At 66.0% G+C, this 113,672-nt stretch carries 112 protein-coding genes and 1 tRNA gene (2 of these 113 running past the window's edge); 75 read left to right on the top strand and 38 right to left on the bottom strand.

All coding sequences use genetic code 11. The features are described 5' to 3' along the window. The 3 genes from tuf to ACZYZE_RS03850 form a co-directional block, all read left to right on the top strand. Positions 1-425, top strand: the 3' end of a protein-coding gene (gene tuf / locus ACZYZE_RS03860; RefSeq protein ID WP_459318147.1) for an elongation factor Tu. The gene continues 766 nt to the left of window position 1, outside the view; the window shows 425 of its 1,191 coding nt (coding positions 767-1,191); its start codon lies off the left edge, out of view; the stop codon is at positions 423-425. Between the two features lie 177 nt (positions 426-602). Continuing rightward, positions 603-4,697 (top strand): hypothetical protein, encoded by a 4,095-nt coding sequence (locus tag ACZYZE_RS03855; RefSeq protein ID WP_463906331.1) that lies wholly within the window; start codon positions 603-605, stop codon positions 4,695-4,697. Positions 4,698-4,751: 54 nt separating this feature from the next. Then, a complete protein-coding gene (locus ACZYZE_RS03850) occupies positions 4,752-4,877 on the top strand; it encodes a hypothetical protein (protein WP_459318145.1) in 126 nt (41 codons plus the stop codon). Positions 4,878-4,909: 32 nt separating this feature from the next. Here the strand turns inward: ACZYZE_RS03850 and ACZYZE_RS03845 are convergent, their stop codons facing one another. Next, positions 4,910-6,337 (bottom strand): GH1 family beta-glucosidase, encoded by a 1,428-nt coding sequence (locus ACZYZE_RS03845; protein WP_463906329.1) that lies wholly within the window; start codon positions 6,335-6,337, stop codon positions 4,910-4,912. 469 nt (positions 6,338-6,806) lie between these two features. On the opposite strand from ACZYZE_RS03845, the gene rpsJ reads away from it, so the two are divergent. From rpsJ to map, 23 genes are all read left to right on the top strand, one after another. Next, the gene (gene rpsJ / locus ACZYZE_RS03840; protein WP_024366135.1) at positions 6,807-7,115 is read left to right on the top strand and encodes a 30S ribosomal protein S10; all 309 of its coding nucleotides are present in this window, start codon (positions 6,807-6,809) and stop codon (positions 7,113-7,115) included. Between the two features lie 17 nt (positions 7,116-7,132). Then, positions 7,133-7,783, top strand: a complete 651-nt coding sequence (rplC, locus tag ACZYZE_RS03835) for a 50S ribosomal protein L3 (protein ID WP_463906328.1) — start codon at positions 7,133-7,135, stop codon at positions 7,781-7,783. A 4-nt stretch (positions 7,784-7,787) separates the two neighbouring features. Continuing rightward, positions 7,788-8,411 (top strand): 50S ribosomal protein L4, encoded by a 624-nt coding sequence (gene rplD / locus ACZYZE_RS03830; protein WP_459318143.1) that lies wholly within the window; start codon positions 7,788-7,790, stop codon positions 8,409-8,411. After that, positions 8,408-8,713, top strand: coding sequence for a 50S ribosomal protein L23 (gene rplW / locus ACZYZE_RS03825; RefSeq protein WP_024366132.1), 306 nt, complete (start codon positions 8,408-8,410; stop codon positions 8,711-8,713). The genes rplD and rplW overlap by 4 nt, the downstream gene beginning before the upstream one ends. Positions 8,714-8,742: 29 nt before the next feature. Then, the gene (rplB, locus tag ACZYZE_RS03820) at positions 8,743-9,582 is read left to right on the top strand and encodes a 50S ribosomal protein L2 (RefSeq protein ID WP_326966701.1); all 840 of its coding nucleotides are present in this window, start codon (positions 8,743-8,745) and stop codon (positions 9,580-9,582) included. Positions 9,583-9,594: 12 nt separating this feature from the next. Next, positions 9,595-9,876: a 30S ribosomal protein S19 gene (gene rpsS, locus ACZYZE_RS03815; RefSeq protein WP_003803803.1), complete on the top strand. Its 282-nt coding sequence runs from the start codon at positions 9,595-9,597 to the stop codon at positions 9,874-9,876. A 38-nt stretch (positions 9,877-9,914) separates the two neighbouring features. Beyond that, positions 9,915-10,280 (top strand): 50S ribosomal protein L22, encoded by a 366-nt coding sequence (rplV, locus tag ACZYZE_RS03810; RefSeq protein WP_069949298.1) that lies wholly within the window; start codon positions 9,915-9,917, stop codon positions 10,278-10,280. After that, entirely contained in the window at positions 10,281-11,123 is an 843-nt protein-coding gene (gene rpsC / locus ACZYZE_RS03805) for a 30S ribosomal protein S3 (RefSeq protein ID WP_459318142.1), read from the top strand. Next, positions 11,124-11,540 (top strand): 50S ribosomal protein L16, encoded by a 417-nt coding sequence (gene rplP, locus ACZYZE_RS03800; protein ID WP_024366129.1) that lies wholly within the window; start codon positions 11,124-11,126, stop codon positions 11,538-11,540. It begins immediately after the preceding gene. Positions 11,541-11,542: 2 nt separating this feature from the next. Further along, entirely contained in the window at positions 11,543-11,878 is a 336-nt protein-coding gene (gene rpmC, locus ACZYZE_RS03795) for a 50S ribosomal protein L29 (RefSeq protein WP_459318141.1), read from the top strand. Then, positions 11,875-12,183: a 30S ribosomal protein S17 gene (gene rpsQ, locus ACZYZE_RS03790; RefSeq protein WP_136321879.1), complete on the top strand. Its 309-nt coding sequence runs from the start codon at positions 11,875-11,877 to the stop codon at positions 12,181-12,183. Before rpmC ends, rpsQ begins: the two co-directional genes overlap by 4 nt. A 375-nt stretch (positions 12,184-12,558) precedes the next feature. Then, positions 12,559-12,927, top strand: a complete 369-nt coding sequence (gene rplN / locus ACZYZE_RS03785; RefSeq protein WP_003803789.1) for a 50S ribosomal protein L14 — start codon at positions 12,559-12,561, stop codon at positions 12,925-12,927. A gap of 3 nt (positions 12,928-12,930) precedes the next feature. After that, entirely contained in the window at positions 12,931-13,290 is a 360-nt protein-coding gene (gene rplX / locus ACZYZE_RS03780) for a 50S ribosomal protein L24 (protein ID WP_459318140.1), read from the top strand. Continuing rightward, positions 13,290-13,871: a 50S ribosomal protein L5 gene (gene rplE, locus ACZYZE_RS03775; protein WP_024366124.1), complete on the top strand. Its 582-nt coding sequence runs from the start codon at positions 13,290-13,292 to the stop codon at positions 13,869-13,871. The genes rplX and rplE overlap by 1 nt, the downstream gene beginning before the upstream one ends. A gap of 97 nt (positions 13,872-13,968) precedes the next feature. Continuing rightward, on the top strand, positions 13,969-14,367 hold the full coding sequence (gene rpsH, locus ACZYZE_RS03770) for a 30S ribosomal protein S8 (RefSeq protein ID WP_056425243.1): 399 nt from the start codon (positions 13,969-13,971) through the stop codon (positions 14,365-14,367). Positions 14,368-14,385: 18 nt separating this feature from the next. Next, positions 14,386-14,922, top strand: coding sequence for a 50S ribosomal protein L6 (gene rplF / locus ACZYZE_RS03765; RefSeq protein WP_459318139.1), 537 nt, complete (start codon positions 14,386-14,388; stop codon positions 14,920-14,922). A 2-nt stretch (positions 14,923-14,924) separates the two neighbouring features. Next, entirely contained in the window at positions 14,925-15,308 is a 384-nt protein-coding gene (gene rplR, locus ACZYZE_RS03760) for a 50S ribosomal protein L18 (protein ID WP_459318138.1), read from the top strand. Between the two features lie 26 nt (positions 15,309-15,334). Continuing rightward, a complete protein-coding gene (gene rpsE / locus ACZYZE_RS03755; RefSeq protein ID WP_463906324.1) occupies positions 15,335-16,021 on the top strand; it encodes a 30S ribosomal protein S5 in 687 nt (228 codons plus the stop codon). A gap of 3 nt (positions 16,022-16,024) precedes the next feature. After that, a complete protein-coding gene (gene rpmD / locus ACZYZE_RS03750; protein WP_018773676.1) occupies positions 16,025-16,231 on the top strand; it encodes a 50S ribosomal protein L30 in 207 nt (68 codons plus the stop codon). Then, on the top strand, positions 16,231-16,725 hold the full coding sequence (gene rplO, locus ACZYZE_RS03745; protein WP_232083868.1) for a 50S ribosomal protein L15: 495 nt from the start codon (positions 16,231-16,233) through the stop codon (positions 16,723-16,725). The genes rpmD and rplO overlap by 1 nt, the downstream gene beginning before the upstream one ends. Positions 16,726-16,908: 183 nt before the next feature. After that, positions 16,909-18,219, top strand: a complete 1,311-nt coding sequence (gene secY / locus ACZYZE_RS03740) for a preprotein translocase subunit SecY (protein ID WP_459318136.1) — start codon at positions 16,909-16,911, stop codon at positions 18,217-18,219. A gap of 5 nt (positions 18,220-18,224) precedes the next feature. Continuing rightward, complete coding sequence (locus ACZYZE_RS03735) at positions 18,225-18,794, top strand: adenylate kinase (protein ID WP_459318249.1); 570 nt, start codon at positions 18,225-18,227, stop codon at positions 18,792-18,794. Positions 18,795-18,900: 106 nt separating this feature from the next. Beyond that, the gene (gene map, locus ACZYZE_RS03730) at positions 18,901-19,728 is read left to right on the top strand and encodes a type I methionyl aminopeptidase (protein WP_463906321.1); all 828 of its coding nucleotides are present in this window, start codon (positions 18,901-18,903) and stop codon (positions 19,726-19,728) included. 112 nt (positions 19,729-19,840) lie between these two features. Here the strand turns inward: map and ACZYZE_RS03725 are convergent, their stop codons facing one another. From ACZYZE_RS03725 to ACZYZE_RS03715, 3 genes are all read right to left on the bottom strand, one after another. Next, positions 19,841-21,187: an ABC transporter substrate-binding protein gene (locus ACZYZE_RS03725; protein ID WP_463906319.1), complete on the bottom strand. Its 1,347-nt coding sequence runs from the start codon at positions 21,185-21,187 to the stop codon at positions 19,841-19,843. A gap of 74 nt (positions 21,188-21,261) precedes the next feature. Further along, positions 21,262-22,122: a carbohydrate ABC transporter permease gene (locus ACZYZE_RS03720; protein WP_463906697.1), complete on the bottom strand. Its 861-nt coding sequence runs from the start codon at positions 22,120-22,122 to the stop codon at positions 21,262-21,264. 74 nt (positions 22,123-22,196) lie between these two features. Beyond that, on the bottom strand, positions 22,197-23,156 hold the full coding sequence (locus ACZYZE_RS03715; protein ID WP_463906317.1) for a carbohydrate ABC transporter permease: 960 nt from the start codon (positions 23,154-23,156) through the stop codon (positions 22,197-22,199). A gap of 269 nt (positions 23,157-23,425) precedes the next feature. Between ACZYZE_RS03715 and ACZYZE_RS03710 the strand changes: the two genes are divergently transcribed. The 8 genes from ACZYZE_RS03710 (at position 23,426) to ACZYZE_RS03675 (ending at position 28,728) form a co-directional block, all read left to right on the top strand. Next, on the top strand, positions 23,426-24,436 hold the full coding sequence (locus ACZYZE_RS03710) for a P1 family peptidase (protein ID WP_459318132.1): 1,011 nt from the start codon (positions 23,426-23,428) through the stop codon (positions 24,434-24,436). Between the two features lie 168 nt (positions 24,437-24,604). Next, positions 24,605-24,826, top strand: a complete 222-nt coding sequence (gene infA / locus ACZYZE_RS03705; RefSeq protein ID WP_011775571.1) for a translation initiation factor IF-1 — start codon at positions 24,605-24,607, stop codon at positions 24,824-24,826. Between the two features lie 69 nt (positions 24,827-24,895). After that, complete coding sequence (rpmJ, locus tag ACZYZE_RS03700; protein WP_009358722.1) at positions 24,896-25,009, top strand: 50S ribosomal protein L36; 114 nt, start codon at positions 24,896-24,898, stop codon at positions 25,007-25,009. Between the two features lie 175 nt (positions 25,010-25,184). Beyond that, positions 25,185-25,559 carry a 30S ribosomal protein S13 gene (rpsM, locus tag ACZYZE_RS03695; protein ID WP_264354696.1) on the top strand — a complete coding sequence of 125 codons (375 nt, stop codon included), beginning with the start codon at positions 25,185-25,187 and terminating at the stop codon, positions 25,557-25,559. A 52-nt stretch (positions 25,560-25,611) separates the two neighbouring features. Further along, positions 25,612-26,013: a 30S ribosomal protein S11 gene (gene rpsK, locus ACZYZE_RS03690; RefSeq protein ID WP_018773682.1), complete on the top strand. Its 402-nt coding sequence runs from the start codon at positions 25,612-25,614 to the stop codon at positions 26,011-26,013. A 133-nt stretch (positions 26,014-26,146) separates the two neighbouring features. Then, positions 26,147-27,157, top strand: coding sequence for a DNA-directed RNA polymerase subunit alpha (locus ACZYZE_RS03685; RefSeq protein WP_136321891.1), 1,011 nt, complete (start codon positions 26,147-26,149; stop codon positions 27,155-27,157). Positions 27,158-27,236: 79 nt separating this feature from the next. Continuing rightward, positions 27,237-27,806, top strand: a complete 570-nt coding sequence (rplQ, locus tag ACZYZE_RS03680) for a 50S ribosomal protein L17 (RefSeq protein ID WP_459318131.1) — start codon at positions 27,237-27,239, stop codon at positions 27,804-27,806. Between the two features lie 31 nt (positions 27,807-27,837). Then, positions 27,838-28,728 carry a tRNA pseudouridine synthase A gene (locus ACZYZE_RS03675; RefSeq protein WP_459318130.1) on the top strand — a complete coding sequence of 297 codons (891 nt, stop codon included), beginning with the start codon at positions 27,838-27,840 and terminating at the stop codon, positions 28,726-28,728. Positions 28,729-28,775: 47 nt separating this feature from the next. On the opposite strand, the gene ACZYZE_RS03670 is transcribed toward ACZYZE_RS03675, so the two are convergent. Beyond that, positions 28,776-30,449, bottom strand: a complete 1,674-nt coding sequence (locus tag ACZYZE_RS03670; protein ID WP_463906313.1) for a sensor histidine kinase — start codon at positions 30,447-30,449, stop codon at positions 28,776-28,778. A gap of 220 nt (positions 30,450-30,669) precedes the next feature. Here ACZYZE_RS03670 and ACZYZE_RS03665 point away from each other — a divergent pair, with 220 nt between their 5' ends. Next, positions 30,670-31,440: a response regulator transcription factor gene (locus ACZYZE_RS03665; RefSeq protein WP_459318128.1), complete on the top strand. Its 771-nt coding sequence runs from the start codon at positions 30,670-30,672 to the stop codon at positions 31,438-31,440. A 6-nt stretch (positions 31,441-31,446) separates the two neighbouring features. On the opposite strand, the gene ACZYZE_RS03660 is transcribed toward ACZYZE_RS03665, so the two are convergent. The 19 genes from ACZYZE_RS03660 to ACZYZE_RS03570 all read right to left on the bottom strand — a co-directional run bounded on the left by ACZYZE_RS03660 (position 31,447) and on the right by ACZYZE_RS03570 (position 47,686). Beyond that, a complete protein-coding gene (locus ACZYZE_RS03660) occupies positions 31,447-31,914 on the bottom strand; it encodes an Hpt domain-containing protein (RefSeq protein WP_463906311.1) in 468 nt (155 codons plus the stop codon). A gap of 111 nt (positions 31,915-32,025) precedes the next feature. Further along, entirely contained in the window at positions 32,026-32,910 is an 885-nt protein-coding gene (locus tag ACZYZE_RS03655; protein WP_459318126.1) for a type II secretion system F family protein, read from the bottom strand. A 6-nt stretch (positions 32,911-32,916) separates the two neighbouring features. Further along, positions 32,917-33,852 (bottom strand): type II secretion system F family protein, encoded by a 936-nt coding sequence (locus ACZYZE_RS03650; protein WP_463906308.1) that lies wholly within the window; start codon positions 33,850-33,852, stop codon positions 32,917-32,919. Between the two features lie 7 nt (positions 33,853-33,859). After that, entirely contained in the window at positions 33,860-35,362 is a 1,503-nt protein-coding gene (locus tag ACZYZE_RS03645; RefSeq protein WP_463906306.1) for a TadA family conjugal transfer-associated ATPase, read from the bottom strand. After that, positions 35,363-36,559 (bottom strand): CpaE/TadZ family protein, encoded by a 1,197-nt coding sequence (locus ACZYZE_RS03640; protein WP_463906304.1) that lies wholly within the window; start codon positions 36,557-36,559, stop codon positions 35,363-35,365. After that, complete coding sequence (gene cpaB / locus ACZYZE_RS03635) at positions 36,556-37,308, bottom strand: Flp pilus assembly protein CpaB (protein WP_463906303.1); 753 nt, start codon at positions 37,306-37,308, stop codon at positions 36,556-36,558. The genes ACZYZE_RS03640 and cpaB (ACZYZE_RS03635) overlap by 4 nt, the downstream gene beginning before the upstream one ends. 46 nt (positions 37,309-37,354) lie before the next feature. After that, positions 37,355-38,395, bottom strand: a complete 1,041-nt coding sequence (locus ACZYZE_RS03630) for a pilus assembly protein TadG-related protein (protein WP_463906301.1) — start codon at positions 38,393-38,395, stop codon at positions 37,355-37,357. After that, positions 38,383-38,757: a TadE/TadG family type IV pilus assembly protein gene (locus ACZYZE_RS03625; RefSeq protein ID WP_463906299.1), complete on the bottom strand. Its 375-nt coding sequence runs from the start codon at positions 38,755-38,757 to the stop codon at positions 38,383-38,385. Before ACZYZE_RS03625 ends, ACZYZE_RS03630 begins: the two co-directional genes overlap by 13 nt. A 98-nt stretch (positions 38,758-38,855) precedes the next feature. Next, positions 38,856-39,092 (bottom strand): Flp family type IVb pilin, encoded by a 237-nt coding sequence (locus tag ACZYZE_RS03620; RefSeq protein WP_463906297.1) that lies wholly within the window; start codon positions 39,090-39,092, stop codon positions 38,856-38,858. A gap of 60 nt (positions 39,093-39,152) precedes the next feature. Then, entirely contained in the window at positions 39,153-39,389 is a 237-nt protein-coding gene (locus tag ACZYZE_RS03615; protein ID WP_463906295.1) for a Flp family type IVb pilin, read from the bottom strand. A 261-nt stretch (positions 39,390-39,650) separates the two neighbouring features. Then, positions 39,651-40,532, bottom strand: coding sequence for a type II secretion system F family protein (locus ACZYZE_RS03610; protein WP_463906293.1), 882 nt, complete (start codon positions 40,530-40,532; stop codon positions 39,651-39,653). Positions 40,533-40,545: 13 nt separating this feature from the next. Beyond that, on the bottom strand, positions 40,546-41,496 hold the full coding sequence (locus ACZYZE_RS03605) for a type II secretion system F family protein (RefSeq protein WP_463906292.1): 951 nt from the start codon (positions 41,494-41,496) through the stop codon (positions 40,546-40,548). 2 nt (positions 41,497-41,498) lie between these two features. Next, a complete protein-coding gene (locus ACZYZE_RS03600; protein WP_463906290.1) occupies positions 41,499-42,977 on the bottom strand; it encodes a TadA family conjugal transfer-associated ATPase in 1,479 nt (492 codons plus the stop codon). Beyond that, positions 42,974-44,179, bottom strand: a complete 1,206-nt coding sequence (locus tag ACZYZE_RS03595; RefSeq protein WP_463906289.1) for a CpaE/TadZ family protein — start codon at positions 44,177-44,179, stop codon at positions 42,974-42,976. Before ACZYZE_RS03595 ends, ACZYZE_RS03600 begins: the two co-directional genes overlap by 4 nt. Then, positions 44,176-44,970: a Flp pilus assembly protein CpaB gene (cpaB, locus tag ACZYZE_RS03590; RefSeq protein WP_463906287.1), complete on the bottom strand. Its 795-nt coding sequence runs from the start codon at positions 44,968-44,970 to the stop codon at positions 44,176-44,178. Before cpaB (ACZYZE_RS03590) ends, ACZYZE_RS03595 begins: the two co-directional genes overlap by 4 nt. A 23-nt stretch (positions 44,971-44,993) precedes the next feature. Continuing rightward, positions 44,994-46,013, bottom strand: coding sequence for a pilus assembly protein TadG-related protein (locus ACZYZE_RS03585; protein ID WP_463906286.1), 1,020 nt, complete (start codon positions 46,011-46,013; stop codon positions 44,994-44,996). After that, entirely contained in the window at positions 46,001-46,405 is a 405-nt protein-coding gene (locus ACZYZE_RS03580) for a TadE/TadG family type IV pilus assembly protein (RefSeq protein ID WP_463906284.1), read from the bottom strand. Before ACZYZE_RS03580 ends, ACZYZE_RS03585 begins: the two co-directional genes overlap by 13 nt. Before the next feature lie 136 nt (positions 46,406-46,541). Next, positions 46,542-46,751 carry a Flp family type IVb pilin gene (locus tag ACZYZE_RS03575; protein ID WP_463906283.1) on the bottom strand — a complete coding sequence of 70 codons (210 nt, stop codon included), beginning with the start codon at positions 46,749-46,751 and terminating at the stop codon, positions 46,542-46,544. A gap of 269 nt (positions 46,752-47,020) precedes the next feature. Continuing rightward, the gene (locus tag ACZYZE_RS03570; protein WP_463906281.1) at positions 47,021-47,686 is read right to left on the bottom strand and encodes a prepilin peptidase; all 666 of its coding nucleotides are present in this window, start codon (positions 47,684-47,686) and stop codon (positions 47,021-47,023) included. 295 nt (positions 47,687-47,981) lie between these two features. Here ACZYZE_RS03570 and rplM point away from each other — a divergent pair, with 295 nt between their 5' ends. The 3 genes from rplM (at position 47,982) to glmM (ending at position 50,515) form a co-directional block, all read left to right on the top strand. Then, on the top strand, positions 47,982-48,425 hold the full coding sequence (rplM, locus tag ACZYZE_RS03565; RefSeq protein WP_024367145.1) for a 50S ribosomal protein L13: 444 nt from the start codon (positions 47,982-47,984) through the stop codon (positions 48,423-48,425). Between the two features lie 38 nt (positions 48,426-48,463). After that, positions 48,464-48,970 carry a 30S ribosomal protein S9 gene (gene rpsI, locus ACZYZE_RS03560; RefSeq protein WP_463906280.1) on the top strand — a complete coding sequence of 169 codons (507 nt, stop codon included), beginning with the start codon at positions 48,464-48,466 and terminating at the stop codon, positions 48,968-48,970. 183 nt (positions 48,971-49,153) lie between these two features. Beyond that, a complete protein-coding gene (glmM, locus tag ACZYZE_RS03555; RefSeq protein ID WP_463906278.1) occupies positions 49,154-50,515 on the top strand; it encodes a phosphoglucosamine mutase in 1,362 nt (453 codons plus the stop codon). Positions 50,516-50,605: 90 nt separating this feature from the next. Here the strand turns inward: glmM and mscL are convergent, their stop codons facing one another. The 3 genes from mscL to coaA form a co-directional block, all read right to left on the bottom strand. Next, positions 50,606-51,001: a large conductance mechanosensitive channel protein MscL gene (gene mscL / locus ACZYZE_RS03550; protein WP_463906276.1), complete on the bottom strand. Its 396-nt coding sequence runs from the start codon at positions 50,999-51,001 to the stop codon at positions 50,606-50,608. A gap of 111 nt (positions 51,002-51,112) precedes the next feature. After that, a complete protein-coding gene (locus ACZYZE_RS03545) occupies positions 51,113-52,036 on the bottom strand; it encodes a M15 family metallopeptidase (protein ID WP_463906274.1) in 924 nt (307 codons plus the stop codon). Positions 52,037-52,041: 5 nt separating this feature from the next. Then, positions 52,042-53,067 (bottom strand): type I pantothenate kinase, encoded by a 1,026-nt coding sequence (gene coaA, locus ACZYZE_RS03540; protein ID WP_463906272.1) that lies wholly within the window; start codon positions 53,065-53,067, stop codon positions 52,042-52,044. Between the two features lie 75 nt (positions 53,068-53,142). Between coaA and glmS the strand changes: the two genes are divergently transcribed. The 8 genes from glmS (at position 53,143) to ACZYZE_RS03500 (ending at position 65,891) form a co-directional block, all read left to right on the top strand. Next, positions 53,143-55,035 carry a glutamine--fructose-6-phosphate transaminase (isomerizing) gene (glmS, locus tag ACZYZE_RS03535; RefSeq protein ID WP_463906270.1) on the top strand — a complete coding sequence of 631 codons (1,893 nt, stop codon included), beginning with the start codon at positions 53,143-53,145 and terminating at the stop codon, positions 55,033-55,035. Positions 55,036-55,039: 4 nt separating this feature from the next. Further along, positions 55,040-55,387: a holo-ACP synthase gene (locus tag ACZYZE_RS03530; RefSeq protein WP_459318102.1), complete on the top strand. Its 348-nt coding sequence runs from the start codon at positions 55,040-55,042 to the stop codon at positions 55,385-55,387. A gap of 43 nt (positions 55,388-55,430) precedes the next feature. Continuing rightward, a complete protein-coding gene (locus ACZYZE_RS03525; protein ID WP_463906268.1) occupies positions 55,431-56,957 on the top strand; it encodes an NAD(P)H-hydrate epimerase in 1,527 nt (508 codons plus the stop codon). Between the two features lie 91 nt (positions 56,958-57,048). Next, the gene (gene glgX / locus ACZYZE_RS03520; protein WP_463906267.1) at positions 57,049-59,415 is read left to right on the top strand and encodes a glycogen debranching protein GlgX; all 2,367 of its coding nucleotides are present in this window, start codon (positions 57,049-57,051) and stop codon (positions 59,413-59,415) included. Then, positions 59,412-61,736 carry a malto-oligosyltrehalose synthase gene (treY, locus tag ACZYZE_RS03515; RefSeq protein WP_459318099.1) on the top strand — a complete coding sequence of 775 codons (2,325 nt, stop codon included), beginning with the start codon at positions 59,412-59,414 and terminating at the stop codon, positions 61,734-61,736. The genes glgX and treY overlap by 4 nt, the downstream gene beginning before the upstream one ends. Positions 61,737-61,776: 40 nt before the next feature. Beyond that, on the top strand, positions 61,777-63,582 hold the full coding sequence (gene treZ / locus ACZYZE_RS03510; RefSeq protein ID WP_463906263.1) for a malto-oligosyltrehalose trehalohydrolase: 1,806 nt from the start codon (positions 61,777-61,779) through the stop codon (positions 63,580-63,582). A 15-nt stretch (positions 63,583-63,597) separates the two neighbouring features. Continuing rightward, complete coding sequence (gene mgrA, locus ACZYZE_RS03505; protein ID WP_463906261.1) at positions 63,598-64,635, top strand: L-glyceraldehyde 3-phosphate reductase; 1,038 nt, start codon at positions 63,598-63,600, stop codon at positions 64,633-64,635. A gap of 170 nt (positions 64,636-64,805) precedes the next feature. Continuing rightward, complete coding sequence (locus ACZYZE_RS03500; protein ID WP_463906260.1) at positions 64,806-65,891, top strand: inositol-3-phosphate synthase; 1,086 nt, start codon at positions 64,806-64,808, stop codon at positions 65,889-65,891. 111 nt (positions 65,892-66,002) lie between these two features. Here ACZYZE_RS03500 and ACZYZE_RS03495 read toward each other — a convergent pair whose 3' ends face one another. Together ACZYZE_RS03495 and mshA are read right to left on the bottom strand one after the other, a co-directional pair. Further along, complete coding sequence (locus ACZYZE_RS03495) at positions 66,003-67,727, bottom strand: formate--tetrahydrofolate ligase (RefSeq protein ID WP_463906259.1); 1,725 nt, start codon at positions 67,725-67,727, stop codon at positions 66,003-66,005. Between the two features lie 59 nt (positions 67,728-67,786). Further along, complete coding sequence (gene mshA / locus ACZYZE_RS03490) at positions 67,787-69,073, bottom strand: D-inositol-3-phosphate glycosyltransferase (RefSeq protein ID WP_459317066.1); 1,287 nt, start codon at positions 69,071-69,073, stop codon at positions 67,787-67,789. Positions 69,074-69,194: 121 nt separating this feature from the next. Between mshA and ACZYZE_RS03485 the strand changes: the two genes are divergently transcribed. Next, positions 69,195-69,731 carry a GNAT family N-acetyltransferase gene (locus tag ACZYZE_RS03485; RefSeq protein ID WP_463906258.1) on the top strand — a complete coding sequence of 179 codons (537 nt, stop codon included), beginning with the start codon at positions 69,195-69,197 and terminating at the stop codon, positions 69,729-69,731. A gap of 2 nt (positions 69,732-69,733) precedes the next feature. On the opposite strand, the gene ACZYZE_RS03480 is transcribed toward ACZYZE_RS03485, so the two are convergent. After that, the gene (locus ACZYZE_RS03480) at positions 69,734-71,134 is read right to left on the bottom strand and encodes a family 4 glycosyl hydrolase (RefSeq protein ID WP_459317064.1); all 1,401 of its coding nucleotides are present in this window, start codon (positions 71,132-71,134) and stop codon (positions 69,734-69,736) included. A gap of 81 nt (positions 71,135-71,215) precedes the next feature. Between ACZYZE_RS03480 and ACZYZE_RS03475 the strand changes: the two genes are divergently transcribed. From ACZYZE_RS03475 to tsaD, 6 genes are all read left to right on the top strand, one after another. Then, on the top strand, positions 71,216-72,307 hold the full coding sequence (locus ACZYZE_RS03475) for a carbohydrate kinase family protein (protein ID WP_459317063.1): 1,092 nt from the start codon (positions 71,216-71,218) through the stop codon (positions 72,305-72,307). Between the two features lie 454 nt (positions 72,308-72,761). Continuing rightward, positions 72,762-74,003 carry an alanine racemase gene (alr, locus tag ACZYZE_RS03470; protein ID WP_463906257.1) on the top strand — a complete coding sequence of 414 codons (1,242 nt, stop codon included), beginning with the start codon at positions 72,762-72,764 and terminating at the stop codon, positions 74,001-74,003. Next, positions 74,000-74,611: a tRNA (adenosine(37)-N6)-threonylcarbamoyltransferase complex ATPase subunit type 1 TsaE gene (gene tsaE, locus ACZYZE_RS03465; RefSeq protein WP_463906256.1), complete on the top strand. Its 612-nt coding sequence runs from the start codon at positions 74,000-74,002 to the stop codon at positions 74,609-74,611. The genes alr and tsaE overlap by 4 nt, the downstream gene beginning before the upstream one ends. Next, the gene (gene tsaB / locus ACZYZE_RS03460; RefSeq protein WP_459317060.1) at positions 74,611-75,282 is read left to right on the top strand and encodes a tRNA (adenosine(37)-N6)-threonylcarbamoyltransferase complex dimerization subunit type 1 TsaB; all 672 of its coding nucleotides are present in this window, start codon (positions 74,611-74,613) and stop codon (positions 75,280-75,282) included. The genes tsaE and tsaB overlap by 1 nt, the downstream gene beginning before the upstream one ends. Before the next feature lie 47 nt (positions 75,283-75,329). After that, the gene (rimI, locus tag ACZYZE_RS03455; protein WP_459317093.1) at positions 75,330-75,797 is read left to right on the top strand and encodes a ribosomal protein S18-alanine N-acetyltransferase; all 468 of its coding nucleotides are present in this window, start codon (positions 75,330-75,332) and stop codon (positions 75,795-75,797) included. Continuing rightward, the gene (gene tsaD / locus ACZYZE_RS03450; RefSeq protein WP_463906255.1) at positions 75,794-76,936 is read left to right on the top strand and encodes a tRNA (adenosine(37)-N6)-threonylcarbamoyltransferase complex transferase subunit TsaD; all 1,143 of its coding nucleotides are present in this window, start codon (positions 75,794-75,796) and stop codon (positions 76,934-76,936) included. Before rimI ends, tsaD begins: the two co-directional genes overlap by 4 nt. 121 nt (positions 76,937-77,057) lie before the next feature. On the opposite strand, the gene ACZYZE_RS03445 is transcribed toward tsaD, so the two are convergent. Beyond that, entirely contained in the window at positions 77,058-78,209 is a 1,152-nt protein-coding gene (locus tag ACZYZE_RS03445; protein ID WP_459317058.1) for a glutamate--cysteine ligase, read from the bottom strand. Positions 78,210-78,648: 439 nt separating this feature from the next. Here ACZYZE_RS03445 and ACZYZE_RS03440 point away from each other — a divergent pair, with 439 nt between their 5' ends. Both ACZYZE_RS03440 and ACZYZE_RS03435 read left to right on the top strand, forming a co-directional pair. After that, the gene (locus tag ACZYZE_RS03440) at positions 78,649-80,097 is read left to right on the top strand and encodes a glycoside hydrolase family 3 protein (protein ID WP_463906254.1); all 1,449 of its coding nucleotides are present in this window, start codon (positions 78,649-78,651) and stop codon (positions 80,095-80,097) included. A gap of 78 nt (positions 80,098-80,175) precedes the next feature. Then, the gene (locus ACZYZE_RS03435) at positions 80,176-81,027 is read left to right on the top strand and encodes a shikimate 5-dehydrogenase (RefSeq protein ID WP_463906253.1); all 852 of its coding nucleotides are present in this window, start codon (positions 80,176-80,178) and stop codon (positions 81,025-81,027) included. 38 nt (positions 81,028-81,065) lie between these two features. Here the strand turns inward: ACZYZE_RS03435 and ACZYZE_RS03430 are convergent, their stop codons facing one another. Next, positions 81,066-82,310 carry a THUMP-like domain-containing protein gene (locus ACZYZE_RS03430; protein ID WP_463906251.1) on the bottom strand — a complete coding sequence of 415 codons (1,245 nt, stop codon included), beginning with the start codon at positions 82,308-82,310 and terminating at the stop codon, positions 81,066-81,068. Positions 82,311-82,377: 67 nt separating this feature from the next. On the opposite strand from ACZYZE_RS03430, the gene ACZYZE_RS03425 reads away from it, so the two are divergent. The 3 genes from ACZYZE_RS03425 (at position 82,378) to groL (ending at position 85,040) form a co-directional block, all read left to right on the top strand. Beyond that, positions 82,378-82,812, top strand: coding sequence for a hypothetical protein (locus ACZYZE_RS03425; protein WP_459317054.1), 435 nt, complete (start codon positions 82,378-82,380; stop codon positions 82,810-82,812). A 242-nt stretch (positions 82,813-83,054) separates the two neighbouring features. Beyond that, the gene (gene groES, locus ACZYZE_RS03420) at positions 83,055-83,351 is read left to right on the top strand and encodes a co-chaperone GroES (protein ID WP_018773735.1); all 297 of its coding nucleotides are present in this window, start codon (positions 83,055-83,057) and stop codon (positions 83,349-83,351) included. A 78-nt stretch (positions 83,352-83,429) separates the two neighbouring features. Beyond that, on the top strand, positions 83,430-85,040 hold the full coding sequence (groL, locus tag ACZYZE_RS03415) for a chaperonin GroEL (RefSeq protein ID WP_463906248.1): 1,611 nt from the start codon (positions 83,430-83,432) through the stop codon (positions 85,038-85,040). 110 nt (positions 85,041-85,150) lie between these two features. Here groL and ACZYZE_RS03410 read toward each other — a convergent pair whose 3' ends face one another. Continuing rightward, entirely contained in the window at positions 85,151-86,119 is a 969-nt protein-coding gene (locus ACZYZE_RS03410) for a DUF389 domain-containing protein (protein ID WP_463906247.1), read from the bottom strand. Positions 86,120-86,283: 164 nt separating this feature from the next. Between ACZYZE_RS03410 and ACZYZE_RS03405 the strand changes: the two genes are divergently transcribed. The 12 genes from ACZYZE_RS03405 (at position 86,284) to ACZYZE_RS03350 (ending at position 105,401) form a co-directional block, all read left to right on the top strand. Next, the gene (locus tag ACZYZE_RS03405; protein WP_459317092.1) at positions 86,284-88,347 is read left to right on the top strand and encodes an acyltransferase family protein; all 2,064 of its coding nucleotides are present in this window, start codon (positions 86,284-86,286) and stop codon (positions 88,345-88,347) included. Positions 88,348-88,527: 180 nt separating this feature from the next. Beyond that, entirely contained in the window at positions 88,528-90,039 is a 1,512-nt protein-coding gene (gene guaB / locus ACZYZE_RS03400; protein ID WP_459317051.1) for an IMP dehydrogenase, read from the top strand. 197 nt (positions 90,040-90,236) lie between these two features. Next, positions 90,237-91,586 (top strand): hypothetical protein, encoded by a 1,350-nt coding sequence (locus ACZYZE_RS03395; protein WP_463906245.1) that lies wholly within the window; start codon positions 90,237-90,239, stop codon positions 91,584-91,586. Between the two features lie 20 nt (positions 91,587-91,606). Continuing rightward, positions 91,607-92,098 carry a hypothetical protein gene (locus ACZYZE_RS03390; RefSeq protein WP_463906244.1) on the top strand — a complete coding sequence of 164 codons (492 nt, stop codon included), beginning with the start codon at positions 91,607-91,609 and terminating at the stop codon, positions 92,096-92,098. 40 nt (positions 92,099-92,138) lie between these two features. Further along, entirely contained in the window at positions 92,139-93,980 is a 1,842-nt protein-coding gene (locus ACZYZE_RS03385) for an ABC transporter ATP-binding protein (protein WP_463906243.1), read from the top strand. Positions 93,981-94,162: 182 nt separating this feature from the next. Then, a complete protein-coding gene (locus ACZYZE_RS03380; RefSeq protein ID WP_463906241.1) occupies positions 94,163-95,299 on the top strand; it encodes a GuaB3 family IMP dehydrogenase-related protein in 1,137 nt (378 codons plus the stop codon). A 74-nt stretch (positions 95,300-95,373) separates the two neighbouring features. Next, positions 95,374-97,125, top strand: coding sequence for a glycerol-3-phosphate dehydrogenase/oxidase (locus ACZYZE_RS03375; RefSeq protein ID WP_463906239.1), 1,752 nt, complete (start codon positions 95,374-95,376; stop codon positions 97,123-97,125). Positions 97,126-97,194: 69 nt separating this feature from the next. Next, on the top strand, positions 97,195-97,683 hold the full coding sequence (locus tag ACZYZE_RS03370) for a PTS sugar transporter subunit IIA (RefSeq protein WP_463906237.1): 489 nt from the start codon (positions 97,195-97,197) through the stop codon (positions 97,681-97,683). A 122-nt stretch (positions 97,684-97,805) separates the two neighbouring features. Beyond that, the gene (locus ACZYZE_RS03365; protein WP_463906236.1) at positions 97,806-98,687 is read left to right on the top strand and encodes an SURF1 family protein; all 882 of its coding nucleotides are present in this window, start codon (positions 97,806-97,808) and stop codon (positions 98,685-98,687) included. Beyond that, positions 98,684-99,196, top strand: a complete 513-nt coding sequence (locus tag ACZYZE_RS03360; protein WP_459317043.1) for a DUF3817 domain-containing protein — start codon at positions 98,684-98,686, stop codon at positions 99,194-99,196. The genes ACZYZE_RS03365 and ACZYZE_RS03360 overlap by 4 nt, the downstream gene beginning before the upstream one ends. A gap of 207 nt (positions 99,197-99,403) precedes the next feature. Continuing rightward, positions 99,404-100,993, top strand: coding sequence for a glutamine-hydrolyzing GMP synthase (guaA, locus tag ACZYZE_RS03355; RefSeq protein WP_459317042.1), 1,590 nt, complete (start codon positions 99,404-99,406; stop codon positions 100,991-100,993). Between the two features lie 256 nt (positions 100,994-101,249). Continuing rightward, positions 101,250-105,401, top strand: coding sequence for an AAA family ATPase (locus ACZYZE_RS03350; protein WP_463906233.1), 4,152 nt, complete (start codon positions 101,250-101,252; stop codon positions 105,399-105,401). A gap of 61 nt (positions 105,402-105,462) precedes the next feature. Here ACZYZE_RS03350 and ACZYZE_RS03345 read toward each other — a convergent pair whose 3' ends face one another. The 3 genes from ACZYZE_RS03345 to ACZYZE_RS03335 form a co-directional block, all read right to left on the bottom strand. Next, the gene (locus ACZYZE_RS03345) at positions 105,463-106,026 is read right to left on the bottom strand and encodes an RcpC/CpaB family pilus assembly protein (RefSeq protein ID WP_463906232.1); all 564 of its coding nucleotides are present in this window, start codon (positions 106,024-106,026) and stop codon (positions 105,463-105,465) included. A gap of 270 nt (positions 106,027-106,296) precedes the next feature. Further along, positions 106,297-106,548, bottom strand: coding sequence for an FmdB family zinc ribbon protein (locus ACZYZE_RS03340; protein WP_459317039.1), 252 nt, complete (start codon positions 106,546-106,548; stop codon positions 106,297-106,299). A 149-nt stretch (positions 106,549-106,697) separates the two neighbouring features. After that, the gene (locus ACZYZE_RS03335; RefSeq protein WP_463906230.1) at positions 106,698-107,327 is read right to left on the bottom strand and encodes a 5-formyltetrahydrofolate cyclo-ligase; all 630 of its coding nucleotides are present in this window, start codon (positions 107,325-107,327) and stop codon (positions 106,698-106,700) included. Between the two features lie 96 nt (positions 107,328-107,423). Here ACZYZE_RS03335 and galU point away from each other — a divergent pair, with 96 nt between their 5' ends. From galU to ACZYZE_RS03310, 5 genes are all read left to right on the top strand, one after another. Continuing rightward, positions 107,424-108,341, top strand: coding sequence for a UTP--glucose-1-phosphate uridylyltransferase GalU (galU, locus tag ACZYZE_RS03330; RefSeq protein WP_463906228.1), 918 nt, complete (start codon positions 107,424-107,426; stop codon positions 108,339-108,341). A gap of 5 nt (positions 108,342-108,346) precedes the next feature. Further along, complete coding sequence (locus ACZYZE_RS03325) at positions 108,347-108,964, top strand: GNAT family N-acetyltransferase (RefSeq protein ID WP_463906226.1); 618 nt, start codon at positions 108,347-108,349, stop codon at positions 108,962-108,964. 118 nt (positions 108,965-109,082) lie between these two features. Then, a complete protein-coding gene (locus tag ACZYZE_RS03320; protein ID WP_459317035.1) occupies positions 109,083-110,087 on the top strand; it encodes a hypothetical protein in 1,005 nt (334 codons plus the stop codon). A gap of 102 nt (positions 110,088-110,189) precedes the next feature. After that, on the top strand, positions 110,190-110,990 hold the full coding sequence (locus ACZYZE_RS03315; protein ID WP_459317034.1) for an SDR family oxidoreductase: 801 nt from the start codon (positions 110,190-110,192) through the stop codon (positions 110,988-110,990). Between the two features lie 46 nt (positions 110,991-111,036). After that, positions 111,037-111,109: transfer RNA gene (locus ACZYZE_RS03310), tRNA-Ala, on the top strand. Positions 111,110-111,310: 201 nt separating this feature from the next. On the opposite strand, the gene ACZYZE_RS03305 is transcribed toward ACZYZE_RS03310, so the two are convergent. After that, positions 111,311-112,708 (bottom strand): MFS transporter, encoded by a 1,398-nt coding sequence (locus tag ACZYZE_RS03305; RefSeq protein ID WP_463906224.1) that lies wholly within the window; start codon positions 112,706-112,708, stop codon positions 111,311-111,313. 123 nt (positions 112,709-112,831) lie between these two features. Continuing rightward, a protein-coding gene (locus ACZYZE_RS03300; RefSeq protein ID WP_459316987.1) for a LysR family transcriptional regulator crosses the window boundary here: on the bottom strand, positions 112,832-113,672 show its 3' portion. It continues 101 nt past the right edge of the window; only the last 841 of its 942 coding nucleotides appear in the window; its start codon lies beyond the right edge, outside the window; it ends in the stop codon at positions 112,832-112,834.

Genomic DNA, 113,672 nt, shown 5'->3' with positions numbered 1-113,672 from the left:
CCACGGTTACCGGTATCGAGATGTTCCACAAGCAGCTCGACGAAGCATGGGCCGGCGAGAACTGTGGCCTCCTGCTCCGCGGTCTGAAGCGCGATGACGTAGAGCGTGGCCAGGTTGTCGTCAAGCCGGGTTCCATCACCCCGCACACCGACTTCGAGGCTAACGTCTACATCCTCTCCAAGGACGAAGGCGGGCGTCACAACCCGTTCTACTCCAACTACCGCCCGCAGTTCTACTTCCGCACCACGGACGTAACCGGCGTTATCACCCTGCCGGAAGGCACGGAAATGGTTATGCCTGGCGACAACACTGAGATGACCGTTGCGCTCATCCAGCCCATCGCCATGGAAGAGGGCCTCGGCTTCGCTATCCGCGAAGGCGGCCGCACCGTTGGTTCAGGACGCGTCACCAAGATCCTCAAGTAATACTTGAAGATCCGAGTCTAGATCCCCGATCGGATCGGCCGCCTGGCGGTCGCCGTGACGAAAAGAACAGCCCCGCTGCACCCGCGGCGGGGCTGTTCTTTGCTATATTTTCTCTAGTCATTGGATTTAATGGCGCCTGAACTGGGCCGGACGGCCTGCGTTACGAAGGATCTTCATATGTCGACGGCTGTCCAAACTCTGCTGATTCTCTTGCTGCTGGCGGGGGCTCTGCTGCTGGGGATCCGTTGGGGCAGGGGCCGGGGACGCCGCAGTGCCGCCGACGCCGTGAACGGGGCCTTCGCTGCCGGGTTCCGTGCAGGGCACCTCCGGGGCTGGCACGATGCGGAGGCCGCCGCAGCCCCCGTGAAGCCGCCCGCAGCGTCGGCCCCGTTGCCGCCGCAGCCGATCGCACCGTGGCTCCTTCCAGGGCAGGCGCTGCCGCTGCTGCCGCCAAGGGCGCCACGGCCGGCGCAGCACCAGCAGGCCGCATGGCCGGTGCGGAGTCCACAAGCTGCCCCGCGCCCCGTGCCGCCGGAGTCGGCCGGGGAACGGGCCGCCAGGAAGGAACAGCGGGACCGCCAGAACATCAACGTCACCCTCTACATTGCCAGCCTGCTGCTGGTGGCCGCCGGCGCACTCTTCGTGGGTACGTCGCTGCCGGAATTCCTCCGCCTCGCCGGAGTCTGCGCCATCACGGGACTGTTCTACGGGGCGGGCCTCGTGCTTCATGCCCGGGCCCCTCGGCTTCGGCCCGCGGCCGTGGCGTTCGCGGGAACCGGGCTGGCCCTCGTCCCGGTAGCCGGCTTGGCCCTGTACAACTTCGCCCTCCCCGACGGCCCCGCCGCCTGGCTGGTGACCTCCGTGGTGGGAACGTTGGCCTACATGGCCGCGGCCGTTCGGATGGACAGCAGGATCCTCGTCTTCCTGTCCCTCACCTTCCTCGTCTCGACCACCTGCTCCGGCATCACCGTCCTGGGCGGCGCGCTGGTCTGGTACTTCGCGGCCATGATCGGCCTCGCCGCAGTCCTGACGCTCCTTGCCCTGCTGCGGCCCCGCTGGTTGCCACCGGTCTACCTCAAGCCGCTGATGGATCTCCATCCCTTCGTGGTCCCCGCCGTCGCGCTGGCCGTGACCCTGGTGCCTCTGCTGCTCGGCAGGGGCGAGTACGCCCTCATCATGTTCCTCTGCGGCGCCTACTTTGCACTGATGGCGGCCGTGCCGCAGAGCCCGTTCCGTGTCGCGCAGTACTACGGGGCGCGGCTGGGCCTGACGGTCTCGGCCGCCGTCGGCGTCTGGGCGGTGAGCGACGGCCTGCAGTGGCCGCTGCTGGCCGCGCTCGTGCTGGCCGGCCTCCAGGCCGTGCTGCTCGCCTCCGGCTTGAACCTCCTGCCTGACCTGCTGCTGGGATCTGCCGGCCGACGGCGGGCGGACGCCCTTTGTACCTATGGGCTGCAACTTTTCCTGACCCTGCTCTGGGCAGCGGTGATCCTCTTCGACGCCGCCGGGAGCCCGGCCGCCGACGTCCCGCTGTGGCTGCCGCTGCTGCTGGCGCTGCTCACCGGAATGGTCCTCGCGGTGCGGCTGGGCGGTGCGGCGGAGTGGACCCCCGTTCCTGCCCTGATGCTTGCCGGGACCTTCGGAGACAAAGCCGGGGACTGGGCCCTGACCGGCTTCCTCGTCCTGGCCGCGCTGTTCTGGGCCTCCCGCGCCCGGCCCGCGGCGGAACCCCTGCGCCGGCACTTCGTCCTCGCCGCCCGGATCGTCGGCACGGCGGCTGTTCCGGCAATCGTCGCGGCAACGATCGGGGACAGTCCCGACGGCGCCGCTACTATTGTGTTCGCCCTCGTGCTGGCGCTGGTGGCCCAGCAGCTCGGCACGGCACTATTGCTACGGTTGGGCTTGGAGACGGTTGCCCCGAACGCCAGCCTCGCCGCCTTCTCCGCAGCAGCCGTCCCCGTCCTGGCCGTCCTGGCGCTGACGGACCGCCCGGACGGGATGGCCCTCACCGGAGCCGCGGTGGTACTGCAGCTTCTGGCGTCGCTGGGGACCGGCTGGGCACTGGATCGCCGTTCCGATCCGGCGGCTCCCTGGCGGCCCGCCGTCGCCGAGCTGCTGCCCCTGGGAATGTCGCTGGCCCTGGTCGGCATGGCGTTTGCCGCCGTGTCCGTGGGGTACGGAAACCTCGCCCTCGGGCTGACCGTGCTTTACCTGGCAGTGACCGGGCAGCGGCGCCGGGGGCTCCAGCAACGATGGAGCTACTGGTGGCTGGGACGGGCAGCCGGCACCGTCCTGGTGCTCACAGCGTTCCACCAGCTCCGCCTTGCAAACGGACCGCTCCTGCTCGGCGGCGAGGACATCACCCCCGCTACGGTCGCCCTGCTCGCGCTGGGGCTGCAGCTCGCCTTCCCGCTCCTGGCGGAAGTCCGCGGCAGGGCTCCGCGCGGCGTCTTCGCCGACGCCGCCGCGGTGCTGACGCTGCAGGTCCTCACGATGCTGGCCTTGCGGGCCGGCGGTCTCCAGGGCCTGGTGGCCACCGGGGGATGGCAAGTCACCGCCGCGGTCATCATCGTTGCCCTCGGCGCGGCGGCCTCGGGTTTTGTGCTGCGGGCGCGCGCCGGCGCGGCGGCCTTCGCGCCCGCAGCGTTGGCCGTGCTGCTGCTGGCCGGCGCGGGGACGGTGCGCGACGTCGAACTGGTCCTTGGCATCTTTACCGCCTTCAGTGCCGTGATGGTGCGTTCCGCCGTCGGCCGCACCGCCAAGGGCGTGTACTTCGCGTCCGCACGGGTCCTGACCCTCGCGCTGGCCCTCGTGCTCAGCTACGACGCCACGGCCTCCGTGACAGCGGTGTCGGTGACCTTTGCGCTGGTGCTCGCCGCGCAGCACGTGGTCCGATCGCTGATGCGGAACCACCTTCAGGAGGTCCCCTTCCAGCAGGCCGCGGTCTGGATAACGCTGGCCGGCCAGGCGGTCCTCCCGGTCAGCTACCTGACGGCTAAGGCGGACGACGGCGGCCGCTGGGCCGTCCTGCTGCAGCTGGCCCTGCTGCTGGTCTGCGCGGCGGTGGCCAGCCGGGTGTTCGCCGCCCGCGGGGCGGCCTACCTGACCGTCCCTGCAGCGGTCTTCGGCACAGTGGCGCTGGGGCCGCTGCCTGGGTTCGAAGGCGGCTCGCCGGCGGAAGCGTTCCTCGCCGGGCCGCTGCTCAGCCACGACGGCGTGGTCCTGGGACTGATGGGACTCTCCGCGGTCGCTATGGTGGCCGGACGACTGCTCCGGAGCAGGGCCCGGGCGGACATCGAGCGCTGGCTCTGGCTGGCGGCGGCGGGCGCCTTTGCCGTCTCGGCCTTGGCATGGGCGCCGCTTGCTTCCGGCTGGCTGGCGGGGGCCTCGCTCTTGGTGCTCGCGGCCGTCTGCTTCACGGCCTCGCATCTCGAACGGTGGCCCGTGATCTACCTTCCGGCTGCAGCGGCGGTGCTGGCCGGGGCAACGCTGGAAGTGTCCGAACTCCTGGACGCTGTGCCTGGTCCCTGGGGCAGCTACCTGCCGTGGCTGGCGGGGTGTGGTCTGGCCGGGGCAGGACTCTACGCCGCCCGGGTGCTGCGCCGTGATCAACTGGCCGCTGACCGCGTCCGCCGCTGGTCGCTCACGGGGTCGGCCACGCTCGGCCTGGCCGCGGCCGCTGTCGCCGGACTGCGGCTCGACGCAACGTCCTGGGCAGGGGCGGCACTCGTGGCAGCCACCGCCGCGGTGGTCAGTGCCGAGATGCCAGCGAAGGGCCGACGACTGAGTGTCGAACTTGGGCTTTTCGCGTCGACGGCGGCACTCCAGCGCGCCGTGCTCTTCACCGGTCTCGGCTGGCCCGATCCCTTCTGGACGGTGCAGTGGTATGTGGTCCTCGCCGCGATTCTCGGGGCGTTGCGGATGTGGTCCGGGGGCAGGACAGCGGGCCGCACGCTGATCTCAGTTGCCGCCGGGCTGCTCTCCCTGTCCGGGCTGGGGATCCTTTTCGGTGGCGACGCCGGGCAGCAGCTTTGGACGCTGGCCCTTCTCGCGGTGCTCCTGGTTGCTGGGCTGGCCTGCGGCGAACGGCTGTTCGTCCGGTGGGGCGCCGCAGGGGTGACACTGTGCATCATGTGGGCAATGCGCCAGTACACTTTTGCGCTGCTGGCACTCATCGCCGCGGCCCTGATCGCGGTCGCGGTCTGGCGGCTCAACCGCAACAAGCCGGCGGCCGCCGAGCCGGCCGTGGAACGCCAGCCAGTCGACCATTCTTAGCGGGCAGCGGGCTGCCGCCGCTGATATCGTTGCTCCCAACGAAGGGAGCTCACAATGGGCTGGTTCATTTTCCTGTTGGTGGCCGTTGCCGTGGTCGCGGCCGTCTTTTGGGCCAGGAAGCATTTCCGCCACGAGATTGACCGTGCCAAGCGCATCAACCGGGCCAACAAGAACCGTTAGCACACGGCGTCCGGGGTGCCCGGCGCAGCCGTTCAGCTCTTCCTGGCCCGGCTGAGCGCCTGGTACCAGTAGTAGGAGTCCTTGGGGGTGCGCTTCTGGGTGTCGAAGTCGACATGGACCAGACCGAAGCGCTGCGAATAGCCCGCCGCCCACTCGAAGTTGTCCATCAGGGTCCAGACGTAGTAGCCCAGCAGCTCAACGTCCTCGGCGATGCCGCCGGGGCCGGTGGCGTCGAGTGCATGGTTGAGGTGGGCCTCGATGTAACTGATCCGGTCCGCATCCGCGATCGGACCGTCGACATGGTCTGGTTCGGGGAAGCTGGCGCCGCTTTCGGTGATGTACAGCGGGGGGAGTTGCCCGCCGTAGCGGTCCTTCAGCTCGCGGAGCAGCGGTCCCAAGTGGTCCGGTGCCACCGGCCAGCCGAAGCCCGTGGTCGCGTATTCCGGGAACGCCGCCAGATGGAACGGCATCTTGAGCATGGCGTCGGCAGTGCCGGCCGGGCTCTCGCCGGCGCCGCGCCCGGTGGCTACCTTGACCGGGTAGTAGTAGTTCAGCCCGTAGAAGTCCAGCGGCTGGTGGATGATCCGCAGATCCGCATCGGCGATCTTCCCCATCGACCGGAACCACGGCTTGGCGATCAGTGGGACCTTCGGGTACCGGCCCAGGAGAATCGGGTCCGCGTAGACCCGGTTCAGGACCAGGTCGAAGATGTTCGCCAAGAACCGGTCCGTCACCGAGCGGGACGCGGGCCGGACCGGCGAGTGCAGATTGGTGACGCCCACAGCGCCGGACACTCCCTCTGCGCGCAGCGCCTGCACCGCAAGTCCGTGGCCGAGCAGTTGGTGGTGGACCGAAGGCAAGGCATCGAAGAGCAGGTCATGGCCCGGTGCGTGGACCCCCAGGGCATAGCCGTTGAGCGTCACCGAGACCGGTTCGTTGAGCGTCACCCACTGGGCAACGCGGTCGCCGAAGCGCCGGCCGGCCGCCGCGCTGTACTCGGCGAAGCGCTCCGCGGTTGAGCGGTTCAGCCAGCCGCCGCGGTGCTCCAGCGGCAGGGGAGTGTCCCAGTGGTACAGGGTGGCCATGGGGGAGATGCCGGCCTCGAGCAGTTGGTCGATCAGCCGGTCGTAGAAGTCGAGACCTTCGCGGTTGAACGGGCCGGTGCCGTCGGGCTGGATCCGCGGCCAGGAGATGGAAAAACGGTAGGAGTCGATGCCCAGGGTGCGCATCAGTTCGACGTCTTCGGGGGTCCGGTTGTAGTGGTCGCAGGCGACGGCGGGGGAGTGGCCATCCTGGATGCTGCCAGGTTTCTCGGCAAATGCATCCCAGCCGGAGGGCCCGCGGCCGCCAGCCGAGAGGGCGCCCTCGATCTGGAAGGCAGCCGAGGCAACTCCCAGCTTGAACTCGGGACTCAGGCGCGCGGCGAGGGCCTGAAGTGCTACGGAATCCTGCACGGTCATGTCCCCATCATCCATTCGAAGGTTGCTGAGGGCAATGAGCGGGCGGCTGCCGCCGCCGTCGTCGGTCCGCCGCCGTGTGCCCGCCGTCGGGGGACCGGCCGGCGCCACCGGCACCCCCACGGCCGCGGGCCCTGATTCGCTTCTGCCCGTAATTTCCGGCATACTAGATGAGTTGTTCAAGCGCTCCTTCGCGTCCCGATCCGGATAATGCCGGGTGTCAGGGTCCAGGTGGGAGACCAAACATAACCAACTCCCTATGGAACTGCGGACGAGTACGCGTGAAAAGCGCGACACGCCCGACCGCGGGGGTCGGTTACGCCGGCAGGTTGAGGAACCCGGATTTTTCCGGATTCAGCTTGTGCGGCGGGTGGTAGTTACGACTTCAATTGCTTCGGCAGCCACATGCAACACGCAAGTAAACAGAGCAGCCCTAACCGGAGCAGCACTAACTGAAAGAGAGTCAGGCGACATGGCGGGACAAAAAATCCGCATCCGGCTGAAGTCATACGACCACGAGGTCATTGACTCTTCAGCACGGAAGATCGTTGAGACGGTCACGCGCGCAGGCGCCACGGTAGTTGGCCCTGTGCCGCTGCCGACGGAGAAGAACATCTACTGCGTCATCCGCTCTCCGCACAAGTACAAGGACAGCCGTGAGCACTTCGAAATGCGTACTCACAAGCGTCTGATCGACATCATCGACCCCACGCCCAAGGCTGTTGATTCGCTGATGCGTCTCGACCTGCCGGCCGACGTGAACATCGAAATCAAGCTGTAGGGAGGTGCTGAGAGACTATGACCGCAACCCGTAACGTAAAGGGCCTGCTGGGCACGAAGCTCGGCATGACCCAGGTCTGGGACGAGAACAACAAGCTCATCCCCGTCACTGTGGTCCAGGCTGACTCGAACGTCATCACGCAGCTGCGCAATGCAGCCACTGATGGCTATGTCGCCGTTCAGATCGGCTACGGCCAGATCGATCCCCGCAAGGTCACCAAGCCGCTGGCTGGTCACTTTGAAAAGGCGGGCGTCACGCCTCGCCGCCACGTCGTCGAACTGCGCACTGCAGATGCTGGCTCTTACGAGCTGGGCCAGGAGCTTTCCGTTGAGCTCTTCGAAGCCGGCCAGAAGATCGACGTCGTTGGCACCACCAAGGGTAAGGGCTTCGCCGGTGTTATGAAGCGTCACGGCTTCCACGGCGTTGGTGCTTCCCACGGTGCACACAAAAACCACCGTAAGCCCGGTTCAATCGGTGGCGCATCCACCCCGAGCCGCGTCTTCAAGGGCATGAAAATGGCCGGCCGCATGGGCGCCGTGCGTCACACCACGCTGAACCTCACGGTTCACGCGGTTGACGTCGAGAAGTCGCTGCTCCTCATCAAGGGCGCCGTCCCCGGCGCCCGCGGCCAGGTCGTCCTCGTACGCACCGCCGTGAAGGGAGCCTAGTTCAATGACTAGCACTGTCAAGGTTGACCTGCCTGCAGAGATCTTCGACGTACAGACCAATGTGCCGCTGCTGCACCAGGTCGTCGTTGCCCAGCTCGCTGCTGCTCGCCAGGGTACCCACAAGACCAAGACCCGCGCCGAGGTTTCCGGTGCAGGCCGCAAGCCGTTCAAGCAGAAGGGCACCGGCCGCGCCCGTCAGGGTTCAATCCGTGCTCCTCACATGACCGGTGGTGGCGTTGTCCACGGCCCCACGCCGCGTGACTACAGCCAGCGCACCCCCAAGAAGATGATTGCTGCTGCACTGCGCGGCGCTCTCTCTGACCGCGCCCGCAACGGCCGCATCCACGTTATTGCTGAACTGGTTGCCGGCACCAAGCCGTCCTCCAGTGCTGCATTGGCAACTCTGCGGGGTGTCTCCGAGCGCAAGAACCTGCTCGTCGTCATCGAGCGCGCCAACGATGTTGCTGCACTCTCCGTGCGCAACCTCACGGATGTTCACGTTCTGTACGCAGACCAGCTGAACACCTACGACGTTCTCGTCTCCGATGACGTTGTCTTCACCAAGGCTGCCTATGAAGCATTCGTTGCTTCCCGGGCAGTGGCAAAGAACGAGGAGGATGCCAAGTGAGTGCAGCCACCATCAAAGATCCGCGCGACGTCGTGCTTGCACCCGTCGTTTCGGAAAAGAGCTACGGCCTGATCGATGAGGGCAAGTACACCTTCCTGGTGGACCCCCGCTCGAACAAGACCGAGATCAAGCTGGCCGTGGAGAAAATCTTCTCCGTCAAGGTCGACTCGATCAACACCATCAACCGTGCCGGTAAGCGCAAGCGGACCAAATTCGGATGGGGTACCCGCAAGAACACCAAGCGTGCAATTGTGAGCCTCAAAGAAGGCACGATCGACATCTTCGGCGGTCCGCTCTCGTAGCGGAGACCACTTTAACGAGGAAATAAATTATGGGAATCCGTAAATACAAGCCGACTACCCCGGGCCGACGCGGCTCGAGCGTAGCGGACTTCACTGAAATCACGCGGTCGACGCCGGAAAAGTCGTTGGTACGTCCCCTCCCGAAAAAGGGTGGGCGTAACAACACCGGCAAGATCACGACCCGTCACAAGGGTGGTGGACACAAGCGCCAGTACCGTCTGATCGACTTCCGTCGCCACGACAAAGACGGCGTCAACGCCCGCGTTGCCGAGATTGAGTACGATCCGAACCGTACGGCTCGCATCGCGCTCCTGCACTACATTGATGGAACCAAGCGTTACATCATTGCCCCGAACAAGCTGGCCCAGGGCGACACCGTAGAAGCAGGTGCCAACGCTGACATCAAGCCTGGCAACAACCTGCCGCTGCGCAACATCCCGGTCGGTACCGTTATCCACGCAGTCGAACTGCGTCCGGGTGGCGGCGCCAAGATGGGCCGCTCCGCCGGCGCATCGATCCAGCTTGTTGCCAAGGAAGGCCGTTTCGCCCAGCTGCGACTGCCCTCCGGCGAAATCCGCAACGTTGACGTGCGCTGCCGCGCAACCGTCGGCGAGGTCGGCAACGCCGAACAGTCGAACATCAACTGGGGTAAGGCCGGCCGTATGCGCTGGAAGGGCGTTCGCCCGACCGTCCGTGGTGTCGCCATGAACCCGGTTGACCACCCCCACGGTGGTGGCGAGGGTAAGACGTCCGGTGGACGTCACCCCGTCAACCCGAACGGTAAGCGCGAAGGCCGCACCCGCCGTCCCAACAAAGAGAGCGACAAGCTTATTGTTCGTCGCCGTCGTACTGGCAAGAACAAGCGATAGGAGTCTGGACACATGCCACGCAGCCTGAAAAAAGGTCCTTTCGTTGACCAGCACCTCTTTGTGAAGGTAGCAAGGGAAAACGAAAAGGGCACCAAGAACGTCATCAAGACCTGGTCCCGCCGTTCGATGATCATCCCCGACATGCTCGGGCACACGATCGCCGTGCACGACGGACGCAAGCACATCCCGGTGTTTGTCACTGAGTCGATGGTCGGGCACAAGCTCGGCGAATTCGCTCCCACGCGGACTTTCCGCGGCCATGTCAAGGACGACCGTAAGGGCAAGCGCCGCTAGGCGCTTGCACTTACGTCAAAGACGAGAGAAGGAAAGCAATGGAAGCCAAGGCAATTGCGCGTCACATCCGCGTAACGCCTATGAAGGCCCGGCGCGTCGTCAACCTTGTTCGTGGTAAGCAAGCGAATGAGGCTCTGGCAATTCTGAAGTTTGCCCCCCAGGCAGCTTCGGAGCCGGTATTCAAGGTAGTTCAGTCGGCAATCTCCAACGCCCGGGTCCTCGCGGACCGCGACGGCGTGGCGTTTGACGAAGGTGACCTCATCATCAGCGAAATGTATGTTGATGAAGGCCCGACCATGAAGCGGTTCCAGCCGCGAGCCCAGGGTCGTGCATTTCAGATCAAGAAGCGCACGAGCCACATCACCGTGGTAGTTGCTACCCCGGAGAAAGAGGAGGCTCGCTAAGTGGGACAGAAAGTTAACCCGCACGGGTTCCGACTCGGCATCACCACCGATCACGTATCGCACTGGTTTGCCGACAGCACCAAGCCCGGCCAGCGGTACAAGGACTTCGTCCGCGAAGACATCCGTATCCGCCAGCTCATGTCCACGGGCATGGAGCGCGCCGGTATCGCCAAGGTTGAAATCGAGCGCACCCGCGACCGTGTCCGTGTGGATATCCACACGGCACGTCCGGGCATCGTTATCGGCCGCCGCGGTGCAGAAGCAGACCGCATCCGCGGCGAGCTCGAAAAGCTCACCGGCAAGCAGGTTCAGCTGAACATCCTCGAGGTCAAGAACCCCGAGATGGAAGCTCAGCTTGTTGCCCAGGGCGTTGCTGAGCAGCTGACTTCCCGTGTGGCTTTCCGCCGCGCGATGAAGAAAGCCATGCAGTCCGCACAGCGTGCAGGTGCCAAGGGCATCCGTATCGCTTGCTCGGGTCGACTGGGCGGCGCAGAAATGTCCCGCTCGGAGTTCTACCGCGAAGGCCGGGTGCCCCTGCACACCCTCCGCGCGAACATCGACTACGGCTTCTACGAGGCCAAGACCACCTTCGGCCGCATCGGCGTGAAGGTCTGGATCTACAAGGGTGACGTCACCGCCAAGGAACTGGCTCAGCAGGCAGCTGCTGCTCCGTCCCGCGGCCGTGGTGCCAGCGACCGCCCGGGCCGCCCGAGTGGCGCTGACCGTGGTGACCGCCGTCGTCGTCCCGACCGCCCGGCTGAGGCAGCACCTGTTGCTGCCGAGGCTCCGGCTGTCGAAGCCGCTACCGCAGCCGCACCGGCAGTAGAAGGAGGACAGGCTTAAATGCTTATCCCACGTCGAGTCAAGCACCGTAAGCAGCACCACCCGGGTCGTTCCGGCGCTGCAACGGGCGGCACGAAGGTCTCCTTCGGTGAATGGGGTATCCAGGCTCTGAGCCCGGCATACGTCACGAACCGTCAGATCGAGTCTGCCCGTATCGCGATGACCCGCCACATCAAGCGTGGCGGAAAGGTCTGGATCAACATCTACCCGGACCGTCCGCTGACGAAGAAGCCTGCCGAAACCCGCATGGGTTCCGGCAAGGGTTCTCCGGAATGGTGGGTCTCAAACGTCAAGCCGGGCCGGGTTCTCTTCGAGATCTCCGGTGTCGATGAAGAGACTGCCCGCGAGGCACTGCGCCTGGCAATCCACAAGCTCCCGTTGAAGGCACGCATTCTGCGTCGCGAAGGTGGTGAATAGAAATGTCAGTAGGATCCAAGGAACTTGCATCCGCACAGCTGGACGGTTTCGACAACGAGCGACTCGTTGAAGAACTCCGTAAGGCCAAGGAAGAGCTGTTCAACCTGCGTTTCCAGTCCGCCACCGGCCAGCTGGAGAACCACGGTCGGCTGCGCGCGGTAAAGAAGGACATCGCCCGCATCTACACCGTTCTCCGTGAGCGCGAGCTCGGCATTCGTGCCGAGGTTGCCGCACCGGTTGTGGAAGCCAAGGAAGAAAAGAAGTCCAAGAAGTCCGCAACCAAGGCTGAAAAGGCTGAAAAGCCGGCCGAGGCTGAGACCGAGGAGGACGCCAAGTGAGTGAAAAGGACGAGAACGTGACGGAAACTGTTTCCGGCGCAGCTACGGCTGACGAGCGCGGTGACCGTAAGACGAAGCGCGGCTATGTGGTCTCGGACAAGATGGAAAAGACCATCGTTGTCCAGGTCGAGGACCGTGTGAAGCACGCCCTCTATGGCAAGGTCCTTCGCCGCAACACGAAGATCAAGGCTCACGACGAAGAGAACAGCGCCGGCATCGGCGACCTCGTTCTCCTCGCCGAGACCCGCCCGCTGTCCGCTACCAAGCGGTGGCGCCTGGTGGAGATCCTCGAGAAGGCTAAGTAATACCTGCAGCCCCGCTGTGAGTAGACGCTTGACCGAAACCCCCGTTCCCTTCTGGGAGCGGGGGTTTCTGCGTGGCCGGCCTGTGGCGCTGCTGTGATATGGGGATATGCCCGAAACGTGCTAAGGTTTTGAGTTTGTATGGCGCCCTCTGTGCGCCGTCATCAACCTCGTAAACAATCGTGCCACGGCATAGTGCCCCCTAGCGCCCCGACGTGTCGGGATTCGCGTGGGAAGCAAATGTTTTTGGCACGGGAGTTTAGGCCTGGTCTGGCAAAATCCAGGCAGGTCAAGAGACACCCCGATCAACCGTTCCGCAAGGCTCATTCCGTAGGAAGATTTTCGGTCTGAGAACCAGCGCGACGCAAGGAGTAAATAGTGATTCAGCAGGAGTCGCGACTCAAGGTCGCCGACAACACGGGTGCTAAGGAAATCCTTACCATTCGCGTTCTCGGTGGATCTGGCCGTCGCTACGCAGGCATTGGCGACGTCATCGTCGCTACCGTCAAGGACGCAATTCCGGGCGGCAACGTAAAGAAGGGCGACGTCGTCAAGGCTGTCATCGTCCGTACCAAGAAGGAACGCCGCCGTGCGGATGGTTCCTATATCAAGTTTGACGAGAACGCAGCTGTGATCCTGAAGAACGACGGTGACCCCCGCGGTACCCGTATCTTCGGACCGGTTGGTCGTGAACTTCGCGATAAGAAGTTCATGAAGATCGTTTCTCTGGCTCCGGAGGTGCTTTAGTCCATGGCTAAGATCAAAAAGGGTGACCTGGTTCAGGTCATCACTGGCGCCAAGGCTGAGCGCGGCGGCGACAAAGGCAAGCAGGGCAAGGTTCTGCGCGTATTCCCCGAGACCAACCGCGTGTTGGTCGAAGGCATGAACCGCGTAACCAAGCACACCAAGGTCGGTCAGTCGCAGCGCGGCACCAAGACCGGTGGCATCGAGGTCGTTGAGGCTTCAATCCACATCTCCAACGTGGCTCTGGTTGACCCCTCCACCAAGAAGCCCACCCGCGTCGGTTTCCGCACCGAGACCGTTGAGCGCGATGGCGTGAAGCGCGAAGTGCGTGTCCGCGTGGCCAAGAGCTCAGGGAAGGACATCTAATGACTGAGACTCTCGAGACTCCGGCAAGCAAGATCGTTCCTCGTCTGAAGACCAAGTACGCGGATTCCATCAAGAGCACGCTCGTTGAGGAATTCAAGTACGAGAACGTCAACCAGGTTCCCCGTCTGGTCAAGGTCGTTGTGAACATGGGTGTTGGAGATGCCGCCAAGGACTCCAAGCTGATCGACGGCGCTGTCCGCGATCTGACCCTGATCACCGGCCAGAAGCCGCAGGTAACCAAGGCCCGCAAGTCGATCGCACAGTTCAAGCTGCGCGAAGGCATGCCGATCGGTGCACACGCAACTCTGCGTGGGGACCGCATGTGGGAATTCCTGGACCGTCTGGTCACGCTGGCCCTGCCGCGTATCCGTGACTTCCGGGGCCTCAGCGGCAAGCAGTTCGACGGCAACGGCAACTACACCTTCGGTCTGACCGAGCAGGTTATGTTCCACGAGATCGACCAGGATTCCATTGACCGCGTACGCGGCATGGACATCACCGTCGTGACCACTGCCAAGACCGACGACGAAGGCCGCGCGCTGCTCAAGGCGCTTGGCTTCCCGTTCAAGACCGAAGATTAATCTAGCTACGTAAAAGGTCCGCACGCGCTGGTTCACGAACTATGTTCGGGAAAAGCAGCACGGCGGAAACCGTTATGAGGAAGGGCAAGAGCCCACCATGACAATGACAGATCCCGTCGCAGACATGCTTACGCGTCTGCGCAACGCAAACTCGGCATACCACGATTCCGTGTCTATGCCTTACAGCAAGCTCAAGGCACGCGTTGCCGACATCCTGAAGGCCGAAGGTTACATCGCCTCCTGGAAAGAAGAAGACGCTGAGGTTGGCAAGAAGCTGACCCTCGAGCTCAAGTTCGGTCCGAACCGCGAGCGTTCAATCGCTGGCGTTCGTCGTATTTCCAAGCCGGGACTGCGCGTTTACGCAAAGTCCACCAACCTCCCGCACGTGCTCGGTGGCCTGGGTGTCGCAATCCTGTCCACCTCTTCCGGCCTCTTGACTGACAAGCAAGCCGGCAAGAAGGGCGTGGGCGGCGAAGTCCTCGCCTACGTCTGGTAACGGGAAAGGAAGAGAATAATGTCACGTATTGGACGTCTCCCCATCACCGTTCCTGCCGGCGTTGAGGTCAAGGTTGACGGCTCTGTCGTCAGCGTCAAGGGTCCCAAAGGCGAGCTGAGCCACACTGTGCCCAGCCCGATCGAGGTTTCCCTGGAAGATGGCACCCTGACTGTCGCCCGCCCGAACGACGAGCGCGCCTCCCGTTCGCTGCACGGCCTGACCCGCACCCTGATCGCCAACATGATCCAGGGTGTCACCGCAGGCTATGAGAAGAAGCTTGAGATTGTCGGTACCGGTTACCGCGTCCAGGCCAAGGGAAGTGACCTGGAGTTCGCTCTGGGCTACAGCCACCCGGTTAACATCACGGCACCGAACGGCATCACCTTTGCAGTAGAGACCCCGACCAAGCTCTCTGTTTCAGGTATCTCCAAGCAGCAGGTCGGCGAGGTTGCTGCCAACATTCGCAAGCAGCGGAAGCCGGACCCGTACAAGGGCAAGGGCATTCGCTATGCAGGCGAAGTCATCCGCCGCAAGGTCGGAAAGGCTGGTAAGTAACCATGGCGATCGCAATTAACAAGAAGCGTACGAACAAGAGCAAGTCTGCCCAGCGCAGCCGCCGCCAGCTTCGTATCCGCAAGCGCATCTCCGGAACGCCTGTACGTCCTCGTCTGGTCGTCAACCGTTCCGCACGCCACATCTTCGTCCAGGTTGTCGATGACACCCAGGGCCTGACCGTGGCGAGCGCCTCCACACTGGAGGCCGACCTTCGTGCATTCGATGGTGACAAGACTGCCAAGGCCAAGCGCGTCGGCGAACTCGTCGCCGCGCGTGCCAAGGCTGCCGGTATCGAAGCAGTTGTCTTCGACCGCGGTGGTAACAAGTACCACGGCCGGATCGCCGCCGTCGCTGACGGCGCACGTGAAGGTGGGCTGTCACTGTGACCGAAAATAACGAAAAGGACATTCAGGTGACTGAAGCTGTAGCTGCTCCGGCAACTGAGACCGCTGCGCCCGCTGCCGCCGATGACCGCCGTGGTGGCGCTCGTCGTGGCGAGCGTGGCGACCGCGGCCAGGGCCAGGGCCGTGGCGACCGTGGTGGCCGTGGTGGCCGCGATGGTGGCCGCGAAGCCGAAAAGAGCCAGTTCGTAGAGCGCGTCGTAACCATCAACCGTGTTTCCAAGGTCGTCAAGGGTGGTCGTCGCTTCAGCTTCACCGCCCTCGTCGTCGTCGGTGACGGCAACGGTATGGTCGGCGTCGGCTACGGCAAGGCTAAGGAAGTTCCTGCCGCAATTGCGAAGGGCGTCGAAGAAGCCAAGAAGTCCTTCTTCCGCGTTCCCCGCATCGGCAGCACCATCCCGCACCGTGTTCAGGGTGAAGCCGCCGCAGGCGTCGTCATGCTGCGTCCGGCTTCTGCCGGTACCGGTGTTATTGCCGGCGGTCCGGTCCGTGCAGTACTGGAGTGCGTGGGCATCCACGACATTCTCTCCAAGTCGCTCGGATCTTCCAACGCCATCAACATCGTTCACGCGACCGTTGACGCGCTGAAGCGCCTCGAAGAGCCGGCAGCAGTGGCAGCACGCCGCGGCCTCCCGCTCGACGAGATTGCTCCGCCGGCAATGGTGCGTGCACTGTTGAACCAGAAGGCAGGTGTCTGAGTCATGGCTAAGAACGTGCTTGTCTCCGACGCCAAGTTGGAGATCACTCAGATCAAGTCCGCCATTGGCGGCAAGCAGAACCAGCGCGACACCCTGCGGTCCCTCGGCCTGAAGCGGATCGGACACACCGTTGTCCGCACCGCCGACGCCGTGACCGTCGGAATGCTCAACACGGTTCCGCACCTGGTAAAGGTAGAGGAGGCGAAGTAATGGCAGAGAAGAAAACCGCCGAGAAGGCACAGGGCGCCACTGCTGAGAAGCAGAACGCACTGAAGGTTCACCACCTGCGTCCCGCCCCGGGTGCCAAGACCGCCAAGACCCGTGTTGGTCGTGGTGAAGGCTCCAAGGGTAAGACCGCCGGTCGCGGTACCAAGGGTACGAAGGCCCGCTACCAGATCAAGGCTGGCTTTGCCGGCGGCCAGCTGCCGCTGCACATGCGCCTGCCGAAGCTGCGCGGCTTCAAGAACCCGTTCCGGGTTGAGTACCAGGTTGTAAACCTGGACAAGCTCAACGAGCTGTTCCCGGAAGGTGGCGCAGTCACCGTGGAGAACCTGGTCGAAAAGGGTGCCGTTCGCAAGAACCAGCCCGTCAAGGTGCTTGGCACCGGCGACATCACCGTCAAGGTTGACGTCACCGTCCACGCATTCTCGGCCAGCGCCGCAGAAAAGATTGCCGCAGCAGGCGGAAGCACCACCGCCCTCTAACGAGGCGGAGGGGCAGTTGCCCGTTGTTGAAACTCCCGGTACCAGGGGCCTAGGCCTCCGGTGCCGGGAGTTTTTTTATTTCCGGTCCGTCGATTGTCCGCAAAACGCATCTACCCGTTAGACTCGGTTGTTGGGTTTATTTGACCTGTCTCACACGACTTTACTTATTCATCAGGAGGACGCTTGCTTAGCGCATTTGGCCGGGCCTTTCGCACGCCTGATCTGCGACGCAAGTTGTTGTTCACGCTGGGAATCATCACAATCTTCCGCTTGGGTGCCTTCATTCCCTCGCCTGGTGTGAACTACCAGAATGTCCAGCAATGCTTGCAGAGCGGTTCGACCTCGGGCGGTATCTACCAGCTCGTCAACCTGTTCAGCGGCGGTGCATTGCTGCAGGTCTCGATTTTTGCGCTCGGGATCATGCCGTACATCACGGCCAGCATCATCGTGCAGCTGCTCCGGGTGGTCATTCCCCGGTTCCAGACGCTCTACGAGGAAGGCGCCTCCGGCCAGTCAAAGCTGACGCAGTACACGCGCTATCTGACGATTGCCCTTGGCCTGCTTAATGCCACCACCCTGGTGTCCCTGGCCCGTTCCGGCCAGCTGCTGCCGAACTGCCAGCTTCCGATCATCCCGGACACAAGCATCGTCACCACGATCCTGATCATCATCACGCTGACGGCCGGCACCGGCCTCATCATGTGGATGGGTGAACTTGTGACCGAAAAGGGTGTCGGCAACGGAATGTCGCTGCTCATCTTCACCTCCATCGCCGCCAGCTTCCCCGGCTCGCTCGGCGCGATCTGGAGCTCGCAGGGCCCGGGCACCTTCTTTATGGTGCTCGCCATCGGCCTCCTGACGGTGGCCCTGGTGGTCTTCGTGGAGCAGTCCCAGCGCCGCATCCCGGTGCAGTACGCCAAACGCATGATCGGCCGCCGCACCGTGGGCGGTACCAGCACGTATATCCCGATCAAGGTGAACATGGCCGGCGTCGTGCCCGTCATCTTCGCCTCCTCCATGTTGTACCTCCCGGGCCTGATCTCGCAGTTCAACCAGCCCAAGCCCGGCGAACCGATCGCGCCCTGGGTTGAGTGGATCAACAACAACCTCACCAAGGGCGACCACCCGATCTACATGGCCCTCTACTTCGCCATGATTGTGTTCTTCACTTACTTCTATGTTGCGATCACTTTCAACCCTGAAGAAGTTTCTGACAACATGAAGAAGTACGGCGGCTTCATTCCGGGTATCCGTGCCGGCAAGCCGACGGCGGACTACCTGCAGTATGTCCTTTCAAGGATCACCCTGCCCGGTGCCATTTACCTGGGCTTTGTGGCACTGATTCCGCTCGTTGCCTTGGTCCTGATCAACGCCAACCAGAACTTCCCGTTCGGCGGCACCTCGATCCTGATCATGGTCGGCGTAGGTTTGGAGACCGTCAAGCAGATTGACGCGCAGCTACAGCAGCGTCACTACGAAGGGCTTTTGCGATGACGAGAATGTTGATTATCGGACCTCCCGGGTCCGGCAAGGGAACACAGGCGGAACGTATTTCGGAGCGCCTCGGCGTCGTTGCGATCTCCACCGGCGACATCTTCCGGGCCAACGTCAAGGGTGAGACGCCGCTGGGCGTCGAAGCCAAGAAGTACATGGACGCCGGCGACTTTGTCCCGGACACCGTGACCAACAAGATGGTCCGGGACCGCCTCAAGGAGGCCGACGTCGAGAACGGCTTCCTCCTGGACGGGTACCCGCGCACCACCGCGCAGGTTGACTACCTCGACGACATCCTGGCCGACGGGGGCCAGTTGCTCGACGTCGTCCTGCAGCTCACGGCCGATGACGAGGAGCTCGTCACCCGCCTGCTGGGCCGCGCGAAGGAAACCGGCCGCACGGATGACAACGAAGCCGTCATCCGCCACCGCCTCGACCTGTACCACGGCCAGACGGAAGCGGTGGTCGCCAAGTACGCCGACCGCGGCATCCTGACCCGTGTTGACGGCATCGGCGGCATCGACGAGGTCACCGACCGTGTTATGCAGGCCATCAAAGAGGCACAGTCGGCCTGATCGGCCCACGAACTTTGAGGCCCCTCCCGGAGCACCGGGAGGGGCCTCAGCCATTTGGCCGCGCTGCCCGGGAGGAAAGCGTGGCTCCACCGAAAGGAAGCTGCAGATGGCCTTCGGCCAGCCCCGCATCGAATACAAGACCAACGCCCAAATGCGCACCATGCACGAGGCCGGGCTTGTCCTCAGCCGCGCCCTCGACGCCGCCGTCGCGGCAGCGGCGCCGGGGCGGACCACCCTGGATCTCGACGCCGTGTTCGCGGCCGTCCTCCAGGACGCTGGCGCCACCTCCAATTTCCTGGGCTACCACGGCTTCCCGGCCACCATCTGCACCTCGATCAATGAGGAAGTGGTCCACGGTATCCCCGGCGACCGCGTCCTGCAGGACGGGGACATCCTCTCGATCGACGGCGGGGCGATCCTGGCCGGCTGGCACTCCGACTCGGCCCGGACGGTCATGGTGGGCACCGCTGATCCCGAGGACCTGAGGCTCTCCGAGGTTACCGAAGCGGCGATGTGGCACGGCATCGCCGCCCTGGCCACGGGCAAGTTCGTTGGCGACATCGGTAACGCCGTGGACGACTACGTGTCATCCGTCCCGGGCAAGCCGCTGGGCATCCTGGAGGACTATGTGGGCCACGGGATCGGTTCCGAGATGCATATGGCCCCGGACGTCCCGAATTTCCGCACAAACCACCGCGGTCCCAAGATCCGGCCGGGGCTGTGCCTGGCCATCGAGCCCATGCTGGTCCGCGGAAGCATCGACACCGCCGTGCTTGCGGACGACTGGACGGTGGTGACGACTGACGGCAAACGGTCCTGCCAGTGGGAGCACTCCGTGGCGGTCCACGAGAAGGGCATCTGGGTGCTTTCGGCGCCCGACGGCGGAGCCGCGAAGCTCGCGCCGCTCGGCGTCGTGCCCGTGCCCATTCCCTGACGCCAGGCACCCGGCGCGGCGCAAAACCGCCTGCGACGCAGAAAATCCCTGGCGATGCTGGAATACCAGCATGGCCAGGGATTTTCTGCGTCGGCAGAGGGTTTGAGCCTCGTCAGCTCTTGAGCTTCGGCTTGACGTCCTTGGTGTAAATGCCTTCCAGCGTCGTCTTGAGCTCGGTCATTGTCGCCTTGACGTCACCCTGCTGGGTGAGGATCTTCGCGGCCGCCTTCGCCATCTCCTGATCGGCGCCCGGCAGGAACACCCGGGCGTTGTCCTGGACCCGGGTGACGGCAAGCTGGTCCATGGCCGTCTTGATCTGCGGGGTCTTGGCCAGCACGGTTGCCATGTCTGCCGAGGTGCGGGTGGGCATGTAGCCCGTGGCGGCGGAAAACGCCGCAGTGTTTTCCGGTTCCGTCATAAACTTCAGGAACGTGGCAGCCGCGAGCTGGACTTCCTTGCTGACGCCGCTGGGGATGCCGAGTCCGGCGCCGCCCGTGGGGCAGACACCGCTCTCAACCTTGGGACCGCCGGGCAGGAAGCCGACGCCGACGTTGAACTTTGCGGACTTCAGGACGCCCAGCAGCGAACCGGTGGATGAGATGGTCGAGGACGTGATGCCTGCCGCGAAGTCATCGGCGGCTTCCTTGGAGGAGACGCCGGCCCACTTGTCCTTGAAGATCGAGTCCTGCGCCCACTGCAGCGCGGCGACCGACTCGGCGGAGTCGCAGTTGAAGGTCCACCCGTTGGACCAGCTGCCGCCCCAGCCCCACAGATTGTTCTGCAGTGTCCAGCCCGCGTAACCGGCCAGCGCAGGGTAGATGTAGGCGAACTGTGCGCCCGAGCTTGCCTTGAGTTTGGGCGCCCACTCTCCGAACTCCTGCCAGGTCTTGGGCGCGCGGTCCGGCAGCCCGGCGGCCTGGAAGTGGTCTTTGTTGTAGTAGAAGAGCGGGGTGGAGCGGCCGTACGGGAGCGCCCACTGCTTGTCGGCGTACTTGTAATCGGCGATGAGGGACTTCTGGAAGTCGTCGGTCTTGATGTCGAGCTGCTTGATCAGGCCGTCGAGCGGGATGATGTTGCCGTTGGTGTGGTAGCGGAACCACCAGACGTCGGAAAGGACCACGAGGCCAGGAAGGCCGGACTTCGCGGCCTGCGAGGTCTGGAACTTCTGGGCGATTTCCTCGTAGTTGGCCCCGGCCGTCACCAGGTTCACCTTGATGTCCGGGAACTTCGCGTGGAACTTCTCGATGATGGCCTTTTCCACATCCTGGGACTTGCCCGGGTGGTTGGTCCAGAAATCGATGGACGCGGCCGGCTTAACGCCGCTGAAGTCGATGTCGGCGGCACCTGTTGCCGCCGGCGTAGCTCCGGTGGAGGGACCTCCGCAGGCGGCAAGTGCGGCGGCACCCGCACCGGCGCCTGCAAGTCCCAGGAAATGCCTGCGGTCAAGATTCAATGACATGGTGGATCCTCTCGAAGATGCTGACTCGTCAGTTGTGGAGACTTGGTGGCGATGGGGGAACGTAGAGGACAGCGTCACCCGGTGACGCTGCCCTGGGTGAGTCCGGCCACGATGTAGCGCTGCAGGAGCGCGAAGACCAGCAGAATGGGCACGATCACCAGCACGGCGCCGGCCATCAGGATGCCCCAGCCGGAGCCGTTGCCTTCCGAGTTCTGCAGCAGCGTCAGACCAACGGGAAGGGTCATGGTGTCCGGCCGGTCCGTGATGATGAGCGGCCAGATGTAGTCGTTCCACTCGCTGACCACGGTGACCAGCGCAACCGTCGCGATCGAGGGTCCGGAGACCGGTGCCACGATCTGCCAGAGCCGGCGCCAGTGCCCGGCGCCGTCGATCTCTGCTGATTCGAGGATGGCGGAAGGCAGCGTCATAAAGTGCTGGCGCAGCAGGAACGTACCGAAGGCGGTGCCCAGCCCAGGCAGGATGATGCCCCACAGGGTGTTCTTGCCACCCAGGCCTGCGATCAGGATGTAGTTGGGCAGGATGGACACCTGCGGCGGCACCATCAGGGCCACGAGGATCAGCACGAAGATCACGTTCTTGTACGGGAAGCGGACAAACACCAGCGCATAGGCCGTCAGGATGGCCAGGAGGACCTTGATCGTCGCGCCGACGGTGGTCACGATCAGGCTGTTCACGAAGAACCGGGCGAACGGCACGGTGGTCATGGCGGTGCGGTAGTTCTCGATGTTCAGGCTCTCCGGCAGGAGCTTGAGATCCATGGTGATGATCTCGCCCGGCTGCTTGAAGGAGCTCAGGACCATCCACAGCAGCGGCAGGAACACCACGAGCGTGGCCAGGATCAGGGGAATGTAGCCGCCGGCAATCGTCTGGACCAGATTGGCGCGGGAAAACGGCTGGTGACGCTGCACCGGGATCCCGGGGCCGCCGTCGGGGGCGAAGACCTGACCGGTGCGGGTCGCGGGGGCGGAGCTGGCGGGAGGGGGCGTGCTCACGAGTAGTGCACCTTCCGTTCGACGAACCGCAACTGCAGCACGGTGATAATGAGCAGGATGGCGAAGAGAATCACGGAGATCGACGCCGAATAGCCGGCCCGGTTGAACGCGCCGAAGGCCTGAAGATACGCCTCGTAGATCAGCGTGCTGGTGCCGTTGCCGAGCGGAGTCATGATGCGGATCAGGTCGAACGCCTGCAGCGAGCTCAGCATCGTGGTAATGAGCAGGAAGAAGGTGGTGGGGGAGAGCAGCGGCAGCGACATGCTCAGGAAACGGCGGAAGCCGTTGGCCCCATCCAGCGAGGCGGCCTCCATCACGTCCTGGGGCAGCGACTGCAGGCCGGCGAGGTACACCACCGCGCAGTAGCCCAGGTTCTTCCAGACGTAGACGATGATGACCATCACCAAAGACAGCTGCGGGTCGTTGATCCACTGCGGGCTCTGCTGGCCGACGCCGCGCAGCAGCCAGGCGAGCACCCCGTAGCCGGGATCGAAGATGAACAGCCAGACCAGGCCGACGCCGACGCCGCTGAGCACGTAGGGGGCGAAGACAGCTGAGCGCGCGAAGGTGGTGCCGCGGACCCTGGAGTTCAGGGCCAGAGCCACCAGCAGGCCCAGCAGCATTGAACCGCCAACCGTCACGAGGGTGAAGACGGCGGTGGTGCCCAGGACCTTGGCTGCGTCCGCGCTGGTGAAGAAGGTGATGTAGTTCTCGAATCCGACGACGGTGGCCGAGGCGGAGCCGAGGGTCCAGTCCAGGGTGGAGTAGTAGATGTTGTTGACCAGCGGCAGGTATGTGAACACCGCGATCAATATGAGGTTGGGCAGGGCCAGGGCGAGGAACACGAGGAAGTCCCGCCGGGTCCTGGCCGACCAGCGGGCGCGCGGCGGCTTGGCCGGAGCGGCCGGGCCGGCCTCGGCGACGGCGGGCGGCCGGTCGGTCAATTGTCGAGTCATTCAGGTCTCTAACGGGTCCGTGCCTGCCGGGGGGCAGGCGGGTGGGCGGGGATACCTTGCTCTCACTTCACCACAGGGATGGCGGGTGAAAACGCGCACAGGACCGGAAGGGGGCTTTGTTGTTCAAGGCTTCCCTGCCCGTTAAGGCTGTGTTGCCTGCGGCACTACATAACGTTTGTTGAAAGCCCGGGGTTTGGAGCGGGGACGCGAAAGACGCCGGGCGGTCCCCATCCGCTGCCGGGTTCGGTCCAGGGGAGCACAATGGAGCCATGACTGCGATAACTGCCCTGACCGCGATTACGGACGTCCCCGGGGTGCGGGTTGGCCACTCGACGAAAACCGCTGACGGCTGGCTTAGCGGGGTGACAGTGGTGCTTCCCCCCGCCGGGACTGTGGGGTCCGTCGATGTGCGCGGCGGCGGCCCCGGAACGCACGAGACCGATGCCCTGGACCCCACCACGCTGACGTCCACCGTCGACGCCGTCGTCCTCACCGGGGGAAGCGCCTACGGCCTGGTGGCCGCCCACGGTGCCCAGCGCTGGTGCGAGGAGGACGGCCGCGGCTTCGCGGTTCAGGGGGGTGTGGTCCCGATCGTCCCGGCCGCGGCGATCTTCGACCTCGGCCGGGGCGGGAACTTCACGGCCCGCCCGGACGCGGCCATGGGCTACGAGGCCGCCGCGGCCGCCGCCGCCATGCAGGACGGGCACGACGTCGAACGCGGCAACGTAGGAGCCGGCACCGGAGCAGCAATCGGCCGCGGCAAATACAAGGGCGGAGTAGGCGCCGCCTCCATCACCCTGGACAACGGCGTCGTAGTAGGAGCCCTGGCGGTTGTCAACGCGCTGGGACTGCCGTTCGACGCATCGCCGCAGAGGGTTTCGGCCGCTGCGGCGGAAGCCGGCGGCAGCACGGTTGGCGCGACAGCGCCGCCCTTGGATCCGCCGCCGCCCCCGCTCAACACAACCCTCGTCGTCGTCGCAACCAACGCCGTCCTGGACAAGGCCGAATGCAAACGCACGGCGTCGGCGGCCCATGCCGGATTGGCCCGGGCGCTGAACCCGAGCCACACCCTGGCGGACGGGGACACGGTGTTCTGCCTGGCCACGGGAGCGGTCGCTCTGGACCGCAGCAGCGAGGCCGCCAGGCAGGTGAGTCTCATCACCCTGCAGAGTGCGGCAGCCGACGTCGTCCGCCTGGCCATCCTCGATGGGATCGCCTGCGCGGAGGCTGTGAGCACTCTGGCAGGCGAAATTGGTGCATATGGCGGCCGAGTGCGCTAGCATGGCTGGATTTAACATTCGGCCCGAAATGGCGTAGTGTTGCCTGTTGGTTGTCTGCCCTGTTGTGCCCTTTTGTGGCCGGGAGGCATCAGCCAATCAATCAAAAACGTCCGCGGTCATTTTCGGTGCAAGCCGGAAGGCTGTGGCAAACAACAGTTAGCGGAGGGTATGGCCAAGAAGGACGGGGTCATTGAGATCGAGGGCGTTGTGACTGAGGCGCTGCCTAACGCGATGTTTCGCGTTGAGCTCACCAACAAGCACGTCGTTCTGGCACACATCTCTGGAAAGATGCGCCAGCACTACATCAGGATTCTCCCTGAGGACCGGGTAGTGGTGGAGCTGAGCCCGTACGACCTGACACGTGGTCGTATCGTCTACCGCTACAAGTAAACACTGGGTGGCCAGAGCAATAGCCGAAGGCCGGTCCAGTCGACCAACTGCAACACGCAAAGGAACGCCATGAAGGTCAAGCCGAGCGTCAAGCAGATCTGCGAAAAGTGCAAAGTGATCCGCCGTAATGGCCGGGTCATGGTGATCTGCGAGAACCCGCGCCACAAGCAGCGCCAGGGCTAATTTTCCCTTTCGGGAAAACCCTGGGTTGCTAACCCACGCAAGTAAATAAAGGCAGCACAAGCTGATTTGGGACGTATGGGCCCGTACAGCTAACCCCCGGTCGGAGGCTGGGGCCGCACGAACTGTGCGGGTGTACTGCCTACGACCTCCGGTTTATACAAGGAGCACTGCCTCTATGGCTCGTCTCGCTGGCGTAGACATTCCCCGCGAAAAGCGGTTGGAAATTGCGCTTACTTACATCTACGGCGTGGGCAAGACCCGTGCACACGAAACCCTGGCTGCCACCGGCATCAGCGCCGACGTTCGGGTCAAAGACCTGTCCGACGCCGAGCTGGTCCAGTTGCGTGATTACATCGAAGGCAACTACAAGGTTGAGGGTGACCTTCGCCGCGAGGTAGCCGCTGACATCCGCCGCAAGGTTGAGATCGGCAGCTACGAAGGCCTGCGTCACCGCAAGGGCCTGCCCGTACGCGGACAGCGTACGAAGACCAACGCACGTACCCGCAAGGGCCCGAAGCGTACCGTCGCCGGCAAGAAGAAGACCCGTTAATCCCTGAGGGATTAACTCGGCTTTCCCCCGATAACTTTCTGTAGGAGAAAAAATGCCCCCGAAGACTCGTGGCGCGGTTCGCAAGCCGCGTAAGAAGGACAAAAAGAATATCGCGCTGGGCCAGGCGCACATCAAGAGCACCTTTAACAACACCATCGTTTCCATCACGGATCCGAACGGTGCTGTCATCTCATGGGCTTCGTCCGGTGAGGTTGGCTTCAAGGGCTCGCGTAAGTCCACCCCGTTCGCTGCCCAGATGGCTGCCGAAGCCGCCGCAAAGCGTGCACAGGAGCACGGCATGCGCAAGGTTGACGTATTCGTCAAGGGACCGGGTTCCGGACGCGAAACGGCAATCCGTTCACTGCAGGCCGCTGGCCTCGAGGTTGGATCCATCCAGGATGTTACCCCCAGCGCCCACAACGGCTGCCGTCCGCCGAAGCGCCGTCGCGTCTAAGGCTTTCCAGCGCACAGGAGCTTGCCCGGACCCTCAACGGTCCGGGCAGGCCCAGCCGCGTTAAGTCTTCAGACCGATCTTTCCACCACCTGTGTTGCGTCATATAGCGGATGCTCGCCGAAAGGAAACCTAAGTGCTCATTGCACAGCGCCCCACCCTCTCCGAAGAGGTCGTCTCCGAAAACCGCTCCCGTTTCATCATTGAACCGCTGGAGCCGGGCTTTGGTTACACACTCGGAAACTCCCTCCGCCGTACCCTGCTTTCCTCCATCCCCGGAGCTGCTGTAACCAGCATCCGGATCGATGGCGTGCTGCACGAGTTCACCACGGTTCCGGGTGTCAAGGAAGATGTCACTGAGATCATCCTGAACATCAAGAGCCTGTCGGTTTCCTCCGAGCACGATGAGCCGGTTGTTGCTTACCTGCGCAAGCAGGGCCCGGGAGTCGTCACCGCCGCGGACATTGCTCCGCCGGCCGGCGTCGAATTCCACAACCCGGATCTGCACATTGCCACGCTGAACTCGAAGGGCAAGTTCGAACTCGAACTGACCATCGAGCGCGGCCGCGGCTACGTTTCGGCAGCTCAGAACAAGTCCGGCGATTCCGAGATCGGCCGCATCCCGGTCGACTCGATCTACTCGCCGGTCCTGAAGGTTACTTTCCGCGTGGAAGCTACCCGTGTTGAGCAGCGCACTGACTTCGACAAGCTCATTGTCGACGTCGAGACCAAGCAGGCAATCGCCCCGCGTGATGCCGTTGCTTCCGCAGGCACCACCCTGGTGGAACTGTTCGGTCTGGCCCGCGAGCTGAACACCGCAGCCGAAGGTATCGAGATTGGCCCGTCGCCGACGGATGCTGCCCTGGCAGCTGACATGGCCCTGCCGATCGAGGATCTGGACCTCACCGTCCGTTCCTACAACTGCCTCAAGCGTGAGGGCATCCACACCGTGGGTGAACTCGTGGCCCGCTCCGAGGCCGACCTCATGGACATCCGTAACTTCGGTGCGAAGTCCATCGATGAGGTCAAGGCAAAGCTGGTTGAACTGGGCCTGTCCCTCAAGGACTCGCCTCCCGGTTTTGACCTCGCAGCACGCGCCGCAGCAATTGAAGAGGACGACGCCGCGTTCAGCGACGACGAACTCTAACAAACAGATCTTGGCTGGCGGGCTGAACACACCACGGTGTGTGAACAGTCCACCGGCTTCCAAATGAGGAGAAACTATTATGCCTACCCCCGCTAAGGGTCCGCGCCTCGGAGGCGGAGCATCGCACGAGCGTCTGATGCTCGCGAACCTTTCCGCCGCTCTTTTCGAGCACAAGCGGATCACCACCACGGTGACCAAGGCCAAGCGACTGAAGCCGTACGCCGAACGCCTGGTGACCTTCGCCAAGCGCGGCGACCTGGCTTCCCGCCGTCGTGTACTCGGTCTGATCAGCAACAAGGGCATCGTCCACGAGCTGTTCACCGACATTGCACAGGCAGTGGAGAACCGCAACGGCGGCTACACCCGTATCACCAAGATCGGCAACCGCAAGGGCGACAACGCTCCCATGGCTGTCATCGAACTGGTTCTCGAGCCGGTATCCGCTAAGCAGGCAGTGGTAGCCGAGGCTACCGCCGCCGCCCAGCGCGACGCCGACAAGAAGGACGCCGTCAAGGCCGCTCCGGTTGTTGAGACCGAAGCTGCTGAGACCGAAGAGGCCCCTGAGGCTGAGGTCGTTGAAGCTGAAGCTACCGAAGAGGCTCCGGCCGCTGAGGAAGCAGCCGAGAAGTCCGAAAAGGACGCGAAGTAATTCGCTGATTTCTTCGCATAGACTTAAGTCTATGAACCACCAGAAACCCGCTGCCCCCGTTAGAGGGGGCGGCGGGTTTTTGCGTATCCGGCTTGATCTCGCGTACGACGGCGGGCCGTTCAGCGGCTGGGCCGTCCAGCCCGGACGGCGCACCGTTCAGGGCACGCTTGAAGCGGCCCTCGCGATGCTGATCCGCCGCCCGATCCGGGTCACCGTCGCCGGCCGCACCGACGCCGGGGTACACGCCCGTGGCCAGGTGGTCCATCTGGACCTCAGCGAGACCGAATGGGTGGGCCTGAACCGCGGTGTCGAGCTGGATCCGGCGGTTGCCCTGCTTCGGCGCCTCCGGGGCGCCCTCAGCCGGGGGCTGGGAGATCTCACCGGAGCGGTCGAGGTCCACAAAGTCTCTATCGCACCCGCTGGCTTCGACGCCCGCTTCTCCGCGCTCTGGCGCCGCTACAGCTACCGGATTGCCGACGGCCCGGAGCTCTGGGACCCGCTGGGCCGGACCTCGACGCTCTGGCACGGGGAACCGCTGGACGTTGGACTGCTCAACGAAGGCGCCTCGCTGCTGCTCGGCCTGCAGGACTTCCGGTCGTACTGCAAGCCCCGCGCGGGCGCCACCACCATCCGGGAACTGCAGCGCTTCGAGTTTGCCCGCGGATCCGACGGGGTGATCGTGGCCACCATCCAGGCCGACGCGTTCTGCCACAACATGGTGCGCTCCCTGGTGGGCTCGGCGCTGTTCGTCGGAGAGGGTGTGGAATCCCCGGGCTGGATGCTTGACCGGCTGCTCGCCCGCCAGCGGGACGCCAAGTCCGTGTTGGCGGCCCCGCATCCGCTCGTGTTTGAGGAAGTGGACTACCCCTCCACCAGCGGCCTGCTCGCCAGGGCGGAACTGACCCGGGCCAGGCGCCGGTAGCGGCCGGCCACGCGACGTGCCGCACCCTGGTGCGGCGCCGCCGCCGGCTAACGCGGGGGCGTGGTGCCGTCGGCGGGGAGCGCGACGGTGAACGTGCTGCCGTGCCCCGGCCGGCTGTTGCAGCTGATGGTTCCGCCATGTCCTTCGACGATGGCCTTGGTGATGGACAGCCCCAGCCCCGCGCCCGGGATGGAATTGGCGCGGACAGCCGGGCTTCGGAAAAACCGGGTAAAGACCTGCGAGGCATCGGCCGCGGTCATTCCCATGCCTGTGTCCTCTACATGAAGCCGCACCCAACCGTCCCCGGTACTGGCATAGATCCGGACGATCCCGCCATCCGGGGAATACTTGATCGCGTTGGAGACGAGGTTGTCCAGTACCTGGCCGATCCGCAGGGGATCGGCCTCTGCCCACAGCGGGGCGGAAACATCGGCGGACAGCAGGACCTGCATTGAGCGGGCGTGCGCCTGGGCCGAACTCAGGGCTGCGTCCACCAACGCCGCCAGATCGGTGCGGCGGGGGCTCACCGATACCGCCGGGCGGCCGGGCATCAGCAGGTCAGAGACGAGGGCCAGCAGCCGTTCCGCGTTCCGCTGGGCGATCTCGATGCGCCGTACCGCGGGCCCCGGAAGGTCGTCGACATCGCCGAGGACGAGGTCCAGGTTCCCGATAATCGATGTCAGCGGGGTGCGTAACTCGTGCGAGAAGTTGGACACGACCTCATCCTTGGCGGCCAGTGACTCGATGAGCCCTGTCACCTCGTTGAATTGCACCACTGATCCACCGGATCCGCCGCCGCCGTCCGTGAAGGGGCGGCCGCCGGCGGAAACCACTCTTCCGCCGGGCGTGTCCCCGAAGCACACGAGGTAGTCCGCAAAAGTCTCGCCGGCGGCCGCCCGCTGGATGGGACGACGGCCGAGGGGCAGGGGTGCCGCCTGGCCGTGGCTAGTCAGGATCAGCTCCGCTTCCTGCACCGGAGACGAAGAGGCGCAGGGCGCCGCAGAGGCCTCCAGCTGCGACTGCCAGCTGTTGGTGAGCAGGCGCCTGCCATCGGTATCGAGGGCGACGATTCCGACGTCGACGGTGTCAAGAATCTGGCTCAGCAGGCGCTCGCGTCCGGTGCCGTCCGCGAGTAAGGCCTGGAGTTCAGCTTCCCTGGCCTCACTTCCGCGCCGCTCGTGCCATAACCGCGACCTGACAAGCCATAAGGCGAGGGACACGCCCAGCATCATGAGGGGCACCAGCACGGCCGTGGCGATCCGGTCCGGCGTGAGGCTGGACCCCGGCTCGAACAACCACGGCAGGCCGGCCAGCAGGGGGCCGAAGAAACTCAGCGACAGGCTGGCGGGGGCCGGGAGGCTCGAGCCCGAGATCCACACCACGGGAAGGACGGCGAGTACGCCCAGATCCGGTAGGCCTTCGACGCCGCCGCCGCGGGTGAGGCCGATTGCGACGAGGCCCAGCACCGGAATGACGAGCGCAGCGTACGGCCCGAGACGCTGCCACGGCACGAGGATGCAGGCCAGGAGCAACCCCGTATGCAGGGCCAAGGCGGCACGGCTCAGGGCATTGTCGAACAGGCCAGGCCAGAAGGCAGGCGCCACGACAGCGACGGCGGCCATGACGAGCGTCAACGGCAGCTGGCACAGCAACACCTGGAAACGTGGCGGCAATGCCCTGAAGTAGCCGTCCGGATCCCGGACCAGTCGCGGTTCACTCAATGGGCACGCGCCCCTTTCTCGCTGCTCCATTTTTACACCTTTTGTCACAAAGTTGACACAATGAATCGGCATTGTGGCGTGTGTTGCTGCGGCGGAAGCGATTTTTTGCCTCGGCGTGGGTATTCTGACAGGGCCGATGCAGCGCAAACGGGCAGTTTTCGAAGACTGCTCTGGCGCGTCCGCCATGGTAGAGCCAGCAGCACCAGACGTGAGGGGGGCCATGAGTGACCTTGGAGTCGCCGTCGTAGTAGAAGACGACGAAGACGTTCGTAACCTTGTCCAAGCCGTGCTGAGCCAGGCCGGATTTGAAGTCCATGCCGCGGCTGGGGGGCAGGAAGGTGTCGACATGGTCCGGCTCCGCGAGGCCAGCGTCGTCACCCTGGATGTGGGCCTGCCGGACATCGACGGCTTCGAAGTTCTCCGCCGGATCCGGCAGTTCAGCGACGCCTACGTCGTGATGCTGACGGCGCGGACCGATGAACTGGATACCCTGACCGCCCTTCATACCGGGGCGGACGACTTCATGACCAAGCCGTTCAGGCCCCGTGAACTGCGCGCCCGGGTGGCGGCGATGATGCGGCGGCCACGTCAGGACGGGCCCGGCGGCCGGTCCCTTGACACGACCCCGCGGGCGGCGGCGAATCCGGGGCCCGTCGCCGATGCCGTATTCCGCCACAACGGCCTGGAGCTGAACCCGGACACCCGATTGGTCACCGTCGACGGCGACGCCACCAGCCTGACCCGCAGCGAGTTCGATCTCCTGCACGCCCTGCTGAAGGGGGCAGGCGCCGTCCGGTCCAAGACCCATCTGGTCAGGGTGGTGCGCGGCGAGTACTACAGTGCCGACGCGTACATCAGCGAATCTGATGAACGGGCCGTGGAAGTCCACATCGGCAACCTCCGGCGGAAACTGCACGAAGACTCCCTGCGGCCGCGCTGGCTGCAGACCGTTCGCGGGGTGGGCTACCGGCTGGCGCCGGAGCGGACGTAGCCCGTCTCACAGGTTGTGCGGTGCCTGGCAGTCCCAGAGGACGTAGCCGAACTGAAGTTCGTCCACGGTTTCGCTGCCCTGCTCCGCCACGTCGCCCAGCATCGACTGCGCCTGGCCCATATCGCCGTCCCGGACGGCTTCCTCGAGTTCGCCGGCGAGCTGGGCGAGCCGGACGCCTCCCACCATCGTCGAGGACGTCTTCAGGCTCAGCACTGCGTCGAGAGCGGCGGCCTGGTCGCAGCGGGTGACTGCCGAAGCCAGCGAGTCGTAGCGCTGGTCCCACATGTTCGCGTAGTCCCGGGCGAAGCCCTTGGCGACGGTGGGGCTGTCCAGCTGGACGCCAAGCTCCTGGAGCGCCGCGGGATCCACGAGCGGTGCCACGTCGGAGACGGCCAGCCCGGCTCCGCTGGGGGAGGTTTCGGGGGAGAAGGAGGTGTTCGCATCGCCGTCGTCTGGGGCACCTAGGAAGGACATGTCACCACGCTACTGCCTGCCCCGTTGGACGCCCTGAACTCCGGGCTTTCCTGCGGAAACCTTGTGGGTTGCTTGCATGCCCGCCTTGCGGCGCCGCGGGCAACGCCGCCGCTACGGGCCACTGAAGGTGACCATCGCGTTGATGACGGCCGGGCCAAGGATAGCGATGAACAGCACTGGAAATATGAAAAAGAGGAGCGGGAAGAGGATCGTCACGGGCAGCTTCATGGCCTTTTCCTCGGCCCGCTGCCGGCGCTTGACCCGCATCACCTTGGCTTGGATCCGGAGCACCCTGCTGATGGCGATGCCGTAGGTGTCTGCCTGCACTATCGCCTGGACAAAGCTGCGCAGCTCCGGGATGTTGGTCCGCTGCGAGAGCGCTTGGTAAGACTCGCGGCGGCTCCTGCCCACCTGCATGTCCTGTAGGGTCCGGACAAGCTCCTCTGCGAGGGGACCCTTGCCGTTCTCTCCGGCTCGGGCCATGGCACCTTCGAAGCCCAGGCCGGCTTCTACCGAAATCAGCATCTGATCCAATGTATTGGCCAGTTCCAGCTGCATGATCTTCTGGCGTTCCTGGCCCTTGCTGTAGAGCAGCAGGTCAGGGATGAAGTAGCCCAGGACTGCTACAAAGATCCCCACCAGCTTGAGCAAAGGCAGCGGGGAGCTCGTGCCGATGTACAGCCCGAGCACCGCTCCCAGAAAGCCAAGCAGCGGCTTCGCTGCCAGCACACGGCCAAGCGGCAGCGAGGCGGGACGCCCGGCCAGGGACAGCAGCTTGTCGAGTCTGCGGACATAGCCGGCGGGCGTGAGCCGGTAGGCGGCCCGCTCCAGCACATTGCTGTGACCTCGCTCGGCAAGCCCTGCGGCATCGGTGCCAACAGCAAGCATTTCCCGGATGGCGCGCTGGGACCTCCGGTCCACGGAGATCAGTGACCAGAGGAGGTATCCGAGCGGCAGGGAGACCAGTAGAACGGCGAGGAGTACACGGGGATCCATGGCGCCTCAGAATTTCAGGTCGATGATCTTGCGCATCCACAGACCGCCGATCGTCATCAGGACGACCGACGCCGCCGTCATGGCCCATCCCAAGGGGTGCGTGAACATAACGTTCATGTAGCCGGGGTTGACCAGCATGAGCATTGCCACGATGCCGATCGGCATCGCCATCAGGATGTAGGCGGAGAACTTGCCCTCGGCGGCGAGGGATTTGATGTGTCCCTTGATTTCGCTCCGCTCCCGGATTGTCTCGTTGACCTGGTCCAGGACCTCGGCGAGGTTTCCGCCCACCTCCCGGTTGATCTGGATTGCCTGCGCGATCCAGACGAAGTCCTCGTTGCTCATCCGCTCGGCCGTGTCGTTAAGGGAGGCCAGCAGGTCACGTCCCAAGCTGGTTTCTGTGACGACGCGGCGCATCTCTTCCGACGTCGGGCTCTGCGACTCGGTGGCCGCAGCATCAATGGCGCGGAGAATACTGTGCCCGGCCCGTAGCCCGCCGGCGAGGAGCTGCAGGGTGTCGCCCAGCTGCTCATCGAACTTTCCCCGCCGTCTGCCAGCCAGGAACCCGACCACGAGGTGCCCCACGAGCGGTGCCAGCAGGACAAGGAGCAGTGCCAGCAGGGGCCCGGCGACGAGGAAGCCAGCCAGCGCCCCGACGGAAGCTCCGGCCGCCAACAGCACGAAGAAATCGGCTTGGCTCATGCGCAGCCCGGCGATTTCCAGGGCTTCCCGGTTGAAGAGCCGGACCTTGCGCTGCGAAAAGAATCCCTCCACAAGGTGTACGGCGGAGCCGGCAAACCGGGTCAACTGGGAGTCGGACTGGTTCTGGAGGGGCCTCCGCCGGTCCAGCGGCACACCGGTCCCGGCCGAAGCGAGCAACGCATAACTGAGCAACAGCACCGCGGTGAACAGCAGACCTACTCCGATAAGTAACAGCGTCATTCCTGCCTCACGCCCGTCCGGCCGCGGTCAGCGGGGCCGCGAACACGCTGGGGGAGACGTAGATGCCCAGATCCTCGAAGCGGTCGATGAAGCGCGGACGGATTCCGGTGGGCACCGGCTTGCCGAGGAAACGGCCGTGCGCGTCGACGCCGGCGGAGTAGTCGAACACAAAGGCGTCCTGGAGCGTGACGATGTCCCCTTCCATGCCCTGCACCTCCGTGACGTGTGTAATCCGGCGGGTACCGTCGCGGAGGCGGGAGATCTGGATGATCAGGTTCACGGCCGAGGCGATCTGCTCGCGGATGGCGCGCAGGGGCAGGTCCATGCCGGCCATCAACACGAGGGTTTCCAGCCGCGCGACGGCGTCGCGCGGCGAGTTCGAGTGGACGGTGGACAGGGAGCCGTCGTGGCCGGTGTTCATGGCCTGCAGCATGTCCAGGGATTCACCGCCACGGACCTCGCCCACCACGATCCGGTCCGGCCGCATCCGCAGCGAGTTCCGCAACAGTTCGCGGATGGTGACCTCGCCCTTGCCCTCGGTGTTCGGGGGGCGGCTTTCGAGCCGGACCACATGCTGCTGCTGGATCTGGAGTTCGACGGCGTCCTCGATCGTCACGATGCGCTCGTCGTGAGGCAGGAAGGACGAGAGCACATTGAGCAGTGTTGTTTTGCCGGTGCCGGTGCCGCCCGAGACGATGATGTTCAGTTTTGCCTTCACGCAGGCATCCAGCAGCTCGGCCATTTCCGGCGTCAGCGTGCCGAACTCGATCAGGTTCCGGACCGTCAGCGGCACCTTGCTGAATTTTCGAATGGTGAGAGAGGACCCTCCCACGGCGAGCGGAGGAATGACGGCGTTGACACGGGACCCGTCCTCGAGCCGCGCGTCCACGAGCGGCGACGACTCATCGATGCGGCGGCCGACTTTGGACACGATGCGCTCAATCACCTTGCGCAGATGGTCTTCGGAGCTGAAGCGCGATTCGGTCAGGGTCAGCTTGCCGTTCCGTTCGACGTAAATTTGGTCCATCCGGTTGACCATGATTTCAGTGACGGCGGGATCGTCGAGGAGCCGCTGCAGGGGTCCGTAGCCCAGAACGTCGTCTGCGACATCCTGGACGAGGCGGGAACGTTCCTCGCCGGACAGCGGAACCTGTTCGGCATCGATGATGCGGATGAGCTCCTCCCGCGCTGCGGTGCGGAGCTCGTCCTCTTTGATGGCGGAATCGTTGAAGCGGGCGCCCATCCGCTCGAAAAGGGCAGTGGCGGCCCGTTGCTTGAGCGCCGCGAAGACGTCCACCGGCTGCTGGCCCCTGGAACGGTTCGCATCGGCCGGCTCAGCGAAGACGGCAGGTACCGTGACAGCTTGCTTTCGAAGTTCGACGACGGCGGGTTGCGTCGCCGTCGTCGGCATCGTCGGTATAGCCGGTAGATAGGGAGGGGCAGCCTGTGCCGACGTAGCGGTCGGGGGCTGCGTCCCCTCGGCGGTACGGAGCCGTTCGGACAGCTTCACTTACACCACCACCCGGCGGTGCAGCTTCTTCTGCGCGGTGGCCCGCCAAGCCGGATCGAACCGTGCCACGAGCTGTTTGAGCCCCTTGACGGCCGGATCCCTGCGTCCGTCCTGAAGCACCGGGATCCCCCTGTTGGTGGAGAACGCGACGGCCTTGGACCGGGGGATGCTGACATCCACAGGAGCACCGATGGTGGCCTCGACGTCCTGCACGCTCAACCCGGACTTGGAGTCGGCCATGTTGAGGACAACATGCCGGGTCTCGGGCAGCAGGTCGAGGCGCCGGAGAATCCCCAGGCCAGCGCGCAGTCCCCGGATGCTGGGAACATCCATGGTGGTGACCCAGACAACGTCGGTGCATTGCTCCAGGGCGGCCAGCCCGATTTCCGGAAGCCCGGGCGCCGTGTCCACAATGACGTACTGGAACTGTTCAGCAAGTTGTTCGAGCAGGCGGGTGATCTGGTGCGGCGTGATGTCGTCCGCTTCCTCCGGATTCCTGGGCGCGCAAAGCGCATAGATGCTCGCGGGATGGACGGTCAGGAACGCCTTGAGCACCAGGGAATCCCGGCTCGCGGAGGAAGACACAGCGTCGGTTACGGTGTGCTCGGGGTTTAGGTAGAGCCCGGAGGCCACGTCGCCGAACTGGAGATCGAGGTCCACGATGACCACGCTCATCGGCGCGACCTTTCCCAGGCCAATGGCGATGTTCGTGGCGATGGTGGTCTTGCCCACGCCGCCCTTGGGCGAAAAGACGCCAATCACGAGGCCACGAGGTGCTTCCGGACTCTTGACTGCACTGCCGGGGCTGCGGTTGCGGCTGGCAAAGGACTGGCAGGCCCTCTCCAGCAGGACCCGGATCTGCGCCGGTTCAGCGCTGGGGCTGAGGATGTCCCGGATCCCGGCGCGCATGGCCAGCAGCACGAAGTCCGGGTCCGCCACACCCACCAGGATGACGCTCAGCTCCGGCAGTTGCACGTCGAAGACCGTCGCAATCCGCAGCGCGTCCTCCACCGGCACATCCGGCCCCAGGATCAGCACCTCGGGCCGTTCCTGGTTCAGGTTCGCGAACAACTCACCGGGGTCGGACGGATTGACGAAGGCGAAGGTCTGCAGCCCGCCGGGGAGACCTCCGGCCAAGGCCTGGCGAACCCGGGAATCAAAGTCGGTGTTGGGCGTGATCAGGACAAAGCGGCTCACTTGTAGACCTCGCTCTTCTGCATAATTCCGGGCCCGCTTTCCTTGGCATTGAGCGGTTCCTTGCTCAACCACAGGGTGGCGAATTCAGAGGCGAAAACAATCTTTGAAGCATTGACATCGTTGACGGCCACGGTCAGGAGCAACAAGCCTGTTGGAAGGGAAGTGTCCGCGGTGGGTCCTGCCGCCGAGCCGCTGGCCGAGGGCTGCGGAGTGGGAGCCGTGACGGGGGCGCGCTGCACCCCGGTCACCAGAACCTTGTGGATGGACAGCTGGGTGGTCTCCTTGTCCGGCTTGGCTTCAATGCCGCCGGCTTTCATGGAGATAAACACCCCAACGTGGTCCCCGGGCGAGACCTTCCCCCCAACAACGCGCTGGGGGTCCAGCTGGAATGAGATCTCCTGCAGGCCTTCGGGCACTGCCACGCTTCCGCTTGATTTCAGTGCCTCAGGCGCGACCAGGCGCTCCGCCACTAGCTGTTCGCCGGGGAGCAGTTCGACGGAGGTCACTTTGTCTGCCATGCCGTCGAGGTCCTTCAGCGTTGATTTGGTGACGGCTTTGGCGGGAAGGTCCTCACTGGCCACGAAGGCCTTGAGGGCGGCTACCGACGTGCCAGCGGGGACGGCTTGCTTCACCACCAGGACACTGACGGGATCGAGGCCCTGCACTGCCCGGGTATCGGCCCCCTGCGCATAGCTGACCACCAGAATGGCTCCGACGATGGCGAGCACTAGGGCCGCGACTCCTGCCAATAAGCGTGACTTCAAAAACTGCTCCTGAATTGCTAGGTCGGTGACGTTACTGGGTGAGTCGAACGATAGTTGCCCCAGTGGCGTCCACCGGGCCGAGGGTGAATCCGTCCGCCAGGGAGACGTACTTAATGAAGCTGCCGATGATCCCCCTGCAGCTTCCATCGCAGGCCACCGAGGAAGAAACGTAGGCTGTGGTGCTCCGGAATGAATTGGGGAGGTCGCCGTTACCGCTGAACTTCCAGCCTTGCACCTTGAACGCGGCGAAAGACTTCAGCCCGTAGACGGCTCCCGACCCCGTGCCGCTCACCTCATCGAAGACTGGCAACAGCACGACAACGTCCTTGCCAGCCGTGATGTCAGAGGCCCACCGCTGCAGGATTGCGGAGCAGACATCCGGGGCACCGCTGTTGCCCGGGTCGCTTCCGCCCTCGGCGAGGTCGAGATCTATCAATCCGCCGCAGACACCCGGATCACTGGTCAGCCAGCCAAAGCCACCCGAGACCGGGGCGCCGGACGGACCGTAGAAGCAGTCCGGGTTGGCGTTGCTGCCGTGGTTCTGGAGCAACTGCAGCGTACCGTCGACGTGGTTCTGAACTTGGCAAATCGAGAAAGTGACGGGAAACGCCGTAGGACCCGCCAGCGGGCTGCCCCACTGGACCGTTGAAGCGGCCGTGACCTCGGTGGTGTTGATGCCAAGGGCGCGGGCGAAGAATAATGAAACCTGGTTGGGTTCCTTGCCGGCTTCCTGGGCTCCGGCCGTGACCGTGACTGTGCGGGCGGTTTTGTCCAAGTTCAAGGACTGGACATTGCTGAGCCCGTCCCCGGCGTTGCTGCTGGCGAGGCTGCGTGCAAGGGCTGAGGTAGCCGAGCATTCGGGATCGGTGGAGTCTTTGGCGCATTTCTGGGCCACGGCCAGGGCAGCTGCGTCCGACCCGTTGCGCAATTGGGTCCGCTCGGCGTACAGCATTCCGACGTCGATCGCGAGGGCAGCGAAGCCCAGCACGGCGACCATGAGGATCGCGACGAGGACGCTGATGACGCCGCGCTCTCGGGTTACGTCGGGTTCCTGTCCAGCTAGCCGCCGCATAGCATGACTCCTTTGCCTTCCATCGGAAACGGCCCTGCGATGCCGGTCATTGTGGAAAGCGAATAATTGATCTTGAGCGTCATTTGGGCGCCCGAAGTGCAAGTGACAGGACTTATGGTGATGTTTGCGTCCGTCAGTGCCGGCTGCAGGCCCATCGCCGCGTTCTTGACTGCTGTGCGGGCGGCCATGGGGGTGTTATTGATGGCCATGACCCGAACGCCCTCTCGGGCGGCGCTGGAGAGGGTGACCTGGGCGTTGTAGGCGCGGCCGAACTCCATGATTCCAAGGAGCAGCATGACCAGGACCGGGGCCAGGAGGGCGAACTCCACGGCGACGGCGCCCCGTTCAGATGTCTTGGACAAGGAGGACTGCCTTCCTGGATTTTATTCTCGCCGGTTCCTGAAACAGAGGGTTGGGAAAGGCCGGAGCCTTCCCCAACCCTGTGGATCGCCTGCTTCTGCTACTTGGAGCAGCTGCCGTCAGTGGGGGAGGCGCCTGTGGTAGCCGCCGTGTAGACGCCGCCCTTAACACTGCACTGGACCGAGTTGAAAGTCTCCTTCAAACTCCCGCCGAGGAGTGTCACCGCGACGATGATCACAACGGCGATCAGCGAAACCATGATGCCGTATTCGACGGCGGTGGCGCCGCGCTGGTCGCGGCGAAGATAGGTCGCGATGTGGGAGAAGAGGGAACGCATGTGAACTCCTGAGCGAGTTGGGTGTCGGCCTACGCCAGCGTCGGGACGAAAATGGTCGTGTTACTTCGAGCAGCTGCCGGCTACGGGAGAGGCACCCGTCGTGGCTGCCGTGTAGACGCCGCCCTTGATGCTGCACTGGGTCGAGTTGAAGGTCTCCTTCAAAGTCCCGCCCAGCAACGTGACCGCAACGATGATGACGACTGCGATGAGGGAGACCATGATGCCATATTCGACGGCGGTGGCGCCGCGCTGGTCACGGCGAAGACGGGTTGCGAGGTTGGCGAAAAAGGAACGCATGGGTGACTCCTGAGCGAGGTGGGCGGCTGGCCCTGCACCAGCACTGAGAGGAACTTAGCAAGCGCCGACACGCCGAGGATTCGTCCTTGACGCATCCTGTGCCAAGGCTTCCCAACCTTCCCTTTTCCTGTACCTTCCCTGCACTTCCCTGCGCGGATACTGCGCTTGTCCCCGCCACGACCGGCACGCAGAGGGACCCCCTCGGCTCTGGGGTCCGAGGGGGTCCGGTCTATTTGGGGCGGTTCTAAGCGACTGCCAGGGCTATTTGTTGGCGAAAACTTCCATGATGCTCAGTACGGTCGGCCCAAGTACCACGATGAAGAGCGTGGGAAGGATCGTGAAGATGAGTGGGAACAGCATCTTCACCGGCATCTTCATGGCATGCTCTTCCGCGCGTTGACGCCTTTTCACGCGCATGTCTTTGGCCTGGGAGTTGAGCACGTTGGCGATCGCAATGCCGTAGGTGTCTGCCTGGACCACTGCCCGGACGAAAGAGCGAAGATCCGGAACGTCTACGCGCTGTGCCATGGCCAGATACGCCTCCTTCCGGGAGCGGCCCACCTGGATATCTTGAAGAGTCCTGATCAACTCGTCGGCAAGGGGCCCCTTACCGTTCTGGCCTGCCCGCGCCATTGCTGATTCGAAGCCAAGGCCAGCCTGCACCGAAATCAACATCTGGTCCAAGGTGTTGGGGAGTTCGAGATTGATGGACTCACGGCGTTTTTGCGCGTAATTCCGGATCAGAATGTCCGGCACGAAGTAGGCCAAAGCCGTGACTCCCGCCATGAGCAGCACCTTCGGGGCCGTAGGTCCCGAGGCGACAACGAATATGCCCATCACGGCTCCGGCCAGGGCCAGTAACGGTTTCACCATAATGACCCGGGCCAACGGCCAGTCCTTGGGGCGCCCGGCTCCGGCGAGCTGCTTGTCCAGCCACGCGGCGTAGCCCGGGGGCATCGCTTTCTTGGTCATGGATGCGAGCTGCTCGTTAGCGGAGAGGGCAGATCCTCCGGAGTCGGGACGTCGCCCCAGATTTGACTGGATGTTCCGCAGGCCGGCACGGTCGCCCGTGAACGCGAGCCATGTCATGACTGAGATTGGCAGGATGACCGCCAGGATGGCGGCATAGGCAGTGATTTGCACGGTTATCTCCTTCTCAGAACTTTGGCTTGATGAGTCGGCTCAGCCAGAACCCGCCTCCGGCGAGGAGGACCAAGGCGGCCGCAATCATCAGGTAGCCCGGGAGCGTGGTGAGGAAGACCTTGTGATAGAGCGGGTTGAAAAAGGTCAGCCCGATGAACATCACGATCGGAAGCGCCATGAGCACCAGCGCAGACATCCTGCCCTCCGCGCTGAGCGCTCGGATCTGACCGCGGATCTGGTTCCGATCCCTGATGGTCTCGCCCACATGGTCGAGCACCTGGGCGAGATCTCCGCCGACTTCCCGGTGGATGTCAATGGCCCTGGCGATGACGCCGAAATCCTCGTTGGCTGTCCGGCCGGCTACATCGTTGAGCGACTCGCCGAGGTCCCTGCCGATCCTGGTCTCGTTGACGACCCGGCTCAGTTCCTCCGTCATGGGCGCTTCATTCTCCTGGGCTGCGGCGTCAACCGAACGCAAGAGACTGTGCCCGGCCCGAAGGCCGCCGGCAAACATTTGCAGGGTGTCCGGTACCTGGTCGTCGAATTTTTTCCGCCGCCTGGCTATGAGGAAATTCAGGAACAGGATGAGGCCAACCGGCGTGAGGACCAGCATCAGCGCTGCGAAGAACGGGCCGCCAGCGAAGAAACCCATAACGATGGCGACGAATGTGACGGCTCCGGACATCAGGAGATAGTCACCGGGCTGCTTCCTAAGGCCGGCCTCTTCGAGTTTTTCCCTGCTCAGGAGCCCGGAGCCGCTGCCCCGGACTCCTTTGTTCAGGGTCTGTACGGCCTGGTCCGTGAGTTTGGTCAGGTTCGAGGAATGCGCCTCGTCGACATCGGGACGGCGGCGGGCGAGCGCCACCTCCCGTGACTTGAAGACCATCGAGACAGTGATCGCCAGTGCCGCGTAGACCAGGAAGAGGCCGGCAACGAAGACGAGCGGGGACGGTTCTGTCAGCACTGTTACCGCCCCCTGGCCGGCTGCGCGCCGAAGACTGCCGCCGAGACGGGGATGCCGAGTTCGGCAAAGCGATCCGTGAATCGCGGGCGGACTCCGGTGGGTATCGGCTTGCCGAGGAATCGTCCTTCCGCATCAACACCTGCTGAGTAGTCGAAGACGAAAGCATCCTGCAGGGTAACGATGTCGCCCTCCATGCCCTGGACTTCGGTGATGTGGGTGACGCGGCGGGTGCCGTCGCGGAGCCGGGAGATGTGGACGATCAGGTTCACGGCCGATGCGACCTGCTCGCGGACGGCCCGCAGCGGGAGATCCATGCCTGCCATGAGCACCAGCGTTTCGAGCCTGGCGATCGCGTCCCGGGGCGAGTTTGCGTGCACCGTGGAGATGGAGCCGTCATGGCCGGTGTTCATGGCCTGCAGCATGTCCAGGCACTCGCCGCCGCGGACTTCGCCGACTACGATTCTGTCCGGCCGCATTCGCAGCGAGTTACGCACGAGATCCCGGATGGAGACCTCGCCCTTGCCCTCGATGTTCTGCGGCCGGCTCTCCAGCCGCACCACATGATCCTGCTGGAGCTGAAGCTCGACTGCGTCCTCGATGGTCACAATCCTGTCAGAGGCAGGAATGAAGGAGGACAGCACATTCAGCAGCGTCGTCTTGCCGGTGCCAGTGCCGCCCGAAACGATGATGTTCATCCGGGCCAGCACACAGGCCTTAAGCAGCTCAGCCATCTCGGGCGATAGGCTTCCCATGCTGATGAGGTTCTCGACCGTGAGTGGATCCCGTCCGAATTTTCGAATCGTCAACGCCGGGCCGTTCACCGCGAGGGGCGGAATGATGGCGTTGACACGCGAACCGTCGGCAAGCCTGGCATCCACCAGGGGAGACGACTCATCGATACGGCGTCCCACGTGGGACACAATCCGCTCGATGACTCGGCGCAGGGCATCGTCCGATGTGAACTTGGTGTCCGTCAGATGGAGCTGCCCCTCGCGCTCAACGTAGATCTGGTCGAAGCGATTGACCATGACCTCTGTCACGGCCGGATCGTCGAGGAACCGCTGGATGGGTCCGTGGCCCAGGACGTCGTCCGTGATCTCGCGGATCAGGCGTTGCCGCTCCAAGGCTGTGAGGGGGATCTGCTCCTCCTCAAGAACCACCTTCAGTTCGTCCTTCACGGACTGATGCAGTTCTGCCTCCTCGATCGACGAGTCGGTGATCCGGCCGCCAAGCCGCTCGAAAAGCGCCTGGCTGGCGCGTTCCTTCAGGGCGTTGAGCGCTTCACTGGCAACGGACGCCGTTTGCTGAACCTCCGCTACGTCCGCCTGCAGCTCCGCTGCGGTCTTGGCCTCAAGAATCCGGCCAAGGGTTGCCGGCGCCGCATGGGACTGGAAGACGTCCGTCGCCACAGGCCCGTGGCCCGGCGGCGGAACGGGCTGGGTTCCTCCGCGCAATTGCTGGAATCGGTCTGTGAGGCTCACTGGAATACCGCCCTTCTGTGCAGTTGCTTATGTGGCCTGGCTTCCCAATCGGGCTTGAAACGCTCCACAAGCTGGCGAAGCCCCTTGGCAGCTGGATCCCTGTTGCCGTCCTGGAGAATGGGAACACCCTTATTGGTCGAGAACGGCAGGCTCCGGGAACGCGGGAGCACCACGTCAACGGGTGCCCCGATGGTGGCTTCCACGTCCTTCAGGCTTAGCCCGGCGCGGCGGTCGGCCATGTTCAGCACGATGTGACGTCGATCCGGAACCAGGGCCAGCTCCTCCAGGATCTTGAAACCGGTCCGAATTCCCCTGATGCTAGGGACGTCCATGCCACAAATCCAGACCGCGTCGGTGGCTTGCTCGAGGGTAGCCAGTACGTGCTCGCCGAGACCCGGGGCGGTGTCCACCACGATGTACCGGAACTCCTGCCGGAGCTGGTCCAGTAGATGGGATATGTGTGCCGCGGTGATCCTGTCCATCTCCACAGGGGAACGCGGCGCGCACAAGGCGTAGATGCCGGCCGCATGCACGGTCAGGTAGGTCTTGAGGACCATGGAATCCTGGCTCGCAGCCCCCAGCACGGCGTCGGTGATGGTGAACTCCGGCTCCAGCAAGAGGCCACTGGCAACATCGCCGAACTGGAGGTCAAGATCGACGATGACGACGCTCATCGGCGCTGCCTTGCCGAGTCCGACTGCGAGGTTGGTAGCCACCGTCGTCTTGCCGACACCTCCCTTGGGCGACATCACGGCGATGACCCGCCCGCTCTCGCTATGGTCCACGTGTTCCGAGGCCTGGGGTGCCAGCCCCCGACGTCGGCCAGCTGCAGCCAGGCTGGCCCGTTCCAGCATGACGCGGATGGTGTCCGGGTTGGCGCCCGGATCCAGCAGATCCCGGACGCCGGAACGCATCGCTTGCAGCACTGTTTCCGGCGTGGACTCGGCGGCAAGGACTACGCTAATTTCCGGATATTGAAGGTCAACCACGGATGCGAGCTTCAGCGAGCCGTCGACCGAGAGACCAGGGCCCAGGATCAGGACCTCGGGCGGCTCCCCCACCATCTGGCGGAGCACATCGCCTGGACCTTCGGGCAGGTAGTCGACCTGGAATACCTGAAGCGAACCGTGCAGGCCAGTCACGGCGAGACGGACCAGCCGCTCGAAGTCGCCATTGGGCGTGATGAGTACGAAGCGGCTCATCGGAACAACCTTGATGAGTCAACGAAGTCCGCTCCGGTTTCGATGGCGTCGCCCGGTTCCTTGGACAGATAGACTTTGCCGAACTCGGCCGCGAACACGATTCGTTCGGCGTCAGCCGAGTTCCTAGCGATGGTAATCAAGTACGTGTCATCGCTCTTTGCCTTGCTGCTGGTCGTAGCTGACACCTGGCTTGTTCCGGATGCTGCGTCGGCGTTACCGGCCTGCGCGGCGGCGCCGTCGCTGAACTGCGCGGCCGTCACCAGTACTTTATGGAAACTGAGCTGCGTCTTGCTTGACTTCGCACCTGCCTGGGCGTTTGCCCCCGTCTCAGTGGCTTGGTCCAGTGAGAGGAAGACGCCGACGGTGTCCCCGGCTATGACCTTTCCGCCCGCCACGCGTTCAATGGGGAGCTTCAAGGTGAGCTCCTGCAGCCCCGCGGGAACCTGCACCCGTGACGGGCCCAGGAATGCCTTCTCCTCAACCATCCGGGTGGACAGCAGTTGTTCGCCTGGCATCAGGGCCACCGAGGTGACCCTGGATCCCAGGGTCGCCAGATCGGTGACGTTGTTTTCGGCCAGGGCCAACTTAGGTACGGACTTCCTGGTTACCGAAGCAGCGATCTCATCGGCGGATGATCCGGCCGGTATGGCCTTCTGTACCACGTAGATTGTTTCTGTTTCCGTGCCGGCCAATGCGCGCTTATCTGCATTCTGCACATATGAGACCAGTAATACGGTTCCGATAATCGCCACAAGTAATGCGGCTATGCCTCCCAGCAGGCGTGTTTTCATTTTGACCCCTTTAGAAATTGCAGTTAATTGATTAGCCTAATTTTTACGGTTCCGAGATCATGGCTGCCTCCCCCCGGCCCTCCCGCGGAGTCAATGGAGACAAACTTGACGAATTTGCCGATGATGCCGCGGCAACTTCCGTTGCACGCGTTGGCTGGGCTTCCAACCCAGGGCATTCCTGCCCGGAACACCTGTGGAGATCCGCCGCCCGAGAATGCCCAGCCGAGGATCCGGAAGGTGGCGTATCCCCTGATGTGGAACCATCCGCCGTGCCCTGTGCCCCCGGCGTCGTCATAGACCGGGAAGGTGGCTTCCACCGTGCCGCCGGCCTCAAGCGTGGTCTTCCAGGCCGCCACGACGGCATCGCAGGCACCGGGGTAGTTCGCCCCGGTATCTGTCGGAACGGTGTCTTCGGAGTCGGTCGCGGCGAGGCACGGACCACCCGTGTGCTCCAGCCAGCCGAATCCGCCCGGAATGACGTGGCCGGAGGTGGAGGTACAGGTTCCGCTGTCGGGCTTGTACTTAATCAGCTGGATGTCGCCCGTCACTTCAGCCCCGCTGAGGTCGTACTGGCAGTCCGAGATCGCGAGGGGGAAGGCCTCCGCCCCGCCGAGGGGCTCGATTGCGGCCGTTGCGTGCGCTCCGACGGTCACCGCCGGGGCGTTGAGAGCGCTGGCGAACATCTTGGTAAGAAATCCGGCGCCACTTGTGCCGTTGAGGGTAGAGGTGACCACCGTGACCTGGTTCGGTACCGACAGGTCGACTGAATCAACGGTTGTGGCGCCGTCGTTCGAATTAGGAGCGCTGAGTTCGGCGGCCCAGGCCTGGGCCTGGGAAACGGAGCAGCCGCCTGCCGCGTGGCACTGCTGCGCGGCGGCCATGGCCCCGGCATCAGCGGCATTCTGCAGTTGGGCGCGCTCGGCGTAAATTTGGCCGACATCAACTGCCATCGCACCGGCTCCGACGAGAACCAGCATCAAGACTGCGACCAAAACGCCCGCCGCGCCGCGCTCTTTGTCCCGGGTCTCCGTCAGCCGCCGCATCGCATGGCTCCTACGCCCTCGAGCGTCAGGCCGGCGCCGAGGAGCCCGGTCAGGCTGGCTGCGGTGTAGGTAACAGTGACTGTGGCTGTGGGGTCGCCGGCCCCGCAGTCGCCCGCGAAAGTGAATCCGAAGGATGCGGCAGTGAGCCCCGGCGCGCCGGCAACTGCCGCTGCCCGGGCCAACGCTTGGTCGTTGTGAATGGCCATGGTCCGGGCCGCCTCCCGGGCAGCCTGGGTGACCGAAATCTGAAGATTGTAGGCATGTGAGAACTCGACAATCCCACCAACCAGGACCAGCAGGATAGGCGCCACGAGGGCGAACTCGACGGCGGCGGCCCCCCGTTCGCGTCCTTGGGCGCCCGAACCGGGCGCCCTCTTAGTGCTGCAATTCATTGGATCCCCCCCGGGATAGATGCAGCTGAAGTAGGAAAGAAGTGTGCCGCGTCCGCGATTTACGGACGCGGCACACAGAATGTTGCTGAGACCACAGGTCGGGAGACCTATCTGACCGAGGTGTCGATGTTGCTGATTACGGAACCCGCCAGCCGTCGACTTCTCCACCGAGAGCGGTAAACCAGTCGCTGAGAGCCGCGCCGAAGATGGTGGCGCCGCCGATGACCGCGAAGGCGATGAAAGCCACGAGCAGCGAGTATTCCGTTGCGGTTGCACCCTTTTCGGGTGTGAGCTTGTCCTTGACGCCGGCGACGAAAGCGAGCATTGAGACCATGAGACCAGTCATTTTATTGTTCCTGTTCCAGAGTTTTGAATAGTGGTACGGAATTCCAGCAAATCCCCTTTGCTAATTCCCTGGAGTTCCGATGGGACAACAATTGCACGGCGATTAACGGCACGGCAATGACACCGGATACTCGACTTTTTGGGGGGGATTTACGCGTACTACTTAGCCCGGAATGGGGTGTACTCAGTTCTTCTCGGAATGGGGGTGCGCACTACTTGGTCTGGTTCATTCGCATGCCGTCGCGACTACCTGGAATGACCGGGATGCACCTATGGCATCAGCAGAATGACGGCAAGCCCGGCCACGAGCATGGACGGGCCGTAGGCGACTTCTGCTGGCTTGTTTCCGCGGTTTTTCAGCACGAGGAACAGTGAGGTGAGGCCGCCGGCAACGAAGCCCAGGGCTCCGCCGTAGAACAACTGGGACCAGCCCAAGTAGCCTAGGTACAGCCCGAGAGGCGCTGCGAGCTTCACATCACCCATTCCGAGGCCGTTTCTGCTGGTCAGGGCAAGAATGAGGTACAAAACGAACAATATGACCGCACCGGCGACCCCCCGCAACAGGTTTTCCGCAGCTCCGTGTGCACTTGCGGCGACGGTGAGCAGGACCAGCCCCGCTCCCAGCAGGGGAACTACCAGCCGGTTGGGCAACAGATGGTGAACCACATCGATCCGCGCCAGCTGCACGCCGGCGACTGCCAGTACCAGATAGGCGGCCAGCTCGGGGGAGGGGCCGAAGCGCCACGCGAGCAGTGCCGACACCACCAAGGTGAGAGCCGCCGTCGTAATTCTGGGACGGAGCGAACGTGCGCCGGCAAGCTGCGGCAGTACCCGGCGGATGAGGCGCTCCGCCAGCAGTCCCAGGCACAGCCCCGCCGCCCCGACTATGGCCAGGAAGAGCGCAGCCGCGGAACCTGTACCTACGGGATCGGACACGGTTCCTCCAGGGATGCGGCGGGCCGGCGGCGGGCGGGATGCATCCGGACACCCCATTTTGACCCAATGGCCCATCTTCCGCTATTCTTGGTAGTCGTTGTGCGTGTCCTTTCTCGATGATGCGTGCCCGTATGAGAATCCGGTTGCAGGATAGCTACTCATCGTGCACATTCGGGACCATAGGACTACTGGTTACATGGAGCCCTCACCTCTGTTCCGGTAGCGCATAGATAGTAGGTGCACCTTCGCGTGACGCCTAAAACAAGAACGCCAGAACAAGAACGAGGCAAACACCGTGCGTACGTACACCCCGAAGCCCGGCGATATCAACCGCCAGTGGCACGTCATTGACGCCACAGACGTTGTCCTTGGTCGTCTCGCGAGCCAGACCGCAATCCTGCTGCGCGGCAAGCACAAGGCCACCTTTGCGTCCCACATGGACATGGGCGACTTCGTCATCATCATCAACGCTGAAAAGGTTGCCCTCACCGGCGCCAAGCTGGAGCAGAAGCGCGCATACCGCCACTCCGGTTACCCGGGCGGCCTGACCTCGGTCACCTACGCGGAGCTGCTGGAATCCAACCCGGTCCGCGCCGTGGAGAAGGCCATCAAGGGCATGCTCCCGAAGAACTCCCTCGCTGCACAGCAGCTGGGCAAGCTGAAGGTTTACAAGGGTGCCGAGCACCCCCACGCCGCCCAGCAGCCCAAGACTTATGAAATCACCCAGGTCGCCCAGTAGTCCTGGCCACCAAACAACTTATCTATACAAGGAGAATCGTGGCTCAGAACGAAGAGACCACCGAGGCCGTTGTGGCTGAGGAAAACCCGACCAGCTACACCTCGGAAAGCGGTCCTGCAGAAGCAGAAGCGCCCAAAAAGGAACGCCCGGCCCTCACGGTTGCCGGCGCGGCAGTTGGCCGTCGCAAGGAAGCCGTCGCACGCGTCCGCATCGTGCCCGGCACCGGCAAGTGGACCATCAACGGCCGCGAACTGGCCAACTACTTCCCGAACAAGCTGCACCAGCAGGACGTCAACGAGCCCTTCAAGATCCTCGATCTTGATGGTGCCTACGACGTCATGGCCCGCATCCACGGTGGTGGCATCTCCGGCCAGGCCGGTGCCCTGCGCCTCGGCATCTCCCGTTCACTGAACGAGATCGACACCGAGAACAACCGCGCCACCCTGAAGAAGGCCGGTTACCTGCGCCGTGACGCCCGCGTCATCGAGCGTAAGAAGGCTGGACTCAAGAAGGCCCGTAAGGCTCAGCAGTACTCCAAGCGCTAAAAAGCGCCTGCCCGGCAGACGGCCGCTGACGCGACCGCTTGCACGAAAGCCCGTTCCGCCCATTTTGGCGGGGCGGGCTTTCGCCGTTTAACCCCCTAGACGGCGCGCATTTACGGGGCACAGGGATGCCGGCACACGCCCGCGGGGCCGGATGTTCCTTCCTCATCGTCTAAACTTGATCTGATGTCGAGATTATTTGGAACAGATGGTGTCCGAGGTTTGGCGAACGGCCTGCTGACTGCCGAGCTGGCGTTGCAGCTGGCCCAGGCCGCCGCCGTTGTGCTGGGCCATGACCGCAATACCAACGGAACACGGCCGCGCGCCGTGGTTGCCCGCGACCCCCGCGCCAGCGGTGAGTTCCTGGCGGCTGCTGTGGAAGCCGGTCTTTCCAGCTCCGGGATCGACGTCTACGACGCCGGCGTGCTGCCCACCCCGGCGGCGGCCTACCTCGTGGCCGATCTGGACGCGGACTTCGGTGTGATGATCTCCGCGTCCCACAACCCGGCCCCGGACAACGGCATCAAGTTCTTCGCCCGCGGCGGCCAGAAGCTCCCTGACAACGTCGAGAACGCCATCGAAGAGCAGCTGGGCAAGGAGCCGTTCCGCCCCACCGGCGGCGACGTCGGCCGCATTCAGCGCTTCTCCGACGCCGAGGACCGCTACATCGTCCACCTGCTGGGCACGCTCCCGCACCGCCTCGACGGACTCAAGGTGGTCCTGGACTGCGCGCACGGAGCGGCCAGCGGCTGTTCCCCGCAGGTCTTCAAGGACGCCGGCGCGGATGTTGTTGTGATCGGTGCCGAGCCCGACGGCCTCAACATCAACGAAGGCGTCGGTTCCACGCACCTGGGGCCGCTGAAGCGCGCCGTCCTGGCGCAGGGGGCGGACCTGGGCATCGCCCACGACGGCGACGCGGACCGCTGCCTCGCCGTGGACCACGAAGGCAACGAAGTCGACGGCGACGAAATTATGGCCATCCTCGCCGTGGCGCTCAAGGCATCCGGGAAGCTCACGGACGATGTCCTGGTGGCCACCGTGATGAGCAACCTCGGACTCAAGATTGCACTGCGCGAGGCCGGCATCAGCCTCCGCGAGACCGGGGTAGGCGACCGCTACGTGCTGGAGGAAATGCGTGCAGGCGGCTTCAACCTCGGCGGCGAGCAGTCCGGCCATGTGATCTTTGCCGACCACGCGACCACCGGCGACGGCGTCCTCACCGGCCTCCAGATTGCAGCGCAGGTGGCCCTCACCGGACGTCCGCTGAAGGAGCTGGCCAAGGTGATGACCAAGCTCCCGCAGGTGCTTATCAACGTCAAGGGCGTTGACCGCACCAGGGTGAAGGGCGACGCGTCGGTGGCCGAAGCCGTCGTCCTCGCCGAGGCCGAACTCGGTGACACCGGACGGGTCCTGCTGCGGCCCTCCGGCACCGAGCCGGTGGTTCGCGTCATGGTGGAGGCGGCGGACCAAGAAACCGCCCAGTCCGTGGCCGAACGCCTGGCGCTGGTGGTCCGGACCGAACTGGCCCTGGCGCTCGTCTCCGACTGAGCTGACTGAACCGCACCTCAAACAGCAATGGCCCGTCTTCTGCCGGAGGCGGGCCATTGCTGTCGGGGCGGAGAACGTACTGGACCAGGCCTACTTCTGCAGCGCGTCGCGGATTTCGGTGAGGAGGGCGATCTGCGGGTCCTCGGCCGCCTCTTCCTTGACGTCCTGGTTGATGCCGAGCCGGCGGTTACGGCGTTCGATCATGTGGTTCATGGGCACCACGACGACGAAATAGATGGCGGCAGCGATGAGGAGGAAATTGACGATCGCCGTCAGAAACACTCCAAACTTGATGTCATTTCCGTTCAGGGTGACGACGGCAAAGCTGTCGAAGTTTGGCGCACCGGCCAGCCCGGCAATGAACGGCATAAGGACGCTCTGGACCAGGGCCGTGACCACGGCGCCAAACGCGGCGCCGATGACCACTGCGACGGCCAGGTCTACGACGTTGCCCTTTAGAATGAAGTTCTTGAATCCGGTCAGCATGATTCCAAGCTAGCGCAGGGGCATGAACACGCTGTGGCGCGGGGCCGGGCTCACGGTTCGTGTCGGCGGTGTGGCGCCGACCGTTTCGACGTTCCGGCCCGGGCAGGACCGCTACAGGTAGGCCGGTGCCGCTTCGAGTCCGAAATATTCCTCGAGTGTCGCAATGCCACGCTTCTGCATCTCCGTTGACGCGTCGACGCCGATGTAGCGCAGGTGCCAGGGCTCGTAGTAGTAGCCGGTGATGGGGTGGAACATCCAGGGATAGCGCACCACAAAGCCGAAGCGATGGGCGTTCGCCGTGGCCCAGACCGCTGCCGGCTGCTCGGCGAAGCAGGGCTGGAAGCTGCACGCGCCGCCGCCGTCGCCGATGTCGAAGGACCAGCCGGTCTGGTGTTCGGAGTGGCCGGGACGGGCGGATGCGGTGTCGGCCTCGGCCTGTCCCCGCGAGTTCACATAGTTGTTGTAGGTGACGGTCTGCGTCGCGAAGGACCGGTAGCCGCTGGCCAGGGTCATGATGATGCCGGCGGTGGCTGCGGCCGCAAACATCGCCTCCGCCGCTGCCGCCGTCGTGCTGTTCAGCAGGGCTGCCTCGCCGGAAACGGCGAGCCGGACGGACGGCCGGACCAAGTCCGCTGGTACATAGGCCGCGGGCGAGAGCGGCCGGTGCTTGTTGACCACTACCCAGGGGCTCGCCGGATCGGAAAGTGACTGCCGGGCCCCGGCCCCGGCGGCGGACGGTGCGGGGGCTGCCGGCAGGGTTTCCGGTGCAGCGGTCGCGGTGGCCGCCGGGACGGGCTCCGTCGAGGAGATGGCTGTGGCGGACGGCGCCGCCGTGCCGGGCTCCGACGTCGCCGTGGCGGCGACGGCGGCGGTCGACGGCGGCTGCACCGGTTCGGGAGTGCAGGCGGCCAGGGCGGCGAGACCGGAACCGGCGATCAGGAAGCGGCTAAACGTCCGGCGGCTCGGGGTCTGCCGGGGTGGGTCGTTATGGCGTGCCGGTCGAGTTTCGGCAGTCCCGGAACGGTCGTGGCACATCCGTGCTAGACCTTCCGCAGCAGCATGCGCCGGATCGAGTGGTCGGCATCCTTCGTGAGGACCAGCTGCGCCCGGCCGCGGGTGGGCAGGACGTTCTCTTCCAGGTTCGGTTCGTTGATGCGCTTCCAGATTTCGCGGGCGGTCTGCTCCGCCTCCGTGTCCGAGAGCGTGGCATAACGGTGGAAGTAGGACTCAGGCTGGGCGAACGCGGTAGTGCGAAGCTTGCGGAAGCGGTCCACGTACCACTCCTCGATGTAGGACGTTTTGGCATCAACATAGATGGAGAAATCGAAGAAGTCACTCAGGGCCAGGCCCTGCCGGCCGTCGTGTCGCGGGCGGGCCGGTGCCAGGACGTTCAGTCCTTCCACAATCAGCACGTCGGGGCGGCGCACCACGACTTCCTTGCCCGGGACGATGTCGTAAGTCACATGGGAGTACCAGGGGGCGCGGACTTCCTCGGCGCCGCCTTTGATTTCGCTCACAAAACGCAGCAGTGCGCGGCGGTCATACGACTCCGGAAATCCCTTGCGCTCCAGCAGCTGGCGGCGCTTGAGCTCGGCCAGGGGGTACAGGAATCCGTCCGTGGTGATGAGTTCCACGTTGGGGGTTCCGGGCCAGCGGCGCAGCATCTCGCGGAGGACACGGGCGATGGTGGACTTGCCCACGGCCACCGAACCGGCCACGCCGATCACGAACGGGGTGCGCTGGGTCTGCTCCCCGAGAAAGGTGGTGGTGGCCGCGTGCAGCTGCCCCGCGGCCTCCACATACAGGTGCAGGAGCCGGGACAGCGGCAGGTAGACCTCGCGGACTTCCTTCATGTCGAGGGGATCGCCGAGGCCGCGGAGCCGGAGCACATCCTCTTCATTCAGGGGCTGCTCCATCTGGGCAGCGAGCCGGGACCAGGTCTGCCGGTCCAGCTCCACGAACGGGGAGGCGCCGTCGCCGTTCGCTTCATTGCGTTGCAAAGTCACCCTAGAGATTCTGCCCTTCACGGGGCCAAGAGCGAAATGGGCCGGCCGGGGACGCCCCATCCGGGCGGGCGCAGGGGACCGTTACCGCCGCGCATCCTACGTCCGCCGTCCGGGAAACCCGCTAGGCTTATGTCCATGTGTGGAATCGTTGGATATGTGGGCCACTCAGCTGGCCGGGTAAATACTGGACACAATGCCTTGGACGTTGTCCTAGAAGGATTGCGGCGCCTGGAGTACCGCGGCTACGACTCAGCGGGTATCGCGGTCGTGGCTGACGGAACCATCTCGTCACGAAAGAAGTCGGGCAAGCTGCTCAACCTGATCGCGGAGCTGGAGGCCAACCCCCTGCCGGAGTCCCTGACCGGCATCGGTCACACCCGCTGGGCAACCCACGGCGGCCCGACGGACCAGAACGCGCACCCGCACCTCTCCGACGAGGGCAAGCTGGCCGTGATCCACAACGGCATTATCGAAAACTTCGCCGAGCTCAAACTGGAGCTCGTGCACAAGGGCGTGAAGTTCCTCTCCGAGACGGACACCGAAGTGGCAGCGGCCCTGCTGGGAGACATCTACCGGAACCAGCTGGGCGGCGACCGCTCCAAGGGTGGCCTGACGAAGGCCATGCAGCTTGCCTGCCAGCGCCTCGAGGGCGCCTTCACTCTCCTCGCCGTGCACGCCGACCAGCCCGACGTCGTTGTGGCGGCACGCCGCAACTCTCCGCTCGTCGTGGGCCTCGGCGACGGCGAGAACTTCCTCGGCTCCGACGTTTCCGGCTTCATCGACTACACGCGGCGCGCCGTCGAGCTGGGCCAGGACCAGATCGTCACCATCACCGCGGACACCGTGGAGATCACCGACTTCTATGGCGCCCCGGCCGAAGGCAAGGAATACCACGTCAACTGGGATCCGGCCTCGGCGGAAAAGGGCGGCTTCCCGTCCTTTATGGAAAAGGAAATCCACGACCAGCCCGACGCCGTACTGCAGACCCTGCTGGGCCGCTCCGACATCCACGGCAGGCTGACCCTGGACGAACTCCGGATCGATCCCGAACTGCTCAAGAGCGTCGACAAAATCATCGTCCTGGCCTGCGGCACCTCCGCCTATGCCGGACAGGTTGCCAAGTACGCGATCGAACACTGGTGCCGGATCCCCACCGAGGTGGAGCTCTCCCACGAATTCCGCTACCGGGATCCGATCGTTGACGAGAACACCCTGATTGTGTCCATCTCCCAGTCCGGCGAGACCATGGACACCCTCATGGCCGTCCGCTATGCCAAGGAACAGGGCGCCAAGACGGTCTCGATCTGCAACACCAACGGGTCCACGATTCCGCGTGAATCCGACGCGGTCCTCTACACCCACGCCGGCCCGGAAATCGCCGTCGCCTCCACCAAGGCCTTCCTCGCGCAGATTACCGCGGCCTACCTGCTGGGCCTGTACCTGGCACAGCTGCGCGGCAACAAGTTCCAGGGCGAGATCAAGGACATCCTGGCCGACCTGGGCAAAATCCCGGCCAAGATCCAGCAGATCCTCGACAACGAGGGCCAGATCAAGGCACTCGGCGAGTCCATGGCCGACGCCAAGTCGGTGCTGTTCCTGGGCCGCCACGTCGGGTTCCCGGTGGCGATGGAAGGCGCGCTCAAGCTCAAGGAGCTCGCCTACATCCACGCTGAGGGCTTCGCCGCCGGCGAGCTCAAGCACGGCCCGATCGCGCTGATCGAGGAGGGACAGCCCGTTTTCGTCGTCGTCCCTTCACCCCGCGGCAGGGATTCGCTGCACGCGAAGGTGGTCTCCAACATCCAGGAAGTCCGCGCCCGCGGCGCCATGACAATCGTGATCGCAGAAGAGGGCGACGAAGCGGTCAAGGCCTACGCCGAGCACGTTTTCTACATCCCGGAGTCACCCACGCTGCTGGCGCCCCTGCTCAGCACGGTCCCGTTGCAGATCTTCGCGCTCGCCCTCGCCTCCGCCAAGGGGTACGACGTGGACCAGCCTCGCAACCTGGCCAAGAGCGTGACCGTAGAATAGCGCCATGATTGTTGGCATTGGCGTAGACGTCGTAGACATTGAACGGTTCGGCCGGCAGCTGGAGCGCACCCCCGGGCTGCGCGACAGGCTGTTCGTCCCCGCCGAGCGCGAACTGAACACGCGGTCGCTGGCCGCACGGTTCGCCGCCAAGGAGGCCGTGGCCAAGGTGCTGGGGGCACCGGCCGGGATGAACTGGCAGGACTGCTGGATCGGACTGGACCAGAACGGTCCGACGGTCCAGATCAAGGGCACAGTGCTGGCCGTGGCGGAGGCCAAGGGCGTCAAGCGCTGGCACCTGTCGATAAGTCACGACGGCGGGATCGCCACCGCGACCGTCCTCGCCGAAGGCTGAGCAGTAACCTCCGCAGCAACTGCACCGCGAATGGACTGAAACGATGATCAGCGCCTACACCGGAACCCAGATACGCGAGACTGAAAGACTGCTTCTCGCGGCACGTCCGGGGCCCGGTGCGGGCGCTGTTCTGATGCAGCGGGCCGCCTACGGGCTGGCCAACGCCGTCGTCCGCGAACTGCACGGCCGCGGGGACCGCGTCTACGGTGCCAGCCTGACGGTGCTCGCCGGCAAAGGCAACAACGGCGGCGACGGGCTGTTCGCCGCCGCGCTGCTCGCCGGCCGGGGCATGCGGACGACGGCGGTACTCACCGCGGGCGAGGCCCACGAGGCCGGACTCGCGGCGTTTGAACGAGCCGGCGGCCGGGTGGTGCGGCTGACTCCGGAGAACGTCACCGAACTATCGGCGGCCGCGGCGCGGACCGACGTCGTGATGGACGCGGTCCTCGGAACCGGCGCCCAGGGCGGGCTCCGGGGCCCCGCCGCCGCGCTGATGGAACGGCTGGATCGTTCCCGCCCGGCGCTGGTGATCGCCTGTGACATCCCCAGCGGGGTCGACGCCGATACCGGCGAGGCCCACGCACCTGTGCTTGGCGCGGACCTGACGGTCACTTTTGGCGCAGCCAAGGCCGGCCTGCTGGCCGACCCCGGGGCGGATTACGCCGGACGTGTCCGGGTCATTCCGATCGGAATCGAAACGGCACTGCCGGTGCCTGCTCTGCGCCGGCTGGAGGCCGAAGACCTTGCCCTGCTGCTGCCGCGTCCGGCACGGCGCTCCCACAAGTACTCGCGCGGCGTGCTGGGCGTGGTGGCGGGCTCGCGGCGGTATCCCGGCGCGGCCGTGCTGGCCTGCAAGGGCGCCCTGGCGGCCGGCGCCGGCATGGTGCGGTACCTCGGCCCGCCGGAAGTCGCGGACCTCGTCCGCCGGGCCTGCCCCGAGGTGGTCTGCGGCCCGGAAAGCCCGGCGGAGACGCACGTCCAGGCCTGGCTGCTGGGCCCCGGTCTCGATGATGCCGCCCGTGAACAGCTGGACCGCGTCCGGGAGGCAGCAGCCACCGGGCTTCCGCTCGTGGCCGACGCCGGAGCGCTGCCGGCCCTGCCCCGCGTTCTCCCCCCGCACATGGTCCTGACGCCGCACGCCGGCGAACTGGCTGCCCTGCTGGCGCGGTACGGCGCAGAACCAGACCGCGCCGGAGTCGAAAACGCAACGTATACCGCCGTCGTGCAGGCAGCGTCACTGACCGGAGCCACAGTGCTGCTCAAGGGCGCCACGACCCTCGTGGCGGCTCCCTCGGGAACAGTTTTCAGCCAGGCAGAGGCAAGCCCCTGGATGGCCACGGCCGGCAGCGGGGATGTCCTGGCCGGCGTGCTCGGTGCGCTGCTGGCACAGCTTTCCGGAAGCGAGGCGGTGTTCACAGCCCACGGGATAGCGCGAACGGACCGGTGGGCGGCGATAGCCGCAATGGCCGCGAGCCTGCACGGCAGGGCAGGAAGCGCCGGATCGGCCGGCGGGCCGGTGGCCGCAACCGACATCGCAGAGTCCGTTCCGGAGGTCCTGCGGGGGCTGTAACGAAGAGGACACCCGGCGCCCCGACAGGGATGCTAACCCTACTTACCAGTAGTCTGTCTAAGAGATTGTCCGCAATGTACGAGGAGAACACATGGAAGTCTGGCCCGGAACGGCGTACCCGCTGGGAGCCACCTTTGACGGCACCGGCACCAACTTTGCCCTGTTCAGCGAACTGGCCGAGCGGGTGGAGCTCTGCATCCTCGCTGATGACTTGACCGAAACCCGGATCGAGCTGACCGAGGTGGACGGCTACGTGTGGCACTGCTACCTGCCGCACATCCAGCCCGGCCAGAAGTACGGCTACCGCGTTCATGGTCCGTACGAGCCGGAGCACGGGAACCGCTTCAACGCCAACAAGCTGCTGCTCGACCCCTATGCCAAGGCCATCCAGGGTCAGATCGACTGGGACCCGGCCCTCTTCTCCTACAACTTCGGCGACCCCGACTCGCGCAACGACGGCGACTCCGCGCCGCACACCATGCACGGCGTCGTCATTAACCCCTTCTTTGAATGGGACGGCGACCGCCAGCTGCGCATCCCGTACCACCAGTCGGTCATCTACGAGGCCCACGTCAAGGGCCTGACCGAATTGCACCCGGAAATCCCGGAGGACCAGCGCGGCACCTACGCCGGTGTGGCGCACCCCGCCGTGATCGAGCACCTCAAGAAGCTCGGCATCACCGCAATCGAGCTTATGCCCGTGCACCAGTTCATCAACGATGGCACCCTCGTGGAGAAGGGCCTCAACAACTACTGGGGCTACAACACCATCGGCTTCTTCGCCCCGCAGAACACCTACAGCTCCTCCGGCGACGTCGGGCACCAGGTCCAGGAGTTCAAGGCCATGGTCCGCGAGCTGCACAGGGCCGGCATCGAGGTGATCCTGGACGTGGTCTACAACCACACCGCGGAAGGCAACCACCTCGGCCCCACACTCTCCTTCAAGGGCATCGACAACCAGGCGTATTACCGCCTGGTCGACGACGACATGAAGCACTACATGGACTACACCGGTACCGGGAACTCGCTCAACGTCCGGCACCCGCACTCCCTGCAGCTGCTGATGGACTCCCTGCGCTACTGGGTGACGGAAATGCATGTCGACGGCTTCCGCTTCGACCTTGCCTCCACCCTGGCCCGCGAGTTCTACGATGTGGACAAGCTGTCCACCTTCTTCGAACTCATCCAGCAGGACCCGATTGTCTCCCAGGTCAAACTGATCGCAGAACCGTGGGACATCGGCCCCGGCGGCTACCAGGTGGGCAACTTCCCGCCGCAGTGGACCGAGTGGAACGGCAAGTACCGGGACACGGTCCGCGATTTCTGGCGCGGTGAGCCCTCCACCCTGGGCGAATTCGCCTCACGCCTGACCGGCTCGGCAGACCTGTACGAAAGCTCGGCGCGCCGGCCCGTCGCCTCCATCAACTTCGTCACCGCGCACGACGGCTTCACCATGCGCGACCTCGTCTCCTACAACGAGAAGCACAACGACGCCAACGGTGAAGGCAACAACGACGGCGAATCGCACAACCGCTCCTGGAACTGCGGCGAAGAAGGCGACAGCGACGACGACACCGTGCTGACCCTCCGCGCCCGCCAGCAGCGCAACTTCATCGCCACGCTCCTGCTCTCGCAGGGTGTCCCGATGCTCCTGCACGGCGACGAACTGGGCCGCACGCAACAGGGAAACAACAACACCTACTGCCAGGATTCCGACCTGAGCTGGGTGCACTGGGAAGCCATGGACCAGCCGCTGGTGGAGTTCACCGCCTTCGTCAACAAAATCCGCCGCGACCACCCCACCTTCCGGCGCAGCCGCTTCTTCGACGGCCGCCCGGTGCGCCGTGGCGAGGGCGAGAAGCTCCCCGACATCGTCTGGCTGAAAACGGACGGCACCGAAATGCTGCCGGAGGACTGGGGCAGCGGCTTCGGCCGGACCATCGGCGTGTTCTACAACGGCCACGGCATCCAGGAACAGGACTCCCGCGGGCGCCGGATCACCGACGACAGTTTCCTGCTTGGCTTCAACGCCCATGACGGCGACGTGGACTTTGCCCTGCCGGCCGAGGAGTACTCTCCGTTCTGGGACGTGCTCGTGGACACCGCGGACCAGACCGATACGGAAGAACCGCTCAAGGCCGGCTCCGTGGTGAAGCTGGCGGCCAAGTCGATGGTGGTGCTCCGGGCACATTCCGGCCCCGAAGTGGAGGTGGACTACTCCGCCGCCGCGTCGGTGGTCGCCATGGCCGAGCACGAGGAAGAGGACCCGGCCGCGGCTGCTGCCGCCGCCGAGGTCGAAGCCGCCGCTGCTGCCGCAGAGGCCGCCAAGATCGCCGCCGCGGAAGCCGCCGCCCAGGCCACTCCTGCGAAGGGCGCTGCCAAACGCCCTGCTGCCAAGGGGACCAGCGGGAAAAAGGCGGCTGAGAAACCGAAGACCCCGAAGGGATCCGCCTCATGAGGACCCCCGTCTCCACCTACCGGCTGCAGATCCGGCCCGGCTTCACCCTCCAGGATGCCGCCGAGACCGTGCCCTACCTGAAGTCGCTCGGCGTTGACTGGATCTACCTCTCGCCGATCCTGACCGCGGAGAAGGGCTCGGACCACGGTTACGACGTGACGGATCCCTCCGCGATTGACCCGGACCGCGGCGGGCCCGAGGGGCTCGCCGCGGCGTCCGCGGCCGCCCGGAAGGCCGGGATGGGAGTGCTCATCGACATCGTGCCCAACCACGTCGGCGTCGCCACCCCGGCCCAAAACCCGTGGTGGTGGTCGCTGCTGAAGGAAGGCCAGGGATCGCGCTACGCCCCGGCGTTCGACGTCGACTGGGACTTCGGCAAAGGCCGGATCCGGATCCCGGTGCTGGGGGACGATTCGGACGTCGACGCTCTGGAAATCAAGGACGGGGAGCTGCGCTACTACGACCACCGCTTCCCGCTCGCCGAAGGCAGCTACGCCGAGGGGGATGACCCGCGCGAGGTCCACGACCGTCAGCACTACGAACTGATCGGCTGGCGGCGTGCCGACGACGAACTGAACTACCGCAGGTTCTTCGCCGTCAACAGCCTGGCCGGCATCCGGGTGGAGCTTCCGGAAGTCTTCGATGAAGCGCACGCCGAGATCGTCCGCTGGTTCCGGGAAGGGCTGGCTGACGGACTCCGCATCGACCACCCGGACGGGCTGGCCGATCCGGAAGGGTACCTGCGCCGGCTGCGCGAGGTCACGGGCGGCAGCTACCTGCTGATCGAGAAGATCCTCGAGCCGGGGGAGGAGCTCCCGGCTGGCTTCGACTGCGACGGGACCACCGGCTACGACGCCCTTGCGGACGTGGACCGGCTCTTCGTCGACCCCGCGGGGCAGAACGCGCTCGACGCGCTCGATATCGGGCTGCGCGGCGGGGCAGCGGACTACGAGGACATGATCCGCGGCACCAAGCGGCGGGTGACCGACGGTATCCTGCATTCGGAGATGCTCCGGCTGGCGCGGCTGGTGCCCGCCGGCACGGGTCTCAGCGTCGACCAGGCCGCCGATGCCCTGTCCGAGATCATCGCTGCCTTCCCGGTCTACCGCAGCTACCTGCCCGAGGGCGCGGACGTCCTGAAGGAAGCCTGCGAGCTCGCCGTCCGCCGCCGTCCCGAACTTGGCGGCGCCGTCGGGCTGCTGCTGCCGCTGCTGCTCGACGCCGGCCTGGAGCCGGGCGCCGAGCTGGGACGCCGCTTCCAGCAGACCTCCGGCATGGTCATGGCAAAGGGCGTGGAGGACACCGCGTTCTTCCGCTACACCCGGCTGGGGACCCTGACGGAGGTCGGGGCCGATCCCACCGAGTTCTCCGTCCCGCCGGAGGAATTCCACGCCCGGATGGCCCGCCGCCAGGCCGAACTCCCGCTGTCCATGACCACGCTCAGCACCCATGACACGAAGCGCAGCGAGGACACCCGGGCCCGGATCTCCGTGCTCGCCGAGCTTCCCGCCGAATGGAAAGCCGCCCTGACGAGGGTGCAGGACCTGGCGCCGCTGCCCGACGGGCCACTCGCCAACCTCTTGTGGCAGGCCATTGCCGGAGCCTGGCCCGCAGACCGCGAACGGCTGCAGTCGTTCGCCCGGAAAGCGGCCCGCGAGGCCGGAAACTCGACCGACTGGCTGGACCCGGACGCCGCCTTCGAGGAGAAGCTGGCCGCCGCCGTCGACGCGGCCTTTGACAACCCTGAAGTCCGCGCGGAACTGGACTCCCTCGTTGCCCTGCTGGAACCCTACGGGGCTGCCAACTCGCTCGGCGCCAAGCTGGTCCAGCTGACCATGCCGGGGGTCCCCGATGTTTACCAGGGCACCGAGTTCTGGGACCGTTCGCTGACCGATCCGGACAACCGCAGGCCGTTCGACGTCGGTGCACGCCGTGAGGCCCTGGCCGCCCTCGACGCCGGCGAGCGTCCGGCATCATTCACGGCGGACGCGGCAAAACTGCTGGTCACCTCGCGGGCGCTCCGCCTGCGCCGGGACCGCCCGGAGCTGTTCACCGGCTACACCCCGGTCCGGACCTCCGGTGTGGCCGCGGCGCACCTGCTTGCCTTTGACCGGGGCGGAGCAGGAGGGGCCGGCGCCGTGACGCTTGCCACCCGGCTGCCGCGCGGACTCGAACTGCAGGGCGGCTGGCAGGACACCGCCGTCGACCTTTCCACGGCGATGACGGACCAGCTGACGGGCGCCACCTATGGCCCCGGCCCGGTGGGCGTGGCCGACATCCTGCGCGACTATCCGGTGGCCCTGCTGATGCCCGCTGCCTAAGCACTCCTTGAAGAACCGACATGGGGAACGGAAGAATGCCATGACCTTGCCTGCACACGGAACCGAACGATTCGATCTCTGGGCGCCGGACGCTGAGTCAGTGACGCTGCTCGCCGACGGACGGAAGTACCCGATGAGCCGGCTCAGCGGAGGTGACCGCCACGCCGCCGGTGGTGGACGCCACACCGGTGGCGGCCGCGACGGCTGGTGGACGGCCGCCGGAGCCCCGGCTTCCGGTGAGGTGGCCTACGGCTACCTCCTGGACGGGGACACCACACCGCTGCCGGACCCCCGGTCCCGGCGGCAGCCCGAGGGCGTGCACTCGCTGTCGCGGACGTTCGACGCCGGCAGCCACGACTGGGCTGACGGGCAGTGGAAGGGACGCGGGCTGCAGGGCGCCGTGATCTACGAGCTGCACCTGGGGACCTTCACCCCGGAGGGGACGCTGGACGCGGCCATCGGGAAGCTCGGCTACCTGTCGGATCTTGGCATTGATTTTGTGGAGCTGCTCCCGGTCAACGGCTTCAACGGCACCCACAACTGGGGCTACGACGGCGTCCTCTGGTACGCCGTGCACGAGGGCTACGGCGGTCCCGCAGCGTACCAGCGCTTCGTGGACGCCGCCCACGCCGCCGGGCTGGGCGTCATCCAGGACGTTGTCTACAACCACCTCGGACCCAGCGGAAACTACCTCCCGCGCTTCGGGCCGTACCTGAAGCCGGGGGAGGGCAACACCTGGGGCGACTCCGTCAACCTCGACGGCCCCGGCTCCGACGTCGTGCGCAACTACATCCTGGACAACTCCGCCATGTGGCTCCGCGACTATCACGTGGACGGGCTGCGGCTCGACGCCGTGCACGCCTTCAAGGACGAGCGGGCCGTCCACCTCCTGGAGGAGTTCGGTGCCCTGGCGGATGAGATCTCCGCCGAAACCGGACGCCCCGCCACGATGATCGCCGAGTCGGACCTCAACGATCCCCGGCTGCTGTACCCCCGGGATGTCAACGGCTACGGCCTGGCCGGACAGTGGAGCGATGACTTCCACCACGCGGTCCACGTCAACGTCAGCGGCGAGGCCACCGGCTACTACGCCGACTTCGAATCGCTCGAGGCCCTGGCCAAGGTCCTGGTTGACGGGTTCTTCCACGACGGCGGCTACTCCAGCTTCCGCGGGCGGCACCACGGCCGGCCCATCAACACCGACATCGTCCACCCGGCAGCGCTGGTGGTCTGCAGCCAGAACCACGACCAGATCGGCAACCGGGCCACCGGCGACCGGCTGTCCCAGACGATGGGGTACGGGCAGCTGGCGCTTGCCGCCGTCGCGACCCTGACTGCACCGTTCACGCCGATGCTGTTCATGGGCGAGGAATACGGCGCGAGGACGCCCTGGCAGTTCTTCACCTCGCACCCGGAGCCGGAGCTCGGCAAGGCCACGGCCGAGGGCCGGATCAGGGAGTTTGAACGGATGGGCTGGGACCCCGCGGTCGTCCCCGACCCGCAGGACCCAGGCACGTTCACGCGTTCCAAGCTCAACTGGGCCGAAGCCGCCGAGGGGGACCACGCCCGGCTGCTGGAGTTGTACCGGCGGCTGATCGCGCTGCGGCGCTCGACCCCGGAGCTCGCGGGGCTCGGCTTCGAGGACACGGCAGTTGCATTCAGCGAGGCCGACGGCTGGCTCCGCCTCCGCCGCGGCAGCGTGGAGGTCGCCATGAACTTCTCCGCCAGACCGAACCGGCTCGCCGTTGGGGGCGCATCGATCGCACTGGCGACGGACGACGTCGTGCGGCTCACTGCCGGACAGCTTGACCTTCCCGGCCACAGTGCCGCCATCATCTCGAAATAGGACAGGATAGTACGTATGACTTATGTTGCAGCAGAAACCCGATATGACTCCATGCCGTACCGCCGCGTGGGCCGCAGCGGGCTGAAGCTCCCCGCCATTTCGCTGGGCCTGTGGCACAACTTCGGGGACGACAAGCCGTTCGAAACGCAGCGCGCCATCCTGCGCCGCGCCTTCGACCTCGGCGTCAACCACTTCGACCTCGCCAACAACTATGGGCCGGAGGCCGGTTCGGCCGAGACCAACTTCGGCCGCCACCTCAAGGACGATTTTGCGCCCTACCGGGACGAGCTCATCATCTCCACCAAGGCCGGCTACAACATGTGGCCGGGCCCGTTCGGCGAATGGGGTTCCCGCAAGTACCTGCTCGCCAGCCTGGACCAGTCGCTGAACCGGATGGGCCTGGACTACGTGGACATCTTCTACAGCCACCGCCCGGACCCGGAAACGCCGATGGAAGAGACCATGGGCGCCCTGGACCACGCCGTCCGCTCCGGGAAGGCCCTGTACGCGGGCATCTCCTCCTACACCCCGGAACAGACCCTCGAGGCCGCCCGGATCCTCAAGGAGCTCGGCACCTCGCTGCTGATCCACCAGCCCAGCTACTCCATGCTGAACCGCTGGACCGAAAACGGCAGCCCCAACCTGTACGAGGCGCTCGAGCAGGTCGGCGCCGGTTCCATCGCGTTCTCGCCGCTGGCCCAGGGCATGCTGACGGACCGCTACCTCAACGGCATTCCGGCCGATTCCCGTGCCGCCCAGGACAAGTCCCTGGACGAGTCGATGATCACGGACGAGAACCTGGAGCGCGTGCGGGGCCTGCGCCGGATTGCCGAGGGCCGCGGGCAGTCGCTCGCGCAGCTGGCGATCGCCTGGATCCTGCGCGAGCAGGTCAGGGGTGCCTCGGTGACCTCCGCGCTGGTCGGCGCGTCCAGCGTCCGCCAGCTCGAAGACACCCTGTCCGCCGTCAACAACCTCGACTTCACCGCAGGGGAGCTGACGGCGATCGACGAGTTCGCCGTCGAGTCCGACATCAATTTGTGGGCCCAGAAGTAGCCTGCTTCGCCCGCGAGTAATACAGACGGTGCGGCGGCGGGGAACAACTTAAGTCCCCGCGCCGTTGACTAGAATGCTAAGGGCGCCGTACGGCGCCGTGTCCGCTGCCGCCGTCGTGCATCAGAGTACTACCGCGCCGGGCACATGAAGTTTGTTCTCAAAGGAGTTCCGTGTCTTCACATCCGATTCGTGTTGCAATCGTCGGCGTAGGTAACTGTGCCACCTCGCTGGTCCAGGGCGTCCAGTACTACAAGGATGCTGATCCCCAGGCCACGATCCCGGGTCTGATGCACGTGGAGTTCGGCAAATACCACGTCAATGATGTGCAGTTTGTTGCCGCTTTCGACGTCGATGCCAAGAAGGTCGGCCAGGACCTGGCCGACGCCATCCTGGCCAGCGAAAACAACACCATCAAGATCGCCGACGTTCCGCCGACGGGCGTCACCGTCCAGCGCGGTCCGACCCTCGACGGGCTCGGCAAGTACTACCTCGAGACCATCGAGCAGTCCACGGACGAGCCGGTGGACGTCGTCCAGGTCCTCAAGGACACCCAGGTGGACGTTATGGTCTGCTACCTGCCGGTCGGTTCGCAGGAAGCCGCCGAGTTCTACGCCCAGTGCGCGATCGACGCCGGAGTCGGGTTCGTCAACGCGCTGCCCGTCTTCATCGCCGGCACCAAGGCGTGGGCGGACAAGTTCACCGCCGCCGGCGTCCCGATCGTGGGCGATGATATCAAGAGCCAGATCGGTGCGACCATCACGCACCGCGTCATGGCCAAGCTGTTCGAGGACCGCGGCGTCACCCTGGACCGCACCTACCAGCTGAACGTCGGAGGCAACATGGACTTCAAGAACATGCTGGAACGGGACCGACTCGAATCCAAGAAGATCTCCAAGACCCAGGCCGTCACGTCCAACGTGGAAGCCGTGCTGGCCGCGAAAGACGTCCACATCGGCCCGTCGGACTACGTCCAGTGGCTCGATGACCGCAAGTGGGCCTTTGTGCGCCTCGAGGGCCGCAACTTCGGTGATGCCCCGGTGTCGCTGGAATACAAGCTGGAGGTCTGGGACTCGCCCAACTCCGCCGGCGTGATCATCGACGCCATCCGTGCCGCCAAAATCGGCCTGGACCGCGGCATCGGCGGCCCGCTGCTCTCGGCCTCGAGCTACTTCATGAAGTCCCCGCCGGAGCAGTTCAACGACGACCTTGCCCGTGAAAAGGTCGAGGCCTTCATCCGCGGAGACCTCGAGCGCTAACCAGCTCCTGCCCCGGACTCCGACGCTCCCGCACCGCACACTGCAACGCGGGGTCACTTACGGCCCATATTCCCCCTCGGGATGGGCCGTAAGTGACCCCGCGTTGCTGTTTTAGAAGAGGCCGACGGGATTGCCGTCGGCGTCGACGTCCATACGCATGGCGGCCGGGACCCTGGGCAGGCCCGGCATCGTCATGACCGCGCCGGTGAGGGCCACAATGAAGCCCGCCCCGGTCTTGGGGATCAAGTCCCGGACGTGGACAGTGAATCCCTTGGGTGCGCCGAGCCTGGTGGCGTCGTCGCTGAAGGAGTACTGGGTTTTCGCCATGCACACCGGGAAACCCGACCAGCCGTTTTTCTCGATCTCCACGAGCCGCTTGAGCGCCGGCACCGAGAAGTCCACGCCGTCGGCACCGTAGACCTCCTGCACGATCGTGCGGATCTTGTCCTCCACCGACATCTCCAGCGGGTACAGGTGCCGGAAGGTATGCGGCGCGTCGATGGCCGCGGCAACCTTGGCCGCCAGTTCATCGCCGCCATCGCCGCCCCCTCCGCGTCCCCAGACATCCGCCACGGCCGCCTGGACACCCTCGGCCGCGCACCACTCCAGCAGCCAGTCCAGCTCCTCCGGGGTGTCGGCGGCGAATTTGTTGATCGCCACCACCGGCGTGATGCCGAACTTCTCCACGTTCCGGACGTGCCGCCGGAGGTTCGCGACGCCGGCGGCCAGCGCCTCCGCGTTGGGCTCCTTGAGCCGGTCCTTCGCCACGCCGCCGTGCATCTTGAGGGCCCGGATTGTTGCCACCAGGACGACGGCGGACGGTGCGACGTCGGCCACCCGGGCCTTGATGTCCATAAACTTCTCGGCCCCCAGATCGGCTCCGAAGCCGGCCTCGGTGACGACGATGTCCGCGAGGCCGCGGGCGGTCTGGGTGGCGATCAGGGAGTTGCAGCCGTGCGCGATGTTGGCGAACGGGCCGCCGTGGACCAGTGCCGGAGTTCCCGCGATGGTCTGCACGAGGTTGGGCTTGATAGCGTCCTTGAGCAGCATCGTCAGGGCTCCCTGGACGCCAAGATCTGCGACGGTGACCGGCTGCCGGTCGTAGGTGTAGCCGAAGGTGATCCGGCCCAGGCGTTCCCTGAGGTCGGCGAGGCCCGTGGCGAGGCAGAACACGGCCATAATCTCGGAGGCCACGGTGATGTCGAAGCCGTCCTGCCGCGGAATGCCCTGCGCCGGGCCGCCCAGGCCAATCACGACCTCCCGGAGGGACCGGTCGTTCATGTCCAGCACGCGCTTGAAGGTCATCCGGCGCGGGTCGATGTTCAGCTCGTTGCCCTGGAAGATGTGGTTGTCCACTAGCGCCATCAGGGCGTTGTTCGCCGACGTGACGGCGTGGAAATCGCCGGTGAAGTGCAGATTGATTTCGTCCATCGGCAGCACCTGGGAGTAGCCGCCGCCGGTGGCGCCGCCCTTCATGCCCAGGATGGGGCCCAGCGAGGGTTCGCGCAGCGCGATCATCACGTTGTGGCCGGCCCGGGCCAGGGAGTCGGCCAGCCCCACCGTAGTGGTGGACTTGCCCTCGCCGGCGGGCGTCGGTGACATCGCGGAGACCAGTACCACTTTGCCCGGTGCCCGGTTCGCGGCCGTGAGCTTCCCCGGATCGATCTTGGCCTTGTACCGGCCGTAGAACTCCAGCGCATCGGCGTTGATGCCGGCCGCGGCCGCGATTTCCTCGATCGGCCGCATCGTGGCCCGCTGTGCGATCTCCAGATCGCTGAGCGGAGCGTTCGAGGCGGTGGCCCAGGTGGGGCCTTCGGGAATCGTAGGGTCAGACATCGTTGTCCTTCGGCTCGTGGCGTCGGTGGGTGTTCCGGCCGTTGATTGCCGGCCGGGTGTTACCGGCCGGTTGCCCCGGCTGCGGGTATGTGGCCCACCGGGACGGTCAGGTTTCCAAAGTACTGGCTCAGGGCCGTGTGATAGCTCTCCAGGGTAATCGCGGCGGTTCGTTGCCAGCCGAATTCCTGTGCGTGCAGGGAGGCAGCCCGGCCCATATCCTCGCGGGTAGCAGGGTCGTCGTACAGGGCCTCGAGGGCGTCGGCCCAGTCGCCGGCCTTGTGGCCTTCCACTAACAGGCCGGTGCGCCCGTCGAAAATCGCGCGGGACAGCCCGCCCACCCTGGTGGCAACCACGGGTGTCCCGCAGGCCTGCGCCTCGAGGGCCACGAGGCCGAAGGATTCGCTGTAGGAGGGCATCACCACGACGTCGGCCGAACGGTACCAGCCGGCGAGCTTCGGTGCGCTCACCGGCGAGTGGTGCGTGACGACGTCGTCCATTCCGGCGGAACTGATGAGCGACTTCAGGTCAAAGTCCTTGGCCCCGCTCAGGGCGCCCAGAATGGTCAGCTGCAGGTCGATGTCCGGGCGGCGGGCCCGAAGCAGGGCGGCCGCCTTGATGAGGATCTGGGGGCCCTTGAGCCGCTGGATCCGGCCGGCGAACAGCAGATGGAACCTGCCCGGCGGCACCCCGTGGGCGGCCCTGGAGCGGCTGCGGAAGGCCGGGGCGAAGATGGTCAGGTCCACGCCGGGCGGCGCCACATCGATGTGGTCGTTGTCCGCGTTGTAGTGCGACACGAGTTCGGCGGCTTCCGTGCCGGTGTTGGCGATCAGCCGGGTGGCGCCGTCGACGATCCGCTGCTCGCCGTCCTCGCGGCGGCGCGGCTCCGGCTGCTCACCGGATTCCAGCAGCAGGTTTTTCACCTTGGCCATGGTGTGCATCGTGTGCACGAGCGGCACCCCCCACAGCCTGGCGAGCTCCAGCCCGGCCACGCCGGACACCCAGTAGTGCGAATGGATCGCGTCGTAGCGGCCATGCGGCTGGAGCTGGCGGATCCTGTCAATCTCGGCCACCATGCTGTGCAGCAGCCCCGGCAGCTCTTCCTTGGGCAGCTTCCGCGGCGGGCCGGCCAGGACGTTGTGGACGCACACACCAGGGGCGGGATGTTCGACGGCGGCCTGCCCGGCGGCGGTGGACCGGGTGAAAATCTCCACCTCGACGCCGGTCTCCGCGAGGGCCGCAGCCAGCGCGCGGATGTACACGTTCATGCCCCCGGCGTCGCCCGAACCCGGCTGCTCCATGGGCGAGGTGTGGAGGGAGAGGAAGGCGACACGGCGGATCAGTGACATCCTGCTCCTCTCCTTTCCTGTTCAACACCTGAACGTGGATTCGATAAAACACTACTCCTGAAGTGCGGGCGGGTTCACCGGACGGCTTTGCCCGACGGCGGCGGCTGCTAACGTGGCCGCTGTGAGCGCACGCACAGAAACTGGGTCCCTGACGGCCGGCTGGGATATCCGGGAGGCCACGGCACTGGACTGGCTCGCGATTTGGGGGATCCTTGAGCCCGTCATCCGGGCGGGGGAGACCTTCACCTGGGACCGCGACACCACCGAAGCGCAGGCCCGCGAACGGTGGTTCAAGCAGGCGCCGGGACGGACGTTCGTCGCCGTCGGCCGCGGGGACCTCGACGGCGTCGTGCTGGGCACCGGCGAGCTGCACTCCAACCAGGGCGGCGCGGGAAGCCACGTGGCCAACGCCGGCTACATGGTCCACCCGGCCCACGCGGGCAAGGGCGTGGCCCGCGCACTCTGCGCCTACTCCCTTGATGCCGCGCGCCGGGCCGGTTTCCGCGCGATGCAGTTTAACGCCGTGGTGGAAAGCAACGTCCGGGCCGTCGCGGCATGGCAGGGCCTGGGCTTCGAGGTACTCGCCACCATACCTGAGGCGTTCCACCACCCGCGCCTGGGCTATGTGGGCCTGCACGTGATGTACCGCGCGCTGTAGCCCTACGCTTCGCGCCAAAGCTGCAACAGGTCCGGGAATGCGGCCTCGTAACCGGTGAGCAGCTTCCCGCCGAGGACTTCCGAATCAACGAGGGGATGCCGGGCAAAGGCTGCCCGGGCCGCTTCCCTCCGACCGGCCCCCGTCGCCAGCCCGGGCGAGGCCGCCTGAACGACGAGCCGCTCCACGTCCTTGACCCGCCGCATCAGCGCCAGTTCCGCCGCCGCCGGGCGAACCTGCGGCAGCGGCACGACGCCGTCCGGCGTCACCCGGCACGGCACCTCGACGACGGCGTCCGCGGGCAGCCCCGGGATCGCGGCGCCCGCCGCGTCCGCAAGCGTGTTGGGTGTATTGAGGATCAGCTCCGCCCCGCCGCCACCGGCGAGGGCGCGCATGACCGCCAGGGCGACGCGTTCATAGCCGCCGCCGGCCAGGTCCGTCTCGTCCCGGCGCTCGCCGGCAGGCCGGGCCTCAGCCAGATAGCCTTCCTCACGGGACCTCCGCGCAGCGTCCCAGAGCCCGTAGGCCTCCGGACCCGCCGCCGCGAGCCGCGGGTAGAGCTCCGCCTGCTGCCGGTCGATCGACTCCCCACGGGTCTGGGGGGAGGAACGGATGCCGGCCAGGGCTCGCGCGGTTTCGTAGTAGTAGTAGAGGTATTCGTTCGGCAGGCAGGCCAGCCCGGCCAGGAAAGGCTGCGGAAACAGCCGGCCCTCCTCGAAGCCGGCGAGGGCGCCGGCATCCGCCAACAGGCCGGGCAGCAGATCCCGTCCGCCGGACTCCAGCTTGTACAGCCAGCCGAGGTGGTTGAGGCCGTAGTAGCCCACGCCGTCGAGCCTTCCCTCGGGCAGTTCGACGCCGGCGGCCCGCGCCGCGCGGTGCACGAGCCCGCTGGCGGAATCACAGATGCCGATCACTTTGGAGCCGAGCATCGGGGTCAGCGCCTCGGTGACCATGCCGGCCGGATTGCTGAAGTTCAGCAGCCACGCATCCGGGCAGCGGCGGCGCATCTCCGCGGCGAGTTCAAGCATCGGGGGGATCGACCGCAGCGCGTAGGAGATGCCTCCGGCGCCCGTGGTCTCCTGGCCGAGGAGCCCCAGACCCAGGGCCACCCGCTCGTCGGCGATGCGGCCGGCGGTGCCGCCTGGCCGGATCGCGGCAAACACCAGGTCTGTGCCGTCGAGGGCTTCGGGCAGGGACGTGGTGGCCCGGACCGCAGGGAGGTGGCCGCCGGACGTCGGGGTCCGCCCCGCAAAGGCGGCCAGGACCGCCTCGATGGCGGCCAGCCGGCCGGCGTCGACGTCGTACAGCACCAGTTCACGGACGAGCCCGGCGAAGGGCCCGGCGCAAAGTGCACGGTAGACCAGCGGTACCCGGAATCCACCGCCGCCGGCAATCATAAGCCGCATGCCGACAGTCTATTCATTGTGGCTCATCCGGGCCGCGAGCACGCCTTTCCAGCAGTACCGGGACGGCGTAGTGTGCCATACATGGACGCGATTCCGACGCGGCGATTTGATCCGCTTTCCTCCGTCCGGACCCCGGCGGCGGAAGGCTTTGACCTGCTCCTGACCGGGACCGTGTTCCAGGACATCATCTTCACCGGGCTCCCGCACCCTCCCGTTGCCGGAACAGAAATCTGGAGCGAGGGAATGGGCAGCTGCCCCGGCGGCGTGGCCAACCAGGCCATCGCGGCTGCCCGGCTGGGCCTGCGGACCGGGCTGGCCGCCGCCTTCGGCGATGACGGTTACGGTGACTACAACTGGAAGATCTTGGCCGGGCAGGAACACGTGGATCTGTCGCTGTCCCGTCGCATCCCCGGCTGGCACTCGCCCGTCACGGTCTCACTGAGCGTTGAGCAGGACCGGTCCATGGTGACGCACGGCCATCCTGCCCCCGTGAGCTCTACGGAACTGATCGGCTGCCCGCCGCCCGCGCTCGCCGCCGTCGCTGGCCTTGATGAGGAAATGGAGCCGTGGGTCCTCGATGCGCATAAGGCCGGAGTCCGGCTGTTCGGCGACGTCGGCTGGGACCCTACCGGGGTGTGGGCGCCCGCCCGGCTGGACAACCTGCAGTACTTTCACGCCTTTATGCCCAACCAGCGCGAGGCGATGGCGTTCACCGGGCGCGACAATCCGTGGTCTGCGCTTTACTCGCTCGCAGACAAGGTGCCTGTGGCGGTGGTGACCCTGGGCCCGCAGGGTGCCATGGCCGTGGACTCCGAAACAGGTGAAGAAGAGTGGGTGCCGTCCCTTCCCGTCTCGGCCTTTGACCCGACCGGGGCGGGGGACTGCTTCGGCGCCGCTTTCATCGTCGGTTGCCTGGCCGGCTGGCCGCTGGGGGACAGGCTGCGGTTCGCCAACCTGTGCGCGGCACTGGCCGTGCAGGAGGTCGGCGGCTCGCTGGCCGCACCGGGCTGGGGCGATATTGCCGACTGGTGGCAGCGCGCCAACGCCCGGAAAGAACGGCAGGGCAGCCAGTGGCTCCGGCGCTATTGTTTCCTGGAAGAGATCATCCGCGACGTGCCGCTGGAGGCCCAGCGGAGGGCTACCGCGACCATCGCGCACCTTTCGGACGCGTAGTCGTCCCGCGCCCCCCGGCTTTAGCGCCATTGGACATGCCCTCCGCCCGGGTGTCGGCCGCGAATCTGGTTGCCGTTGGGCATGTCCTCCGCCGGGGCCGTGGCCTGGACATGATTCCGTTGTGTCCGCTCCTGGGTGCGAACAATGGACATGCCCTCCGCCCGGGTGTCGGCCCCGAATCTGGTTGCCGTTGGACATGCCCTCCGCCCGGGCCCTGGCCTGGACATGATTCCGTTGTGTCCGCTCCTGGGTGCGAACAATGGGCATGTCCTCCGCCCGGTTGTCGGCCCCGAATCTGGTTGCCGTTGGACATGCCCTCCGCCCGAGCCGTGGCCTGGACATGGTCCCGTTTTGTCCGCGCCTGGGTGCGAAAAATGGGCATGTCCTCCGGAAACGGGATGTCGCCGCTGCGCACGAATTCAGAGCTGCGCGCTGCCGCCCCTAGAATCGTTAAGTGACTTACCCAGCAGCAACAGGTGACTTCCGGCCCGGGTCGGAAGCCGCGCCGGCCCACGTCGAGGAACGCTCGGCAGTAATCGACCTCGAGGCCATCCGGCACAACGTGCGGCGGCTCGCAGCCATGGCCTCGCCCGCCCAGGTCATGGCGGTGGTCAAGGCCGACGCTTACGGCCACGGCGCCGTTCCTGTGGCCCGGGCAGCGCTCAGCGCCGGCGCCAGCTGGCTGGGAGTCGCCCACATCTCCGAGGCCCTTGCCCTGCGCGCCGCGGGTATCGAGGCTCCCCTGCTGGCCTGGCTGCACACCCCGGAGAGCAACTTCGCCGCCGCCGTCGCCGCCGGAATCGACATCGGCTGCTCCGGCTGGGAACTGCAGCGGATCGTGGCGGCGGCCCGCACACAGGAACGGCCCGCCCGTGTCCATCTGAAGGTGGACACCGGTCTGGGCCGCAACGGGGCCACCCTCGATGCCTGGGACGGCCTCGTCGGCGAAGCCATGGAATACCAGGACCAGGGCCTGCTTCGGGTGGTGGGGATCTTCTCACACCTCGCGGTAGCGGACGAGCCGGACCGCCCGGAAACGGATGAGCAGCTCGAGGCCTTCCGCGAAGTCCTCGCCATCGCCCACGACGCCGGCGTGGACCCCGAGGTCCGGCACCTCGCCAACACCCCGGCCACGCTGTCCCGCCCCGATACCCATTTTGACCTGGTCCGCGTGGGCCTGGGCCTCTACGGGCTGTCCCCGTTCGAAGGGCAGAGCCCCGACGAACTGGGCCTGCGCCCCGCCATGACGCTCCGGACCGTCGTCTCGCACTGCAAGGACGTTCCCGCCGGCCAGGGCGTCTCCTACGGACTGAACTACCGCACCCGCGGCACCAGTACCCTCGGGCTCATCCCCCTCGGCTATGCCGACGGCGTTCCGCGCGTCGCCACCGGCGGGCCGGTTCGGGTGGAAGGCGTGAACTACCCCGTGGTTGGCCGCATCGCGATGGACCAGATGGTGATTGACCTCGGACCGCTTCACGTCTCAACCGGCGGGCCCAGCCTCCTCGGCGCCGAGGCCGTGCTGTTTGGCGACGGCGCCGACGGCGGCCCCACGGCGGAGGACTGGGCCAGGGCTGCCGGCACCAACAACTACGAGATCGTTACGCGGATCAGCCCCCGGGTGCCACGCCGCTATATCAACGAGGAACCGGACCGCAGCGCGGTGCCGGACGTCGCTGCAGGGCCGCGGCCGTGACCTCCCCGGCGTGGGAAAGGACCCTCAATGTCCGGACCGCGGAGCAGACGCACGCCCTCGGGGCTGCCCTCGGCGCCCAGCTCTTGGCCGGCGATCTGCTGGTCCTCACCGGCGAACTCGGCGCGGGAAAGACCACGCTCGCGCAGGGACTCGGGGAAGGACTGGGCGTCCGCGCCGGCATCATCTCCCCGACCTTCGTGCTGGTCCGCATCCACCCGAACCGGCCCGACGGGCCGCGTCCCGGCGGGCCGGACCTGGTGCACGTGGACGCCTACCGGCTGGGCTCGGCCGCCGAAATCGACGACATCGACCTGGAAAACACCATGGACAGTGCCGTGACGGTGGTGGAATGGGGCCGCGGCCGGGTGGAGCATCTGAGCGACAGCCGGCTCGAGGTGGACCTGGTCCGCAGCCTCGGCGGCGCCGTCCCGGCTGCCGGCGTGGCCGGCACCACCGAAACCGATACCCAGGGCGCCGGCCCCCTGGACTTTGACACCGGGGATGACGACGAGCCCCGCACCGTCGTGATCCGCGGCTTCGGCCCGCGCTGGGTGCACTCGCCGGTCCTGCCTGCGGCCATGCCCGAGCCCACGGAACGGAACTCCTGATGCTGATCCTCGCCATCGACACCTCGGCCGTTGCCAGCGCCGCGCTCCTCTCCGACGACGCCCTGGAATCCCTGATCGGCAGCTTTTCCACCGAGGACACCCGGAGCCATGCCGAAGTCCTAGCCCCGGGCATCGAGAAGCTCCTCGCGGACGCCGGCCTGGGCGGAGCCGACGTCGACGCGATCGTCACCGGGGTGGGTCCCGGCCCGTTCACCGGCCTGCGCTCCGGAATCGTCACCGCCCGCACCCTCGCTTTCGCCTGGGGCAAACCGCTGCACGGACTGATGAGCCTGGACGCCATCGCCCTTGAAGTGGCTGAGTCCACGGACGCGGCGCCGGAGTTCCTCGTGGCCACGGATGCGCGGCGCAAAGAGGTCTACTGGGCCCGCTACGCCCTGGCCGGCGGCCAACTCCCGCAGCTGATGGACGGACCCCATGTGGGATTCGCCGCGGACCTCCCCAGGCTTCCGGTCTACGGTGCCGGGGCCGGAATTTACTCCGACGTCGTCAAGGCAGTCCCCGGATTCAGCACCCGGCAGCCCGAAGCCCTCTCCCTGGGCCAGTTCGCGCTGGCCCGGCTCGCCGCCGGGGAAAAGCTGTTGGACTCGACCCCGCTGTACCTGCGAGAGTCCGATGCCCGGGTTCCGGGCCCCCGGAAGAGGGCACTGTGACCGGCCCGGAAGAAGTGCGGGCCACGGGCGCGGCAACGCTGCGCGCAATGACGGCCACGGACATTCCCGCGGTTCACGAACTCGAGCGCCGGCTCTTTCCGGTTGACGCCTGGCCGCTTCAGATGTTCGTCGATGAGCTGTCGCAGGCCGAAACCCGGCATTACCTCGTGGCCGAGCACGCCGGGAAAATCGTCGGCTATGCCGGCCTGATGTGTATGGAGCCGATCGCGGACGTCCAGACCATCGCCGTCGTACCCGAGCAGGAGGGCAAGGGGATCGGCTCCGCCCTGCTCACCGGGCTCATCTGCGAGAGCCGGAGCCGCCACGCCGAGGACGTGCTGCTGGAAGTCCGCGCCGACAATCCCCGCGCCCAGCAGCTCTACCGCCGATTTGGATTCGAACAGATCCACGTCCGGCCCCGCTACTACCGCGACGGCGTCGACGCGCTGATCATGCGGCTAAGGCTCACTGACGCACGCACCGACACCACGCCCCGGGAAGCAGACCGCCCATGAACCGCCCCCAGCACAGTGACCGGCCGCTGGTCCTTGGCATTGAATCCTCCTGCGACGAGACGGGCGTCGGGATTGTTCGCGGAACCCGGCTGCTGAGCAACACCGTGGCCTCCTCGATGGATGAGCATGTCCGGTTCGGCGGGGTCATTCCCGAGATCGCCTCCCGCGCCCATCTCGACGCGTTCGTCCCGACCCTCCGGGAATCGCTGGCCGAAGCCCGGGTGACGCTGGCGGACATCGATGCCATCGCCGTCACCTCCGGTCCCGGACTCGCCGGGGCACTGATGGTCGGCGTCTGCGCGGCCAAGGCCCTCGCCGTCGCCACCGGCAAACCGCTGTACGCGATCAACCACCTTGTGGCGCATGTCGGCGTCGGCCTGCTGCAGGCGGACGACGGCGGCCCGCAGCCGTTTCCGGGGGCGCGGCCGGAAATCCGGCCGGAAAACCGGCCGGAAACCCTGCCGGAAAACTTAGGCGCGCTGCTGGTCTCCGGTGGTCACACCGAGATCCTGCGGATCCGGAACATCACAGCAGACGTCCAGCTGCTCGGCTCCACGATCGACGACGCCGCCGGCGAGGCTTATGACAAGGTGGCCCGGCTGCTGGGCCTGGGCTATCCGGGCGGCCCGGTCATCGACAGACTGGCACGCACCGGCAACGCCAAGGCGATCCGTTTCCCCCGCGGCCTCACCCAGCCGAAGTACATGGGCACCGCCGAGGAACCCGGACCGCACCGCTACGACTGGTCCTTCAGCGGGCTCAAGACCGCCGTCGCCCGCTGCGTCGAGCAGTTTGAAGCCCGCGGCGAGCCGGTCCCGGTGGCGGACATCGCCGCAGCCTTCCAGGAGGCCGTGGTGGATGTGATTACGGCCAAGGCCGTGCTGGCCTGCCGGGAGAACGGCATCACCGAGCTGCTGCTGGGCGGCGGCGTGGCCGCGAACTCACGGCTGCGCCAGCTGACCGAACAGCGTTGCAGCGCCGCCGGGATCCGGCTGACCGTTCCCCCGCCGGGGCTGTGCACCGACAACGGCGCCATGGTGGCGGCCCTCGGCGCCCAGCTGGTGATGGCCGGTATTGCGCCGAGCGGCACCGGCTTCGCGCCGGATTCGTCGATGCCGGTCACGTCCATCTCCGCCTGAGGCCATCCCGCGACGCGGGCTGCCGGGCCCAAAGTAGCTGGCAGTTGCGGCCGTTGTGAGGGCTGAAAACGGCCCCTGCTGCGAGTTGGATGGGCGCGCGGCGCAGGTCCCGTTCCCCCAGTTAAGCTTCGGAGCCCTTGCGCATCTGCTTGACCAGGTCCAGAACGACGGCGCGCAGGTCGCCGCCGTGCTCTGCCGCCACGCGGCGCTGCCGCTGGTAGCCGGCGCCGCGCTCGATAATCTTCAGGACATCGGCCAACTCGGCTGTGCACCCCAGTTTCACGGCGACGGGTTCAAGCCGCGCGACCGTCTCGCGGATGTGGTCCGTGACGAGTTGCTCGTTGCCTTCAGCGTCGAGGATGATGATGGCGTCCAGGCCGTAGCGGGCCGCACGCCACTTGTTCTCCTGCACATGCCAGGGCGGCATGGTGGGTATGGTGCCGCCGTTGTCCAGCGTCGTAGAGAACTCGTCGACGAGGCACTGGGTCAGGGCGGCGATGGCTCCGACTTCCTCCAAGGTGGCCAGGCCGTCGCAGATGCGCATCTCGATGGTGCCGAAATGGGGGACAGGCCGGATGTCCCAGCGTATTTCGGAGAGCGAGTCGATCACGCCGGTGGTGAACATGTCCTGGGCGTAGGACTCGAAGTCTTCCCAGCTGGAGAACTGGAAGGGCAGCCCGGCGGTGGGCAGCTGCTGGAACATGAGGGCACGGTGCGAGGCGTAGCCGGTGTCCTCGCCGCCCCAGAACGGGCTGGAGGCGGAGAGCGCCTGGAACTGCGGGAAATAGTTGACCAGGCCGTCTAGGACGGGGAGGACCTTGTCCCGGCTGTCGAGGCCGACGTGCACATGGACGCCGTAGATGACCATCTGGCGGCCCCACCACTGGGTACGGTCAATGAGCTTCGCGTAGCGTGCCTTGTCCGTCACGGGCTGGAGCTGGGGCGGGCTGAAGGGGTGGCTTCCGGCGCAGAAGATTTCGACGCCCATGGGATCGGTGACATCCCGGACCGCGGCGAGGGAACTGCTCAGGTCCGCTTTCGCCTCGGCCACGGTGGTGCAGATTCCGGTGACGAGCTCCACCGTGTTCAGCAGCAGTTCCTGCTTGATGTGGGGGTGCTCGTCATCCTCGTTCAGCTCGGGATGCCGGGCGGCCACGCCGCGGAGTACTTCCTTGGCGACGGAGGCCAGCTCACCGGTTTCCGCGTCGACGAGGGCTAGTTCCCATTCCACACCAAGAGTTGATTGCCTGGATGAAGCGAAATCAATCTTCATGTGGTCCCTTCACTGTTCTGCTGTCCGTTTCCGCCACTCCGGCCGGCAACGTCACAGGCGGAGTCGCCGGACAGTTGGCAGGGCAACGGTGGTGCAAGTCTAGTGCAGGGGTAGCATCGAGACGGTGGCCAGGTTGCAGAGAACACGTGAAAGTGTTCACAAAAGGACTCCGACCGCAGCAGTCCTAGGCGCGGTCCTGGGGCTGGCCCTCGGGATTTCCTCCTGCTCGGCGCCTCCCGCCACGGACCGCTCCGCCGGCCCCGTGGCCCCCGGGCAGGCCGGCACAACGAGCCCGCGTCTGCACCCGGCCGGGCCGTCTCAGCCGCCGTCTCAGCCGCCGGGCGGCTCCCCGGAATCTGCGCTCCGGGCCGGAACCAGACCGCTTGGCTGGGGGCCGCAGCAACAGGACGCGGACGCCGCACGCAGGGCCGTCGCCGCGATGAGCCCTGAGCAGCGGGCCGGGCAGGTCCTGCTGCCGTTCTACGCCGGCCAGGACCATGAAGCCCACGCCGCAAGCGTGGAGCGGCTGCACCTGGCGGGCTCCATCATCATGGCCGACAATGTCCCGGGAACCCCCGCCGGCCAGGTGGACACCGGCGCCATGCGCGGCGTCACCGGCCGGCTCCAGGCGGCGGCGCGGGCGGACGGCCGCGGCTGGCCCGGACTGATCGGCGTCGACCAGGAAGGCGGGGTGGTTGCCCGGCTGCGCGCCCCGCTGACCGAGTGGCCTGCCCCGATGAGCTATGGCGCTGCCGGAAGCGCCCCGCTCGCGTCCGATGCCGGCCAGGCGATGGCCTCGGAACTGGCGGCCGTCGGCTTCAACACCAACTTCGCCCCCGCTGCGGACATCACCATGGGACCCGCCGACCCGACCATCGGCGCCCGGTCCATGTCCGGCAACGCCGACACAGCGGCGGACTTCGGCGTCGCGTTCTCGAAGGGGATGCTGGAGTCCGGGCTGCTGCCCGCCGCGAAGCACTTTCCCGGCCACGGCTCGGTGAGCGTCGATTCCCACACGGACCTCCCCGTCCAGGGCGCTTCCCTGGAGCAGCTCCGGACCAGGGACCTGTTACCCTTCCAGGCGGCCATCGACGCCGGCCTGCCGATGGTCATGACCGGACACATCGCCGTTCCGGCCCTGGAACCCGGGGTGCCCGCATCCCTGTCCAAGGCGGCCTATGCGGAGCTGCGCCGGATGGGGTTCGACGGCGTGGCCGTGACGGATGCGCTCAACATGGGGGCGGTCCGGGAGCAGTTCCCCAACGACTCGGCCGCACCGCTGGCGCTGGCCGCCGGCGCCGACCTGCTGCTGATGCCGGCAGACGTGGCCGTGGCCCACGGCGCAATCGTCGCCGCGGTCAAGGCTGGTGGCCTGCCGCCGGAGCGGCTGGCCGAGGCAGCACGCCGGGTGGTCACCATGATGATCTGGCGTGGCCGCACCGGGACCCCGGCGGGAACGGCACCGGGGACCGGCACCGAACTCTCGCAAAGGGTCTCCGAGGCCGCGATTACCGTGCTGTCAGGGCCGTGCCGCGGGCGTATGGTCCCCGCGAGCGTTCGTGTGACGGGAGGCTCCGAGGAGGACCGTTCGCGCTTCACCGCAGCGGCCAGGGACGCCGGCATCAGCATCGGCGACGGCCCGCTCGTTTCTCTGATCGGTTTCGGCGGGAAGCCGGCAGGGCCGGAAACAGCGGCGGCAGACGTGGCGGTTGCACTCGACGCGCCGTGGCCGCTGGCAGACTCGGCCGCCCCGGCCAGAATCGCCCTGTACGGCCGCAGCCAGGGAGCGTTCGATGCCCTGGCGGCAGTGCTCGCCGGCCAGGCGACGGCCCCCGGAAAGCTGCCCGTCGCCGTCGGACGCCAGCACCCGGGTTCCGGCTGCGGCTGAGGCCGGCGGCGCCGGGCGGTCGCCCAGCGGGTGCCAAGCCGCGCCGCCGTATAGTGCGGTCTGTCGTTTAATGGAGGGGTGCCCATCCTGAATAAAGACATGACCCTGTGCATCTCCCTGTCGGCCCGGCCGAGTAACAACGGGACGCGCTTCCACAACTATCTGTATGAACAGCTCGGACTGAACTGGATCTACAAGGCCTTTGCCCCGACGGACCTCGCCCAGGCGATCGCCGGCGTGCGGGGCCTTGGAATCCGCGGCTGCGCGGTCTCGATGCCATATAAGGAAGCCGTCATTGCCCTCGTCGACGTGATGGACCCCTCCGCGAAGGCCATCGACTCGGTCAACACGATCGTCAACGACGCCGGCCGGCTCACGGCCTACAACACCGACTACACGGCGATCGAGCAGTTACTGCAGCGCCATGCCGTGCCGGCCTCATACTCCGTGCTGTTGAAAGGCGCCGGCGGCATGGCCAAGGCCACCGCGGCAGCGCTGCGGGACGCCGGATTCACCGACGTTACGGTGATCGCCCGCAACGAGGAGGCGGGACGTGCGCTCGCCGGGCTCTACGGTTTCGCCTGGCGCGCCGACGTCGATTCATCCGGCGCCGGGGCCGCCGACATGATCATTAATGTCACCCCTATCGGTATGGCAGGGAGTATGGCAGGGAGTACAACGGGCGGCCCCAATGCCGACTCCCTGTCGTTCCCGCAGGAGGTGGTGGACGCCGCGACGGTGGTGTTCGACGTCGTCGCGCTGCCGGCCGAAACGCCGCTCATCAAGGCCGGCCGCGCCGCCGGCAAGACCGTCATTACGGGCGCCGAGGTGGCCACCATCCAGGCCCTGGAACAGTTTGTGCTCTACACCGGCATCCGGCCCGGCGAAGAGCAGGTCCGGGCCGCCGAGGAGTTCATGCGGGCGCAGTAGGCCGGGCGCAGCATACCGGGCCGGAGTCAGACCCGGAGTCAGACCGGCTCCACCGAAATGGCCACACGCTCCTCGCCGATCCTGGTGAGGACCAGGGTGGCCGTTTTCCTGGCGGCATTCTTTCCTGTGGCCTTGCCACCGCCGGTCTTGCCGCCCGGCAGCAACTGCTTGCGCAGTTCCTCCGGCGTGACCGAGGTGCCGCGTTTTTTGATGTCCAGCACGCCGATGCCGTGGTCCTTGACCCATGACTTGAGCGCCTTGACGTTGTACGGCATCACCTCCAGGACCCGGTAGGCCCGGGCAAACGGGGTGTCCCGCAGTTCCGGGGCGCAGATGTAGGCGATGTGCTCGTCCACGAGGTGCCCGCCCAGCTGGAGGGCGACGTCGGCCACCAGTCCGGCGCGGATGACGGCGCCGTCCGGCTCATAGAGGTAGCCCTCGACCGGACCCACGGGGGCCACCGGGCCGCCGTCGAAGTCCTCGGCGCTGGTGAGTTCTGCCGCGCCCTCGGAGCCCAGCAGGAGGGCGGCACGTCTGATTCCGGGGCGCCGGACCGCGTTGAACCACAGCGACACCTCGGTGACGTCCCCGCCCACCGAGACCCACTGGGCTTCGCAGTCTTTGGTCACCGAGTCGTGCGGCATGCCGGGGCCCATCTTCACGCCCACGGCGAGTCCGGCGCCGGCCAGGGACTCGACAAAGGACAGCGGCGGGGAGAAGTCTTCCGGGTCCCAGAGCCGTTTGGTGCCGGAGGTGGAGGTGGTGCGGCGGGCCGGGTCCAGCCAGACGCCGTCGACGCCGTCGAGGGACACGGTGGTGGCGTCCGCGTGGACCACCGTGGCGTTCCGGAACGGGATCAGGTTCATCGTGGCGCAGGCGGCGGTGGTCTCATCCATCTCCACCGCGGTCACCTGGACATCCAGGGACGCCAGGGCCATCGCGTCGGCGCCCAGGCCGCAGCCAAGGTCCGCGACACGGGTGATGCCAGCCTCCACGAACCGCTGGGCGTGCCGGGCCGCGACGGTGAGCCGGGTTGCCTGCTCCAGTCCGGCCTGGGTGAAGATCATCTGCCGGGCGAACTCGCCGAACTTGGCCTCGGCCCTGGTCCGGAGCCGGGACTGGGTGAGGACGGCGGAGACCAGCTCGGGGGAGTGGCCGGCCTTCCGTAGCGAAGCATTCAGCCGGAAAGCCTCGTCCTCCCGGTACGGCCCCAGCGACGCCAGGAGCTCCCAACCCTCGGGATTGAGGAGCGGTGCGATCTGGTCCTGCGTTGCGTCAGCCATGCGATCAAGCCTAGAGCAGACACGGTTCAGGCTCCGTCCGCCCGGCGCGCCCGATAGGCTGGACGGCATGGATGACAGCGGCACGCAAGACAGCAGCAGGAATGACGGCTCCACCGACGACGATGCCGCCGTACAGTACGCCGATGAGGACCAGCGCAGCCGCCAGGGGCTTGTCCGATACGCCCGGCCGGCGCTGATCGCTGGAAGCGTCATGGCGGTGGTCTGTGTGGCGCTCCTGGTCATCATCTTCTTCCTGGACTCCTTCAACGCGACCATCTACTCCGTCGGCGGCAAGGACGTCACGGACGCCACCGACGAGGCTCGCAACATCCGGGAGACCTACGCCGCCGCCCGGGCGGGCGGCATCATCTTCCTCATCACCGGCGTTGTCCTGGCCGCCGCGGGTGGCGTGGTGCTGTACCGCCACCGCAGCGAATCTGGCCGGGATGCGGGCGAAGAAGACGGCGAAGACGTGGACTTCGACGACCTCGGCGAACGGTAGCCGGGGACCCGTCCCGGGCAGATTCCGGGCCTCGCCGGCGTTCACCCGGAACGAACTTCTGGCACTCGCCTTGACCGAGTGCTAACTACTTACATAGAGTCGTCATTAGCACTCTCCCTAGGAGGGTGCTAACACCTGAAGCTCTGTCAGCCAGGTATGCTGCCGGCACCGCGACGACGGTCTGTACGCCATGGCAGCACAGCTTCACAGTCCACGAATTTGCTGACGAATAGGAGAGGTCCTTGTCGGTCTCTATTAAGCCTCTTGAGGATCGTATTGTTGTCCGCCCGCTCGAAGCCGAGCAGACCACGGCTTCCGGCCTGGTTATCCCGGACTCCGCGCAGGAAAAGCCGCAGGAAGGCGAAGTTGTTGCAGTAGGCCCCGGCCGCTTTGACGACAACGGCAACCGCGTCCCGATCGATGTTGCCGTCGGCGACGTTGTCATCTACTCCAAGTACGGCGGAACTGAAGTCAAGACCGGCGGTACCGAGTACCTCGTGCTGTCCGCCCGCGACGTTCTGGCGATCGTCGTAAAGTAACTCTCTTGGACCCCCGCGCAGCCGATCCCTCGTTGATGGATCAGTTGCGCGGGGTTCTGTCTTTGAAAGGACAAAACCATGGCAAAGCAGCTCGCGTTTAACGACGCTGCCCGCCGGTCGCTTGAAGCCGGCATCGATAAGCTCGCCAACACCGTCAAGGTGACCCTTGGCCCGCGCGGCCGCAACGTCGTGCTGGACAAGAAGTGGGGCGCCCCCACGATCACTAACGATGGTGTCACCATCGCCCGTGAAGTCGAGCTGGATGACCCGTACGAAAACCTTGGCGCGCAGCTTGCCAAGGAGGTCGCCACCAAGACCAACGATGTTGCCGGTGACGGCACCACCACCGCCACCGTGCTGGCCCAGGCCCTCGTCAAGGAAGGCCTCCGCAACGTTGCGGCGGGCGCTGCCCCCGGCGAGATCAAGCGCGGCATCGAGGTCTCTGTTGAGGCCGTCGCAGCCCGCCTGCTGGAAAATGCCCGTCCGGTCGGAGGCACCCAGGTAGCCAACGTCGCCTCTATCTCCGCACAGAGCGACGAGATCGGCGAGCTCCTGGCCGAGGCCTTCGGCAAGGTCGGCAAGGATGGTGTGATCACCATCGAGGAATCCTCCACCACGCAGACCGAACTGGTCCTCACCGAGGGCATGCAGTTCGACAAGGGCTACCTGTCCCCGTACTTCGTCACCGACGCGGAACGCCAGGAAGCAGTCCTCGAAGACGCCCTGATCCTGATCAACCAGGGCAAGATCTCTTCGGTCCAGGACTTCCTGCCGCTGCTGGAAAAGGCGCTGCAGAGCTCCAAGCCGCTGTTCATCATTGCCGAGGACGTCGACGGCGAGGCTCTCTCCACGCTCATCGTCAACCGCATCCGCGGCACCCTGAACGTCGTTGCCGTCAAGGCACCGGGCTTCGGCGACCGCCGCAAGGCCATGCTGCAGGACATCGCCACCCTCACGGGCGCACAGGTTGTCTCTGCGGAACTGGGCCTCAGCCTGGACACCGTTGGCCTCGAGGTGCTGGGCACCGCCCGGCGCATCACCGTCACGAAGGACAACACCACCATCGTCGACGGCGCCGGTTCGGCCGAGGACGTCGCAGCCCGGGTTTCCCAGCTGCGCGCCGAGCTGACCCGCACGGATTCCGATTGGGACAAGGAAAAGCTGCAGGAACGCCTGGCCAAGCTGGCCGGCGGCATCGGCGTGATCAAGGTCGGCGCAGCCACCGAGGTGGAGCTGAAGGAAAAGAAGCACCGCATCGAAGATGCTGTCTCCTCGACCCGCGCTGCCCTTGAAGAAGGCATCGTGGCCGGCGGCGGCGCCGCCCTCATCCACGCCCTCAAGGCGCTCGACGAGGACCCGGCAGTGAAGGCCCTCGAAGGTGACGCGGCGGCAGCTGTCGGCATCGTCCGCCGGGCACTGACCCAGCCGCTGCGCTGGATCGCCCAGAACGCCGGCTTCGACGGCTATGTCGTCGTCGCCAAGGTTGCCGAATCCGCCGACAACCAGGGCTTCAACGCCAAGACCGGCGAATACGAAGACCTGATCGCTGCCGGCGTCATCGACCCGGTGAAGGTGACGCGGGCGGCCCTCCGCAACGCTGCCTCCATCGCAGCCCTCGTTCTCACCACAGAAACCCTCGTGGTCGAGAAGCCTGCCGATGAAGGCCAGCACGCGGGCCACCAGCACTAAGGTTCGACGGCGGCGCCCGCACCGGCGCCGCAGCTTCACCGGCACCATAGAAGAGGGGCCGGACCAGCATGAGCTGGTCCGGCCCCTCTTCCCGTGACAGGAGGCTGGCGTCAGCGCCCGGAGCGCAGGGCCTTCTGCCGGAGCCGCAGCGCGGCGTCCCCCGGAAGCCGCCTGGTAATCAGCCGGTAGAAGATCAGCACGGCAACAGCAGCCACCACGATTCCCACGAGATTCAGCCCCAGCTGGAGGACCGATCCGGCCGCCTTCTGGTACTCGCCCAGGACCAGCGCCACAGCCACGAAGCCGGCGGCCGGGACGGTCGTCACGGAAATGAACACGCCCACCAGGGCTGCGGACCGGCGGCTGATCACGGACAGCATTCCGGCGATCCCGGCCAGCACGGCAACGATCAGCGAATAGGGTCCCGGATGATAGATGAAATCGACGGCGGATCCCCGGTCGAGCACGTCGGCGGGAAAGAGACCGAGCGGCACGGACAGCCAGGCCGTGAGGGCGGCCGCGAGCATGGCCACGGGGAAGCCGACGCCGAGCGCCAGCGCCGCACCGCGTCCGAGCTTCCACTGCCGCCGCACGAGTGCCACCGCCAAGGCCGCAAGGGGGCCGAACTCCGGCCCCACCGCCATTGCCCCGACAATGGCGATGGTCGAATCCGTGACGATGCCGATGGCCGCCAACTGGGTCGCGAGGACAAGGAACGCCAGGTAACTCCAGGTGAGCCGCGAGTCGTCCCCTGCCTGCCGGGTCACCTCGTCCCAGATCACGGCATCGGCACCTTCGCCGGGGGCGGCTGCCACAGCCTGGTCCGCCCGGTCCGAGAGCACCAGTTCGGGCATGGTGACCGAGATCGAGCCGACTTCCTGGACGTTCAGGGCATGGAGTTTCTCCACCAGCCGTTCAACGGATTCGCGTGCGAGCAGGACCTGGATTACATCCCCCGGCGGAACAATGGAAGCACCGGTATGGCGCGCGATTTCGGCGACGCCGATCTCCCCGGAGCAGCAGTCGACCACAGCGGGGGACAACTTCTCCGGCACACAAATTCGCAGCTGCGCGATCACGATGCGGCCTCCTTCGACTCGTTACAGCGTAGCCGCCGGGCCGGCGGATACCCCGGCGCAGCCCGGCTCGCCAGCCCTTGCGATTGGCCAGACAAGTTACGGATCGGTAACATTGATGCTTTGGAATCCGGCCTGAAGGGTCTCGAGTGTCGAACGAGCGAACCATAGCCAGCCTGCCGGCAGCGGCGGCGGGTTCTCCGACGAGCCCAAAATCCAACTACCGGCCCGAGGTGCAGGGCCTCCGTGCCCTTGCCGTGCTCATGGTGGTCACCTACCATGTGTGGCTCGGCCGGGTCTCGGGCGGCGTCGACATTTTCCTTCTTGTTTCAGCTTTTCTGATGACGCTCAGCTTCACCCGCAAGGTGGAGAGCGGCAGGCCCCTGCGACTCGTGAGCCACTGGCTACACCTGCTCAAGCGGCTGCTGCCCGCCGTCGTGGTGGTCATCCTCGGTGTCCTGGCGGGCACCCGGGTGATTCTCCCCGAAAGCCGCTGGCCGGACGTGCTGGACCAGGCCTGGGCCTCCCTGCTGTACCGGCAGAACTGGCTCCTGGCGGACACCGCAGTCGACTACTACGCGCAGGACCATTCCGGGGCCAGCCCGCTGCAGCACTTCTGGTCGCTGTCCATCCAGGGCCAGGTGTTCCTGCTCTGGCCGCTCGTGTTTGCCGGCGTAGCCCTGCTGCGGAAGTTCCTGCGCCGCTGGACCCCTTTGAATGACAGGGTGAGCTACACGGCGCTCCTGGCCGGAGCGTTCGGTGCCATTTTCCTCGCGTCACTGGTCTATTCCATCGACCAGACCGCCAACAACCAGGCCTACGCGTACTTCGATACCCGCGCCCGGCTCTGGGAATTCGCGCTCGGCTCCCTGCTGGCCCTCGCCCTGCCCCACCTCAAGCCCGGCAGGCTGGTGCGGGTGGCGTTGGGCTGGATAGGCCTCGCCGCCATGCTTTCCTGCGGCATCCTCCTGACCGTGGACCGTTCCTTCCCCGGCTTCGCGGCGCTGTGGCCCACGCTGGCGGCCGCCGCCATCATCGTGGCCGGTCAGAGCGGCAGCCGCTTCGGCGTGGACCGTTTCCTGAGCTGGAAGCCGCTCGTAGCACTGGGCGACAACTCCTATGCGCTGTATCTGTGGCACTGGCCGCTGCTGGTGCTGGCCCTCGCCGGGATGGGGATCACCGCACCGAACCTGGTCCAGGGACTGGGTATTGTCGCCGCGTCCGTCCTGCTGGCCGTGCTGACCACCCGCTTCGTGGAGAAGCCGCTGCGCGACTGGCACTGGCCCCAGCGCCGCGCCTGGCGCACCGCCGTCGTTATCATGGCGTGCGGCGCCCTGCTGGGCGGCCCCGTGTCCGTGTGGCAGAGCAAATTGATGGCCGACGAGGCCGCCGCGGCATCGCAGCCGAAAGAACTGACCCCCGGAGCGGCGGCCCTGTCACCCGAAAACGCCGGGAAGCCGACGCCGGACGCGAAGATCATCCCCGCGCCCGTGGCGATGAAAAACGAGTGGGCGGACATTGACGGGCTGTGCGATGACACGAACGTTCCGGAGGACCCGCTGCTCGCGGGATGCCTGCAGAACAGCCGTCCGGAGAACGTCACCAAGCGGATCGTCGTGCTCGGCGACTCGCACGCCCAGCAGTACATGGCGGCGCTCGGCCCGATCGCCCGGAGCCATGGCTGGGAAGTCGTCGCGCTCCTTAAAGGTAACTGCCGCTTCGGCGGTGAGTCGCCGGACCGTGATGCCGAGTGCAACGCCTTCAATGCGGCCAGCGCCCGGTACGTCCTGGACCACAAGCCGGACGCGGTCTTCACCGTCGCCTCGCTGACCCGCAAGGACGCACCGTTCGAAACCGAGGTGCCACAGTACCTCGAGGGCATCAAGCCCATCACCGACGCCGGCATGGACGTCGTCGGCATCCGCGACAACCCGCGCTTCACCATTAATATGCCCGAATGCGTGCAGAAGAACGGCACCGGGGCCGGGAAGTGCAATATCCCGCTGCAGGAATCCCTTGCCGATTCCTCGCCCCTGGACGCGTACCGGGGGAGGGTTCCGCGGTTGCACCTGATGGACCTGAGCGACTTCATCTGCGCCGGCGGGACCTGCCCCGCCGTCGTCGGAAACGTGTATGTCTACAAGGACGACAACCATTTGACCAAGACCTATGTCCAGAGCATGATCCCGATGTTCGAACAGCGTCTGCTGGCGGCCACCGGCTGGACCTGACCCGGGCGGCCGGCGGCGCCCGTGCCTTTGCTCACATTACCGGGCCGGAATATGGGGATCGCCGCCAAGGTTCTAGTATTTATTCAACACTTCTGCACAGGCCATGCCCGTAATGACGGGCTGGTCATCTGCTGCAACCCCTACCCGTGAAACCCGGCAACCAAGGTAAGAGGCGCACTCATGACCCAGCCCGAACACGACCCCTTCGGCTTCATCGGCCTGACTTATGACGACGTCCTGCTCCTGCCGGGCCACACGAACGTCATTCCTTCCGAGGCGGACACCTCCTCCCGGATCTCCAAGCGCATCACGGTCCAGACACCGTTGCTGTCCGCTGCCATGGACACCGTCACCGAGTCCAGGATGGCCATTGCGATGGCCCGCCAGGGCGGTCTCGGCGTCGTGCACCGCAACCTCTCGATCGCCGAACAGGCGGACCAGATCGACCGGGTCAAGCGCAGCGAGTCCGGCATGATCACCAACCCGCTGACCATAGGCCCCGAGGCCACACTGGCCGAGCTGGATGAGATCTGCTCGCACTACCGGGTCTCCGGTCTGCCCGTCGTGGATGAGGGCATGAGGCTGCTGGGCATCGTCACGAACCGCGACACCCGCTTCGTGCCGGAGGCTGATTTCCCGATCCGACTCGTCAGCGACGTCATGACCAAGATGCCCCTCGTCACCGGGCACGTCGGCATCAGCCGTGAGGAAGCCTCGCACAAGCTGGCGACCAACAAGATTGAAAAGCTCCCGCTCGTCGATGAGCAGGGCCGGCTTAAGGGCCTCATCACCACCAAGGACTTCACCAAGGCCGAGCAGTACCCGCTGGCCACCAAGGACGAGGCGGGCCGGCTGCGTGTCGGTGCCGCCATCGGGTTCTTCGGTGACGGCTGGGAACGTGCCATGACCATGATCGACGCCGGCGTGGACGCCCTCTTCGTCGATACCGCCAACGGCCACTCGCAGGGTGTGCTGGACATGATCCGCCGGCTGAAGTCCGATCCCGCCGCCGCCCACGTGGACATCATCGGCGGCCAGGCCGCCACCCGCGAAGGCGCCCAGGCGCTCATCGACGCCGGTGCCGACGGCATCAAGGTCGGAGTGGGCCCGGGGTCGATCTGCACCACCCGCGTGGTGGCCGGCGTCGGTGTCCCGCAGATCACCGCCATCTACGAATCCGCCAAGGCGGCCATCCCCGCCGGCGTTCCGCTGATCGCCGACGGCGGCCTGCAGTACTCGGGCGACATCGGCAAGGCGCTGGTTGCCGGCGCGGACACCGTGATGCTTGGTTCCCTGCTGGCAGGCTGCGATGAGTCCCCGGGTGACCTGATCTTCGTCAACGGCAAGCAGTTCAAGCTCTACCGCGGCATGGGGTCCCTCGGTGCCATGCAGACCCGCGGCAAGAACACCTCCTACTCCAAGGACCGCTACTTCCAGGCTGACGTCTCCGGCGATGACAAGCTCATCCCGGAGGGCATCGAAGGCAGGGTGGCCTACCGCGGCCCGCTGGCCTCCGTGGCGTACCAGCTGGTCGGCGGCCTCCGCCAGACCATGTTCTACACCGGCGCTCCGACGATTCCGGAGCTCAAGGCCCGCGGTAAGTTCGTCCGCATCACGCCGGCCGGGTTGAAGGAATCCCACCCGCATGACATCCAGATGACGGTGGAGGCGCCGAACTACGGTTCGCGCTAGTCCCCACCCGCTCCCTAACCTCGCAAGCTCGGCCAGGGAACCCGGCGGGCGTGGCCCCACCGCAGGCACGGCGACAGGCAGGTCATGGGGATCTCTGCCCATGCCCTGCTTCCGTCTGTCCGCGGTACCCTCGAGGCTGATCTGCGGCCCGGGATTGACGGGTCCGCGACACCTTGGCCGACTGCACGGGGGATGGTATGGCTGCTGGATTTCAGGGGGCGGACACTGCCCAGCTCAGACGGCTCGGCGCGCAGATGGGCTCCTCCGGCCGGATCCTGCTCTCGCAGCTGGGCGCCCTGGGCGCCGGCGTGGCGCAGGCGCCGTGGCCGGGACCCGACGCCGACAGGTTTCGGCATGACTGGCAGTCCAGCCACAGCCGGGAGCTGCGACGGGCCGCCGCCTTCCTGTCCGGCGCGGGCCAGGAACTGATCCGCAATGCGGAAGAGCAGGAGCTGGCCAGCCTGGCCGGCGGCTCCGGAACGGCACCGGCAGGACTCCCGGCGGCAGCGGCCACACCGCAACCTGCCGATCTGGAGGGCAAGACGCCGGCCCGGATCCGGGCCTGGTGGGACGGGCTGGCTGCAGGGCAACGGACGGCCTTCATCGCCCGGTACCCGGTCCTGGCAGGAAACACCAACGGCGTCCCGTTCGAGGACCGCATCCGCGCCAACGCCATCACCGCGCAGCACCGGATCGGCTGGCTCCGGACCTCAGATCCGGAGCCCAGCTTCAATCCGCTGATCATGGCCGTGGGGTATCCGCAGCTGTATGCCAGGGAACACGGTGCCTGGGCGGCACGGCAGTCCGGTGCCGCGTACCTGCAAAAGGTGGTGGACGGCAAGATCAAACTCGTGGCCTACGATCAGCAGCGCAGCTCCATTGTGGAAATGGTTGGCAACTACGACGCCGAGACCACCACGGTCGTGACTTACGTGCCGGGGACCACCACCAACGAGGGCTCGTTCTACGGCGGCGGACCGCAGCAGATATCCCGCTACCTGGTCACGGCGGATCACTCGGGTGGCACCGTGGCCCTGGTGTACAAAGGAAGCGAATTCCCGGACGGGCCGTTTGGGGAAGCCTTCCTCGACGAAGCCCGGAGCGAAGAGTTCGTCGCCGCGGCCGCCCCGGTACTTCGGGACTTCCAAAACGCGGTCGACCTCGAGAAACCGGCCGGTGCACGGACCATTGGCATTGGCCATAGCTGGGGTCTGCGGAACGTCACAGGGTCCGAGACTGCCGGAGCACACTATGACAAGGTGGTCGCGTTGTCGGGAGCCGCGATGCCCTCCGGATGGATAGCAGACCCTGGCACCCGGTACTCCAGCTACACGTATCCTGACATCCTGCTAACGGCGGAACTCAGCGGCGCCGTCGGAGACAACTACCCCATGAAGGAACCGGTCTTTGACAAGCACATCTACGCTCCACCCGGGGGAGTCACCTGGCGGGACGCCTACAGCATCCACAACCACAGCCTCATCGCAGCGACAACGGCGGACAACGAAATGGCATTACGGGAAATGCGTAAGGACCTCTATCGATGACCGGCACAAGGACCGGCGGCATGGCATGGCTTCGTGCCGCCGCGGTGATGGGCCTGGCTGTCGGCTTGGCATCGTGCGGATCAACGGGAGCGGGTAATCAAATGTCCAACATCACGCTGGAAGCTGCAAAAGGCAAGCTGCTTGACCTGCAGCACCAGATCATCGAAAGGGTCCCCAAGGATCTCGTCATCACCGTCGTTGAAAACGATAGGTCCACCCTGATGCAGTGCCCGGGGGACCAGAAGAAATGGACCGGGACCGGGCAAGTCGAGTTGCGGCCCGGACTGGACAGGACGAAGTTCCTCAACGACGTCCGGGACATGGTGGCCGGCCAGCCGGACTGGAAAATTGGCGGGGGCACCGACAAAGACGGCGCCCCCACCGTTGACCTTCTTCACAACGACGGGACCCACCTGATCGTGGGCATCTGGGACGGGCCGGAAAGCCTCCAGATTGACGGCTTCAGCGCCTGCTTCGATTTCCCGGAGTACCAGTACGGGGAAGAGTACTAGCCGGTATTCACGGGTCTGCGCCCACAACTAGGCTGGAGGCATGTCCGAACTCGTGCCCGCGCGTGAACCGAAGCGCAAGCTGGCGCTGAGGCCCTACGCCCGGGCCGTCGCGCAGGTGCTGCGCGTGAGCTTCCGGGCCTCGCCCGCAGCCGTTGTGATGAAGGTCGCCGGCTCGCTCATCTCGGCGCTGCTGCCCCTGGTCACCACGTACTTCGCGGCCCTGACCACGACGGCGCTCGCGGCCGCATATTCGGGCGACGCCGCGGCCGGGCAGCAGGCGATCATCTACGTCATCATCACGGCCGCGCTGGGCCTCTTCTGGGGCGCCTTCAGCAGCGTGGACCGCTACATCCAGCAGCTCATGAGCTTCAAAGTGGGCGCGATAGTCGGCGACCTCATGTATGAACGGTTCCTCGCCCTCGAGTTCTGGCGCTACGACGACAAGGAAACGGTGGACCTGTACGACCGGGCCAAGCGCTTCTCCGATTCCTACGCCCGGGTCCTGGACCGGATCGCCGCCATCTTCACCCAGCTGGTCTCGGTGATCCTCGCGATCGGCGCGCTGCTGCTGGTCAGCTGGTGGATCGCCGTGATCGTCCTAGTAGCGATCGTGCCCAGCGTCTACCTGCAGTTCAAACTCTCCCGCGAACAGATCGCGCACTGGAACACCCAGATTGATTCCCGCCGCCAGCGGAGGATGATCGAAACCAACCTCCTGCGGCCCCAGCACATCGCCGAGATGCGCCTGTACGGAATAGTGGGGTACCTGATGGGGCTGCGCTCGCGGCTGCGGGACGCCGACGAGAAGCGCCGGCTGGATTTCCAGAAACGCTACATCCCCAAACAGCTCGCCGCCGACGCACTCCAATACGGCGCCGAGGTCGTGTCGCTGATCTGGGTCGTGGGCCAGATCATCGCCCGGGCGCAGCCGGTGGGACAGTTCCTGTACGTCCAGCAGATCGTCAGCCGCGCCCTCTCCACCGCCAACAGCCTTGTGTCCTCGCTCAGCTCCATCGACGAGGACCTCGCGAACCTCAAGGACTACGAGCTGTTTATGGCCCTGCCGGTGCGCGCCGACCACGCCCCGCCCCTGCTGCAGGCGCCCACGACCGTCGAGCTGCGGGACATCCGTTTCACCTACACCGGCAGCGAACTGGAGGTCATCAAAGGGATCTCCCTGACCATCCGCGAAGGCCAGCACATCGCCGTCGTCGGGGAGAACGGCGCCGGGAAGTCCACCCTCATCCGCATCCTCGCAGGACTCTACCGGCCGGATTCCGGGCAAGTCATGCTTGACGGCGTCGACCTCGCCGCCGTCGACGTCACCTCCTGGCACCGCCATCTGGCGGTGCTGAGCCAGGAGTTCCTCAAGTACGAGTTCGCCACCGCGGCGGAGAACATCTTCTTCGGCGACGTCGATTCGCCGCGGGACGATGAGCGGGTCCGCCACGCCGCCGCCGACGCCGAGGCCCTGGAGTTCATCAACAAGCTGCCCAACGGACTGGATAACCACGTCAGCAACTGGATGGAGGATCCGCGCGGACGGAAGGGCAGCGGGCTGTCCGGCGGGCAGTGGCAGCGCCTCGCGATGGCCCGGAATTTCTACCGGAACGCCTCGTTCATGGTGATGGACGAGCCGACCTCGGCCATCGATGCCCTCGCCGAGCACCGCATCTTCAGCAGGCTCTTCGCCGGCCGCAGCAGCACGATCATCGCCATCAGCCACCGGCTCGCGACGATCGAGAAGGCGGATATCGTCTACATGCTCGAGGACGGCAGGCTCGTGGAGCAGGGGACCCACAAGGAACTCGTCGCCCTGCGGGGCCGCTACTTCCGGATGTTCGAATCCCAGCTCACCGTGGATGAGGCCGAGGGCGCCTGAGCTGCCGGCCCGGATCCTCCATGGGATATGCCCTCCGTCCGCCGCGTCCAGTGGACATAGTGCCAATATGTCCAATCCCGGGCATGGGGAATGGGCATGTCCTCCCGGGAACGGAGGGCATGCCCATTCCTCGTGCCTCGATCGGCGCGGCCCAGCTGGCCGGGGTCAAGTAAAGTAGGGACGTGACTTACGAGATTGAGATTGGCCGTGGCAAGCGTGGGCGTCGTGCCTACTCCCTGGACGACATTGCGATCGTCCCCAACCGCCGGACGCGTGATCCCAAGGACGTATCCGTCGCCTGGCAGATCGACGCGTACAAGTTCGACATGCCGGTCATCGCCGCTCCCATGGATTCGGCCATGTCGCCGGAGACCGTCATCGCCCTGGGCCGCCTCGGCGGACTCGGCGTACTCGACCTCGAAGGGCTCTGGACCCGGTACGAGGACCCGCAGTCCGTCCTGGACCAGATCGGGGCGCTGCAGGACGAGACCAACAGCCCCGCCGTCACACGCCGCATGCAGGAGCTCTACCAGGCCCCGATCCAGCCGGAGCTGATCACCTCGCGCCTCGCCGAGATCCGGGCCGCCGGTGTCACCGTCGCCGGCTCCCTCACCCCGCAGCGGACCCAGGAACACTACAAGACCGTGCTTGCCGCCGGCGTCGACATCTTCGTGATCCGCGGCACCACCGTCTCCGCTGAACACGTCTCCAAGGACCACGAGCCGTTGAACCTCAAGCAGTTCATCTATGAACTCGACGTCCCCGTCATCGTCGGCGGGGCTGCCGGCTACACCCCGGCGCTGCACCTCATGCGCACCGGCGCAGCCGGGGTGCTGGTCGGCTTCGGCGGCGGAGCCACCACCACTACCCGGCGCGCCCTGGGGATCCATTCACCCATGGCCTCCTCAATTTCCGACGTCGCCGCGGCCCGCCGGGACTACATGGATGAATCAGGCGGTCGCTACGTCCACGTCATCGCCGACGGCGGTATGGGGTCCTCCGGCGACATCGTCAAGGCCATCGCCATGGGCGCCGACGCCGTGATGCTGGGCAGTGCCCTCGCCCGCGCCGAAGAGGCTCCGGGCAAGGGCTGGCACTGGGGCCAGGAAGCCCACCACCTTGAACTTCCCCGCGGCGACAGGGTTAACGTCGGCACCGTGGGACCACTCGAGGAAGTCCTGTTCGGGCCGGGCCACCACACTAACGGAACGTCCAACCTGATCGGTGCGCTGCGCCGTTCGATGGCGACCACCGGCTACTCGGACCTGAAGGAATTCCAGCGCGTCGACGTCGTCGTCTCGCCGTACGCCGGGAACTGAGCGACCCCTGCCCATCCCGAGCACTTGGAAGTAGTCTGGTGCCCTACGAGCTTTGATCCGGATGGAGGCGTGACATGAACAGTTTTCCCGGCGGTTCTCCCAAGGCCGGCGGTGCCTTGGGACCCGCGGAGCGCGAAGCTTCACTTGCGGTGCTCAAGGGCACCACGGCCCCGGGCAAGGAACTTGACATCCTGATTGTGGGCGGCGGCATCGTCGGCACCGGCGCCGCCCTCGACGCCGTCACACGCGGACTGAGCGTCGGCATCGTGGAGGCCAATGACTGGGCCGCGGGGACGTCCTCACGGTCGTCGAAGCTCATTCACGGCGGCCTCCGCTACCTGGAGATGCTTGACTTCGCCCTGGTCAAGGAAGCGCTGCATGAACGCGGACTCATTCTTTCTGTGCTCGCCCCGCACCTGGCCCGCCCGGTTCCGTTCCTGTACCCGCTGACCAGGCCGTTTCTCGAACGGCCCTATGTCGGTGCCGGCATCGCCCTCTACGACGCCATGTCGATCACCGGCGGGCACAGCCGCGGGGTCCCCTTCCACAAACACCTGAGCCGGCGGGGTACGCTGCGCGCAGCACCGAGCCTGAAGGACGACGCCTTCGTGGGGTCCATCCGCTACTACGACGGCCAGGTGGACGACGCCAAATACGTCGCCAACCTCGTCCGCACCGCGGCCCATTACGGGGCCCATGCGGTGAACCAGATGTCCGTGGTGGACTTCGTCCGGGAGGGCGAACGCGTCGTCGGCGCCAAAGTCGTCAACCACGAGGACGGTTCCACCTTCAACATCAAGGCCAAGCAGGTTATCAACGCCACCGGCGTCTGGACCGACGAAACCCAGGCCATGGTGACGGACCGCGGCCAGCTCAAGGTCCGCGCCTCCAAAGGCATCCACCTCGTGGTTCCCCGGGACCGCGTCCAATCGACCGTGGGGCTGATTCTGCGGACCGAGAAGTCCGTCCTCTTCGTCATCCCGTGGGGACGGCACTGGATCATCGGCACCACCGACACCGACTGGCACCTCGACAAGGCCCACCCGGCGGCATCGAGCAAGGACATCGACTACATCCTGGAGCACGTGAACAGGGTCCTCAAGCGACCGCTCACCCGCGAGGACGTCGAAGGGGTCTACGCCGGGCTGCGTCCGCTCCTGGCCGGCGAGAACGACTCCACGGCCAAACTCTCCCGCGAACACGTCGTCGCGCACCCCGTGCCCGGCCTCGTGGTGGTGGCCGGCGGCAAGTGGACCACCTACCGGGTCATGGCCAAGGACGCCGTCGACGAGGCGACCCGCAGCATGGACGAGCGTGTCCCGCCCAGCTGCACCGAATCCATCCCGCTGCTTGGCGCCAGTGGCTTCAAGGCCGCCTGGAACAAGCGCAACCGGATGGCGGAGGAGACCGGGGTGCACGTGGCGCGGATCGAGCACCTGCTCAACCGTTACGGCTCGATGGCTTCCGAGGTGCTGGCCCCCATCAGCGGGAACCCCGAACTGGCCGAACCGCTGCCCGGTGCCGACGACTACCTCGCCGCCGAGGCCGTGTACGCCGCCACGCACGAAGGCGCCCGCCATGTGCAGGACGTTTTGACCCGCCGCACCAGGATTTCGATCGAGGCCTGGGACCGCGGTGTGTCCGCAGCACCGGTAGTCGCTAAACTGTTGGGGGATGTCCTCGGCTGGAGCGATGCGCAGCGCGAGGGCGAAATCAAGCATTACCTGGCCCGGGTCGACGCCGAAAGGCTCAGCCAGGAGCAGCCGGATGATGAATCTGCCGACGCCGCACGAATGGGTGTCGAGGACATCGTTCCGCTGCGCTGACGGGCCGCGCCGACGGTCAGCCATCAGGCTGCCGGTCGGTGCAGCGACGCCACTTCGAAGGGATACCTCTTGGCGGAACCACTGGACCGGTATGACGCCGAGCTCACCACCCCCGAAATGGTGATCCTCGAAATGGACGCCACCGACAAGTTCGACGCCACGAGCCAGCTTGCGGAGCGGCTGTACGCCGCCGGGCGGATTTCCGATCTTGAAGGTTTCCTCCAGCATGTCAATGCCCGCGAGCACCAGTTGGCCACCGGGCTCCCGGGCGGCATCGGGCTGCCGCACGCCCGGAGCGAATTCGTTTCCCGCACGTCCATCGCCGTCGGCATCACCAAGTACGGCAGGGCCCTCGACTTCGGCGCCGCCGACGGTCCGGCCACGGTGGTCCTGCTGATTGCGACGCCGGCGAGTTCTTTCTCGGAGCACCTTGAAGTCCTGGCGACGCTGGCCCGGTCACTGTCCAAGGAATCGTTCCGCGAGTCTCTCCGCCGCGCCTACGATCCCGAAGTGATCGCGGAACTTATCAACTCCAGCCTGGTCTTCTTTGACCACTGAGAGTGGGGCAGGACCTTTCGTGTCGACTTCGTCGCCACGCAGGGACCCTGCTGCCCGACTCTAGGGGCAGGCCCTGCCGGCCCGTTTCGTTGTTCTACACGCGGACGAAGTACGGTTAAGGGGTGCTGAAAACTGCCCTCAAACCCCGCTGGATCGCAGGCCTCGTGTTTGCGATCGTGATTTCAGGGGTCTTTGTGCTGCTCAGCCAATGGCAGTTCGGCCGCTCGACCCAGCCGGAAGCCCCCGTAGCCACCACCACCGAGGAACGCAAGCCACTGACCACGGTGGTGCAGCCGGGGGACTTCTTCCCCGGTTCGGTCGCGGACCAGATGGTCACCGCCACCGGCAGCTACGATCCGCAGAAGCAGGTCCTGGTTCCCGGCCGCCTGAACAACGGCGCCAAGGGCTACTGGATTGTGGCGGCCTTCGCCGTAGAGGGTGCCCCCGTCCTGGCCGGTGCCGGAGCCTCGCCGGAGACCTGGATCCCGGTGGCCCGCGGCTGGGTTGCCGCCCCCGCGGACGCCGTGCCGCCGCCGTCGGGCACCATTGAACTGACCGGCCGGCTGCTGCCGTCCGAGGCCCCGCTGCCAAAGACCGACGCCGGGCCCGGCCGGGCCAGCGCCGTCTCCGTCGCGGAACTCATCAACATCTGGGAAGTCAGCAGCTACCCGGGCTTCGTCGCCGCGACGACCGAGCTTGCCGGCGGCCAGGACGTCGGCGCAGCCGCGGCCGGCGTCGGACTCAAGCCCCTCAATGTCGGCACCCAGCCCCCGCCGCAGAAGGTCAACTGGCTGAACCTTTTCTACGCCGCCGAGTGGGTTGTCTTCGCCGGATTCGCCTTGTTTATCTGGTGGCGCCTGGTCAAGGACGACTACCGCCGCGATCATGAAGACGCGCTGGACGAGGAGCAGTCAGCCGCCGCGGAGCAGCACATCACCGAACCGGATCCCCACGGACCGGATCCCCACGAACCGCACCCCACCGAACCGAAAGTCCAATCATGATCGAGCCCCAGCCGGCAGTCGCGCCGCAGCAGTCCAACGGAGCGGGAACCGCCGCCGGCAAGAAGCGCCGCTTCGGCGGAACCGAGGCCCAGATCCGCTCCGCCCTGAAGTTCTACAAGGTGCTCGCGTACCTGACCGGTGCCATGCTGCTCCTGCTCTGCGTTGAACTGATCGCCCGGTACGCGTTCGGCCAGTACCTCTTTGCCGGCGGGACCCACGCGGTCACCGGCGAGCCCTTCGGCCTCGGATTCGCCGACGCCGAGCCGGCTGGAGTCATCGGCGGGCTGAACCTCTCCGTCGCCGTCCTGATCGTGCACGGCTGGATGTACGTCGTGTACCTCATCTCCAACTTCCGCCTGTGGTCGCTCATGCGCTGGCCGTTTGCCAAGCTCATCATCCTGGCGCTGGGCGGCGTCGTGCCGTTCCTGTCCTTCTTCGTGGAGAAGAAGTTCCACGCCGAGGTGGAGGCGGAACTGGCCGCAAACCCGCAGGCACCGCAGCGCTACTAGGGGCCCGGCCCCAAGGCGCCGCCCGCCGTCGTGCGCCGGGTGCAGATCAGGGCGGATAGGGGCGGCCGATTCGCCCTGATCTGCACCCGCGGCGAGGTGCTCCCGTCCCGGACCTCCGGTGTGAGTTCGCTTACCCAGCGGCAGTTTCCGGGCCCGGGCCGGCTTTCCAAGGTGCGGGCGGACCGTGGCGCAAAGTAGGCTGGGACGGTGACTACTCCCACTGCATCCCAGACGTCCCACAAGCCCGTGCTGGTTGTTGACTACGGTGCCCAGTACGCGCAGCTGATCGCGCGCCGCGTCCGGGAAGCGAATGTGTATTCGGAAGTGGTTCCGCATACCTACAGCACCGAGCAGCTCCTGGCCAAGAACCCCGCCGCCATCATCCTCTCCGGCGGACCCGCCAGCGTCTACGCCGAAGGCGCCCCGAGCGTCGGCGCCGACCTCTTCGAGGCCGGGGTGCCGGTCTTCGGGATCTGCTACGGCTTCCAGGCCATGGCCAACGCCCTCGGCGGCAAAGTTGCCCAGACCGGCCTCCGCGAGTACGGTGCCACCGAGACCACCACCGTCGGCGAAGGCCGCTCCATCCTCGACGGTATGCCGCAGCACCAGAGCACCTGGATGAGCCACGGCGACTCCGTCCACGAGGCGCCCGAAGGCTTTGAGGTCCTTGCGACGACGGCCGGCGCCGAGGTGGCAGCCTTCGCCAACGAGGAGAAAGGCCTCTACGGCGTCCAGTGGCACCCCGAGGTAAAGCACTCGGCGTACGGCCAGCAGGTCCTGGAGAACTTCCTGTTCAAGGGCGCCAAGCTGGAACCGAACTGGACCGCGGGCAACATCCTCGAGGAGCAGGTCGATCGGATCCGCGCACAGATTGGCGATGCCCGGGTCATCTGCGGCCTCTCCGGCGGCGTCGATTCCGCGGTGGCCGCAGCCCTGGTCCAGCGCGCCGTCGGTGACCAGCTGACCTGCGTCTTCGTGGACCACGGGCTGCTGCGCGAGGGCGAAGCCGAACAGGTGGAACGCGACTTCGTTGCCGCCACCGGCGTCAAGCTCTACGTCGCCAACGAGCAGGAGCGCTTCCAGTCCGCACTGGCCGGCGTCAGCGACCCGGAAACCAAGCGCAAGATCATCGGCCGCGAATTCATCCGCGCCTTTGAGGAAGCCGAGCTGGCCATCATCGCCGAGGCTGCCGCCCACGGCGAGAAGATCAAGTTCCTCGTCCAGGGCACCCTGTACCCGGACGTCGTCGAATCCGGCGGCGGCGAGGGCGCGGCAAACATCAAGAGCCACCACAACGTGGGCGGCCTGCCGGAAGACCTGCAGTTCGAACTCGTTGAACCCCTGCGAGCCCTGTTCAAGGACGAGGTCCGCGCCGTCGGCGCGCAGCTCGGCCTGCCGCAGGAAATCGTGGGGCGCCAGCCGTTCCCGGGCCCAGGCCTCGGCATCCGGATCGTCGGCGAAGTCACCAAGGAGCGGCTGGACCTGCTGCGCAAGGCGGACGCCATCGCCCGCGCGGAACTGACCGCCGCCGGCCTGGACAACGAGGTCTGGCAGATGCCGGTGGTGCTGCTGGCGGACGTCCGCAGCGTCGGTGTCATGGGCGATGGCCGCACCTACGGCCACCCGATCGTGTTGCGCCCAGTGTCATCCGAGGATGCCATGACGGCGGACTGGTCACGGCTTCCCTACGATCTGCTGGCCCGGATTTCCAACCGGATCACCAATGAGGTGGACGGGGTCAACCGCGTAGTGCTCGATGTGACCAGCAAGCCGCCGGGAACCATCGAGTGGGAATAGCACTGGCCCAAATCAGCCAGTGAAACGGCCGGTCTCCTCTGGAGGCCGGCCGTTCCCTATCCGGTGCTGCCATGAGCCTCCGGACCGGGGGTCCGGCCGGAGTTTTGGATCCTGCGAATTCGGGTCCAATTTGCGTCCCGCCAGTGTTGCGGACTCTCACCGGGGCCGGATTCGGGCTACCCTCGAAAGCATGCCGGTATGGTCCAGGACGTCCCGCGCGAGTACAGAACACGCGAGCACAGAAAAGAAGGCAGCAGTGTCAGTTGGTCAAGGCCACCCCGAGGGCTCCGAGGAGCTCCGGAAATGGCTGTCCGGGCTGAAGCCCGTCACCGGAGCAGATACGATGCTGCGCTTCACCAAGACGCCCGAGGGCTCCATCGACCTGACCCACGCGCATCCGTCCGGCCTGGCCCAGCTGATGGCGGGCCGGCGCACGCGGCTTTCCACCCTGATCCGCGACCGCCAGCAGTACGTCGTGGCGGCCCGGGCCTCCCGCAACCTGCGGTCCAAGACCTTCGAACTCGCCAACGACCGCGGCATCGATGCAGGCTACTTCTCCGCGGGCACCGTCGTCTGGACCTCTGCCGTCGGGGGCAAGCCGCAGCGGATCTCCGCCCCCGTGATGCTGACCGCCATCTCACTCACCGTGCGCCCCGGCGAAGACGACTACGAACTGCAGCTCACCGAGCAGGCCAAGATCAACCCGGCACTGGTCCGCCATCTGAAGACCATCCACGGGATCGTTTTCGACGTCAATGCCGTGACCCGGATGGCGTACAGCACCGCCCGCTATGACCCGCAGCCGGTCCTGGACCGCCTGGGCACACTCATCCAGCCGATCCACGGCGCAGAAGTTGAATACAACCTCCTGGTTTCCACCTTCGCCGACCTTTCCGGCAACCTGGACGACCCGTGGATCAACGAGAACAACGCGCTCGTGACGGCCTTGGGACGCGCCGCCGGGGACGAATCGGTGGAGGTATCCGAGCTGAAGCCCAACCGCTTCCCGAGCACCGACGAGCGGGACCCCGCCGGCGAACTCCTGCTGCTCGACGCCGACACGGACCAGCAGTACGTTGTGGATGCCGTCCGCGCGGGGGACTCCCTCGTGGTCAGCAGCCCGCCGGGAACCGGCCAGACCCAGACGGCCATCAACACCATCGGCGCGCTCGTCGACGAAGGCAAGACCGTGCTCGTGGTGGGGGACAGGCGCGCCAGCCTGGGCGAAATCTCCGCCCAGCTGGACACGCTGGGACTCGAATCGGTCCTGTTCCAGCTCACGGGAAATGCCGCCCCGCTGCAGCTCAAGGGCCAGCTGGTGCGGGCCATTGTGCGCAATGAGAAGTCCCTCGAGCCCCAGCTGAGCAACCTTCACACGACCCTGACCGAGCACCGGCACGCCCTCAGGGACCACGTCGCGTCGCTCCACAATGTCCGCCAGCGCTGGGGCTGCTCCCCGTATGAGGCCATGCAGTCCTTGGCCGCGCTGACCTCCATCCAGCCGGAGGCGCCGGCCACCACCGTCCGGCTAAAACGCAGCGTGCTGGACAGCATCCGCGACCGCGAGGAACTGGCCGGACGGCTCCGCCGCGCCGCCGAACTGGGCAGCTTCAGCCGGTCCTCGACCACGAGCCCCTGGCACGGGGCTCGGCTCCTGACCCGCAAGGAAACCCAGGAGGCCCAGCAGGTTGCCCGCTCCGTGGCGGAAGGGCTGCCGGAACTGCGCGACCGGATGGACGGCGTCGCCGACCACGCCGAGATCCGCCTCGGCGAGACCTTCTCCGAGTGGGGCGACCAGATCGAACTGCTCGTCGCGGTCCGCGAAAGCCTCGACAAATTCACCCCGGACATCTTCGACCGCCCGGTCCATGACCTCATCTCCGCGACCGCAGCCTCCTCCTGGCGCCGCGAACGAAACATCGAGATGCCCTCCATGCAGCGCTCCCGACTGCGCCGGGTGGCCAAAGAGTATGTCCGGCCCGGTGTGCACATCGCGGATCTTCACAGCTCCCTCGTCCTTGTGCAGGACCAGCGCGCCGCATGGTCCGGGTACGCCACGACGCAGCGCCACCCGGCCGTCCCTTCCGGTCTGGCGGAAATCATCGTCCTGTACCGCGAGCTGGAAGCCGAACTCGCGGAGCTGGGCCAGGCCGTCCGGCACACGGCGGCCGGCGGGGAACTGTACGACACCCCTTACGAAGAACTGATGGAACGCCTGGAACGCCTGGTGGCAGATACCGGCACCCTCGAGACCCTGCCGGAGCGGACGCTCCTGGTGGAGAACATGCGCGAGCACGGCCTCGGCGAACTGCTCGCGGACCTTGCGGAACGCGAGGTGCCTGCGGAGTCGGTGGCGGCGGAACTTGAACTGGCCTGGTGGCAGTCGGCCCTGGAAGCCATGATCAGCGGGGATGACTACCTCGCCATGTCCGACGGCGACGCCCTTCGCCAGCTCGAAGCGGAATACCGCCTCGCGGACAACGCCCACATCGCGAGCGGCGCTGCCCGGTTGCGCTGGAAGCTTGCCGAACGCTGGCGGGCCGCCATCGGAGAAAACCCGCGGCAGGCGGACCTGCTCCGCAGCCTGCTCAAGGACGGCCGGGTGACCCTGGCCGCCCTAACCGGACAGGCCCCGGAGCTGCTGCCCATGCTCGTGCCCGTGTGGTCGGTCAGCCCGTACCTGATGACGGGCCTGCTCCCCGTGGAGCAGAGGTTCGACGCCGTCGTCATCCTCGACGCCGAGGCGACCTCCCTGCAGGCCGTGTTGCCGGCCATTGCACGCGCGAAACAGGTCATTGCCTTCGGCGACGACAGGATTGCCAGCCCGCGGACCTTCACCGTCAGCGTGGAACGGCTTGCCGCGGGCGAAAGCTCGCACCAGGGCGTTGAAAGCGCCTACAAGGCCCTCACCGGCGTGCTGCCCGTCTGGAACCTCCGGACGGTGTACCGCGCCGTCGACGAAGACCTCGTGCGGCAGTTGAGCAAGGGCTTCTACGACGGCGGGCTCCGCCGGCTTCCCGAAGGACAGTCCGCGACCGGCCTGGACCGGGCGTTGACGGTGGAGTATCTGCCGGACGGCACCGGCCTGCCCAGCGCGGACCAGGACGGCGTCGAGTCCGTGGTCGCCGAGGTGAACCGGGCCGTTGAGCTCGTCTTTGAACACGCCAGGCTCCGGCCCCGGACCTCGCTCGCCGTCGTGACCGGAAGCCTCCGCCATGCCGCCCGGATCGGCGAGTCGATCCGGCTGCAGCTGCCCAACTACCCGCTGCTGGCCAGCTTCTTCACCGCGGGGGACGAATCCTTCCGCGTGGTGGACCTTGAACGCGCCCAGGGCCTGGTCCGCGATCATGTGATCTTCTCTCCTGGCTATGGCCGCACCCCGCACGGGCGCGCGCTCCACAATCTGGGCCCGCTGTCCGCAGAGGGCGGCCGCGCCAAGTTCGCCCTCGCGATGACCCGGGGACGCCGCTCGCTGCACGTGCTCAGCTGCTTCCGTCCCGAGGACCTCGACGTGACGAGGCTGAGCCACGGCGCGGTTGACTTCTACGAGCTTCTGGACCGCGAAATCGCGGGCAACTCGGATCTGGGCAGCCCCGCATCGCGGGCCGCCGCCAGCGAGCAGGCCCTTGGCGCCGACCCCCTCGTGGCAGACCTGGGCGACCGGCTCCGTGCCCGCGGGGCACGGGTTTGGCACCAGTACGACGGGGCCCTGAACATGGTGGCGGCGGCCGACCCGCTGAGCACCATCGGCCAGGACGACGCCGAAATTCCCCGGCCCGTCGCCATCGAGTCAGACGGCACCGAGCAATACCGGCGGCTGACCGTCCGCGAACGGAGCAGGCTCCGGCCGCAGCTGCTGGAGCGACTTGGCTGGCGCTACATGCCACTATGGACAATAGAGGTCTTCACCGATCCCTCGGCCTGTGCCGACCGGATCGGCGGCTACCTGGGCCTGGAAAAGCCTGCCGTGCCCAGCCGGAACCGGACCTCGCCGGGATTCTTCGACGACGATGTCGAGAACCTGGCCGTCAATGACGCGCAAGAGCGGACCCCATGGTTCCAGAGCCGCTCGGACTGGCCGGACATTGAGGACGGGCGCGCAACGGATCACGGCAGCAAGGAGACCGGCAGCATGAGTGCAGACGGTGATAGCCAAAACAACGGTGCGAGCAGCAGCGACGTCGATCACAGCGGTGACGGCAGCGGCCGGGACGCGCACAGCCGGGACACCGAGGTCCGGCAGGATGGACAGGAAGCGGCCAACCAGCCCGCGGCCCGCGCCTTGGTCCCCGACGGTGTGCTGCCCAACAAGGCCGCTGAAGACGATCCGCGGCGCTGGGGCGACCAGCCCAGCGGGTACGACCACGACTCGTGGCTCGAGGAACAGAAGCCTCCGCACTGGGGCTAGACCCGTCACGGGGAGTCCTGACATCTCCGCAGGAGTTTGCTGCCGACTAACTCAACTTAAATCAGCCGGGGACGGCAGCAACGAGGACGAAGAACAGCTTTCCCTGGGTGGAGGCCCCGGCGAGCCGCCGGGCCTGATCAGGGTCGGCGGCCACAACCATGAGTCCGTCCGTTTCCCCACCGGCCAGCCACTGGCCCGCCTTCCCGCCGTGCGCGGAGGTCCACAGCACAGGCACAGCCGCGGCCAGAAGCTGGGACGCCGCCGGCTGTTCGAAGCCGTTGCCGCTCGTCATCACCACATTCACGAGTTGACCGGGGGAGAGTAGCTGGGTTGAAGCCGGATCAGCCATCCGGAGCGGCACTGCCGCGGATCCGGCCGGGCTGCCGGCCAGCAGTCCGGGCCCCAGTAGCTGCGCATCGGTGAGCAGCTGGCCTTTGCGAAGTGCTACCGCCAGCTGCTTGCCCGGTAGCTCGGCGCTGGTGCTGAAGCTGCCGCCGGGGACAATGGCGCGGGGGACGTTCAGCACCGCGAGGTCATCCGGTGCCAGCGTCCTGCCGGCCGGCAGGTCCCTGGCCGCGGCGAAGGCGGTCACGGTGTCTGCGGGTTCGGGAGTCAGTTGCTGCACAGTGAGGCCGGCAGCGACGCATAGCAGTAGGGCTACGGCGAGACGCCGGTTGCGGCTGAGCCAGCGGCCCAGGCGTCGGCGCTGCGGCAGGCGGGGCGGTCTGCGGGTCCGCCCTGGGTATCCGGGGGCCGGACGTTGCAGTCGGCTGGAAACAGGTGACATGCCGCCACGCTACGCAGCGGTGCCGTCTGGCGGCAGTCGCGCGGGCGCCTATGTGGACAAGTTGGCGTCCACCGCGCGGAAACGCGGCGGGACGCGTGGGAATTCGTCCTAGGAAGCGGAAGCTGCCGCAGGCGTTGCAGCGGCAGCCGGGGCCGGTGCGGGCGAGACGGTGCTGCCCTTGGCCTGCCGGGAATCGGTCCGGTAGAAGCCGGAGCCCTTGAAGACTACGCCGACGCTGTTGAACTTCTTGCGCAGGGTTCCCTGGCATTCGGGGCAGGACGTCAGGGAGCCGTCTGTGAATGACTGCACGATCTCGAAGTTGTGGCTGCAGTCCTTGCAGGCGTATGCGTAGGTGGGCACTGGAAATCCTCCTCTAGGACAAACGATCAGGTCCCGTGCTGCCCGGTCCGGATCACCGCCGACATGTCTGTCGGCCGGTTCCGTCCCTTAGCAGTCGCAGGGCCTGAGTGCTAATTCTATCATCCCGGAGACGGGGTCTCCCGGGGCGTTCACAGCAGCCGGATCAGCCCGGCCGGTGTCAGGGCGGCAACAACCTTGCGGTCAAAGGACTCCGCCGGGATGCTCCCGGCGGGCAGCACCTCGCCGTCGTAGACGACGGCGGCGGTCGGCAGCGGCGGCAGCGCGCCGGCGTCGGGCAGCGGGGGCCGCAATGGCAGGACGGCAACCAGGGCCGCAAGGAACTTGTCGTAGTAGCCGCCGCCCTGCCCGATCCTGTTGCCGGCGAAGTCGACCGCGGTGGCCGGCAGGAAGATGCCTGCGACCTGCCCCATCACCGCTGTGCCGTGGCGTTCCCCGGCAGGCTCCTGGATGGGGGCGTAGCGGCTGCGGACAAACCCGGAAGACGGCGTCCAGAATACCCAGCTCAGTTCGAGCGCGGGCTCGCAGACCGGCAGCAGTACCCGGTGTCCGGCCCCGTGCAGCGCCGTCAGCAGTGGGAGGGTGGGCGGTTCGGACCCCACGCCCAGATAGGCGGCGAAGGTGCCGGGTCCCGGAGAAACCGCGGAGGCCCAGGCCAGGCCGTGGCGTGCGAGCGCCGCCCCGGCGCTCTCCAGCTCAGCCGTTGACAGGGCGGCGCGCCGGGTGCGGTGGCCGGACCGGATCTCTTCCTTGGACGCCATGACGGCTTACTCCTCCACCTGCTGCAGCCCTGGAGTGCATGCCCCGGCGGCTGGAATGATTACCTATTGTTTTGGTCCCTCCGTTAGATTAGTCGAGTGACTACACCCAACGCTCCCGTACGCAAGGCCGTCATCCCCGCTGCGGGCCTCGGCACCAGGTTCCTTCCCGCGACGAAGGCCATGCCCAAGGAAATGCTGCCCGTCGTCGACAAGCCGGCTATCCAGTACGTCGTCGAGGAAGCGGTCAACGTCGGCCTGAGCGACATCCTGATGATCACAGGACGCAACAAGCGTGCGCTCGAGGACCACTTCGACCGCGTCCCCACGCTTGAAGCCACGCTTGAGGCCAAGGGTGACACCGCCAAGCTCGAGTCCATCCAGGCCGCCAGCAACCTCGGCGACATCCACTACGTGCGCCAGGGCGATCCGCTGGGCCTGGGACACGCGGTCCTGCGTGCCAAGCAGCACGTCGGCTATGAGCCGTTTGCTGTCCTGCTGGGTGATGACCTGATCGATGCCCGCGACGAGCTGCTCAGCACCATGATCGAGGTGCAGGCCAAGACCGGCGGATCCGTCGTCGCCCTGATCGAGGTGGACCCCTCCCAGATCAGCGCCTACGGCTGTGCCGACGTCGAAGTGATCGCGGGTGAAGAGTACGTCCGGATCAAGCACCTCGTGGAGAAGCCCGACGTCGACGACGCCCCGTCCAACCTGGCCGTGATCGGCCGCTACGTCCTCCACCCGGCGGTCTTTGAAGTACTGGAACGCACCAAACCCGGCCGCGGCGGGGAAATCCAGCTCACCGACGCCCTGCAGGAGCTCTCTTCCGGCGACGGCGAAGGCTACGGAGTCTACGGCGTCGTCTTCCGCGGCCGCCGCTACGACACCGGCGACAAGCTCAGCTACCTGAAGGCCTGCGTCCAGCTTGCCTGCGACAGCGATGACCTGGGTCCCGGCCTGCGTGAGTGGCTGCCCGGCTTCGCCTCAAGTCTCGCTCCCAGCCTGACCAAGTAACTCCCGTGGCGGGCTTCAACTGGCCGGTCACGCTGGAAAGCGGCGACCTCGTGCTGCGCCCGATCCGCTACCGCGACCGCAAGGAATGGACCGAAGTCCGCTCCCGCAACAGCGATTGGCTGGCGCCCTGGGAAGCGTCGAACCCCGCTCCCGGTGGCGGGCTGCCGGATTACCGGCAGATGGTGAGGTCCCTCAAGGCCCAGGCCGCCCAGGCCACCGCCCTGCCGTTTGTCATCACGGCCAGGACGCCGGGGTTCCAGGAACCCGTGCTGGTGGGCCAGCTGACGGTGTCCTCGATCGTATGGGGCTCCGCAATGATGGCAACGCTTGGCTACTGGGTAGATAAGGACCGGGCGGGGCGCGGCATTGCCCCGACCTCGGTGGCAATGGTGACGGATTACTGCTTCACCACCCTGGGGCTGCACCGGATGGAGATCAACATCCGGCCCGAAAACGGACCCAGCCTGCGGGTGGTCGAGAAGCTCGGCTTCCGCGACGAGGGCTCGCGGCCGCGCTTCCTGCACATCAACGGGGAGTGGGCGGACCACCGCAGCTTCGCGCTGACCTCCGAGGAAGTCCCCGAGGGTCTGCTGAACAGGTGGCTCCAGGGCCGCCCGGTGTGAGTGCGCGGCCCGCTCCCGAGCCGCCCTGGCCTCATAAATCCAGTGAATTGCCAGTTGTCCCGCGACACACCGGGGACAATGCGGCGCCGTTCCGTGTGTTGCTCATACGGTTTTGAGTGTGGACTTCCCTCTTAGCAGCTCTGTGATCCTGGTCATTGCTGTTGCGCTCTGGATTGTGTGGGTTGGCCCCTACATGCTCCGGAACGGACGCCACCAGCTGCAGCCTGCGGGCGAGCTCCTAACGGACGTCATCGATCTTGAAATGCCAGAACCCCAAGCCGGGAATGTCATGAAAATGACGGCCCAGCAGGAGAAACCCATGACCAGTACGCAGCGCACGGAATACGCCACGAGCACCGCCGACCTCGACGGCGCCCGGAAGCCTGCCGGACCCGGTCCGGCCTTCAAGATCCGCTATGGCCGGCTCGGCCTCGCCGTGGCCGGCCTGCTGTTGCTGCTCACCGGGGTGGTCTCGGCGGCACTTCGGATCTTCGGTATCGGCCCTGCCTTGCTGCCTGTTGTGGCCCTGCTGGCCGCCGTCGCCGCCGTCGTGATGCTTCGACGGCTGGCCGTCCGGGACCGCCGCCGCAAAGTGAACGCTGCTTTCCGTGCGGCGATGAGTGCACCGGCCCGGCCGGCGCAGCCCGCTGCGGAGCGTGGCGACGCCCGGCAGCCATCAGGGGACACCGGGTCCGCCAGGCGGACCGAAACTACGCTCTTCGACGCCCAGGCCGAGCCTGCCGCCCGCAAACCCGCGCCGAAGCCCCTCACTGCCCAGGATCTGCGTCAGGCGGCCCTGGCGGAAGCGGTGGCCTCGGGTGACACGTCCGTCCGCGTCGCCGCGGCCCCCGCCCCGCCGGCCACCGAAGGATCCAGCTGGGAACCGGTGAAAGTTCCGAAGCCCACCTACGTTGAAGCGCCGAAGGCGGAGCGTGCCGCACCCGAGCCGCTCGATCTGCCGGAAGCCCCGAAAGCTGTCGGCAAGCCCTCGCTCAAGCAGGGCAGTGCCACCCAGGCGGCATCGGCCGCGCCGCTGGGTGCTGACGCCGAGGCGAAGCCTCTCGGGAAGGCCCAGAGTGCGCTCAGCAACCTGGACGACGTCCTGCAGCGCCGCCGCGCCTGAACCACTTCTTCAAAGCCCCGGGCAGCCAGCGAAGGCAGCCCGGGGCTTTTTCGTGCGGTCCGAGGACTGCCGCAAGCGGTTGCATGGCGGTAGCCTCGGGGCATGACACGAATCTGCGTTGCCGGGGGAACCGGCCAAGTTGGCCGTGAGGTGGTCCGGCAGGCTCTTGCCGCCGGGCACGCGGTCGCCGTCGTCAGCCGGAACACGCCGCCGGCCGGGGCACCCGGGCGGGCAGGGGGCGCGGAGTACTTCCAGGCTGATGTGACGACGGGGGAGGGGCTGGCGGCGGCACTGGCCGGGGCCGGCGTCGTGATCGATTGCCTGGAGGGGCGCTCCGGCAAGGCCCTGAAGAACTTCGCCGACGGCGGCGCGCGGCTCCTCGCCGCCGCCCAGGACGCGGGCGTGGCCAGGGCCGCGATGTTGTCCATCATCAACTGCGACCAGAACAGCTTCGGCTTCTACAAATCCAAGGCCGCCAAAGAACACGTCTACGAACGGTGCGGGCTCGAGACCACTGTGCTCCGGTCAACGCAGTTCCATTCGCTGCTGGCATCGATATTTGCCGCAGGCTCGAAGCTTCGGATCATCCCGGTGGTCAACGGTGCCCGGTTCCAGCCGATCGCCCCCTCCGACGCAGCGGCGGCGCTGCTCGCTGCCGCGCTGGACGGGCCTTCCGGCCGCCGGCACCGGGTCCTCACCATCGGCGGGCCGGAGATCGCCGGGATGGAGGAACTGGCCCGGGAATGGAAGCAGGCGACCGGCTCCCGCGGACGGCTGGTCCGGCTGCCGCTGCCGGGCGCGATGGGCAAGTACCTGCGGGCGGGCCTGAACCTGATCCCGGAGGAACGACACGGCACGGAGACATTCGCGCGCTGGCTGGCAAAGAACGCCGATAGTTTGTAGCCTAGGGACACCGGCAACGCCGTTCCTCCGGGACCGGCGTTGCTTCGGGGCTATAGCTCAGTTGGTAGAGCGCTTCGTTCGCATCGAAGAGGTCAGGAGTTCGAATCTCCTTAGCTCCACAGAGAAGGCCTTCTGACCTGCGGAAACGTTGGGTTGGAGGGCTTTTTGTTTGGCCGTTTGCGGATCAGCCACACGGAAAGCACACGCTTCCGTCAAGATCCCTCGGCTGGGGTTGGAATGTTGCCGCTCCTGGAGAGTCTCCTGAGAGCCGGTGCTTCGCTCGACCTGGCGGTGTTGCGCTTTCAGTGCTTCGGCGGGTATTAGCGCTGCAGACTGGGGCTGCGATGGGCCTCGGCTCCGGCAGCGGGAGCCGTCTCGATTTCCGTTCCGAAGCTGTCGGCGCTCCCGTAGTCCGCGCCAAGGTTTCGCGAGCGTGACAACAGGCCCAGAACTGAGGCGATCGTGATCACCACATGCACCAGGGCCAGAACGATGACGGCCAGGATGGATCCTGTCGCATTGAGCAGGAACTGGCCCATCATGGGTGCTGTCCCCGCAAAAACGGTTGAGCTGAGCTGGTAGCTGAGAGATATGCCGGTGTAGCGGATGTTGGGCGGGAACGACTTAGCCAGGATCCCTGCCAGTGCGGCGTAGTACATGGAGTGCGGGATGGTGGCTAGTGCCATGCCAACGACCGCCAACATGTAGTCCCCCGTCCCGATCATCATGAACATCATCGGAAGGACCAGGAGCTCGGGGACCAGCATCAGGAGCACTGCCGTCCGTAGGGTCAGCTTGGAGGCGATGAGGGCGCCGAATGGCTGCACGATGAACTGCACCACCAAGGAAATGGTCACTATGGATAAGAAGCTTGTCCTGGTGAACAGCCCCTCATCGACCGCCCAAGCGAGCGCAAAAGTGCCTTTGAAGTACGTTGCCGAGACGGCAATTACGCACGCTCCGATGCCCAGGGCCACGATGCCCTTGGACTTCCGGAGTACTTCGCGCAGGGGTGCCTTGGCCACGGTCTTGGTCTCCATGAGGGCCCGCATGGCCGGAGATTCTTCGATGCTCAAGCGGACAAAGAGCCCGATTCCTACCAGCACCGCTGACAGGAGGAACGGGACCCGCCAACCCCAGGTGGTGAAGTCCTCGTCGGGGAGCTGGGCCACCATGAGCCACACAAGCGTTGAAAGCAGGTTGCCCATGGGGGAGCCCTGCTGGGCGAAGGCGCCGTAGAGGATGCCCTTGCCCTTAGGTGCGTGCTCTGCTGCAAGGACGACGGCGCCTCCCCACTCGCCGCCCATGGCAACGCCCTGAATGAGCCGCAGTGCCACCAGAAGGACCGCCGCCCAGCTGCCGATCTGGGCGTAGGTGGGGAGGAGGCCAACGGCTGTGGTGCAGATTCCCATCATCAGCAAGGTGGTTACCAAGGCCTTTTTGCGGCCCAGCTTGTCGCCGATGTGACCGAAGATGATGCCGCCGAGCGGTCTGGCGAGGAAGCCGACCCAGAACGTCGCGAAGGCGGCCAGGGTGCCCACCGCCTGATCTTGGGCAGGGAAGAAGATCTTGCCGAAGACAAGAGCGGACGCTGTCCCGTAGGCGTAAAAGTCATACCATTCGACGGTGGTTCCGGCGAAGGATGCCAGGCCGGCCTTCCGGGCCATCTTCTGTCGGAGTTGGGCTGCGCCCGATTCCGTCTTCTGTAATCCGCTCACAACAACTCCATTGTCTGGCTGTGGCACCCTGTGATGCAGCACACGGTGAATTTCATCCCCAACCCTGACACTCCAGACTCATAGCGTCCAATATCTAATCTGACCTACAGTCGGAGGAAATACCTATGAGTTTGCCGTTTCTTGCGGCGCACGGGTGGTCGTTGAGCTTGGGTGCGGCGGTGTCGGAAGTACCCGCTCGGCGATTTCCAGCACGGCGCTGGTGGCCTTGGAAGCGTTGTCCTTCCGCCATGCCAGTACTGCGGCAAGCTCCGGAAGATCATCCTCCAGGTCCCGGTACACGAGGCCCGGAGTGTTGATGTGTTGTACGGACGATACGGTGATGGTCACGCCGACGCCGGCGGCCACCAGCCCAAGGATGGTGTACGAGTCCGGCGCCTCCTGCATGATCCGCGGAGTGAAGCCTGCCCCCATGGCCACATGGATTAATGCATCCCGCACCGTGGAGCCCTGGGTGCCCGGAAAAGTTACAAACGGCTCGCTCGCCAGGTCCGACACCCGGATCGTTTTTCGGCTGGCAAGCGGGTGGTCCGACGGCAGGGCGGCCACCATCCGTTCGTAGCCGTAGACGCGGGTGGCGATGCTCTGGTTGTTGACCGGAAGGCGTGAGAAGCCAATGTCCAGGTCGCCGGCCGCCACCTCGGCTATCGCTGTGCCGGCGTATGTCTGCCCCTGGAGCACCAGTTCGATGCCGGGCTGTTCTGCACGGACGGCACGGGCCAGCACAGGCAGGACGTTTCTGCTACTTGCCCCCGCGAAGCCAACGATCACCCTTCCGACGATCTCCGAGTTCCCCAGAATCGCTGACCGGCGGGCGATGTCGACGTCGGCCATGACCTGCTTGGCGGGGCCGAGCAGTGCTTTGCCAGCATCGCTGAGGGTCACGGACCGCGTGTTCCGGTGGAACAGCTGGACCCCGAGTTCTTTCTCCAGAAGCCGGATCTGC

The sequence above is a fragment of the Pseudarthrobacter woesei genome (genome assembly GCF_055412745.1).
The sequence above is the reverse complement of the archived record's forward strand: the minus strand, read 5'-3'. Positions and strand labels throughout refer to the sequence as shown.

Bases quoted from the DNA above. Each gene is read 5' to 3' on its own strand.
- ACZYZE_RS03855 (WP_463906331.1), top strand. From the start codon at position 603: ATGTCGACGGCTGTCCAAACTCTGCTGATTCTCTTGCTGCTGGCGGGG.
- ACZYZE_RS03850 (WP_459318145.1), top strand. From the start codon at position 4,752: ATGGGCTGGTTCATTTTCCTGTTGGTGGCCGTTGCCGTGGTCGCGGCC.
- ACZYZE_RS03845 (WP_463906329.1), bottom strand. From the start codon at position 6,337: ATGACCGTGCAGGATTCCGTAGCACTTCAGGCCCTCGCCGCGCGCCTG.
- rpsJ (WP_024366135.1), top strand. From the start codon at position 6,807: ATGGCGGGACAAAAAATCCGCATCCGGCTGAAGTCATACGACCACGAG.
- rplC (WP_463906328.1), top strand. From the start codon at position 7,133: ATGACCGCAACCCGTAACGTAAAGGGCCTGCTGGGCACGAAGCTCGGC.
- rplD (WP_459318143.1), top strand. From the start codon at position 7,788: ATGACTAGCACTGTCAAGGTTGACCTGCCTGCAGAGATCTTCGACGTA.
- rplB (WP_326966701.1), top strand. From the start codon at position 8,743: ATGGGAATCCGTAAATACAAGCCGACTACCCCGGGCCGACGCGGCTCG.
- rpsS (WP_003803803.1), top strand. From the start codon at position 9,595: ATGCCACGCAGCCTGAAAAAAGGTCCTTTCGTTGACCAGCACCTCTTT.
- rplV (WP_069949298.1), top strand. From the start codon at position 9,915: ATGGAAGCCAAGGCAATTGCGCGTCACATCCGCGTAACGCCTATGAAG.
- rplP (WP_024366129.1), top strand. From the start codon at position 11,124: ATGCTTATCCCACGTCGAGTCAAGCACCGTAAGCAGCACCACCCGGGT.
- rpmC (WP_459318141.1), top strand. From the start codon at position 11,543: ATGTCAGTAGGATCCAAGGAACTTGCATCCGCACAGCTGGACGGTTTC.
- rplX (WP_459318140.1), top strand. From the start codon at position 12,931: ATGGCTAAGATCAAAAAGGGTGACCTGGTTCAGGTCATCACTGGCGCC.
- rplE (WP_024366124.1), top strand. From the start codon at position 13,290: ATGACTGAGACTCTCGAGACTCCGGCAAGCAAGATCGTTCCTCGTCTG.
- rpsH (WP_056425243.1), top strand. From the start codon at position 13,969: ATGACAATGACAGATCCCGTCGCAGACATGCTTACGCGTCTGCGCAAC.
- rplF (WP_459318139.1), top strand. From the start codon at position 14,386: ATGTCACGTATTGGACGTCTCCCCATCACCGTTCCTGCCGGCGTTGAG.
- rplR (WP_459318138.1), top strand. From the start codon at position 14,925: ATGGCGATCGCAATTAACAAGAAGCGTACGAACAAGAGCAAGTCTGCC.
- rpmD (WP_018773676.1), top strand. From the start codon at position 16,025: ATGGCTAAGAACGTGCTTGTCTCCGACGCCAAGTTGGAGATCACTCAG.
- rplO (WP_232083868.1), top strand. From the start codon at position 16,231: ATGGCAGAGAAGAAAACCGCCGAGAAGGCACAGGGCGCCACTGCTGAG.
- ACZYZE_RS03735 (WP_459318249.1), top strand. From the start codon at position 18,225: ATGTTGATTATCGGACCTCCCGGGTCCGGCAAGGGAACACAGGCGGAA.
- map (WP_463906321.1), top strand. From the start codon at position 18,901: ATGGCCTTCGGCCAGCCCCGCATCGAATACAAGACCAACGCCCAAATG.
- ACZYZE_RS03725 (WP_463906319.1), bottom strand. From the start codon at position 21,187: ATGTCATTGAATCTTGACCGCAGGCATTTCCTGGGACTTGCAGGCGCC.
- ACZYZE_RS03715 (WP_463906317.1), bottom strand. From the start codon at position 23,156: ATGACTCGACAATTGACCGACCGGCCGCCCGCCGTCGCCGAGGCCGGC.
- ACZYZE_RS03710 (WP_459318132.1), top strand. From the start codon at position 23,426: ATGACTGCGATAACTGCCCTGACCGCGATTACGGACGTCCCCGGGGTG.
- infA (WP_011775571.1), top strand. From the start codon at position 24,605: ATGGCCAAGAAGGACGGGGTCATTGAGATCGAGGGCGTTGTGACTGAG.
- rpmJ (WP_009358722.1), top strand. From the start codon at position 24,896: ATGAAGGTCAAGCCGAGCGTCAAGCAGATCTGCGAAAAGTGCAAAGTG.
- rpsM (WP_264354696.1), top strand. From the start codon at position 25,185: ATGGCTCGTCTCGCTGGCGTAGACATTCCCCGCGAAAAGCGGTTGGAA.
- rpsK (WP_018773682.1), top strand. From the start codon at position 25,612: ATGCCCCCGAAGACTCGTGGCGCGGTTCGCAAGCCGCGTAAGAAGGAC.
- rplQ (WP_459318131.1), top strand. From the start codon at position 27,237: ATGCCTACCCCCGCTAAGGGTCCGCGCCTCGGAGGCGGAGCATCGCAC.
- ACZYZE_RS03675 (WP_459318130.1), top strand. From the start codon at position 27,838: ATGAACCACCAGAAACCCGCTGCCCCCGTTAGAGGGGGCGGCGGGTTT.
- ACZYZE_RS03665 (WP_459318128.1), top strand. From the start codon at position 30,670: ATGAGTGACCTTGGAGTCGCCGTCGTAGTAGAAGACGACGAAGACGTT.
- ACZYZE_RS03660 (WP_463906311.1), bottom strand. From the start codon at position 31,914: ATGTCCTTCCTAGGTGCCCCAGACGACGGCGATGCGAACACCTCCTTC.
- ACZYZE_RS03655 (WP_459318126.1), bottom strand. From the start codon at position 32,910: ATGGATCCCCGTGTACTCCTCGCCGTTCTACTGGTCTCCCTGCCGCTC.
- ACZYZE_RS03650 (WP_463906308.1), bottom strand. From the start codon at position 33,852: ATGACGCTGTTACTTATCGGAGTAGGTCTGCTGTTCACCGCGGTGCTG.
- ACZYZE_RS03630 (WP_463906301.1), bottom strand. From the start codon at position 38,395: ATGCGGCGGCTAGCTGGACAGGAACCCGACGTAACCCGAGAGCGCGGC.
- ACZYZE_RS03620 (WP_463906297.1), bottom strand. From the start codon at position 39,092: ATGCGTTCCCTCTTCTCCCACATCGCGACCTATCTTCGCCGCGACCAG.
- ACZYZE_RS03615 (WP_463906295.1), bottom strand. From the start codon at position 39,389: ATGCGTTCCTTTTTCGCCAACCTCGCAACCCGTCTTCGCCGTGACCAG.
- ACZYZE_RS03595 (WP_463906289.1), bottom strand. From the start codon at position 44,179: ATGAGCCGCTTCGTACTCATCACGCCCAATGGCGACTTCGAGCGGCTG.
- cpaB (WP_463906287.1), bottom strand. From the start codon at position 44,970: ATGAAAACACGCCTGCTGGGAGGCATAGCCGCATTACTTGTGGCGATT.
- ACZYZE_RS03585 (WP_463906286.1), bottom strand. From the start codon at position 46,013: ATGCGGCGGCTGACGGAGACCCGGGACAAAGAGCGCGGCGCGGCGGGC.
- ACZYZE_RS03580 (WP_463906284.1), bottom strand. From the start codon at position 46,405: ATGAATTGCAGCACTAAGAGGGCGCCCGGTTCGGGCGCCCAAGGACGC.
- ACZYZE_RS03575 (WP_463906283.1), bottom strand. From the start codon at position 46,751: ATGACTGGTCTCATGGTCTCAATGCTCGCTTTCGTCGCCGGCGTCAAG.
- glmM (WP_463906278.1), top strand. From the start codon at position 49,154: ATGTCGAGATTATTTGGAACAGATGGTGTCCGAGGTTTGGCGAACGGC.
- mscL (WP_463906276.1), bottom strand. From the start codon at position 51,001: ATGCTGACCGGATTCAAGAACTTCATTCTAAAGGGCAACGTCGTAGAC.
- ACZYZE_RS03545 (WP_463906274.1), bottom strand. From the start codon at position 52,036: ATGTGCCACGACCGTTCCGGGACTGCCGAAACTCGACCGGCACGCCAT.
- coaA (WP_463906272.1), bottom strand. From the start codon at position 53,067: ATGGGGCGTCCCCGGCCGGCCCATTTCGCTCTTGGCCCCGTGAAGGGC.
- glmS (WP_463906270.1), top strand. From the start codon at position 53,143: ATGTGTGGAATCGTTGGATATGTGGGCCACTCAGCTGGCCGGGTAAAT.
- ACZYZE_RS03530 (WP_459318102.1), top strand. From the start codon at position 55,040: ATGATTGTTGGCATTGGCGTAGACGTCGTAGACATTGAACGGTTCGGC.
- ACZYZE_RS03525 (WP_463906268.1), top strand. From the start codon at position 55,431: ATGATCAGCGCCTACACCGGAACCCAGATACGCGAGACTGAAAGACTG.
- glgX (WP_463906267.1), top strand. From the start codon at position 57,049: ATGGAAGTCTGGCCCGGAACGGCGTACCCGCTGGGAGCCACCTTTGAC.
- treY (WP_459318099.1), top strand. From the start codon at position 59,412: ATGAGGACCCCCGTCTCCACCTACCGGCTGCAGATCCGGCCCGGCTTC.
- treZ (WP_463906263.1), top strand. From the start codon at position 61,777: ATGACCTTGCCTGCACACGGAACCGAACGATTCGATCTCTGGGCGCCG.
- mgrA (WP_463906261.1), top strand. From the start codon at position 63,598: ATGACTTATGTTGCAGCAGAAACCCGATATGACTCCATGCCGTACCGC.
- ACZYZE_RS03495 (WP_463906259.1), bottom strand. From the start codon at position 67,727: ATGTCTGACCCTACGATTCCCGAAGGCCCCACCTGGGCCACCGCCTCG.
- mshA (WP_459317066.1), bottom strand. From the start codon at position 69,073: ATGTCACTGATCCGCCGTGTCGCCTTCCTCTCCCTCCACACCTCGCCC.
- ACZYZE_RS03480 (WP_459317064.1), bottom strand. From the start codon at position 71,134: ATGCGGCTTATGATTGCCGGCGGCGGTGGATTCCGGGTACCGCTGGTC.
- ACZYZE_RS03475 (WP_459317063.1), top strand. From the start codon at position 71,216: ATGGACGCGATTCCGACGCGGCGATTTGATCCGCTTTCCTCCGTCCGG.
- tsaB (WP_459317060.1), top strand. From the start codon at position 74,611: ATGCTGATCCTCGCCATCGACACCTCGGCCGTTGCCAGCGCCGCGCTC.
- rimI (WP_459317093.1), top strand. From the start codon at position 75,330: ATGACGGCCACGGACATTCCCGCGGTTCACGAACTCGAGCGCCGGCTC.
- tsaD (WP_463906255.1), top strand. From the start codon at position 75,794: ATGAACCGCCCCCAGCACAGTGACCGGCCGCTGGTCCTTGGCATTGAA.
- ACZYZE_RS03445 (WP_459317058.1), bottom strand. From the start codon at position 78,209: ATGAAGATTGATTTCGCTTCATCCAGGCAATCAACTCTTGGTGTGGAA.
- ACZYZE_RS03440 (WP_463906254.1), top strand. From the start codon at position 78,649: ATGAGCCCTGAGCAGCGGGCCGGGCAGGTCCTGCTGCCGTTCTACGCC.
- ACZYZE_RS03430 (WP_463906251.1), bottom strand. From the start codon at position 82,310: ATGGCTGACGCAACGCAGGACCAGATCGCACCGCTCCTCAATCCCGAG.
- ACZYZE_RS03425 (WP_459317054.1), top strand. From the start codon at position 82,378: ATGGATGACAGCGGCACGCAAGACAGCAGCAGGAATGACGGCTCCACC.
- groL (WP_463906248.1), top strand. From the start codon at position 83,430: ATGGCAAAGCAGCTCGCGTTTAACGACGCTGCCCGCCGGTCGCTTGAA.
- guaB (WP_459317051.1), top strand. From the start codon at position 88,528: ATGACCCAGCCCGAACACGACCCCTTCGGCTTCATCGGCCTGACTTAT.
- ACZYZE_RS03395 (WP_463906245.1), top strand. From the start codon at position 90,237: ATGGCTGCTGGATTTCAGGGGGCGGACACTGCCCAGCTCAGACGGCTC.
- ACZYZE_RS03390 (WP_463906244.1), top strand. From the start codon at position 91,607: ATGGCATGGCTTCGTGCCGCCGCGGTGATGGGCCTGGCTGTCGGCTTG.
- ACZYZE_RS03385 (WP_463906243.1), top strand. From the start codon at position 92,139: ATGTCCGAACTCGTGCCCGCGCGTGAACCGAAGCGCAAGCTGGCGCTG.
- ACZYZE_RS03375 (WP_463906239.1), top strand. From the start codon at position 95,374: ATGAACAGTTTTCCCGGCGGTTCTCCCAAGGCCGGCGGTGCCTTGGGA.
- ACZYZE_RS03360 (WP_459317043.1), top strand. From the start codon at position 98,684: ATGATCGAGCCCCAGCCGGCAGTCGCGCCGCAGCAGTCCAACGGAGCG.
- ACZYZE_RS03335 (WP_463906230.1), bottom strand. From the start codon at position 107,327: ATGGCGTCCAAGGAAGAGATCCGGTCCGGCCACCGCACCCGGCGCGCC.
- ACZYZE_RS03315 (WP_459317034.1), top strand. From the start codon at position 110,190: ATGACACGAATCTGCGTTGCCGGGGGAACCGGCCAAGTTGGCCGTGAG.